Here is a 115,343-nt window from a genome sequence, read left to right as displayed (position 1 = left end):
ATATCACTTGTTACAACCATTGCCGTTTTTTTGATATGTAATAGTTGTCGCTGTTGATCTCTAATTTTTGCACCGTGCGTCATTTTTTTGTACTTATAAGGTGCAATTTGAACATAATAAAAAGGTACTTGACCAAATTGATCTCTCATATGATGAATCAATTTGGTCATTTGCTTTTTGTAATCTCCTTTCTTGTTAGGCTGTTCTTTTCCATGAGACCATAGTATACCTGCAAATTTGTAGTCTCTATATTGATACATTAATGCATGATGTGCAATAGCACTGTGGTGTGTTGTAAAAGGTTTATTGTCTACACCTTCATCCACATGAGAAATAAATTTCTTTTCAGCTTCTAATACAGATTCTTTGTACCAGCTATCAATTGGTTCTTCTCCCCAATCTTGTACTACTACACCAACAGGAACATTTAATTTTTCATTAAGATTAAATGCAAAATAGTAACTCAGTTCGCTAATACGACCAAGTGTTGCCTGATTTACTTCCAACCATTTTCCATTTATATCTTCATGCACAAAACCTTTATTGTTATTTTTCACGGTCATTACTCTGATATCAGGAAAAGTATGTCTTCCATAAACTTCCTTTGGAGGATTAATATACTCAGAGAAAGTATCTGTGATATTGGTTTGGCCAACGGCCAGCCAAACTTCACCAATCATAATGTTATCCAAAATAAGGACTTCTTCTCCTGATTCTATGGATATAACATATTTATTAAAGCTACCTTCGGGTGTAACCAAAGTAACTTTCCAGTTTTTATTATCACCAATTATGGTAGTAACCGAATTACCCCATGATGGAGTGATCTCTATTTTTTGACCAGGTTTACCCCACCCCCAAATTGATATTTCTGATTCTTGTTGAAGAACCATATTATTTGAAAATAGATTACTAACCGAGAGGGCAAAAGAAGTAATAGAGCATAAAATTAATAGTACAATAAGTAATAACTGCTTTTTCATCGCGTTGGTAACATTAACAGTAGATAGTTGTAGAAGTTAAGTATTTTGAAGTTCTGTAAAGTAATATACTAGCAGATGAGTCGCTTCTAACAATAGTTACTGTTATGGTTAAATTAAAGTTGAATTGTTACTAACAAGATTATTATAAAATCTCTTAAAAAACAAATTTTTCAATGGATAAATGCAAGTAAAAAATGGCCCGCAAAAATCGACCGCAAATATCATAAAATACTGAAAATAGGATAATTAAGGCAATACGAAAGAAATAAAAAAGGTATACGAGAATTAAATTCAGCGTATACCTTTTTATAGTATTAGTAGTTGACTAACCTAAAGATTAATCGTCACTTTTCTTGAATAATTTCACAATGAAACTACCAACTGCTGCAATACCAATAAAGATGAATTTTGCAAATTTTGCTAATACAGCAAAAATACCTGTTTTCGCAAGTACTTTACCAGCTACTAATCCACCAACAGTCCAAGCTGCAACATTATCAACTTCAGGTGAGAAGTCTGCATATTGGAATCCTTGATCAAAAGTAACACTACTAAGTACACCATCAATACTCTTGTTTACTTCACCTAATTCAGGCATTGAAGCAATAGCATTGATCATAAAGACACCTTTACGACCTAAAACTCTAAGGTTATAATTTAATGTGTGGTTCGGGTCTCCTCCAAATTCTAATTCTCTTGCCCAGTGTAATACTTTACGATCAGCATCATAATATGGCGCTGAAGCCCAACCAATTAATTCAATTTCTTCATATCCTTCCTGTACTCTGTATGCATTACCTTCACGTGTTTCGGCTTGTTGTTCAGCCAAAAGTTCATCATAATCAATGTCTTGAGCATCTTCATCTGAAACATAACCCATTTCGTCGAATGTAATCGTATATGCCCAGCTAGAATCACCTAAAACACCTTTTCCTGTTGGCACTAACATACCTAAGATGTCTTCATCTTTTGGATTACCCCAAAGGTCAGAAAGTACATATTGAGATTGTTCTTTGTCAAGGAAACTAAATCCTTCAGGAACATTGATTTGAGCATTAGCTTCTTCAAATTCTATCACACCTTGTTTGTAATCTAAAGATGCTTCAATTTGATTAATCATTAGTTGAACACTATCAAGTTCTACCTCATTGGCAAAAATATTAGTCACACAAAAAAGTGATAATACAATAGTTTGTAAAACTGTTTTCATTTTAATAAAAAAGTTATGTTTAGTTTAAATAATATTATTTTTTAGTTTGCTTTGCTCTGCAAATTTGCATTTTTTTTCTTTAGAATAAAATAATACAAGTTGTTATACTTAGTATATAGGTAAAAAAATGGTCCAAAATTTAATTACTTTGAACCACTCTATTATACAATCAATTAATATTCAATCTTTAAAGTATTGCCTTCTAGTAGCCTACCTTTCGACTCTGTTATCTTTAATTTTTGTTCTGCTGAAATACCGATTGTTTCTCCTGGTTTAAGGTTTATATCATAACTAACAACATAACTTGCCATTCCGTACATCATTTGGTTTAAGTCCTCAAGACTTTTATCAGAATCTACAATTTCCATCTCTTGTTTACCGAAAGCTTTCAAACCAAACGTGTAACATGAGTTTTTACCATTAGCTTTATGTAAACCAAAGTAGACCCATATATATAGTGGTAAATTTTCTTCATTCATCATATGTACATTGGCTTCATAGAAATTCTTTTCCAATACCAGAGTACGGCTTCCCATATATAATCCTATGGAATCACTATTATTCATTATGGCTGATGCCACCTTTGAAAATAAAATATTTTCTTTGACAGGTTGATCTCCTCCACCAATAATTGAAATAATTACATGACCTTTATGAGCGGTTGCTTCTTGTTCTGCATTCTGCCAAAAATAGTTGAAAGAGGCTGCTGATTTCACTTCATCTCCAGGAATCGGCATAGGCATTGTGGCGATCACCACACCGTAGCCATCTACAGTTAAAAAAGAAGTTTCGTTATTCGTTTTCGTTTCACCTAAAGTTAAACTCCAATGTTCTTTTAACTCTACTATTACTTGGTTGATATCTAATGAATTTGGATCATTCAATAAAACCATTCCTAATACAGATTTATTCTCTGATTCAGGAGCACTAGAAGTATTCTTTGTGACAGTATTTTCAGCTTCTGTTTTTTTCTTTCTCTTGAGGAAATCAAAAAGTCCCATAATATATGAAGTTATTTGTATTGTATATTGTAGTACACTAAACTGACAAGGTTTGTTTTATGAAAAATAGAGCTATGCTTCTGAAGTATGTTTTCCAACTTCAAAATCGATCACTAACTGATTGACTTCACCATGAGCATCTAATCCCCAATAGGCGGGAAATAATCCATTCGCAATTCCAGAAGAAAACATTATAACATTGGTATTTCCGCCTTTCACAAAGTAGTCCAACCAATCTCCTTCTGAACTTGATCTACGAGGATTATTGCCATTTTTATTAAATAGTGCTTCTAAATAATCATCATAAAAATTACCGCCTTCGTGTTCATTAAAAAATGCGTCCCTTTCAGCTTGGTATTGTTTAATTGTTAGAAGATCAGATAAACTTAAAAGGTTACTTTCTACAGGAAATTTACCATTAATTTTAAAATTTGCCTTATGCCCTGTACTAGTGGCAAAGTTAGCGACTTCCCATTTCACAGGAGTACCTTTTTTTACTTCCAACATAGCATAACAAGGCTTAAAACCGTGTTGCGTTTCATGAAAGTAAAGGTAAACTGGATAAGGACGTGGTGCTAATTTTCTTTCTAATGCTTTTAATGTAAAAAGACGTAATGGATCTGTAATAACCACTTCACCTGAGGTAAGGCGAACCAAACCTGTTAAAAATTCCTTGTATTTTCTTGATTCTCTAAGATTGATAAAGTCAGAGGAATCAATTGCAATAGTTTGCTCGTCTGTAGTATATTGTTCAGTCATTATATAACTTAATTAAAAAATGAGTGTAATTGGTATTACCAAAGTACTAAAGGATCTATTTTTAAGCTAACGATTTGTTTATTTTTTCTATAAATGACAAATTAATGTACCAATTTAGTTTCCGCCTTGGGATTATTTTGCAATGAATAAAGAAATGTAGTGACCTCATCTATCCATTCTTGTTTAGAATGATGGAGATAATTTTCATGCCCTGCCAAAGCAAAAGTTTTCAACAGTTTCTCTCCATTTATATTCAGAAAAATTGCATCTATTTCTTCTCTACTCACCTTAGGATCTTTTTCTCCATACATTAATAATGTGGGGCAAGAAACTCCTTTTGCATAGTCAATGGGATTATGATCAAAGGCCCAAAAATTATTTTGTACTCCTCCCCAAAAAGTGAGCATTCCAGCAAGAGGGAAGTTGGGGATTTTCATGATTTCAAATCTTGTTTTCACAGTGGTATACATGTTACCAAAAGGACATTCAATAATGATTGCATTGGGTGAAACATTTAGCTCTCCTACAGCTCTCAAAATAGAAACAGCACCCATAGAACTACCAAAGAGAATTATATTTTCTTCCCCTTTATTTCTAATATAATTTACACAAGACCTCACTTCTTCTGCTTCAAAGTATCCGATAGTTGTTCGATAACCTTCAGAACCTCCAGAACCCATAAAATCTACCATCAATGTAGAATAGCCCATAAGATAAAATTCTTCTGCTTGATCTACTAAAGCAGATTTATTACTGCCATATCCATGGAAAAGAAGGATGGTGTCTAAAGCATTTGCTTTTTTGACATACCAACATTCCAATCGTTTGTTACTATTAATTTTGACAACTTCATAGGGTTGGTGAGGTTGTATTGTATTCTTAGGTTTAGGTGTATTGACACCTGCAAGAACCGTGATTAATTTTTCTCCAAAAGTTAAACGTGATGCTGATCCTGTTTTATAGGTATTATTTTTTGAAAAATGAGTAAACTGATAAGCATGAAAATAAGACACCACATTCATGCTTAAAAACAACATTAAAAGTAAGAATAAAAAAATACGTAGTTTAGTTCTCATTGAAAGATTGGAAGTATTTTATTTTAAATTCTACTAGATTGTGATAGGCCTTTCCGTTATATACAAAATCTAGTATAACCAATTTTATCAAAATTACCCCTTTTTCCAAAAAGTTAGTTGCATACTTATAGATGAGTAACATTGCCTGCAAATTTAATTTTTAAACCTTGGTAAAACGAAAACATATGCATAATTTATATAGAATAAATTGCCCATTTATTAACATAAAAAACAATTATGAATATTGCTATTATCGGTACAGGTAATGTTGGTGGCGCTTTAGCTACTAATTTCTCTTCAAAAGGTCACTCTATTTTATTAGGGGTTAGAGACACTAACAATTTTAAAGGCAAACAATTATTAGACAATCAAAACACCACAGCTCACAGTATTCCTGATGCAGTTGCTAAAGCTGAAGTAGTTATTGTTGCTGCTGGCCCTCAATTTACAGCATCTATCGTTAAAGCAATGGGAGACACCAATGGGAAAGTCATTATTGATGCCATGAACTCTATTTCAACGAGACCTGAAGGATATAATAATTCATTTGAGGCTTTTAAAGCTTTAGCCAAAGGTGCTGAGGTTGTTAAATGTTTCAACACAACAGGTTTTGAAAATATGAAAGACCCAATTTATGACGGGAAAGGGATTGACATGTTTGTGGCTGGTAGTTCTGAAAAAGGAAAAGAAATAGCAACACAGCTTGCACTAGATGCTGGATTTGAAAAATGCTATAATTTTGGTGGAGATGACAAAGCTGGATTATTAGAACAATTTGCTTTATCATGGATTAATATTGCCTTCATGCAAGGTGAAGGAAGAAACATGGCCTTTAAAATTATAAAAAGATAATGAAAATTGCATTAATCACTGGAGGTCACAAAGGACTAGGTCTCGGATGGTGTAAAGTCCTTGGTCAAAAAGGTTACTCTATCATCGTTTCATCAAGAAAAGAAACAGACGCTGAAAATGCATGTGAGCTTCTTAAAACAGAAAATATTGATGCATATCCTTTAGTATTGGATGTTTCTTCTGAAGAAAGTATCGCTAACGCTGCAAAATGGGTTGCTGATAAATTTGGTCAATTGGATCTGTTAATCAATAATGCAGGTGTCAACCCTAAAGATTATCAAGATAAAGAAAGAATGGCTAAAGCCTTTAATATTGATCATCTCGATTTTGATGAAATGTTGCAAGTTTATCGTGTCAATAGCCTTGCTCCATTGATGATGGTAAAACATTTCAAACCTTTATTATTAAAAGCTGAAAAGCCGAAAGTTATCAATGTTTCTAGCTGGCTTTCTAGCGTTACAAATATGAAATTTGGTGGGCATTATGGATATGTATCTAGTAAAAACCTGTTGAATGTTTTGAATAAAAGTTTAGCAATGGAAATTGTTGATCAAGGGATCATTACCGTAAACATCAATCCCGGCTGGGTAAAAACGGATATGGGGGGAAGTGAAGCCGATTTCACGCCAGAACAATCTGTTGAGAATGTATATGATAATGTAATTTCTAAAATTGAAATTGCTGATTCTGGAAAATTTTTCAATTTTGATGGAACAATTCATCCTTGGTAAATTCTCTTATTTCTAATAAAATAAAAGGTTGATCAATGCACTTATCCTACATTGATCAACCTTTTCATTTTTATTGAATAATAAATTTCGATTCTACTTTTTGTCCACTCCTTGTAATCCCTTTCACATAATATAATCCAGGAAGATAGCTTTCAATATTTATGGTTCCTTCCACTTTTTGGAAAGCCTGCATTTTTTGACCTGAAGAATTAATTATTTCTAAATTCATTTCTTCTCTTGAAGAAAGATGCAATTGATTTGTACCTTTCACAGGATTTGGAAAACAGCGTATTGTAGGGAAATTATTTTTTTCAATACTTGTCACTTCATCCTCAATCACAGGAGGAATATAGACAACTGTTTTTACGGTGTTTGTGGTGATTGGTTTATTAAAATCAAAGTAAATATCTGCAGTATTCAATATACTATCACCTTCCGCTAAATCAGTTTTTGGTGTCATTTGATAATAAATATAACCATGACTATTGGGCTCATCTACAATACTATCTGGTAGTAATATATTTTCAAAAGTAAAGACTAGCACATTACTATCATACCAATTAATGCTATAGTCATGTGATAAACTTAGTATTTCAAAAGATTCAATTTGCAGATTTGCTGAAATAGTATCTACAATAAATACATTAAAAGCGGTATCAGTTCCTGTATTTTGAAAACGTATGAGATAATCAATAGGTGTTTGTGCTTCCACTTCCTGCACGGTTATGGAATCTCTTGCTTGCTTGTCATTCGGATCAAATGAACCTGTTACTTCAAAAAATACGTGAGCAGCATTATTATCTTCAATGTCATCTTCAAAGTCATCAGCTGAAATCGCAGCAATTGTTTCTACTTCATCTCCAAAAGAATCAAGATTCGTTTTTCCATAAAAATAAACCTTATGTATCTCTCCTACATTGAGTGTATCAATAGAATATAAAATTTCGTTTCCATTTTTTTCAAACTGATTTAAAGAATCTACAAGTTCAAATGTTGGAGCTTCTAAACTTAAGGTAATATCCTTTACTTTCTCAGTTCCATAATTCATTACTTCTACCACATATATCATGTTAAATCCAGGACGAGCTCTTGTAAAAAATGGAATTCGCACCTGTAAATCGTTAACATCTTGATTGGATTGTAATGCTATATTTTGCTTGATTTCATCCGTAAATTCAGTAGCTGAAATTGAAAAAGATGAAGGATTTGAGTCGAAATAATTGACAGTTTCAAGTGTTGCGGTATAATTCCCTGTATCTTTCAAAATGGCAAAATAATCTCCATCCTTATTGGTCTTAAATTTTTGATTACCAGGATTGAGCTGTATAGCTAACCCTTCAAAACTTGCTTCATCTGTTTCTTTAACTCCATTTTTATTTAAATCATAAAAAACATTACCATATACCACAGGAAATGTCGGACAAGCATCTGGATTATTCCCGGGTGTACATAAAGTGTATTGATCTAATAAATTAAACCAAAAACCAAATTGCTCAAAAAACGCTACCATTTTCTGAGGATAATTTGATATACATTCAATACTCGTTTCGGAGATATCTAAATCGTAAATAGAATCTGGTAGATGTGATAAACAGGTAAGATCAGGATTTTTATTGACTTCCAATATTTCAAGTTGTTCTAGAAAAGAAACATCTATCTCTGTAAGCTTATTATTTTCTAGTGTAAGGCGTTTTAATTTTTTATTACTTGATAAATCAATGGTTGAAAGTTGATTTTCCCTCGCATGAAATAATTCCAAACTATCAAGTTCATGCAGATTTATATCTGTAAAATTGTTTTCACTGATATATAAAAACTTTAATGCTATTAGAGACGAGACATCAAGAGCAGACAAATTATTTTCCCAAGCTCTTAAATTGAGTAAACGATTACAACCTTCTACTATCAAAGTATCCATTTCATTATGATGGCAACTTAATTTTGATAGATTTTTTAAACCAGAAACATTCAAACTATCGATGGCATTATACCCACAACTCAACTCCTCCAAGTGAGTCATATGACTTACATCTAGCTTTTGTGTATTATTATGAGAAATAGATAAATACTTTAAGTTAGGGACATCTGTAAAAGAATAATCAGAAGGTAATTTCGTGTAAGACATGCTCAGGAATGCTAACTTATTCTGGGATGATAGATCTAATGCTGTAATATCTACTTTTTGTACATATAAGGATTCTAATTCTACTAAACCTTGGACATTTAAAGACTTTAAAGGATTTCTACTCACTATTAACTTCCTCATCTTAGTACATGGAGAAGCATCTAAACCATCTAATTTGTTATAATGAATGGCTAAATATTCAAGAGAAACTAGGTTTGAAAGATCTATTTCTTTGAAATTATTAAAACGCAAATTCAAATATTTCAAATTTCCTAAACCTGTCATATCTAAGGTATCAAGATTCAATTGTTCAATATCCAAAGTATCTAATTTGGTCAAATTGGTTACATTAATTGAACTGAATTTATTGACTGAAGCATCAAGGTATTTCAGATTTTTCATCATGGAAAAATCAATAGGCACACCTTTTTCCATAAAACGAAAGTTATAGCTACAATTCAGCCATTCAAGATGTATAAAACTGCTTAATCCTGTAAAATCTTTAACTCCTTTCTGGTATAAATTTAAACGTTTGACAGCAAGTGCTTCTGACTCTTGAATAATACTATCATTATTAGTATCAAAACCTTGAGCAATGACTTCATGTAAAAAAACAGTGTCTGGAATGGCTACATTTTGAGCATTACCAAAAGTGGTAAAAGAGACAATTAGTAAAAAAGTAAATATCTTTTTCATCAGTTATTTTTAATGTTAAACTTAAAAAGTAACCAATAGATATTTTCGGAAATTGAAGGCGTATTTAAGGCTGTAAAAAAGTAAATGGTTCTCCATTACTTTTTAAATGAATGTTAATTAATATGAGTAACGAGATCTATAGAGAATAGTTACAATATCATACCATTTTTTAAAAACACCTCAAATTTTAATGCTTTATGCTTGAAAATTGACATCACCTTTACACAATACAGATTTGTGCTACTTCATTATTTATTTCTGCTAATTCTGAGACAAGATTGTTAGTTATTGGTTAAATATTGAAACTCAAAAATGTAAAACCAACCTACATTTGTAATAGACAAAGTACAAGAGAAGCTTTCTCTTCAATCTATTTTTTAAGGTATGTGTGACGACTGAGTTGAAGTGATAAAATCATTCAAACTCTCCACTAACAAATAATATTGTATGGCCTCTCTGAAAAGTGAGGCCTTTTTACTTAAAACATTCAAATGAAATGAAGCAGTATTTACTAATACTTATTTTTTTCCTTCCTTTTATCAGCTATGGAAATGTAGACCACTATAAGGAAGCAGAAAATTGTGATTACTCAGATGGCGTGATTGTTCAGGAAAATGAAAATGCCTCAGGTGGGCAATTCCTTAAAATACAAAAAGATGAAACAGTCACTTTAGAAATTCCTGGAATTGAAAATGCAGGGACTTACCAACTACAGATTTTTCATTTTAATGGAGGGGTTGAACAAACGTTCCATTTGAAAATAAATGAAGATGAATTTGTTGAAAAGAAACTTAATCCATCCAATTGGGCCTACCAAGAGCCTGCTTTAACTACCAATTTGGAAGTTGAACTTACAACAGGTACAAACACCATAATTTTGAAAGCATTGGCAGGAAATACAATCTTGTTAGATCGTTTTAGATACTATGAACCGTATGATCAAACTGCTCCAAGAACATTTTATTTTAGTGCTGAAGGCAATGACCTCAACAATGGTTCCGAAAATGCTCCTTTTAAAAGTTTAGCGAAAGCCACTGAAATTGCAAAAAATATCAATGAAGGTGGTTTGGTGAAAGAAGGTGATAAAATTCTTTTCAGAAGAGGTGATCGCTTTGAAGGACATTTTGAAATCAAATGTAGTGGAACAGAAGAATTGCCTATTGAGATTGGAAGTTATGGTGAAGGTGAATTGCCAATTATCTCTGGTTCTGGAAATATTGAAGGTGGAGATTACTTTGAAGCGGTTAAAACAGTGAATATTTCTTATGTCAATTTTAGAGATTTATGGATTCAAAATGATCGCCAAAACCTGGAAAGATACAATTGGGGAAAGGATAAAAGTTTTGGTATTTTAGTTACTGCCAATCAATGGGGGAATAGTCCTTCTTCTAACTTGACGTTCAAAGGAATGAAGTTTACTGATGTATTTGGAGCAGGGATTCCAGAGGAATTTAACTCACTTAGTGTCACTGGTCTTCGTTTTGAATCAGATAGTAATAATGTGGATAAAGAAGTGACAATTCGAGATATATTGGTGGAGGATTGTTATTTCTCAAATATTGGCAAAGCTGGTGTTTGGTCAATTCATAAAGGAAAAAATAGCGAAGAAGACAGTGTCAATCGTTCGATCAATTTTGTCATCCGTAACAATACCTTTTATAAAACTGGTGGTTCTGGAGTGATTTTATCAAAAGTATATAATGCATTAGTAGAAAATAATACTTTTGACCATACGGGGTATAGTTCTGAAGAAGAACCAAGGTTAGCAGGTCGTGGAAGCGGTATGTGGGTATTTTCAGCAAGAAATATTATCGCTCAATACAATGAAGCATTAAGTGTTAGAGGACCAAATGATTCTTATGGTTTACATATTGACTTTGGCAACAAAAACATTATTTATCAATACAATTATACTGAAGATTGTGAAGGTGGTTTTGTAGAAGTTTTAGGTGATAACCATAATGTTGCTTATCGTTTTAATGTAAGTGTAAATGATGGTTTTAGAGATTTTCATGGAAGTGTTTTATGGACCTCAGGATATGTTGGAAATACTGTTGTGAATGGAGTAAAAGTACCTAATACGCCTGTCAAATCAGATGGTGTTTATATTTATAATAATACTGTCTACTTAAACAAAGCGTATAATCCCGATATTTCATTATTCTCAAAGAATACATATGTATACAACAATATTTTCGTACATGAAGGCGATGGAATTATTGGTGAAAAAGTTGAGATGGAAATGGAAGGTGATTTTATCGTAAGTAATAATTTATTTTATGGTAATCATAATAATGAGTTTTCAGACTTAGATATTAATGGTTATTTCAAAGACCCACTTTTCCAAAATAAAGGGGCAAGTACTAAAGAAGGATATCAGATTACAGAAGCGAGTCCTGTCATTGGTCAAGGATTATCTTTTCCAGAACCAAGTTTTCCTAATATTGGAAAAGGTATTTTCAAGAATATTCCATTAAATCCTAATGTCGATATTTATGGAAATGCTATGTCTATTGAAACGATCTTACCAAATATTGGTGCAGACAATGGTTTTAACTCCATTCAAGAACCTGAAGTTTCTATCGCTTTTAAAGAACATCTAAGTGAAATATTTGTAGGTAAAAACCTAACTTTAGAAATCATTATCAATCCTGAAAATACCGTTATTAGTGATTTAACTTTTACTTCTTCAAATGAGCAAATCGCTTCTATCAATCCAAATGGAGTGGTAACAGCAATTAGCGAAGGCAATGTGACAATTACAGCTTACTCGGAAAAATTGGACATTACTGCAACAACTCAAGTCAGTATTAAGAAAGATGAGGTGACTTTAATAGATGATCAATCTATATCTTCAATTAAAGTTTTTCCAAATCCAGCTACTAGTTTCCTTAAAATTCAAACGAATTCATCAAGCTTAAAATCCATTCGACTTTATAGTTTTATAGGTCAACAGTATTATGTGAATACAATGCATAAAACAAAAGAAATTAATCTTCAAAAATTACCGAAAGGAATGTATTTTATAGAAATATCAGAGCAAGGAAAAGAAGTATATACAACAAAATTAATTGTTCGTTAATTCATTGATAATCGGGTTATAAAAAGTTAAAATTTAACTATCACTGTGGAAAATTGTCATTTTTAGACACATTTTTACACAAAAAATGCTATTCCATCAAATAAAGTGTTAGTTATAAAAATATGTCTGTCATTTTTTTTCAATGATCTAAAATAGATTTGTTAAGAACAAAAACGTAGAACTACGACTACGAAAACTGCATTCTCAAATGCAACCAAAAACAATTTTTTTTTAATCATATTTTATTGAAATGAAGAAGATATTACTAAACTTTTTATCACTCGCTTTTCTCTTTAATATCATTCAGACTACATATGCGACTACGCTGAATGAAGACATTGCCTATTACATAGACGCTACAAATGGTAGTGATGAAAATGATGGATCAGATGGGTCTCCATGGAAGACATTGTCATTCGCTCTTTCTCAAATCACATCAGGTACACATCATGACTTATATGTTCAAGGTACTTTCACAGATAAGAGTTTAAGTGTTATTGGAACAAATGACAATCGTTATGATTTCAGCATTAAAAAATGGAATGAAGACGCTATTTTCCAAGGAGATGGTAATGGTCAATTTATGAGAATTGAACATTCTTCTGCTTCTTTTGATCATCTAACGATTAAAGATTATGGACTAGAAGACAATGGAGGTGCTGTTTATTTACAATGGAGTGCTTCTTTAGATATTGAATCGTGTAATTTTATTAATAATCAAGCTAAATATAACGCTTCGAAGGTAACTAGTGGTGGTGCAATTTTCTCAGCAGGTACACTAACTGTCAATAACTCTTACTTCGGAGAGAATTATGCTGAAACAAGAGGTGGTGCTATTTTTATCTCTTTCAAAGATTTTGTGATGAAGAATTCATTAGTATATATGAATTCAACAAATGGCGGTGGCTGGGATCAAGGTGCTGCAATTGCCATCTATTCTAACAAAAATAATTATACAAATGTAACGATGACAAATAATAGCATCGTAGCCAATTACTCGAATTTAGAAACTGGTGGTGCTTCAGGTGTATTATTTAAAAAGAACAACGCTACTCATATTAATATATTAGATTTCAGTAATAATATTTCATTCAACTACATTTGGCCTCATAGTCAAAGTACACAGCATGACTTAAAATTTACTACTGATGATATCTATAATGAAAATTTCAAAAACAATATTTTCTCAACTATGAATGCTCCTAGTTTAGTCATTAAAGACGACAATGGAAATCAACAATTGACGAAATTTGAAATTGAAAATGAAGACGGTAGTAAAACAAATGTAACTGTTGGTGATCAATTAGCCTTTGGTGAAATCGCTCAAAACACAGAAGGTGTTTACTATTTACCGATTACAAAGGGTAGCTATGCTATCGATGGAGGAGCAGATAACGATATGTTGGATATTGTAGGCTCTCCGATTGTTGGCACTGCAAAAGATATTGGTCAGTTTGAATTTACAGGTGCACCTGCGACTATTTCCATGAATTCAGAAGCTGAATATACTTATGACGGTACCGAAGTAACACCTACGTTTACTATTCAAGATGAAGATGGAAATGATATCACTGACATGGTAGCTCTTACAGTAACTTACAATGGCTCAGTTGAAAAGCCAATGAATGCAGGTGAGTATACAATTATTGCTTCATTGGATGTTGCTGCTTCAGGTTACAATGCCATATTGGAAACTACATTGACTATTCATAAAGCTGAAGGCGAAATTACTCTTAATTCAGAAGACTTAATGACTACTTACGATGGTGAAGTCAAAGTAGTAAATGCTACTTCAGATTATACATACCAGGTTTCTTATCAAAAAGAAGGTGAAGAACCTACAGATGTGGCTCCAATGTATGCGGGTACATATACGGTTACAGCGTCTATAAATGATACAAACTACGAAGGTCAAGACACACAAACATTAACAATTGAGAAAGCTACAGTAACACTTGAAGAAACAATGGCCTCAAAGGTTTATAACACTCAAGCACAAGATTATGGTTTTGTGGTTAAAGATATAGATGATAACGATGTAAGTGAGATGGTTGCTGTAGATATTACATATAATGGTGAAACAGGAGCTCCAACAAATGCAAATGATTATGCTGTGGTAGTCACTGTAAATGATATGAATTATAAAGCTGATGCTGCATTAGAAAGTATTTTTACTATTTCGAAAGCAACTGCAGAATTTACAGTTGGTGAGAATTTAGCCTTAGAATATAATGGTCAAGTTCAAATGCCAGAGTTATCTGTTTCTCCAGAAGTAGCTTACGAAACAGTAATTACAGGTGTAGAAAACAACGAAGGAATTATTGTTGGAGAATATAATGTTGTAGCAACTGTATCAGATGACAACTATGAAGGTTCAGCTGATGTAGATTACTCAATTGTAAAAGCAACTGCAATCATTACATTTGGTAATTTAGAACATACCAATGATGGTCAAGCAAAAGCTGCTACGTATACAGTAAAAGATGCGGAAGGGAATCCACTAGAAGTAATGGTTGACGTTGTGTATACATTAAATGAGGGAGTTGTGGAAATGCCAACAGCAACCGGAAATTATGTAGTCACTGCAACTGTAAATGACCAAAATTACAAAGGTGAAGCTACAGCTGATTTTGTAATCACAGACAAAATGGAAGCTATCATCATGATCAGTGAAGAAAATAATGTATACAATGGTGAAGCTCAAGATGTAGCTTATACAATTACTAATGCTGAAGGAACAGCAATAGAAGTTGATCAAGTCATGATTACTTATAATGAGTTAGAAACTGTTCCAATGAATGCAGGAACGTATACGGTAATGATTAAAATTACCGACAATATGTATGTAGGTGAAGCAACTGCAGAGTATACAATTGAACAACAAATGGTTACGATTACTGAAGTTGATACTGATTTTGTATACAATAGTGAAGTACAACAACCAGCATTTACATTATCTGTAGAAGATCTTAATACAACGGTAGAGCAAACAAGTGGTAATGGTATGGACGCAGGTGATCATCAAATTACCGTAACAATTGCTGAAGATAATTACAAAGGAACACAAGTAATTGATTATGCTATTGCAAAAGCAAATGTTGATGTCGTATTATCTGGGTTATCTCATACTTATGATCAAGTTGAAAAAGAAGCTACAGTTACATTAGGAATGGAAGGGTTATCGTATACTGTAACTTACAATGATGCAGAAACATTACCTATCAATGCAGGTGAAAACGCAGTTAAAGTGATGATCACAGAAGATAACTATATGGGTAACGCTGAAGGTATATTGGTGATTGAAAAGGCTGAAGTTGCTGTAACAGTTACTGATCTTTCAGTTGATTATGACGGTGAAGCTAAAGAAGTTGAAGTAACAACAGCTATGGAAGTAGCTAATGTAATAGTAACATATAATGATGCAACTGAAGCTCCAATTGAAGCTGGCACATACGAAGTGGTCGCGACTATTGAAGATCCTAATTATATGGGTTCTGGTGAAGGTACACTTACAATTGTTGCAGAGGAACCTACATCCGTAAGAGATGACTTAATGGAACTGAGTGTTTATCCTAACCCAAGCCAAGGTCAATTCTCCGTTCAGTTGACAAATGCTCAAGATGCTCAATTGTCAGTACATACTCTTGCAGGTCAAGAAGTATATACAACAACAATTTCTAAGTTTGCAAAAGTTACATTACCATCAAATATTCATGGTGTTGTCATTGTAAAAATCGCTAGTGACAATCAAGTTACTGCTCAGAAAGTATTAATTAAATAGTTTTTATATCCTGAAGGTAGTTGCTCATCAAGAGTAGCTACCTTTTTTTAATTCATTATTATCATGAAAAAAATTACAACACTTTCTTTGCTGATAGGAGTTTTAATTGTAGGCATTGCCGCAATGGAATTACCTAAAAAGAAGAAAAAAAAACAAGCAACCTAATCTCATTGTCGTAATGGTGGATGATATGGGATATGAAGATGTGAGTTTTAATGGTTGCAAAGATATTCCTACTCCTAATATTGATAGAATTGCAAATGAAGGCGTAAAGTTTACCGAAGGCTATGTAAGTTTTCCCGTTTGTGGACCTAGTAGAGCAGTATTTTTAACAGGTAGATATCAAGATCGTTTTGGTTTTACGACGAACCCAAGTATTAATCCTGAAAACGATAAAGCAGGACTACCTGTTGAAGAAGAAACAATGGCTCAAGTATTACAAAAAGCCGATTATAAAAGTGCCATAATTGGGAAATGGCATATGGGAACACATCCTAAATTTCATCCATTGAAAAGAGGATTTGATTACTTTTATGGATTTTTAGCAGGAGGACATCATTATTTACCTGAGTTTCTTACGCTAAAAGATTTATCAGAAGTAACAAAAAAATGGGAATGGTACTCAACAAAGATTCGTGAAAATTATGATGCTGTTGAAGTGGATGACTATTTAACGGATGAATTAACAGATGCTGCTGTTAGATATATTAAAAAACAAGCAGATGATGAGCAACATTTTATGGTGTATTTAGCATATAATGCTCCACATGCACCTTTAGAGGCTACAGAAAAATACCTTTCTCGTTTTCCTACTATTGAAAATAAAAGACGTAAAACATATGCTGCCATGGTAAGTGCTGTTGATGATGGAGTGGGGAGAGTATTGAAAGCATTAGAAGATAAAGGAATTGATGAAAATACTATGATTGTCTTCCTGTCAGACAATGGTGCCTCTAAGAAAAATGCTTCTCAAAATGGAGATTTAAGAGGTTGGAAAACAGATGTATTTGAAGGTAGAATTAGAGTTCCTTTTGCAATGCGTTGGAAAGGTACAATCCCTGCCAATCAAACCTATAATAACCCTATTTCTTCTTTAGACATTATGGCAACAATCGTAGCTCAAAATAATATTGAGATTGCAAAAGAAAGACCTTTAGATGGTGTAGACCTTCTACCCTATTTAACAGGTAAAAATGATGGAGTCCCACATGATTATCTTTTCTGGAGAAAATGGGAACAAAATGCAATGGCCATTCGTCAAGGAGCACTCAAACTCTTAGCCAATAGAAACATGAAAGACAATCCTGTTGAAATGTACAACATTGAAGTTGATCCATTTGAACAGAAAAATATCAAAGCAGACCATGAAAAAGAGGCAAAAGAAATGATGCAAGAGTGGAAAGAGTGGAATGCACAAATGAAAGACAGAATATTCCCTACTTTATCAAATGATAATTGGTGGAATAAAGTAAAATAAAAAGTAAATAAGTTAGCACGAATAATAAAAACAATAATGACTGAGAGAAATGTTGATAACGTTTCTCTCTTTTTTATGGTTGATTATTAACAAATTACAAAACGAATAATTTCATGAATTTTAGTTAACCAAATAGTTATTTAGATTTAAACGCAATTATTAAGATATTACATAAGTAACTATATATCTGATAGTTATAAACTTAAGTAATGAAATTTATTCTATAAGAAGTTTGATATCAAATTTATTAATTTAGGATATATTTTTTCTCCTATTTATCTTTAAAACCATAAACCTAATCACCTTGCTTTCGAGCAGATTATAATGACAAATATCAAACTTTATTATCATTTTATTGTTGCCCTACTGATACTTATTTTTACTTCATGTGATTTTAGTAAAAAGGAGTCATCACACCTTAATAATCGATTCTATGAAAAAGCGCCGATGGCGGAGCTGTGCTATAAAAAAATTAAAGGAATGCGTTATTACTACCGTAAAGCGGGTAATCCTTTAAATCCAACTTTAGTATTGATGCATGGTTTCCCAACGAACAAGAAAACCTTTGATGAACTAATACCTATGCTGGCATCACATTACTATGTGATTGCTCCAGATCATACAGAAACAGATTGGACGGAAACTATAGATCCCTCTAAAACAAAGTTCTCTTTTTCAAAGATGACAGAACATTTAGAAGTGTTTCTTGATGAACTACATATCGATACTTATACATTGTATATTCAAAACTCTGCAATGTACGTTGGTTTTGATTTAATGTATAGAAATCCAAATAAAGTGAATGCATTAATTCTTCAAAATGTAGACTTGTATGTTGAAGGATTATCTCCAAAAAGAAAAGATCTTTTTGAACGAGCTGGATCGGATTATAATGCTGCCTATCAAGATTTTTTATGGTCTTTAACAGGAGAAGGCAAAATAGAATGTGATCAGCATCTTTTAGATTTAGATACCTCTTATTTTCATCAAATTGCTAAAAAGGATGAATTTAAATTCTTAAATTCTAAGAAAAAGAGAAAGGCAATGCTTCAGTTATTTGAAGACTATAATAACATCCTTACAAAGTATCCTAAATGGCAGAAAATGCTAAGGGATTTACAACCAAAAACATTAGTAATCTGGGGAGATGATGAAGTCGATGTCAATTTTAAAGGAGCAAAATTATATCAAAAAGACCTTCCAGATACAGAATTTATCTTAATCAAATCTGGGAAATATTCTGATGATATGTTTACAGTAGAAATAGCATCCCAAGTACTAACTTTCCTACAAAAAAATGTAAACGACGTCGATAAGAACTTAGAAATCAAGCCTTATTTAGACGCTTTGTAAAAATTTATTTTGTCATTATTTAATAGATAGTTGTCATTAATATGAACTCAAATAAATATTACTGTAAAAACTAGTCTATTAAATAATGATCTCAAAACTACGTATTCTTTGCTTACTCTTTTTCCTTATTAGTTCTTCTCTCTTTGCTCATGACTATTGGGATGACTATTATACACACTTCTACATGGAAGCAGGTCTCATCTACCCTACATTACAAAATGGTGATGATGTGATCTTTGATTTTGAAGCTCAAGAAGGATGGCGATTTGGCCTTGGTTTTCAAAGTAATGAAGGTAAATTTTTCTCTTGGGAAATTGGTGCTGGTCTATCCAAAAAACGATTTACTAGTTCAACTTTTGATTTACAAGGTATAGAAACAACCTCAGATACAGAAATCTATTCATGGGATATTCCTTTAATATTTCATCCTCAAATAAAGTTTGGAAGGTATTTTTCAATCGCTGCTGATATAGGTATTGGTTATGAAAACCGCTATAAAGGTTCAACCCTTACAAACACTAATGGTGTTTTGACACAAGAAGATCTTCGTCTTGTAAAAAAAGAAAATGAAGAGCCAAACCCTGGTTTAAAGAAACATGATGCTTATGCCATTGTCGGTGCAAGCATTCGACTAAGAAATCTAAAATTAAGTGCTCAACATAATTTTGGCATTGTGGATATGGATGCAAATAAGCACTATCGTACTTATATGCAGACGACAATGTTTAAAATTACCGGACTTTTTTAAAATTTCCTGATTTTTTTATCTGATTACAAATTCAATTATACGCACAAAGCTATGCCTACATTTTGTAGTGCATAGCTTTTTTATTTAAGATGTCTTGAAAGTTTATGTAAAGTTTTATGAATTACATTTAAATAAAAGAAAATTAAAATAAGATTTTGCTTTTTTTATGAATTTACTATTTTTGTACAACTACTATTTTTTAATGTGTATCACAAGAAACTTTAAACTAAATAAAAATGTCAATTTGGAAAGCTCTTGAAAATGCTGTACTCGATGATTTTACTCCCCAAAAAATAATCGTAAACAATACAATTCAAATAACAGAGGAAGATCTCTTTTTATTAAGAAATGATAATTATGCTGCCGATGAATATATGCAAAATATAATTCTTGAAACTACATTGGAAGTACATAATACTAAAGATTATGAACCCTATGTTATTGGATTATTTGCAGTAGGAATGGCTGTTGCTCGCTGTGATGGAAGAATCGCTGAGGAAGAAAAAAGAGAAATCAAGGATTTCATTGATTTTGTATCAAAAAGTGAATTACCTTGTCGATTTTATGATAAAATTGACGCAATCAAAAATATGATCTTCTTAAATTTTAATACTGCTATGTCATTTGTAGGGCAAATGAATCCTAAAACTTGGTTTGTTGTAGATCATCTTATAACGTTGACAATCAAAGCAGATGGAAGAATCGCACCTCAAGAAATTGAGTTTTATAAAAATTGGAAAGAGTGGTTAAATAAAAATGAAATTAACTAAGGAAGGTAATTTTTCCCTTTTTCATACCCTGATTCCATAAGTTGTTGCCATACAAACAAAGTCATAAAACTATCCGATAATGCATCATGTGCATTGTCTAATAAAATCTTATCCTCTAAAGTCAATTGATCTTTAAAATGATTAAATGCTGTAGATAGCCTTTGCCATTTATAGCTATTGTATTTTTCATTCCACTCTTTGACTACACCTGTTGAAAAAACATTCATAGCACAATAAATACCTTTTGCATTCGTCAGATCAATGTAATTCATATCAAATGGTGCATTATAAATAATGACATTTTGGTCTTCCACAATATCATTAATCATATCTTGCATCCCAAAATCATATACAGGTGCATCATCGACCATTTCAGGAGAAATACCATTCACAGCCATCGCTTCTGGCCATGTTTTACGATATTTTGGTTTGATATATGTCGAAAGAAGGATCTCTTTTCGATCATTAATTATACTTATTTGTAAGGCTTCATCCACACCTGCATCCAATCCAGTTGTTTCAGTATCTAAGATCAGAAAGTCTTTTGTAATAAATTTTGCACTTTCCTGATTACTTTGGATAGAAGCTTTTTTGTTTTTAATTAAATCATCAAACATAATACTAATGAATGCCGGTTATGAGTTTATCAAATATGGAGCTAATAATGAATATAAGAATACTATTATTTTATTCCAATATTTCAATATGAGATGAGGTGAAAAAATTTGTTTATAGCTTAATACCAAAGACTAAAATATCATCTGTTTGTGCTTCATTTTGTTGTTTACACCAATATTCATGTCGCTCTTTTAAAATTTCTTCCTGTTCTTTTGTAGGTAAATCGTGAATTTCATTAAGCAATGCTCTAAATCTTTTTACCAAGAATTTTCGATTATCTGGTCCTCCTAATTGATCTTGGTATCCATCAGAGTACATATAAATAGTAGTGGGTTCTTTACTTATATCTATGGTATGATTCACGAAAGAAGACTTATTCAATTCCATCCCTCCTATACTTCGTCGGTCTCCTTTGAATACATGCTGTTTCCCTCCTTGAAAATATACCCAAGAGTTTTTTGCACTACTTACTGTAACTTCTCGTTTTGTGAAATTAATCAAAGAAATCGTGATATCCATCCCATCAAAAACTCCAAAACGTTCATGTTGTTGTAATGTTAATTGAAGTTGAGTATCTAGATCTTCAAGTATCTCTTTGGGTGATAAAATTCCCTTTACTTTAATAATTTCATTTAATAGACCACTACCAATCAAGGACATAAAAGCACCTGGAACACCATGACCTGTACAATCACTACATGCCATCACAGCTACCTTTTCTTCACCCCTCTCAATAATTCCAGAACTATAATAGAAATCTCCTGAAACTAAATCTCTAGGCTTGTAAAATAAAACTAACTCGGAAAGTAAATCTTCGATACTTTTTCTACTTGGAAGAGAAGCATTTTGAATTCTAGTCGCATAACTCACTCCTGCAGAAATTCTTTTATTTTTTAAATCAATTAGATTCACATATTCTTGCAAATGATCTCTCTGAACGGCAATTTCTTCAGCCTGTAATTCAATCTTGTAGTTTTTATCTGTAATCTTTTGATATGCACCTTTAAGATCTGTATAAAAACGAAATAAGAAATAGATAAAAATACCACTGACAATAAAGATAAAGACCATTACATAAATGAATCTTTCTTGATCTTGCATGACCCTCTTACTAAACTCTTTTTCCATTTTTAATGCTGAAATCTCAGACATCTGTTTTTCAGATTCATATGAAGATTTAATACGTTCAACCCTTGTTTTAACCTCTATATTGTCAATTTTTTCTTTGACAACATTATATTCCTCTAAGTAATTTAAAGCCAGTTCCCAGTGATTTTCTCTTTGTTCAATTTTGGAAAGTAGTTCACATACATCCTTAATAAAAAACATTGCTTCTAAGGATTTTGACAAGGTATATACCTCTAAAGCTTGGTAGCGTGCTTCCTTAATATTTCCCGATTTTAAATAATATTGAGCAGATATCAATTTGTATTCACATAAAGCATATTGATCATCAAAAATTTCAAAATACTTAACAGCTTCATTGATATAAAAAGTTGCTTCTTCCATTTCCCCCATATTGGCATAGATCTGAGATTTTATTGCCAAAATATAGGCCTCTTCTTCTTCAAAAGAATATTTTAATGCATTGATGTACGCTTCATCTTCATACTTCAAAGCTAACTTATTATGTCCCCATTTAAGATAAACCTCACCTATATTTAAGAGTAAACCCACTTCATGTTTTCTTTGTTCATCTGAAATTGATGTGGCTTCATACATCCCATTGCGTATAGATTCCAATCCTCTGAGATAGAATTTTAATGCCTTTTTATATTCTTTTTTTCTAAAATAAAAGACACCAATATTATTACTGATTGTAGAAACATCTGGCCAATCCTTTATTTCTTCTGAAATATTTAAAGCTGTTATTGTATGATCAAATCCCTCGGTTATTTTTCCTTTTTTAATTAGGAAACTACCACTTATTTGATAAGAAAAACTCTCGGCCTCTTTATCTTTTTCTTTTATCGCTATATCTCTTAGCTTTTCAGTATAATAAAGTGTTGAATCAGATAAGTTTTTTAAATGCTGAAATGAAAGGTCTTTTAAGATTGTTATTTCAGGGTTTTCATTTTCTAAAGCATATACATTACCAATTACGAAAACAGTAAGGATACTCGTAAGGGTAAGAAAATAGAACTTTCTTAATATAGATGTATAAAGAGTAATGTTAATCAATAGTATAATCTAAAAAAATGAGTCTGATGGTCTTAAAATTATAAAAATTCATCCCTAAATCCAAAGTAATTAGAATTAGTATTCCCTAATTCAACAGATACTATATGAAATTATTGAAAGACTATATCATTAAAATATAATTGCAGGTTGTAAAATTTATTAACACATAAAATTTTAAATTTAATATGACCATTTTTTAAATACATTATTCTGTAAAAATTAAAAATCTCATTATATTTATTCTTAAGAATCAAATATTCTACTAATAATAATTTTACTACACCTTGTGTACTTTTTAGTTATGTGATAATTGTTACAAAAATGCATTTTCGGTTTAGATAGTTTTGTATTATCTTAATAGAATAAATAGTATAGAAAATGGAAAGTAACAAAAGAATTATTATTATTGGCGGTTTATCAGCAGGTCCTTCAGCTGCTGCAAAGGCAAGAAGAACTGATGAAAATGCTGAAATTATCTTATTTGAAAAAACAGCCAATATTAGTTATGCAACTTGTGGTATTCCTTATGCATTCTCAGGAAAAATAAAAGATAGAAACAAACTACTCGTCGTAAAACCTGATTTATTAAGAAAACGATTTAATATTGATGTGCACTTAGAAGAACCTGTGATCAATATTGACCCCGAAAATCATAAAGTAATAACACCAAAAGGAGAATATACATACGATAAATTAGTATATGCTACAGGTGGTACAGCTATCATTCCTCCAGTAGAAGGTTTGATCGATAATGAAAATTGGGCAAATGCTAAAACAATTGAAGATTTTGATAGAATAGTCAAATCTGAAGTTTTAGATAAAGCTGAAAATATTACCATTGTAGGTGCAGGTTTAATTGGTTTAGAAACTGCTGAAAACTTAGTACAAATTGGTAAAAAAGTAACTGTTGTTGAACTTGGAAAACATATTCTTGGCCCTTGGGATGACAAGTTCGCTCATATGGGTGAAAAAGTATTAGAAGAAAATGGTGTTCGACTTGAGTTAGGAAAAAAAGTCGTGAAAGTAAATGCTGACAATTCATTGGAATTAAATGATGGAACAGTATTACCTTCTGATTTTATGATCATGTCCATAGGTGTTAAACCAATAACAGAGATGTTAACTTCTAAAGGAGCGAAAGCCCTTCCTAATGGAGCATTGATTGTCAATGATAAAATGGAAACTACTCTTCCCGATATTTATGCAGCAGGTGATTGTGCTTCGATTCCAAATATCGTAACAGGAAGTGAGGGTTGGTTCCCGATGGGGACGCATTCCAATAAAGGTGGTCGTGTAGCAGGTGCAAATGCCGTTGGTGCTAATGAAACTTTTCCTGGTGGTTATGGAACAGCTATCATAGAAATGTTTTCTCATACAATAGCAAGAACTGGTGCAGGTCCTAAAACATTGGACAAAGAAGGCATTGCTTATGAATCGACATTCATTATTGCGAATTCTCATCCAGGTTTCTATCCAGGTGGAAAAGATATGTATGTTGAGGTCTATTATACACCTGATACCCATCGTATACTAGGTGCAGAAATTTTCGGAGAGAAAGGAGTGGATAAAAGAATTGATGTATTATCGACTGCGGTTTATGCTAAGTTAACTATTGAAGATCTTCCAAATCTTGATTTAGCTTATGCTCCTCCATTTTCACCTGCAAAAGATCCTGTAATAGTTGCTGGATATGTTGCACAAAATGCACAAAAGGGATTATTTAAAGAAGTGAATGTTGTCGTTGCGAAAGAAGCTTTTGCCAATGATAATGTAACTATACTAGACGTTCGTAATCCTCAAGAACTTGAAAAAGCAGGTATTATTGATGAAAAAGCCATCAATATTCCACTTGATGTTTTACGTGACAATTTGAAATTGATTCCTACAGATAAACCGATATTTATCACTTGTGCTAAAGGATTAAGAGGTTATATGGCTTCTTTAATATTAGCACATCATGGTTTTGAAAATATTCATAATATAGCAGGTGGATTTACTGCCTGGAATAAAATAAATAACTAAACAAATTGCCCTTCTAGATGATATAACTCTGGAAGGGCTAACAACAAACTCACCCTAATTTCAATATGTTTACTATAGACAATCTTTTAAATCCTTGGCCTTGGTATGTTGGTGGGCCTTTAATAGGGATAACAATGGGGCTACTTCTTCTATTAGGAAAAAGTTTAGGTCTTTCTTCTAATTTCAGAACTATCTGTACTGCTTGTGGAGCAGGAAAAAATGCAGATTTTTTCAACTTCAATTGGAAAAATGAAAGCTGGAATCTAATCTTTGTACTTGGATGTATAATTGGAGGGTTTATCTCTAATGAATATCTTGGTGGTGACTATTTAGCAGGTATATCACAAGCCACTACAGAACATTTAGCCAACTTAGGCATTCATAGTAATCCTCACCATGTTTTACCAACTGAATTATTTGATGCTGAAGCCATCTTTAGTATCAAAGGTATGTTGATGCTCGCTTTTGGTGGATTATTAATTGGTTTTGGTTCAAGATATGCAGGTGGATGTACTTCTGGTCATGCTATTTCTGGTTTATCAAACCTCCAACTTCCTTCATTAATTGCTGTCATCGGATATTTCATTGGTGGCCTGTTAATGACCTTCTTCATCTTACCATTCATTCTTCAACTGTAATAAAATGAAAGCTAGTAGAGCAATTATATATTTAGTATTGGGTATCTTATTCGGAATTGTCTTATCAAAATCAGAAGCGATATCATGGTTTAGAATTCAAGAGATGTTTCGTTTTGAATCTTTCCATATGTATGGTCTCATTGGATCAGCAGTTATAACGGGTGCAATATGTGTTCAAATTATAAAAAGATTACACATTAAAGATATTGATGGTCAAGACATTATAATTCAAGATAAACAAAAAGGTATTTGGAGATACTTATTAGGAGGAACTTCATTTGGTATGGGATGGGCATTAGTTGGCGGTTGTACAGCTCCAATGTTTATTCTCATTGGATATGGTCAATTTAGTATGGCTATTATCCTATTTTTTGCTTTAGTAGGAACTTTTCTATATGGAAAATTCAGGTCGCATCTACCTCATTAATTCTAAAAAACAAAAGCCTTTCAAAGTTTTAACTCTGAAAGGCTTTTTTTAGTCAATGTAAATTTCTTGTTTGCTTAATACAAAGAATAAGGTTACACCTATTAATAATAATATCAATTCAAATAAAAAGGCATATGTAAACCCATGAATTGTATATCCTACTATAGCATAAACTACGGTTAAAAGTAGTGTTATTAATGCTAAGTAAAGGAAAGATTTAGGTGATGAAAATAACTTTGCTTTAAATGTTTCGTAATTTTGTTTTAGCATAATTTTTATCATTAGATAAATATAATACGAAAATGGGTAATATTTAGTTGCCACAAGTATAATTTTGAAAGCTCTCTAACTAATTAAGTTAAAAAGCTTCCTTTATTATTAGGCTTAATTACTTTTCACTTATATAGTCGTGAAAAGGTTTTGTATTTGGTTTTTCAAAACCAGTCATCTTTGAAAAATGCATAGGAACAGAGATTTTATTCTCAAATGTGGTCTTTTCCTTTACTACATTTTCACTTTTTCGATGATCTAAACCCCCTGCCACAAATATTGATGTAACGATCAATAATGCAATGCAACAAGTGATAAATAAGGCTTTAATCATAAAAAGTACTTGGGTTGATTCACTTTCAATATAAATCAACACCAAATACTATTAAAATTTAAAATCAATAATTGCAATCAATACTTTAATAAATACAATTAATGTATGTAATGCCATTTTAAATCATTTTGAGTAAGTATACCCTCAACAGCTACAGTTTTCTCTATTCGTTTTTTATTTTTAATTTTTTGGTCTAAGACAATAACTACTGCTAATGTAAACAATGTTATAATACCAATAACAAAAATTTTTCTCTTATCATTTAATGTAAGTTCTTTCATAATCTTATAATAGTTAGTAGAATAGCAATATACCTGACTGATATACAATTTGTTGTATATATTTTAAAAGAATCATGTAAGGTTTCTTTATTCACTTCGTCAAAATTTGAGGAATACATGGAAAAGCAATTGTTTAAAATAACCAATGCAACAGAAACAAGATTCATTTCAAGGTTTTTTGATAGTATTCATAAAAATATCCAAATCATAGTTATGTACTTTTTAACCTATATACTAAATTTATCCATTATACATTTTATAGACTTCCTTCAAATATGATCACAAACTTCACGAAACAGTTACTTATAGTAGTGGCTTGTTTCACTATCTTTTCATGTTCAAGAGAAAAAAAAATAAACCTAACACCTGATCAAGTCATTAAATTAGACCAACAAGATGTTTTAAGGTTTAATTCCTTTGACGGTATGGCTCCACTGTTTTCACATCAAGATGATACACTAAGAGTTATTAATTTTTGGGCCACTTGGTGTAAACCATGCGTTGAAGAATTACCTCATTTTGTCGAATTAGAAAAAGAATTTAAAGCCTCTGGACAAAAAGCTAAAGTCATTTTGGTAAGTTTAGATATGAACGAAAAAAACCTTTCTAATTATATCAAAAAGAAAAATCTAACAACGCAAAGTTTGTGGCTTGATGATCCTAATGCAAATGCTTGGATTAGTAAAGTAAATCAAAATTGGGATGGTGCAATTCCAGTTACACTTTTGATTGGTCCCAATAAAAATGTATTTCACAATAGTGATTTCAGTTCTTTTGAAGAATTAAAGGCCTTCATTTCAGAAAAATAATTATTTTTACTAATAAATCAGTTGGTCCATCAGAAACCAACATTACTAAATTAAATCTTAATTAATTCAATGAAAAACTTCAAACTTTTCCTATTAACTCTTATCGCTGGATCAGTCATCGGATGTTCAGCTCCAAAGAAAAATGAAACAGCTCAAGAAGAATCAAAACCAGCTACTCCTGCCCAAATGCCTGTAAAAACTAGTTTAGCAGTAGGTGATGAAGCTGTAGCTTTCAACTTGAAAAACATTGACGGTTCGATGGTATCCTTAGATGGATTATCAGACAACAAAGGTGCTATCGTGATTTTCACATGTAATCACTGTCCTTATGCTGTGGCTTACGAAGATAGAATTATCGCAATCGATAAAAAATACAAGGACCTTGGTTACCCTGTGATTGCGATTAACCCTAATGATCCAAAAGAACAGCCTGCAGATTCATTTGATGAAATGATTGTAAGAGCAAAAGATAAAGGATTTACTTTCCCTTATTTATTTGATGATGGTCAAAAGATCTATCCCGCATACGGTGCTACAAAAACGCCACACGTTTTCCTATTAGAGAAAGAAAGTGATAAGTATTTTGTAAGATATATCGGTGCAATTGATGATAATTATAAAAGTGCTGAAGAAGCAAAAGTACATTATTTAGAAGATGCATTAAATGCATTATTGGATAATAAAGAAGTAGCTGAGACTAACACGAAAGCAGTTGGTTGCTCAATCAAAACTTCTAAAGTTTAATAATTAGTAAATGGTTATTGTAATGTATAAATTGCAATATCCATTTTTTTATTTCTATCTATTTTAATGCAGAAAAAAGTAAACATATTCCCTTTTTCATCTTTCGTTCTATTATTCTTAATGGGCTTTGGTTACTATATCAAAGTGAATGATCATGCGAGAGAGCTATTTTCTCCCTACCTAAAAAAAGGACTTAACACTGCATTAACGATAAAAGATTATTTTGAAGCCCCATTTTATGATCAGTTCAGTAATTTTGGTGTGGATATTCCTGATGATTTCACAGTACATGGTATAGATATTTCCCATCATCAAAGACTCATTGATTTCACAAGGGTATCTGAAGTGATTGATCAGAATACTTCTATCAAATTTGTCTATGCAAAAGCTACTGAAGGTAAAGATCACAAAGACCGTCACTTCAAAAGAAATCGTGAGGAAATAAAAGAAAATAATCTACTTTTTGGCGCCTATCATTTTTTCAGACCCAAAACTTCAGGGAAAGAACAGGCTCAATATTTTATTAAAATAGTTGGAGACCTTCATCCCAGTGATTTAGTTCCTGTGGTAGATATCGAAGTATTGGATGGTGTTGAACCTTCTTTGATGAGAGACCGTTTGGAAGAATTTGTGACTACTATAGAAAATCATTACGGAGTAAAACCAATGATTTATACAGGCGATTCATTTTACAAAAATTACTTTGCTGGACATTTCCGAAAATATAGAGTTTGGATTGCTAATTACAGTGAAGAAACCGAAGCACCGAAAACAAGATGGACTATGTGGCAACATACACAACAAGCTAATATAGATGGAATTCCCAATAAAGTAGATATGAATGTTTTTGATGGCAACTGGGAAAAATTTCAAAAAAGTTTGGTGATTGGTCAACAAAAAGGCTATAAAATGTTAAGTAGTAGTCATTTGTGATTATTAATATTCTCTCTAATTTTCTTCACAAATTTAAAGAAAAGGAAAACTTAACTTTGTGCTGATATCAAATACTTATCATACTATGCACAAGAAAAGCCTTTTTACACTTCTAATTTTCTTTATCTCCCTTTTTACTTCATGTCAGAAAGATTACATCTTTGAAGATGATCTTCCAGAAGTTGATGGAAATCTTAAGTTGAATATTATATCAAGTTACAGAAAACCATCTGCTAGAAGCCAACAAGATTATATCTTCACTGAGGCTCATCTAACTCTAGGAAATATTCATATCCTAGATGATAATGACCAAGAACTATTGAATGAATATACTGGTCCTTTTGTTTGTGATTTAGTTAATAACACAACTTATCCTACCCTACCTTATGGCAATATTTCAGCAGGTACTTACTATGAGATGCAAGTTGATTTACTAGATAATTCTGAAGAAGTTCCTTCCATTGTATTAAATGGAAATTATCATCCAAACGGGGCAATGAAACATCCATTTTTTTATTCTGAAAATATAGACGAAAAAGTCTTAATGGAAATTTTCAATGGTATCTCAATTTCGGCTACAGAAATGAATGAAATTTCTATTATTATTGATCTTGCCTACGTTTTTGATGGAGTAGATTTTGGAAATGCATATTATGAAAAAGACGGGACTCTAGATTTTAATACAGCTCAAAATGCTAGTCTAAAAGAAGGAATAACAAATAGAATTCTTGAAAGTTTTTCAATTTATCAGTTAAGATAGATTTATTGATAATAAAGAAAAGAGACACTCAATAAGATAATTATTAGTGTCTCTTTTTGCTTACTTTAAAGGTTTTTTACCCATTTCGTAACGTAAAGTTCCCCCTTTCATTAATTCATTATGATTTAAGGTATATCCCTTAATTTCTTTCCCATTAAATGTTACTTTCTTGACATAAACATTCTTTGGTGATTGATTTTTTGTTTCAATTCTTAATGTTTTACCATCAGATAAATGAATAGTTGCAGACACAACTTTAGGAGATCCTATAGCATATTCAGGGGAACCGGGTAAAACAGGATAGAACCCTAAACTACTGAAAATATACCATGCACTCATTTGACCCGCATCATCATTTCCACAAAGTCCATTGATATCATTAGAATACATTGTATCCATAATCATTCGTACTCTTTCTTGCGTTTTCCAAGGATTATTTGTCCAATTATATAAGTATGGGATATGATGTCCAGGTTCATTGCCATGCACATAATTTCCAATAATACCATCTTTAGTAATATCTTCATGATGCTCAATATATTTGTCCTGAATCTCGGTAGTAAATATTTTATCCAAATGTGCTGAAAACTCCTCTTTTCCTCCCATTATTTCAATCATTGTCTCCACTTCATGAGGTACATATAAACCATAATTCCAAGCATTGCCCTCAATAAAACCTTGGCCATGTGTATCTAATGGATCGAAGTTTTCCCTCCATTGTCCATTCGCCAATTTTGGTCTCATGTAATTTGTCTTTTGATCAAATACATTCTTATAATTTTGAGACCTTTTTATATATTTTGCAGCCGTAGCTGTATCATCCAATTCCTTTGCTATTTGAGCAATACACCAATCATTGTAAGCATATTCTAAAGTTTTTGAAACGGATGCACCACTTTTATCTTCAGGAACATAGCCTAGTTCAATATAGTCACCTATACCATCAAAATAAGCTACATTTGATGTTGACCTTGCTGCTTCTAACATTTGACGCAAATCTGCATCTGTTGTATTTTTCACAGTGGCATCGGCTAATACTGTTACAGCATGATACCCTACCATACACCAATTTTCATTGGCATAATGACTCCAAATAGGTAACATACCATGAACACTCTGTTGCTGATGTACCAACATGGATTTAATCATATCATTATTACGGTCTACTTGAATTAAGTTGAATAAAGGATGCAGTGCTCTATAAGTATCCCATAATGAAAAGATCGTATAGTTAGTAAAGCCATCAGAAGTATATATATTTTGGTCTAAGCCTCTGTACTTACCGTCAACGTCTTCATAAATAACAGGACTCAACATGGTATGATACATTGCTGTGTAAAATGTCTCTTTATCAGCTGTATTAATTGTAGTTACTTCAATTTTGGATAATTCCTTATTCCATTTTGCTTGTGTTTTTTTCTTTATAGCATCAAAGTCCCATCCAATAGCTTCAGCCTCTAAGTTTTTCATTGCTCCGTTTGTGCTAACAGGTGACAATGCAAATTTTATATCTATAGATTCACCCTCTTCAACATCAAAATTAAAATAGGCTCTTAATTCCTTTCCTGCCATTTCAGGGAAATTATGTTCTTCATCAAATTTTCTATAAAATCCATTATAACGAGGAGTATTGTATTTTTTGTGTCCATAACTTTTAAATGGTTTTGAAAATTGCATTGCAAAATAAACATAACGAGTTCTAGCCCAACCATTCGTTTGACGATAACCTACAACAGTGGAATCATTTTCAACTCTTACGAATGACCAAACATTTTTATCTTCATGATTATAAATATTGGCCATTAAGTCTAAAATAATATGAGCTTCTTCTTCCTTGTCAAAAGTGTATCTGTGGTATCCTACTCTTTCCGTGGCAGTTAATTGTGCCTTAATTTTATAGTCATCCAATTCAACTTCATAAAATCCTGGTTCAGCTTTCTCTGTTGCATGACGATAAGCAGAGTGATACCCTTCTACAGCATGATCTGCTGTTCCTGGCTCCAAAGAAAGTTGTCCTGTCGTTGGCATGATTAAAAAATCTCCTAAATCAGCATGACCTGTACCGCTAAAATGTGTATGTGAAAATCCAAAAATTGTACTATCACCATACTGATAGCCTGCACAATATTCATATGTTTTTTTGATGTATTGTTCCTCTTCATCAAACATAGGAACCTGGTTTGTTTCTGGGCTTAATTGTACCATTCCAAAGGGTGCTGCTGCTCCCGGAAAAGTGTGCCCCATGCTCTTTGTACCAATAAATGGATTGACATAATCAACATAGTTGACTTGTTCTTGAGCGTTTAAGAAAAAGGATAAAAGGATGAATGGAAGTAGTATTAAACTGCTCTTTAATTTTGACATAGATAAGAACGTCTGCTAGGTTTATAATTTACTATAGTGACACAAAAGTAGTAGATTAAATTTATATTTTCGAATTATATAAATAGCTTTGGGATTGAATATTTTTGGATTAACAAAATATTACATGTGTTCTTCAGTCCATATTTTAAAATTATCTAACAATTTAATTAACTCTATTCCTAAAACTTCATTTTTACAATAATGGAAGAATTTATAAACAACATATGATATCACTATGGTAGCTACTCCTAATTCAAAATAAGAGATCCATAAGATTACTTTACTTGTCATCATTTCACCTGTATTGGCTAAAACAGTACTGTATTTCTGTAAAGCGACTGTTCCAATTGCTAATGGGAAGGTAAAAGCAGCAAACCCTGGATTAAATTTATTTTGTAATAAATGGAAGAAAGCAATGTATAAAACAACTGTCATCAAGATCGCAATTGTCAATAAAATATGACATATAAATGCATTTGGATGTTGTTCGATTGTTAAATATCCTGCGAAACTTAAACTTGCAGGTGCAGCCATGATACCAAAGGTTTCTATTTTATCAAATGTATAAAAAGCTAGACGATAGATCATAAATGCTAACATGATAAAGTATAACGGTGTAGCAATCCACCAAATAGTTGTGGCTAAACCTGGGAAACCCATATGACTAGAATTTACACAGGCTACTATAATCCCTATTGGAGGAACAAACCAGCTAGGAACAATATGCACCATTTTGAAATTAATTAATCTATGGTATGCAAAAACAGCAAGACAGATTAAATGAATTCCTATCGCTAATAACCAAATAGCTTGACCTAATGTATGGTGTGATTTTACAATTACTCCCGCAAAAACCATCATAGACATGGCCATAGTGGGAACATAACTTCCTAACACATGATGTTTTAATTCATCTTTAAATACATCATAGTGTAATACATTTCTTAAAATGATAGCGAAGAAGTAGGTAAGGGCAATTGTTAGGGTAATAGTTGATATCCAAGTAACATTTACATTCCCCCAAGCTGCACCTAAAGTAGCAGTACCAAGAGCAACACCTGTAAGTCCAACCGGGAAGTTTCTAATATTATTTTTCATAGTATATTGAGCTTTGATTCAATTATATAAACGCCCAATTGAATTACTATGATTCAACCTAAAAGATATATTCTATAACTAAAAGTTATACAAAGAATGAAAATAAACCGAAAATTTAATCAAAAAAAAGAAGATTTATAAATAATAATTATTAGAAAGTTCTTTTTACATATACGCCCATTAACTGTGGTTGCATTATTGGCATAAAATAAGACAACCCCTCTCCCGGCTTTTTCTTTTTATGTAAACTCTTGTGAAGTTGAGGTACCAAAACACCTGTTAAAGCACCCACTGCACATCCTGTCATCACATCAGTATAAAAGTGTTTATAAGCTCTTGTTCTATAATAACCAACGACTGCAGGAGGAATAAATGCTGCTACATAAACGCCAATTTTTGCTCCTGTTGACCATTCAGGGTGATAATCTGTTAGGACCTTTGCTGTAAAGAACGTACCCACTGCAGTATTAGAAGTATGTCCACTAAAGAAAGATCGTTCATTATTATTATCTGTCAATTCTGAATCTGGAACATCCTCATGACCATGCATATAAGTTATTGGACGATATCTTCTAAAAATACCTGGCCCTAAGTAATCATAGATATTCACCGCTATCATTTGTGTTTCTAAGTACATTAATGATATTTCAACCCAATCTTTTCTAATTCTTTTGTCAATAAATAATGTGAAAGGAAGTGCTGCAGAAATATACAATCCCCAATCTGTAAGGTTGTGAAAAGCCTCTCTATCTCTGACATCTTGATCAAAAACATGGCGATCAAAAGCATTTACATCTTGCATATCCAATTGGTAGATTTCTCCTAAGTCAAGAGAAGGACGATTATTAAGCATTTTAATACCTAAATAATTACCAAGTAACCCGGCCGCAGAAATACTTGCGGTAGTAATCGGAGGTGCATAATATACCTTTGAATGGGATTTATACCATTTTAAAGAATCTGCTTTTTGTCCAAATGAGATGTGAGAGATAAATAGTAAAATGAGAATTGAAAAAACCCTTGACATAAGTTGTTGATCAGATTGAAAAAAGTTAAGATATTGAATCTATTAAAATTTTTATAAAAGAACTATTCAAAGTTTACAAATGTTTAAATTTTTACCAATTTTAATATTTTAAAAACAAATCAAAATCTTTCAAAAGAGTATATGTGAGAAAATATTTTATTTAGAATTTACGAATATTGTTCAAACAAATTTTTGAAATTTTTTATCTTTGACCTAGAAATACAACTTTAGTTTTTTTCAAGATTTGTATTCCTTATTTTTATCATTCATCTGAACTATAATAATTATCAACTTGAAATATATCTTACTACTTTTTATTCTATTTTTCTCACTGATTTCTTGTGGTCAAAAAGAGAATTCACAATCTACTCCTCAAAAGGAAGTTAATCCTTTTGAAAATTTTAAAAATAAATGGTTTTTACCTCATAAACTAGAAGAGATATCTGGATTGTCTTGGTATGCTCCTAACATTTTAGCGTCAGTAAATGATGAGAAGGGAAATATCTATTTATATGATTTAGAGAAAGAGGAAATATTTGAAACAATTGACTTTGGTGGAAAAGATGATTATGAAGGTATCGCTTATCAAAAACCCTTCTTTTATATCGTAAATAGCAAAGGGAAATTGTTTATCTACAATGAAGAAAATGAACAAATAGACACCTATAAATTGCCATTTAATGCAGATAATGATATTGAAGGTTTATGTATATATCCTCCAAGTCATTTATTAGTAGCTTTGAAAGGTGACGGAGGATTGGAGGGAAAAAAAACAGACTTTAAGGGAGTTTATAAAGTAAATATCGAAGATCCTAGTCAAGTTGAATTAACCTATTCTATCAAAGACAAAAACAAGGTTAGCCCTTCAGGGATTTATTTTGATAAAAACTCCGGTAAAGTAATGGTTCTTTCTCATCGCTCAAAAGAGTTGATATATATCGATCATACTTCTGGAGAAATCACCAAACAAATTAAGCTTTCTAAAAAAATATTTGAACAGCCAGAGGGTATCTGTATGTCACCTGAAGGAAGAATATTTATTTCAAACGAAAAAGGAGAAAACCTAAAAGGAAATATACTAGAATTCTAACATGAAGAAATCAATCTATTTTTTAATCTTACTACTTCCACTTTTCACTCAAAGTTTTGGTCAAGAACAAACCGTTTATTTATTGGGTGATGCTGGACTTGCTTCCAAAGAGGATAGTGTATTACGGCACTTTTTTTCACAAATTGATCTTGATGACACCAATAGCACAGTTATTTTCTTGGGAGATAATTTATACCCTCATGGACTAGAAGACCCTTCTTCTAAGCATAGAAAAAGAGGTGAGGAAATTCTCTCTGCTCAACTTTCACCTTTAAAAGATTTCAAAGGGAAAACATTTATGATTCCTGGAAATCACGATTATAATAGAGGAAAAAAGGATGGACTTTTACGTTTGAGTAATGAGGAGATTTTTGTTAATTCTATTTTAGGAGACTCTACTTTTGTTCCTTATAATGGTTGCCCTGACCCTGTCGAAATCCCATTAAATAATGAGGTTACTTTGCTCATATTGGATACAGAATGGTTGATTTTTGATTATCAAGAAACCTCTCAATTCAATGGCTGTGAATATCAGAATACAGGTGAAGTTTTGATTGCTTTACAAGATATTGTGTCAAGAAATAAAGATAAAAAGTTAATCATCGCTGGTCATCATCCAGTCGTAACCTATGGTGAACATGGTGGTTATTATACTGCAAAAGATCATTTATTTCCACTTACTGCCTTCTCATCTTGGGCTTACATTCCACTTCCAGTAGTTGGGTCTGTTTATCCTTTGGGAAGAAAATATGGAATCAATCGTCAAGATATCGGCAATAAAGTCAATAAAAAAATGACGACCTCTTTTGCGAATATTTTTAAGACACACCCCAATATTATATATGCAAGTGGTCATGAACATACCTTACAATATAGTATCATGGACAATGTACATTATATTGTCTCAGGGTCTGGATCAAAAACTTCTCATGTGAAGCAAGGGAAGTTTGCCAAATTTGTTGCTGAACAAAAAGGTTTTGCCAAAGTGGTTTATAAAGAAGATGGAACCACTTCAGTTCAATTTTATAATGACAAAAAAGAGCTATTTAAAACAAACTTCGCCCCTAAGAAAGTAGAAATTAAAGAAAAAAGAGAAGACATTGCTTTTCCAGATAGTGTAATTGTGGCAGCAAGTACACAATATGCAACAAGCAAGTCCCAACAAAGGTGGATGGGGCAAAACTATCGTAAAGAATGGGAAACACCAGTAAAAATGCCCGTGTTTGATATGACTAAATTTAGAGGTGGTGTCAAGATCGTTCAACGTGGTGGTGGTATGGCCACACTTTCTTTTCGTTTAGAAGACAAAGAAGGCAATCAGTATACCTTACGTTCTATTGATAAAAATCCTGTGAAAGCCATTCCAGATGAATTGAAAGAAACAATTGCCAAAGCGGTTGTTCAAGATCAAATTTCCGCTGCTCACCCTTACTCACCTTTGACTGTCCCTACAATGGCTGACGCGATAGGAATTTATCACGCAAACCCGCAAGTGGTTTATGTAGAAGACGATCCTCAATTTGGTATATATCAAGAAATTGCTGCTAATAAGGTATATATGCTTGAAGAAAGACCCTCTAAAAACACAGGAGATATTGAAAGTTTTGGTAATGCAAAAAAGATATACAGCACAATAAAAACCGTCAAAAAATTAAGAGAAGACAATGATAATTATGTGGACTATAAATTCACATTAAAATCTCGTTTATTTGATATGTTGATTGGAGATTGGGACCGTCATGATGATCAATGGAGATGGGCTGCTTTTAAACAGAAAGGAGACCGCAAAATGTTTCGCCCTATTCCTAGAGATCGTGATCAAGTGTTTTTCTTGAATGAAGGAATTATTCCTAATATAGCTTCTCTTCGTTGGGTGATGCCAAAGTTTGAAGGTTTTGATGATGAGATGAACTGGGCTCCTGGATTCAATTTTAATGCTAGATATTTTGATCGTTATTTCCTTGCACAAGCAAACAAACAAGATTGGTTAGAGCAAGCCTATTTTATTCAAAAACATATTACAGATGAAGTCATTCAAGAAGCATTACAACACTTACCTCCAGAAGTAAGAAGCATGCATTATGATGAAACGATTCGTATTCTCAAGGCAAGAAAAGCTCAACTTCCAGCAATTGCTGAAGAATATTATTTGCATTTATCTAAAAATGTATCCGTTTTAGGGTCTGATAAAAAAGAACTAATTACCATCGAAAGAAAGAAGGATGGTTTTACAGAAATTACTGTTCAAAAGATCTCTAAGAAAGGTAATTTAAAGCAAATAATGTATCATCGAATTTTTGATCCTAATGAAACAAAGGAAATTAGGGTTTATGGTTTTGATGGTGAAGATCAATTTGTCTTTAAGGGAGAAGAAAAAGGAAAAATTAAAGTACGAGTAATCGGTGGTCCTGGAGAAGATACTATTACTGATGAAGCTAATAAAAAAGGGGCACATAAGATTGTATTATATGATACCAAAGACAGCACACAAATTGTAAATGCCAATGGGGGTATTCATCAAAAACTCTCTGATAAATCAGATATCAACAATTACAATCGTGCAGAATTCAAATTCAATTCTTTACTTCCATTGCTTTATGGAGGATACATTCCTGACGACGGTATACTAGTAGGTGGTGGATTTATATTCACCAACCATAGTTTTAGAAAAATTCCTTTTGCTTCCAAACATACATTATACGGTGCTTTGGCAACCGCAAATGCTGCTGCATTTAAACTTCGTTATAAAGGTCAATTTACTGATGTCTTAGGTCTGGCTGATTTTGTATTAGACGTTCGTCTACAATCTCCAAGGAACTCCAATTACTATGGATTAGGAAATGAATCTGTTTTTGACAAAGATAAAGGGGTCGATTACTATCGTTTCTTATACACAAAACATGAAATCAGACCCTATCTACTTTTTGATTTTAATAAAAGTATAAATCTTAAATTGGGAGCTTCTTACATTCATACGGATGTTAATCAAGGACGATACTTAGATGATCGCTATTTTGAAGAATCTGGAGATGCTCAAGTTTTAGAAGGTGCTTATGATGCACAAAACTATATAGGCGGTGAAATAGGTTTTGAAATTGACCGCAGAAATAGCAGTCTCTTACCTAAAAAAGGAGGACATCTAGAAACATCTGCTTTAGCTTTAAAAAATGTTTCTACGGAAGATCTCAACTATTTTAATTTTAATGGTCAATACTCTTACCATTATACTTTTAAACTTCCAACAGATCTCACATTAGCGTATCAAGTAGGTGGAGCCATTAACTTTGGTGATTATCATTATTTAATGTCAAACACTATTGGTGGATCTAAAAATATGAGAGGTTTCCGTCGAGATCGTTTTTATGGAGATGCTTCTTTGTACAATAGTTTGGATGCTCACTTAGATCTTTTTAAATTTCAAAATAGTATTATCCCATTTACATTTGGGGTCATCGGTTTTTATGATATCGGTAGAGTTTGGTTAGAAAATGAAACTTCTGACCTTTGGCATCAATCTTATGGAGGCGGCATTTATATGGCTCCAGTTGATAAAATTGCTTTATCCGCTATTGCGGGTGCATCTGACGAACGCGTAAACGTATATTTTAACATAGGCTTTAGTTTTTAATTCAATGGAAATGATAGACACAAATTTTGATCAATTGATCTCTACAGTAAGTGAATTTGCTAAAGGAAACATAAAAAATTTACCTTATCACAATGTCACACATACAGAACATGTTGTCAAGGCAGTACGTGAGATAGGATCAAATGAAGGATTATCTGATAGAGAGATTAATTTACTTGAAATTGCTGCTTGGTTTCATGATACAGGTTATACAGAAAAAACCTGTCAAAATCATGAAGAAAATAGTGCTCAAATCTGTGAAAACTTTTTAGAGGATAAATTAACATTAGAAGATATTCAAGTCATCAAGGATTGTATTATGGCCACTCAATTGCCACAAACACCTCGAAACTTGAAAGAGCAGATCATTTGTGATGCAGACTTAGCACATTTAGGTAAAGAAGATTTCAATACTTTTTCTGAAGCATTACGTCAAGAAAAATCTGACATGTTGGAAACAGGACGAATTTCTAAAGCTCAATGGCTAATCATGAATATTCGTTTCTTGTCTGATCATCGATACTTTACGAATTATGCTCGTGACCATTATGGTCCTAGGAAAAAAGAATATTTAAATGAAATCCAAAAAGAGGCTGAAGCATTAATGGTAGAGGCTGATGTTCTAAAACCTAAAAAGAAGAAAAAGAAAAAAGGTGAAGTTGAAGAAAAAGTGGAAGTAATCAACGGTGTTCCAAAATTGGTAAAACCCCGTCGTGATATAGAAGCAATGTACTCTACTTTAGCCCGTAATCAACTAGGTCTGAGTGCAATTGCAGATAGGAAAGCGAGTATCTTACTTTCTATCAACTCCATTATTACTTCATTTGCTATTGGTTATTTATTCAGAAAAATTGAAGAATTACCTCAGCTTTTATGGCCAAGTTTAATTCTTGCATTAACTGGTTTAGTATCCGTAATTCTAGCTGTTTTAGCGACTAGACCGAATGTAAATAAACACTTTAAAAAGAATAAGAAAGATCTGAATTTACTTTTCTTTGGCGATTTTGTAGATTTAGAATTAGATGAATATCAACAATTACTGAGAGAAACCACGATTTACCCTGAGGATGTATATGATAAAATGAGCAAGGATTCTTATTATTTGGGTAAAGTGCTTGATCTAAAATACAAGAAAGTTAGAGCTGCTTTTAATTTCTTTATGATTGGTATTACATTATCCGTAATCTCATTTATTATTACTTTCTCTGTTTACTAACCTATGCAATATTTAAAAAATCATTATCAATTTGAGAAATATATCAAAGGGTACATCATTTCTTGTGCTGCTTGGTATATTATCAATGCACTCTATCTTTTAATTAGATATGATGCTTTGATGTTTTACAATCGTTTTATTGACAATGAAGAGTTCTTTATTATCCATAGTGAAATCCAATTTGCCTTGGTGGCGAATGGTGTACTCGCCTTATTTCTAGGGTGGTTTTCATGGAATTTTTATTTCTTTTTAGATAAAAGATCAAAGTTCCAATCTTGGAAAAGAGCACTTTTGGTGATTGCAATTGTAGGAGTTGAAACAAGTATTTTACTAAGTATTGGTGAATATATGGGTAAAAATATTTATCCAAATGGACTCCCCTATTTTAATGAACTTTCTCAACAAAGTTTCTTTATCTATGCTGTGTATGTTTTAATGGCTGGAGCTCTTATAAATTCTTTATTTCAATTAAAAGATATATTAGGGCCAGAACTATTCAGAACGGTACTCAGAGGAGAGTATTATACACCAAAAGAAGAACATAGAGTTTTTATGTTTTTAGATCTTTACAACTCCACTTCTATTGCCGAATGTTTGGGTCATATGAAATACAGTCAGTTGGTTCAAGATTGTTACCGAACAATGACTGACCCAATCAGCCACTCAAAAGCTTCTGTGTATCAGTATGTAGGAGATGAGATTGTATTGACATGGCCATTAGAAAGAGGTATAAAAAATAACCGTTGTATTCAACTTTTCTACGATATAGAAGCTACGCTCAAAAGTAGAAGAAGTTATTTTATGGATAAATACGGTGTAGCTCCTGAATTTAAAGCAGGGATACATGCTGGCGTTGTCGCTACTTCTCAAGTAGGTGTCATTAAAAGAGAAGTTGCCTACCATGGTGACACAGTGAATGCTACCTCAAGATTACAAGAAAAGTGTAAAGAGTTGGGTTTTCAAGTCTTAATCTCTGAAGATGTTGTCAATCTTTTAGATACTAATTTTAAAGAAGTGGGAACACATCAGTTTAGAGGTAAAGTACAACCCCTTAAAATCTTCACAACAGGAGATAAACCTCAAGCGACTTCATTTACCCATGAATGTCCTAAAATTGGAGAAGCAGTTGATGCTGTTCTTCCCAAAAAGGTAAATAAATCAATCGATAGAATATAAAAAAATGCCAAGTAGATGATATCTGCTTGGCATTTTTCATAAAGGCATTTTTAATATTCAATGAGTGAATGAATGGTATACCCTTCTAATTTTTTCTTTCCATTCAAGAATGTAAGGTCAATCAGAAAATCCAACTGAACGACTTCACCTCCAGCTTTTTCAACCATTTTCACTACCGCTTCAGCAGTACCTCCAGTTGCTAAAACATCATCATGAATAAGTACTTTATCTCCTTTCTGAATGGCATCTACATGCATTTCCAAAATATCAGTACCATATTCTAAGGCATATTCTTGAGAAATTGTTTCGTACGGTAATTTGTTTGGTTTTCTTACAGGTACAAAGCCTGCTCCAATCTCATTGGCAATTAAAGGCCCAAAGAAAAAACCTCTTGATTCCATAGAAACAACTTTATCTATTTTCTTTCCTTCAGTTAACTTTACAAACTGAGCTACTCCCTCTTTTAAAGCTGCAGGGTTTAATAATAATGGAGTGATGTCTTTAAATCCAATTCCTGGTTTTGGAAAATCTTGAACATCTCTGATATACTCTTTTAGATTCATTTTTAACGGTTTTTTTTGACCACTAAAAATACAACAAAATATAGCTGTATAAAATTCAGCTAAGAGTTATTAAAACTTCTCCTTTACTTTTCTTCTGATTATTCTACTTTAAGATGATTTTGTTGATTTTCTTTTACTTTGCGCCTTAATCAACTTAATTGGTTTTTGAATAGCTAAATTATTTGGATAAGCCACTTCTATACCTTCTTCTGTAAGAATTCTAATATTGAAAAGTGTGATATTTAAAATTTTTCCTTCAACAGAATTTTCACCTCCATCTTGAATTCTGATCTGATCTCCTATTTTAAAAGGATACATAAAAAATAAAAGAAGTGATCCAGTTATGTTACTCAACAAAGACCATTGAGCAACAAAAGCTACACCCAATAAAGTAAAGAAGGAAGAGATAAAAATTGAAATACCATCAACTGATATATCCCAAATAGAAAGATATAAGAATAAAATAATGATAATTAGAATAGCCGAAAAGAAGTTATTTACATATACTTTACGGTGATCAGAAAACCCTTTACTATTCGAAAAATGTGTTATATATCTTCTTGTAAGAACTAAAATGAGTGCTGAAATTACAAAAGTGATAATAGAGAGTATTATCTGAAATTTATAATGATGCATAAATTAATGTTAGATTACAAAATACGTTTCAAGACCTTTTAATATATTATTAACGGCAACAGCTGATAAAATCAAACCCATTACTCGACTAATAAGTGCTGCACCACTATCTCCAATGAATTTAAAAATTTTACCAGAGAAATGCATTAATAACCATGCAACACCCATAACAACTATCATCATTCCAGATGTATACACTTGTTCTTCAACAGTATATTTGTTGTTTTGGGTTAATAACATAACAGCTAATATTGCTCCTGGACTTGCTAGTGATGGCATCGCTAAAGGGAAAATCGCGACATCATCATTAGTATTAATATGTGAAATCTCTTCTTCAGGTTTACTTGGGCCAAATATCATGGTTAAGGCAAATAGGAAAAGAACAATACCTCCTGCAATCTGGAAATTAGATAAAGGAATATTGATCGTTTCTAAAATTGTTTCACCTACCAAGATGAAGAATAAAAGTACACCACTTGCAGCAAAAACAGCTTTCTTAGCGACTCTTGCTTTTTGGTCATCCTCCATTTTAGCTGTGACTGCTATAAACACAGGAATCGTCCCTATTGGGTCGATTACTGTGAAGAATGCTATGAATTTTGTAAAGAAAAATTGAAGCATAATTAGATTATTATTAGACGTTTTGGTTGTTGATTAAATAGTGATTTATTGATTGTCTCCAATCCCTTAAATTACTGATGTACAACTTTTCCATTTCATTGGCATTTAGATCTTCTCCGTGAGGAGTTAATCCAAGAAAAGTATGTGTAACCACCACTTTAGTTTTAGTGTGATCGTCATGTAATTTTCTGCATTGTATAAAAACAGACCAATTTCTATATTTTGTAGTGATAACATATTCTATAATATGTTTTTCATCATCGAACCTTTCTACTTTCCAGATCGGTGATTCATCACTATTCACAAGATCAGTCTTGAATGTAGTCCCAATATCACCTTTTGAATTTGACTCAGAGACCATTTCGTACTTCCATTCTGGGTTCCAACTACTTATCTTATTTACTGTAAATAAGGGAAATACTTCATTTACATTATCATTAATAGTAAATGAATTAGATTGAGATAACCTTTCTGCAACAAAATGTTCTTTTTGAATTGTCTGATTATACTTACAGCCAACAAATACCATTGCTAGAACAAAAAAGAATAAATATTTTATCATAATATGTATCGTTTTTAGAACAATTCAGGTTCATTTTCCTGAACTTGTTTTCTAGCTCTACTTAATTGAGTTGGGGAAATTCCAAGAAAATTGGCGATTTGGTAATGAGGAACTCTATCAATCAAAGTTGGATATTCATTTAAAAACGCTTCATAACGTTGAATTGAATCCATTTGAAGAAGAGAAACCAATCTTGATTGAATTTTAGTATTTATCTCTTGAAATGAAGTAAGAATAGAATTGGTTACTTCTTGATCTTGATTCATTAATGTGAGAACAGTTAAATAATCAACGATCTGTACTTCACAATCTTCTAGAGCTTCTACTGTCATAGTGGATGAGGCATTAGGAATATAACTACCAATAATCATATCTCCTTCTTGGAAAAAGTGAGTCGTTGTTTCATTACCTTCACTATCCAAGATATAACCTCTCATTATACCTTTAGTTAATTTTCCTAGTTTTCTACATTTTTTACCATAGTCTAGGAAATGATCACCTTTGTATAATAGTTCAGTAACATTGAGGTGTTCAGTAATCATTTTTTTGGTGATTTAGCTATGCGTACATAGCTGCATTTTCATTTCTGAATTCTTTTGGGGAAATCTTGAATTGCTTTTTGAAAGCCATTGAGAAATGACTTGCACTTGAAAAGCCCAAATCCATTGCAATCATGGACATTGTTTTTCTACTCTCTTTGAGATAGGTACAAGATTTATTAAGTCTAAGTTCTTGATGATATTGGTGGATTGTAGTACCAAAGACTTGCTTAAATAAAAAGCGTAGTCTACTTTCACTAATACCACATTCAAAAGTCAAATAATCAACTGTAACTGGTCGATCAAGAATAGCATTAAGAATCTCTTTTGCTTTAAAAACAGGTTCAACATTGAAATTGTATTTATTGGATTCTGCTGTTTCTTGTCTTTTGTCTACGTTATTTAGAAACTGAATCAATAAATTTTTAGCATATACTTCGATGAGTTCTTTTTTAAACATATCCTCATCTTGGATATTCATAATTTTTGTATAAAGATCTCTCATCTTCGGATCAAACTCTTCATATAAATAAAAAGTTTTCTCCTTTGAAAAGATAGTACCAAGATTCGAGGATCGGTTTATCATTTCTAGAAATAAATCTTCTTTTATACGTATTACTAAAAATTTTGTATTTGTATCTTTCGTATAACGCCAAGCAACCTTATCCGTTTCATTTGTACAAAAAGCACCCATTGTATTATAAATACTCTTATGCTTTTCTAAGGTCCTATTAATATTTGAATTTTGAGTAATGTTTGAGTTTTGTGTTAGTTCTCCAAATGTTATTGGAATGAATTTCATCCCATTTTCCATTTTTTGTCTTTTCACTTCAATACCTTCCTGTGCTTGAAGATCAAAACGTAAAACTTCGATACTATCTTGAAATCTAAAAAAGTCAATATTTCCTGATTCTAGATCGTTACTAAATTGAATTGTATTTTCGCTTACTTTACTTTCAAAAGCCTTAGTACAATTATTTAAAACGTCTTCTAGACCAGAATTCAACATGACTCCTTTCTCTTTCTTGATTCAACATTAAAAGGAAAAAAAAGCAATCCTATAGAAGGTAAAATCTATACAATTAACACAAAACACACTTAACAACTCACCTTAAATAGAATGTGCTTTTTTGCCTTTTGAAACTTCACACTTTAGAGATTATTTTTGTATCATAGATACATCCTTGAATCTAATCTCAATAAAATCATCTCCAGATTTTCTATAGAAGATGTTTTTAGTTTTTGCATCTTGAGCTAACGCGACTGAATAAACTTCACCTGGATGGCTAGAAGTGTTATGAATAACATTCAATTTCACGATATCCCAAGCTGGAGTAATAGCAACGATCTCTTCTAAGATCTCTCTAGGAAATTCTTTTTCCTCTAAGTCCACAATTTTTAAATATTGCGTACCCATTGAATTAAAATATCTTTTCTCAACTGTTTCGTCGATTAATAAAGTAACTTCATATGAATCCTCATCTAATAAGTAATTAGGAGCTTCTTTGTAAGCTAAGAAATACATTTCCTCAACTTCTTCGAAATTAATCAATGAAATACTTTCAAGGTAAGCCTCTGGCTCTTGCTTATAAATGTTAGCTACGATTTCTTCAGCAATTCTTTCTGTATCATCTAATGTATTGTCAGTTAAATATCTTTGTTGAGCATATGAAGCATTAAAAGATAATAGAACTAGAAGAAATAGGGGTAAATATTTATTCATTATTATAAGTTTTTTCTGTTTGATGTTTATATAAACGGTGAATCTGAATTCATTTATATATAGAATACGGTTATTTGATAACAAAAATCGATTACAGTGTTTCTTAATCTAATCACTAAATTTTACAATTCGACTAATTTAAAAATTAACCTCTACTTCTAAGTCAATTATTGACAGTCTATAGTTGGTTTTTGTCCAAATTTAATTAGTACCCACGTATACGTTGTTAAGTGTATATATATAAAATTAATTTACGATGACAAAACATCTTTTTATTGCTTTGGGTACAATTCTATTGTATTCTTTTAAATCAGTAGAGACTCCAGTTCAAGATAATGATCTAGTCTCTAATGATGTAGCCTTTACCATCTCGATTGACAAGATCATTGACTAGTTAAAGAAGCTAACAGAAAATCTCATTAAAAAATAACCCATACAGAATATCGTATGGGTTTTTTATTTACATACACTTTTTTTCGACTTTTCTATCAACATATGTATAGACATGATATATTTTTATTCATCATATTTGCATCATTATAAAAATGAAATATTAAATCAACTGGTTTTCAATAAAGTAAAAAGTATTGAATCCTCTAAAATTAATATTGAAAAAAGACTAATATTTTTCATTCAAGAAATTTTACGTGTACTTTAATAATTAACGCTTAACGATTTACTATCAATAATACTCTGATACAAACATCTACCAAAGGCTAATCTATAGTATGACCTATATGTAAAATTTTAAAGATACCGTTTTGGATGAAACGAATACATATAGTCTTTGGATTAGTCTTATAAACGGTATTTTTTTAATAAAATCATGTACTTTACCTCATTACTTAATAAACTTGAAACTCCTCTCTTATATATATAAAAAAGTAATGGTAAAAATTACCATTACTTTAAATACAAAAAACAATTATGGTTATACTATTTATTTCCTTCTAGAACATTGAACATTTTATCCTGATCTCCATGTTCTGTATATATCTTTTGTGCTGGGTAAGCAAATTCAACTCCTATTCTTTTTGAAATGCCTATGATTTCCAACAATAAATCTTCTCTCGCTTTTAGTTCATCACTCCATGTACTTGAAAGGAAGAATACGTAAAGTAAAATATCAAAAGATGAACTAGACATTTTATTTAACCTTACTTCATGGAAGTCTTGACGTATGTCTTTTTTCGTTTTCAAAACTTTATTTATCTCATCAATAAACAAGGTTATCTTTTCTGGTGCTGTTGAATAAGGAACAGATAAATAGGTATTGAATCTTCTATATTGTCTTTTACCGTAATTATCTATATCTGTTGTCACTAGATTACCATTGGGTATATTTAGCAACGAATTTGAAAAGGTTCTAATTCTTGTTGTTCTAAAACCAATTTCTTCCACAACACCTTCTTTGCCATCGATATAAACCCAATCTCCAACAATAAATGGTTTATCAGCAAAAATCATGATAGAACCAAAAAAGTTCTTGATTGTATCTTGGGCTGCAAATGCTAAAGCAATACCACCAAACGAAATCCCTGCTAAAAGATTTGTGATATCATAGCCAAAAATTGACAAGCCAAATAATATTCCTATTACAACAAAAGTAATTTTGAATACTACCTTTAAAACAGGCAATAAATTAAGGTCAACTTTCTTAGATTTGCTTGAATAAAGTCCTAATCGGATCACCAATAAATCAGCTAAATGAAATAGGAAGTTTATTGTAAAAAAGCTAAATACTAATTTTAATATAATGTGGATAGTATAGGTCACGTTCGCTGGAAACAGCAAAAACGATAACATAAAATACCACATTACCGTGATCAATATATAGACTAAAGGTTTTCTTAGTTTTGGAAACACCAGTTCTTGTAACTGTATTTCATTAAGATGAGAAAAAAACTGTGTTAAAGATATTTTTATCACCCATTTTCCTACTAAGTAAATGATATAACTGACTAATGTCAGAATACCAATACCAATCCATTGCCATGCTTTTAATCCAAAGTATTTTGTTTTAATCTCTTGAAATGTCAAGGTATATAAAACAAGTTTCCCTGTATAGGATGGAAATGTTTTTTGGAAAAGTTTAGGAACTAGCGTTGTTGAATATCTTGAAAAGAGCCAATTTCCATTAGGATGTTTTTCTAGATATATTCCTTTTACTTTATTACTTATTACATAACGGTGCGTTTCCGTTTTTGGATCTAAGTAATCTTTCTGCATGGAGATATCCTCTCCACTCATGTAAATTCCTTTTTGAGATAATATTAGTTTAAGCTTAATAGCAAGGTCTATTCTTTGTTCAAGATCATTTAATCCACTTGAAAAAACTTGACTGGCTACTTTGGGATTGTAATGTTCAGGTTCTAAGTTACTCAATAACGTTTGCAATGTGTGATAAGGTGTACTCAAAGAGTATTCTACACTATCTATAGTTCTAAACTTATAGAATACATTGTCGTTTGGATCACTTGTGAATTGCTGAGTATCTGTTGATTCTTTCTTAGGTTCTTTGATTTCTGTGGCTAAGATATTTTGTGCATGAAGCGAAATACTAGCCTTAAAAATTAATACTAAGCAAAAGAATAAATAGATTAACTTCTTCATTAATTGTCTGTTAGTGGGTGGAAGAAAGCACCCAAACTTAAACAAAGCTTGGGCACTTATTACATCTACCTAATTTATTATAACTACCAAACCCTGAAGAGAAATGATTTGGATTTTTAGTTCGTTTGAATTGGATATAGGAACATCATTCCTACATTTCTATCTTCTTGTTTACCTTGCTGAAGAAAATATTCTCCTTCATAACCTTCTACAATTTGAAGACTATTCATGAAGTCAAGTTTGATCCCGTAACTATGGCCTCTTTCAATTTCATCATCTGAGATCAATTGAAAATTAAGCGAAGGATGCTTGATCACAATAGGATATTTTTCTCCATCAGTGTCAATAATATATCCTGATGTGGGATCTATCTTAATAACTCCGATTGGACTCAAAACGCCTTCTCCAATTTCTGAATACTCCCATAGTACTGTATCTCTTGATACAAAGCTTAACAAGTCAATAATTCCTTCATCAGAAGAAAAGTTAAATACTTTAGGTTCATCTTCCACATTTATTGTAAAAGATTCTATTTTCAAGTAAATGGAATCAAAATCAAGAAATGCTTGTCTAACATTACCGTTAAGATCTTTACTTTCAAATCCAGTAGACTGAATATCTACCATGATTCTCGAGTCTGGTCCTAAAGCATTGTCATCATATTCGTGACAAGCATAAACTACTGAAGTTAAAAGAAGAATTGAAGCTATAATCTTTTTCAAAACTCTTTAGTTAATTTAGTTATAAAGTTGATTTTCTAGAATTGGAATCGCACCATAAAGGCCACATCATCCGCTTTAAATGCCGATCCATCTCCAAACCATCCAGTAGGTCTCCAGTCAAATCCAATTGCAATTGGGGCTCCTGTAAAGGCGTATTGTATACCAAAGTTACCACCAATACCAAAAGGCCTATAATCTTCAAACTGTACTGCAAAACCTAGACCTGCATATACAGCAAGACCTGGAGCTGAATTTATGGCAAAAATCCAATCATAGTAGAATGCTAACCTAAAGTTGTTAACAAATGTACCTGTGATATGAATTCTATTTTTACTTAGGTTAATTGTCGCATCTATACCTACTTCGGTTAAGAAACGAAGACCTAATTCAAATTTTCCTTTTTTTCCACTGTTAACATCGATCGTTCCTTGTGGATTTTGGAACAAATACGTTTTATCGATATCTCCTTTATTGTTTTTTAATTTAGACAAGTCTAAATCAAAAGCGTTTGTTACTTGTGTAGCAAACAAAACAATCAATACTAAAAAAGTTAATCTCATTTTCATTTTTTTGATGTTTTAGTGTATTAATAAATTTTCAATTTAATGTTTACCACTAATCGTTGAGAATAGGTGATAATTACTTTTTGATGAAGTTAACTCCACCAATCGCATCATCTATATCTAAGCTGAAAATGAGCTTTTTACATATCTTACATTCACATTAAACTCAAAATTGAAAACTTAGATACCCAAAATCCAACTACAAATGGATAAATATTGGTTATTAAATTTTAGATCTATTAAACTGAGTTATTAAAAGGTTTTAGGGTTATTGGTTCCATAAGTTTTTATCGTTTTTATATTCTTTGGGTGTTACATTAAACTTCTTTTTGTAGGCGATCGAAAAATGACTTGAACTAGAAAATCCCATTTCCATTGCGATCATAGACATTGTCAACTTTCCTTTTTGTAAAAATTCTCTTGATTTATTTAATCTTATATCCTGATGGTATTGATGTATTGTTGTACCAAATACTTTCTTGAACAAGAAGCGTAATCGGCTTTCACTCAGTCCACATTCTTCTGCGAGATAATCAATACTAACTGGTTTATTTAAAATACTTAATAATACTTTTCGGGTTTTAAAAACAGGTTCAATATTAAATGGGTATTTATTACTTTCTACTGTTACTTCTCTTTTATTTATGTTTTTTAAAAAGGTTAAAAATAGATTACTTGCATACAAATGCATTTGCTCTTCATAGAATATATCATCTTGATCCATCTCAAATATTCTTAGATACATCAAACGCATTATATGATCAAACTCCTCGAAAATAAAGTAAGTTTCTGATGGATCGAAAGTCTTTGCTAATTTTTCTGATCGAGATATAAAAGAATCAAAATGATTTCTTCGAATTCTTACACTGATGAATTTCATTTCTTTCTTTGAAGGATATTGCCAACTAATTGATTTTAGCGTATTGGTACAAAATACACCTAAGGAATGAAATCCATAATCTTGTTGTGAAGTTTCGTCTTTTTGATCCGAAAACTCTTTGATAATATTATTTGCAACAGGTTCTCCAAAAAAGATAGGTTGAAAAAGCATAGGTTCTTTAAATTCATCTCTTTTTATAAATAATGGTTCATGAAGTTGAAATGAAAATTTAAAGATTTCTAAGTTTTCAGAACATCTAAAACCTCTAATCTCTTCATTTCCCATCTTTTTTTAGTTTTAATAGTATCGCCTTCTTTTTTACTATTAAAGGCTATACTCCAAAAGTCAAACATTTTATCAAATTCTCACCTTTCCATTCTTCTATTTTAAAAACCAAATTTGATGTATTATTAAAAATAAACTTTTCAGACTTTAAATAGTCAATAGCTCTTATGTTAATTGTACTCAACTCATTTTTCTTAAATAAATAATAGGAATTTTACAGAATACAACAGGATTATAACATCTTACTAATTTTGAATTTGTCTTTTAAATGTCTTACAAATTAAAATTATCATTACAAGTCTATAGTAATTAACTAAAGAAGAACATATAAAATTAGACATAAAAAAAAACGAGACATTGCTATCTCGTTTTTGGGAATCTATATATTTTTTATAAACTTGGTCTAACTTCAGTGACTGATGGTAGCTCATAGCTTACTAAGAAAACCTTTTCCTGTGGCCAATACATTCTCAACATTAATGAGAATTCACTGTGTTTTGGCGTCGGTAACCAATTACTTTCAGGTACTCCATCTGGTTTTGTATTTTGAAGATAAATATCCAAGGTACCATCTTCATTATACACAAGATCTGTTCTATCTCCAACTGAATATTTGTTATTCGCATTTTTTGATAAATAGCCTTCACCACAATAAGCTGTGAGCGACCAAAATCCTTTTACAGATGGTATTTGATCTTTTTCAAAATGAAGAATATATTCTTTATTTCCTCTTAATTCTCTTAATTGATCATCAACATTTGTCATTGGATACAAAGCATCTGCAGGAAGATTGGCACCAAAACCAATAGCTGCAATGAATGCTCTCTGTTCATAATTTGTTCCGTATTTACCAATATCTCTTTTATAGAATTTCCATGGTAATTTATTGTTTTGCGCCAATTTTCTTTCCCATGAATTGTGCACTTCCTCAGGAACATATTTATAATATTCTTTCTCAACAGGAGAAATATGCTTCATTGTGTAAGGTTTTCCGATACGCATACCAATGATCTTCATTTTATCCAAGATTTCAGAATCTTCATAAGTAGGAGGATTTTTCCCCATTAAATACGATAAATCTGTCAAGAAATCTTCTATCGATAACGATTTCACATATTCTCTTGGTGCCAAGTCTGAATAATATTGTGCTGGCTTGTGATTGTATTTATAATTTGGATTATCCCATTCTGCTAATGGTTTAGCATAAATTTCATCTTGCAATTTACGTACTTCACGAATATCCTCTGGCGTATTTACCCCCTCAATTCTACCCATGATCCAAACCATATTCGTTGGGCATTTGATTTCTTCCATTCCTTTTGGAACTTCACCTGTCCAAAATGGAGGAGTGTATACATAAGTATGTTCCTTGTGCGTGAATGTATTTCTGCTTCCTACAGAACTAAATACATTAGTATACGCATCATAAGCAGGAAAAATATGATATCTGTCTGTAGCTGGAATATGAACTACAATTGGGCCTCTTGAAAGGTCCATCCACATAGAGGAATAGAAAGTATCTACATTTGGTTTTACTTTGTCTTCATATCTCCAATCTGGAAATGTTGTCATGTGATCAAATGTGTTTACATTGATCCCTTTTTTACTCAACATTGATTTTTTGGTATGATACATTAGAACGATTGGGTATCCGTAAGTATATACTTCTTTGAATAGATCAGCATTATCAGAGACTTGATCAGTAGAAATTTTAATTTCTCTGAAAGCATTTAAGGCAGTTAGCACACCTATCAAGCCAATGATTGTCAGTAAACGATTGTTTAAATTCATTTTTACTTTTTTACCTATTTTGGTCGATTATATATATGTGTGAAACGGCATTACTTTTTGGAATTTTTATATAATACAATTGTTTATGATCAAAAAATGGTTTTCAATAATCTAAAATTATAAAACACTGAATTACAGGGTGATTTAAAAGCAAAAAAGCAGTGAAATTTTAGAAAATCCACTGCTTTTTTGGTTCATAAAATTAAGATTTATTTAGTCAACTTTTCCTATTCTTTTTTCAATAGAATCTGTTTTAGCCTTAATCATATTCGATTTATTCTTGTTATAATCCATGTTCATTACGCAATAAATACGGTCAGAAATAGGGTCCATAATCTTATAAGCATCATCTACAACTTTTAATAATTCTGTTACAGTTTCTGCTTCAATTACAGTTCCCATAGGCGAAAATTGATATGTAAGACCAGAATCTTTGATATGCTTTACCACTTTACTTACATATTCACCGATATGATCTCCCTTATCTATTGGGAAGATCGCAAAATTCATAATTGCACCCATAATTCGTATTTTTATTTTGCTACAAATGTAAAAGAATATTTAGTTAGTTAAGAAATTTAATACACTTCTTCCCTACAATTTGTCTGCATTAAAGTTTTCACTTCTTTAATGTATTCAATGTTATTAGCTTTAGTAAGATCTTGGCAGGCTTCCTCTTCTTTCCCCAAAGCAATATAAACTAATGCTCTATTTTTGAAAGCGTATGCGTTAGTAGCATTCATTGAAATTGAATATTGAATTTTTTCTAATGCTTTCTTGTAATCCTTTTTGAGGTAATAACAATACCCAATGTTGTTATGAGCAAAAGATTCAAAAATATGATTTTGCTTTTGAGCACTCATTAAATCTAACACTTTCTCGAAATCTTTTAATGCTTTATCATATTCCTTTGCTTCGATGAATGTAAAGGCTCTAGTATCATACAATAGGTCATTCGAAGGGTAAATAGCAATAAGCGAATCAAAAATTTGTAAAGATTCCGAAAATCTATGTTCAACCTTTAATAACCTTCCTAATAAAATATCAGCGTCAACATCATTAGGAACTAATTCCTTTATTTCCATAATAGTGGAATGCCCCTCTTTCACATCTTCTAAAAGTATACAGGCATTGGCTTTCGACTTTAAAAGTCTAATCTTTGAACCTTTATCTTGGGTTAATATAATAGCTTTTCTATAATCATGAATTATTAAATCTTTTGATCCTAAATCATAATAAAGCATTAATACTGCTCTAAAATTATACGCACCTTTGTAATTTTCATCTAGTTCAATGGCTTTGTTGATACTAAAAAAGGCATCTTTATTTCTTTTTAATTGAAAAAGTGCTTTTGCTCTATGAAAATATAAAACAGGATCTTTAGGATATTCATCAAGAAGTTTATTTGTCTCATTTAAGACTTCCTTGAAATGTCTCTCATTTTCTAAAACCTCTAATTTACTTATGACAGTTTCATCAATATATTTTGGTTGACAGGACCAGAAAAAAAATAGAATCGATATCAATAAAAATTGACGTAGCATCTGCTTGATAGTTTATTTAAGTAAAATATTTTTCAATCTCAAAATTAATTAAAAAGAGCTCAAAAGGTCAATAAACCAGTAAAAATATCATCTTTAGAAATAAAAAAACACCATACATAGGATGCTATTAACAAGTAGTCTTGGAACAGTGGGGAAGCTGATAAATCGCATATTGTCTACACCATTGACAACTTACTGACTTCCGTAAAAAAAAATAGATTGGCTTATTATAAATGAAAAGCCCCTGCATTACGCTGAAGCTTTTAACCATTAAATTCTTTCTACTACAAAGGCCTTAATTCTATATTTGATAATTTATTACTTTCTATCAAATCTTTAACTCTGGTCGTACAAACAATTAAAAGAGTATCTTCCAAACTAAAAATATCGGAACCATCCCAAGTAGACACATCAAATTCCGTTTCTTCTGTCTCATAATTATTTAATGCTTCCAAGTTCAAAATAGGCCCTGCAAATGACTTAATAAAAATCCCATAATATTTAGATTCATTCCCCTCTATATTTATAGGAAAACTCTCATATCCAGTAATACCTATAGCCTCTAATAAATCTTTAAAAGGTTGAGATATTGCAAAAAAAGTACTGTCTGCAAACGGTAATAAATCGAAGTTCTTCTTGCCCTTATCGATCAAAAAGTCATTCTGAACAATCAAAGGTGTATCTTTATTAATACCTTTAAAGTATCGTAATCCGCTTTGGGCTGTATTTCAATTGCTCCTCTTTTGTAAGCACCTTCAATAACATAAAACTTTTGCTCCATTACCTATATGTTTAAAATTCTGGGTTATCACCTTTCGTATTACCCCAAACTTTTTTCTCAATTACATCTCTTTGTTTCAATATTTGATCTTTAGTTGCCTTTGGATTCCTTTTAATAAAATCTCTCCAAAGCTTTAAATGACCTGTCGAGTTTGTACCTCTATGACTTTTCTGCTCTCTCCAAATCAAATTTGTAGGATCATTCACATCTAAGCCTGCTTGTTCGAAGAACTTGTTAAATTCCTTACTTTTTGGCAAAGTATGATGAGAATTAAAACCAGCTCCGAGTATCCCTGTTTTAATCCTTAGAATATCTCTATACATCGCAGGGTCAAACTTGCCTCCAACTTTCTTAAACCCTCTTTGTATCATTCTCTGAAGACCCTCCTCTATTCGTAGAAACGATAGTGTCACTACGAATTTGTTTATGTTATAGTTCTAAGTAACGCCTACGGCTTAATACTTAAAACAGTTAGAACCTACATTGGTAGCTTGGTCTGATACTCTTATTCCCCCTGCGTGATAGGAAAGAGATAATGGATAGTTTAAATCTCCACTCTTCAACCCTAATAAAGGATAAGAAATAGCAGGGATGCCTGTATACGTTCCTATGGGTACTTCATCATACCTTTGTATTGCCCTTACTAGTGGGGCTTGTGGTGTAATTCCATTAATAGTTTGACCATGTATATTGGATATAAAGGTTGTCAATAGTAATAGATTGAAGATGATATATTTTTTCATTAGTTTTCTTTGCTATTTTAGTTTGTTTAAATGGAAATGTTCTGAGTGATATTGCTTTAAACATTCCAAACAGTAGAAGTAAGGATTTACAATCAACAACTACCTTTTTTCTTCAACTTCTCCATACTTATTTAAGTATTCTTCCTCATTTTTTAATTCATGCAAGTATGAATTTCTAGGGTAATATGTAAGTTCCCTTATGTATTCCTTTCCATGAGAAAGTATTGTTATATTATTACTATTTGATTTCTTTATTAAACTATCATTATTATTGATTTTTAAAAAATCATTATCTTCCTGAAATATGAAGTAAATACTATCATTAGTAGTTGTTATAATATTATAAGAACCTCTATATTGATAACATTCTTTTACTTTATATTTAAAGGTGCTGAAATAATTGATTAAACTATATTTCCTATCCTCATTTTTTAAATCATAATTATGATAAATATTAAATACAATAAATAATGGGAAACCGAAAATAAACCAGAGAATTGCTATCTTATTTTTCATTTTTTATTAAATCATTGTAACCTTCAATTACTTTTTGTTGTATTCTTTTGAACCCCAAAATTATATCCAGGAGTTATACCAATTCCGTATGTATTATATTTTTGTTTTCTATATAGCACGGTTAAAATTAAACTTGCATTAGCAAAGTAGGTTTGTGCCTGAAAAACCTTTATTGTGAAAAATAATAGAAAGAAGAGAGTGTATCTCATTTTTTGATGTTTGCTTTTTGTTTTAAGGTACTATCCTAAATGTCAAATACTTAATCAATTGGTAAGTTCGGAGTGACACTGCGTTTAACACTCCGAACAGTGGGTAGCAACTAATCAACTTAAAATATATTCTTAGTTTCCTAATTACTAATTTTTGTTTGTGTGAGTATATTTTCATTAAAAACCTTACCAAAAGGGTCTAAGTTCATTAAATTAAAAGTCACTTCATTATATAATAACTCGACAATTAGAATATATTCTTTTTTTTCAAGTTTACATTCAAAAGAAAATTCCTTGCTATACTTTTCATTTGGCTTCAGAAAAATTGAATTAGTATAATTCAATAATAATTCATCAATATCATAAATTAAATTACCTTTGTAAAAGTTTGTTAAAATTTTCTCAGACTTTGAATCTGATAACTTAACATTAAAAACACCGTATTTCATATTATCCTTTGTTGGTTTATAAAATATCAGTTCTTGATCTGATTTATTTTCTACTGTTAAAACAAAATCAATTTTATCATTTCCTATTACAATATTATTTATTGTCAAATTAATAGACGTTAAATAATAGAGCATAAAAATATTATTAATAATTATCATATTGTACCTTTAAAAATTTTATGAATAATGTCAATTTTTGCTTTATACACATCAAATCTTTATTTGTGGGTAGATTAGTCTTTTTGTTGTGATAAGTTACAAACTCATATCTTAGAGTAAAAACTTAGAAGTACAAAAAAATCATAACTTATATAGTATTAAATATTGAAGTAGGGAAAGCACGGTTAACAAACTAAGTATACCAAGAGTAATACTGTAAAAAAGGGATCGGCTTCTCTACTATTCTTAGTAATCCAGAACAGTACCGAGGGAAATCTCTAATCGTTATTATCCTGTATTTATGAGTTAAGGTTAAATAAGAATATCAATATTAAATGTATCTTTTAATCGTAAAAATATAACTATGAATTTACGTTATACTCTAGGAATTGACATTGCAAAACAAGACTTCAAAGTATGCCTTTTATTTAGAAATGATGAAGGTAGATTTGTAATAAAAGGGAGTAAAACCTTTGAAAATACATCTTCAGGATTTTCTAAATTATCAGATTGGTATAACAAGAAGATAAATTCAGAATATGAGTACAATATTGTGATGGAAGCCACAGGAGTATATCACGAAGCATTAGCATGGTATTTATTCAATAAAGATGAAAAGGTTTGTATTGTGCTAGCAAATAGAGCCAGAGCATTTATGAATTCCATCGGTCATAAGTCTAAAAATGATCCGATTGATGCAAAAGGACTAGCAAGTATGGGACTATCACTACAGCTTGAATTATGGCAACCTATTTCTAAAAAAATATACCAATTAAGAGCATTAACGCGTCATTTAGAGGATTTATACAAAATGGAAACTACTCTAAGATGCCAAAAAAGTGCCTTAACTCATGCAATGCATTCTGTCAAAGAAGTTATTAAAAGTATAGAGATGACGCTGAAGACTGTTCATAAACAGATTGATTCATGTAAGAAAAAAATAGAGAAATGTGCCCTTGAAGATGAGGTTTTAAGCAAGAAAATTGGATATATGACCTCTATCAAAGGAGTAGGTGTTAAAACTGCTGTGGCTGTAATAGCAGAAACAAATGGCTTTGCATTGATAAGAAATCAAAAGCAACTAGCAAGTTATGCAGGGTACGACATCAAAGAAAATCAATCAGGAAAATGGCAAGGAAAAACAAGGATTACCAAAAAGGGGAATGCTCATATTAGAAGAACAATGCATATGCCTGCATTAAATATGGTAAGGTTTAAAGTTACTCCTTACGAAAATCTTTACAATAGAATTTATGACAAGAGTAATATTAAAATGAAGGGATATGTAGCTATAAAAGTAAAGCTGCTAAAGCTAATGTATACGCTTTGGAAGAAAGAAGAATATTACCAAGAAAATTATAATTGGGAGAACAGTGGGTCTGAAAAAAAGGTAGCCAAACATTATGCATGAATGGCTACACGAGATAGTTTATTGCTAAACTTCTCAATATTTTTAAATATAACAGAAAAAAAACAATATATAAACCTCGAAATTTCTCATGGTGAAATTGCTAGCACTTTAGTGTTGCAATTTTTGCAATGAAAATTTGAGGAACCCGCGGTAGCGAAACGTTTTAGATAATCTTAGAAAAATTATATGAATTTTCTTGACTTTTAAGACAGTACCTTATACAATGAAATAGTTCTAAGTAACGCCTACGACTTAATACTTAGAACAGTTAAAGTATAAAAAATAATGCTATCAAAAAATTCCAATTTCTTAATTGCGTTAGTCATGATTTAAATAACCGATATTTTAGAGCGTTTCTAACAATTCTTTTTCTTTCATTAATAGGAAAAAATTAATCTAGGTAGAGATAGATTGGCTTATTTTGTTGTTTTAAGTTTGGAAACTTAAATAAAATAATACTTAGTAATGACGTTAGTGCTTCACCATTAGGGGGATTCATTTCTTTTTCCAAATTCTTTTTCTGAATTTAAAAAAAGAATAACAAGAAAAATAAAACCTAAAATTAAATATCCTTGTAAAGTCAAGCCAATTCTTATAGTATCCATTATTTTAGTTGTTTAATCTGAACGAAAATCTAGTTATTAAAATTTGAAATTCTAAATTCCTATTGACGGTATTTGGATGGGGTGTGCTATTCGTACGGGCGTATTGCATACGCCCTCTATTAGATCAATGCTAACAAAACAATTTATCTTGAAACTCAATTTATTATACCAAAGATAAAACACCCTATTTTATGAATTCATATTGAATTTTTTTGAATTATTCTTTTTGAGAGAGGGCGTATACAATACGCCCCTACATGTACTGATCTATTATTTTAGCTGTTTAATCTCTCCAATGTTTTAACCTAGAAAACAAAATATAATTATTACACAAAATACTATAATTAAATACACTATTATCAATATTTAAATGCAATAATTAAAATAAACATAATTATTATAAGATTTCATTGTATTTATCATTAATCAATTTGACTTATACATCAAGTGTTATCTAACATTGCAACAAATAAATTTCGAAGGCTATAACGATTTCTAACTAAAGCTAACAAACCAATAGTCTCCTTAAAAAATCTTTCAATATCAAAATGCAACTTTTTAAAGCACAACGTATAGAACTTGAAAAATTGATTGAAGCAAAAGTTTCCAAAAAGAAAATTGCTTTAGCACTTGGTGTACATATTTCTACCATCTATAGAGAAATCAAAAGAAATAGTATAGATGGTAAATACGATGGCAAAAAAGCACATGAATTAGCATTGGCAAGAAAGAAAATTGTCGGAAGTTTTAGAAAGTATAAAAGGAAAAATACCCACAAAAGGAAAAACAAATATGAGCTTTATGCTGATCGTAGGTTTATTTATTGGCATTCAGATACTCCTTGGGTTAGAAGAAAGTACTTCTTTTTGTTCGATAAAAGAATCGGGAGGTTAAATCGGTACAGAATCAGATTAGGAATGGAAAAGATATTTCATTATAAAAATGATATCGATCTTTTAGATCAGTTAGTGAGATTCGAAAAGAAACGTTGGGAATTGGAAAAGAAAAAAACTCAACAACAAAAAGAACTGTTAAACGCAAAATGTAATTTAAAAACAATCCACAGGCAATCACTAAATAAAGAGGTGGCCTAGTACTCATGCCCCATTTTTAGAATTACTAAAAAATTTCAAAAAAAACTCTCCATAAGTAGTTACACAAACTATTTTTTGGAGAGTTTTTTATTTTGAACATTTTCATGCTCTCATTTTTTTGAAGATTATGTTTAAAATCAATTTTTTCGATTGTTTTCGCATTTACTCACGATTTTTCACGTAATTTTTTTTGTGTGCTGAATAGGATTGTCTTAAACATTTTCCTTCTTGATTTATACTCAATTTTGTCTTGGGTTAGTTGGCATGATCTATTTAATTAGTTTTTTCTCAGCTAAAACATAAAAAATAACGCTATCAAAAAAAAAATTTCTTAATAGCGTTATTCGTGATATAAATAAGGTATTTTTTAAAGAGTTTCTAATAATTCTTTTCTCTTTTTATTGTATTCCTCTTCGGTGATCAACTCATTTTCATATAACGTTTTTAACTTCTTCAACTTTTTTGTCAAATCATTTTCTTTTGGTGCTACATTTGGAGTTGGTGGCTTAGGTATTTGTGCTGGAGCTCGTGTAGCTGAAACTTCTATTTTTGTAGGCTTTATAGGTGGGTTTGGGTTACTTATAACTGTTTTCTTTAGATAACCATTAACAATGGTATCATCTAACTCATATTTACAAATAAAACCTGATTGTTCTTCTAAAGTATAATAACATTTTATATTGTTTTTGGTGCTAGTAGATAATGCATTCATTTTGTAATATAGATCATGATTCTTTAATTCTTCGACCTGTGATATAGAAATAAACTTAAAGCTAGAAGAAATTGGTGATTTACTAATTGTTTTACCTTTATTTTGCAATACAGATTTTGATCCTGTTTTCGTTATAAAATATTTTGGTTTAAATAGAATAGGTTTTGATGACCATTTGACATAGGTACCTCCTTCTGTATGTGCTTTTATTTTAGGTGGAGATATAAATTTTGGAGACGATAATTGTTGATATGAAGTTATGTTACTAGTATTAATATTAAAAACTTCATAGACTAATAAAATGGATATATCAGATGATGTATTATTTTTCCATTGAAAATATAATTTAGATCCATCAGCATCAATTTTTCCTTGATGTATTGTCACTTCTACTCCTTCAACTAAGGAAAGGGTAAGTTTTTGGTCCAATAAATTAGTAAAACCTTCAGCTCCGAAGTTTTCTTCAATTTCATATTTTACTACTTTTGAGTCAATGTACTTTTCCCAATAATAAGTCCCCCAAAATTCAGAATTAGAATCTCTTTCTTTATTTTTGATTTTATTTGAGGCTCCAGGCATCAAAAGAAAATAATCTATTACATCAATAGTTGCTGTTTTTTCATTTCCTCTATCTTTAACCTTGAAGTTAAATTTTTCGTGATAACGAACATACAAAGCTTTATCCGTATTATTGGTAAATTTCACTCTAACAATAGCCCCCTTGTCAGTGATTTCAGGTAAGATTTCTTTCGTTATTTTATTTTGTGAAAGTGAAATCAATGAGATAGGTAAAAGAAAAAATAAAATAAGTAATTTTTTATGCATTACAATAGATAGTTTATAGATAAATAATACAAACCAATCTAACGATTATCTTATATTACTCAAAAAGATTAATTAAAAAATACCCACTTTTGGGGATAAAAAAAGCACCATATTTTATACATATGATGTTTTTAACAAAAATATTATTTTATTATCTCGAACGATAATTATCTGATTTTATATCTACAGATAGTTTTCTATTCCAAATTACAAAGAAGGTATCATATTCATTACCCATCATTTCTTTGTTGAATTCATATTCAATGCCTTCTTCTTTTTCAATGGCAAATTTTAATGTTGCATCTTCATTATAGTGTAAAACACTATCCAATGAAATTTCATATTCTTTTTCCATTGCTTTTTCAAAAGACCTTACATGTTTTGCTTTCAATGTAGTAGGTATCATTGTTTCTTTATTAACAGGGATATACATAACACCACATGCTTTTTCTGTTGCCTCATCTTCTACAGGTATGACTTGGAAGATAATACCATCGTGTTCCACAAAATTTGACTTTTGTTCTTCTTCTCCGAATTGAATTCCTTCAATGGTTTGGGAAAAACCGGTAATCGATACTAATAAAAATGTAAGTAGTGTAAAGAATCGTAGTAACATTTCAATATTTATTTAGTTAGACTACAAACTAAAATAAAAAAATATTGACATTGAAATTTAGATCATTAATGAAAACAAACAAATAGGATGATTTGTAGAATTTTATAAAAAAAAGATCATAAAATTAACATACATCATCCTTCATCTTAGAAAAAGAAAAAAACATCACTCAAAGAATGATGTTTTTCTAATCCCAATAAAGGGATATAACTACTTTTGTAACTTAATAAATGTAGTTCAAATTTAAGTAGTTTTAATACAATTAAGCAATAACCATTTTTAAGTATTTTTTGATATTTTCTAAAATTTTTCATTTTCTTAGAAAACTCATTACTATAATGGTCATTTTTTATTAACTCTTTGTTCCTAAGAATACATTTACTCCCTTAGGTTGAGGATTTCCGTTTATTCTTCTCCAACTTACAATTTGGCCTACATGTGTCAAAGCATCAGCTATTTGACCATTAATTAAATACCAAAATGGAAACGATTGAGTAGCTCCATTATAATTGTAATTTTCTAATTTTGTAGGATCCATTGTCTTCAAATGTTGACTTAGATTCCAGTACAATTCAAGTGTTTCTTTTCGATATTCCTCATACGTTGAAATATCTTTTTTTGAAGAGGTATCATTTGTCAGTACTTTATGTGCTGCAAATGCTAAATTATAGATATGCTCTAATAACTCTAACATATCTCTACTTGATTCCACAGGTCTGAATTTGATATCAGATGCTGTTAAGCCTTCCGTTCCCCAATGATATCTAAAGCCTAAACCGTCTACTAATCTACTTATTACTGTAGCTGCGTTTGTTTGTTCTGGAAGTTTAGGTATTTCTTGATAGGGCAATTGTTGATTCATACTATTTTAATAAGGTTTTTATTTTCTCTAAGGTACTAGAAACATTCTTAAAGTGTGCCAATAATTCGGTTTCGTTTCCTTCCTCCATTAACTTTGGTGTAAAAAGAGCTGTTCCACCCATACCTACACCATAAACGCCAAGTTTAAAATACTCGAACATATTTTCTTGACTTATTCCTCCCATTGGCAATAATGGAATGTGCCCCAAAGGTCCTTTTATATCTTTAATATATTGTGGTCCTAATTGAGAACAAGGAAAAACTTTGACCGCAGTAGCACCCCACTCCCATGCTTGATAAATCTCGGAAGGCGTAAATGCACCAGGAAAAATTGGTCTACTACTTGTTTTACATTTACTGAAAAGGTCTTTATTGAGAATAGGTGTTACAATAAATTGAGCCCCTGCATGCAATGCTTTATCCAAATCTTGAATAGAACAAACGGTTCCTGCACCAATATTCAAGTTTGGAAATTTTTTTACTGCATTATGAATAAGCACCTCAGCTTTAGGTGTATTCATGGTGACTTCAACAGTCGTCAGCCCTGCCTCTTCATATAAAGGCAAAATACGTTTTAAGGTATCCCATGTCACTCCTCTTAAAACACCCATTATTGGTGCTCTCTCAAAAGCACTTACAGAAAATGTATTAATCATGATTCTACAGTATCAAGTAATGGAAAATATCTTTCTTTTAAAATTGCCATATGATGTAGCTGATGTCCAGCGATAGTAAACCCAAGGGCTAAAGTAGAAATTTCAACACCATTTGCACTCCCTACTTGTAACAACATCTCATCAGTAAAACTTTTGAAAAGTGAGATGGTATTGACTCTTAAAATCTGAAACTCATTGATAAGATCATCCAATTCTCTATGATTTGCCATACTACTTACGACATAATCATTTTCTTCAAAACCTGGAAGGTTAGTTTTATCTTCTCTTGCGATAGTTAATGCACGGTAAGCCAAAATACGTTCCGTATCAATCATATGTTGAAGCAATTCATTAGTTGTCCACTTGTTAGCTGCATAAACAGAGAACCCTAAGCTTTTCAAGTTTAAAACAAACTCTTCGTTGATCGTCACAATTGTTTCTGACAGCGCATCTACTACTGATAATGAGTCATCTACTCTGTTGATATACCTATCAAAAAATTCAGGTATAAAAGGAAGGTCTTTCTTTTTCATAAAAAATTTTCTTTAGTGAATGCGATTCAAAATTATAGACTTTGTGTTCTTTCCAATATTGATAACGATTCCAATGGAAAAAAATTTCAAGGAAAATAAAATTGAAATTAATCTTTTCCTATTTTTAAGCTATAGTACAATTAAGTCTTTATAATATTACTATAAAAATAAGCTTTTACGAAAAAAATTCATCCAATTTCAATGAAAAACTTAATATCACCATCTGAACTTTCATTACTTCTTAAAGAGAAGAATGTTATCCTTTTAGATGCAAGTCTTGATGGTAAAGCTGCTGGTTTAGCCACAAAATTTCCCAATAAAAAGATAGATAGTGCTCGTTTCTTTGATATCAAAAATACATTTAGCAATACGAACAGTGGGTTACCAAATACTTTTCCTTCAAAGGATCAATTTGAGAGAGAAGCACAAAAATTGGGTATTAATAATGAAAGTACCATCGTAGTTTATGATAATATTGGGTTGTTTTCTAGCCCAAGAGCATGGTGGATGTTCAAAACTATGGGACATGAAAATGTCAAAGTATTAGATGGAGGATTGCCTGCATGGATAGAAGATGGATATGAAGTAGTAGACAAAAAGGATGAGCCTAACTACTCTCCTGGCAATTTCAAAGCTCAATTAAACCCTGAAAAGGTAAGGTATATGGATGATATAGTCCAAAATATTAGTACAAATCAAGAATGTGTGGTAGATGCTAGAGGAAAGCAACGTTTTGATGGGAGTGTTGAAGAACCAAGGCCTGGAATGCAGAGTGGTCATATCCCAAATTCGTTCAATATACCGTTTAAAGAAGTCCTTGAGCAAGGTAAACTAAAGGACCCTAAAGCACTAAAGTCCATCTTTGGATCCATATTAAATACGGATAAAAAATTAGTTTTCACATGCGGATCCGGTATTACTGCAGCTATTCTGCATCTTGCTGCCTCAGAAGTTCTCGATAATGATATGGCAATTTATGATGGATCATGGTCTGAATGGGGACAAAGTAATCACCCTATTTCTAAAAGCTGAATTTTGATAGGAAATAATCGAAATTCAATAATCTGACTTGATGAAACAGCGTTTTAATTATTAGTTTTAAAAAAGAAAAAAAGAATATCTTCTATAAGATAATACATCGTTGGAAGTTTTCATTCACAAAATAAATACAATGAACTTACTTCAATTTTGAAGCAAGTGTATTTTCTAACTTCAAGAAATTGCCCCTATCAATAGATTGGGGTATTTTTTTGTCCTTTAGTTTCTACCTTAAATTTTATACTTTCGAGGAATGAAACTTTTACTAAACTACTTTAGAGATTTTCAAAAGGAATATCTTAAACTTTCCTCCCTTTCAGCCATTATTGTTTGGGCAATTCTATTACTTGGATTCAATTACTATTTTGATTTTGAAGATTCTTACATCGATAAAATTAAATATACCCCCTTAAAAGCAGTTGCATTTTTCTTATATCATAGTATTTCATATCTCGTTACATTAGTGATTATCCGTTATTCTAATAAGATGGATTTACTACCAAAAGAAAAGGAGTTTTGGATAAAATTTTGTTGCATATTTGCACTCTTAGCAATATCTAGATCCTTTTATTATCATACGTATATTGCCAATCAGTTTGTAGGTGTTGAACGTATTTATATCCATAGAGTCCTTTCAAAATTTAGAAAAGTTTCTATTGTATTTACCGGTGCTACTTTATTATACTTTACTTTTGATAAAAATTATCTCCGAAACTTTTATGGGTTAGATTTCAAGGCAACAAACCTAAAACCCTATTTTATACTTCTATTATTAATTGCTCCATTTATTGTTGGTGCATCTTTTACAGAAGGTTTTCAGAAATTTTATCCTTTTGTCAAATATGCTAAAACTGATAAAATTGCTGTTCTATATGAACTACCACAATGGTTATTTATTGGTATTTATGAATTCATTTATGCCTTAGAGTTTTTTGGTGTAGAACTATTTTTTAGAGGAATTCTTATCTTTGCCCTCACCAAATATTTAGGAAAAGATGTTGTTATCCCAATGGCAATAACTTATGCTGTATTTCACTTTGGAAAACCCATTGGAGAAGCAGTAAGTTCTATTTTTGGAGGCTATATTTTAGGTGTACTTGCTTATTATTCAAAAAACCTCTGGGGTGGAATTATCATACACATAGGTATTGCACTATTGATGGAGTTGTTTGCTTTCCTACAGCTTTAAAATCTTATCATGAAAAAGTCAATTGCCGTTTTTGACATCGACGGTACAATAAGAGAAATTGTAGACCCATGGATGATGCTTCATAATCATTTTGATACAGGAGCAGAAGGAAGTAGTATATATAAAAACTGGTTAGAGAATACGATATCTTACCATGAAATGTGTGAACAGGATGCACAACTATGGTCCGGAAAATCTAAGGAGGAAATGATAAAGCCTTTGATGGCCAACCCAATTAGGGATGGTATTCAAGCATTAATCCATTACCTAAAAAAGAACAATTATCTATGCATTGGGATTTCTACAGGTCTTTCCTTATTTAATGACATTACAGCACAACTCGTGGGTTTGGATTTTGTTATATCTAACGAAATAGTCTTTCAAAATGAAGTATGTACAGGAAAAGTGATTGTACATGTTGAAGAATTCAAAAAGGATATCATTCTCAAAGAAGTCATCGAAAAGTATGCAATTGATGGAAAGGTCATTTCTTTTGGCGATGGGAAATCAGATATTGACCTATTCGATCATTCCGACATTTCATTTGCCACACATTCAAAATATGAAGAGGTAAATCAGGCGGCCACACATATTTGGAAAGGAAAAAGTTTTGAAGAATTAATTCCTATGCTACAAAAGTAGTTTGCTATAATAGAAAAGGTCATTTTCTAACTTTATGAAAATGACCTTTTGAAAATAAAAACTATGTTATTAATTATTCGGAGTTACTTGTACTCGAATAACCTCTCCATCAATTTCAACAGTAAATCGAGAAAAATCATTAGAAAGTTCCTCACAGATTGTTTCTTCTAATTCTGACTTTTCATCCATCTTTACTTCATGCCCTTTATCAATTTCATTTTTGATAGCTGCAGAACCAACAATATTTTCCCATGTTTCTATAATGGAAGCGATATATGCCAAATTAGGTATATCAGACATTTGTTTAAATATATCCTCCTCTTCATCATCCGTTTCTGCTTCTGCTAAATCCATCAGTAAATCATAATGATCTTCATGTAACAAAAATTCATGATTCACTACTTGATCATTACTATTTAATACTTTTAGTTTTTCTAAAGTTGACATATGTTCCGTATTTATTTCTTTTGAACTTACTATCAAAGTAAACACATCGAAGGAATATACAAAAACATATTTAAGATAATTAAGAGGCTGATTTTAAAAGTTTTTTCTGTTTTCTTGGATGAACTTCTTCTTGTTCAATAAAGTATTTTAATTCTTCTAAAATGTCATCTAAAGATTTCTTTAAACCTTGTTTCACTAACGGAAATAATAATTTCCCAATTAATTTTAATTCAATTGAAGAGTTAAAAAAACTTCTGTTTCATATGGTGACCGAATAGTAAATGCTACTCTCAACGTATTTTTTACCACAGGAACATTACCATTAAAAGGTTTAACTTCAATAGTCAGTCTATGATTTTCTGGATCAAACAAAAGAATTCTTTCATCAGCTTGTATTCCACTGGCTCCTTTATTTGATAATTCACAAATTCTACCCACCATTGGAGCATTGTTTACTTTTTCTACTGATTCAATTTGATAGGAATGTGGAACAGCAGACATCCACAAGTAAGCATTATGGAAGTCTTCTGCAAATACTGACCATACTTTATCAATTCTAGCGTTGATTGTGATTTTATTTTTTAATTTTCATCGTAATAAGAGTATTAAGTTTTTGAATAGATTTCTTATTACAAATGTAGGTCGCATTCAAAGGAGAAATTGGGAGAAATAGATCAATAATTTGAAGAATTAGCTCATCGATTTTTGGGCAAAATAAAACCCCTAACTAAAAAATTTAATTAGGGGAGTATTACTTTTTAGATATCTTTTACAATATCTATGATTCTTTACCCAATATGAAGTTAGGAAATAATGTGAAAAATCAAAAATATTTTTATTATACAAATTATTAATAACTCCTACTAAGCTGATAATCAATCAATTTTTTTATGTTTTATTTTTGTATTACTTTCTCTAAAATAGGCAGCGATAGCTAAAATTAATACCATTGCCACAACATAGTATACGAAAGTTGGGATTGGAACTGGGTCTCCTGTTGCATAACTATGTAATCCAGTTAAATAGTAATTTACTCCAAAAGAAGTCATCACAATTGATGAAAAAGCAAGTAAACTACTAAGGTTAAAAATGTATGTTCCTTTTAATGCTGGCACTAATCTTAAGTGAAGAACTACAGAATATACAATTACTGAAATTAACGCCCAAGTTTCTTTAGGATCCCAACCCCAATAACGTCCCCAAGACTCATTGGCCCAAACACCACCTAAGAATGTTCCTATTGCCAACATATACAAACCAATCGTCATAGACAATTCGCTGATATAGGTTAATTCTAAAATTGGGTTTTTAAATTTCTTATTTTGAACCACCATAAATATCAAATTGATAAACCCTAACAAGCCTGATAAGGCAAGAGGAGCATAACTACTTACAATGATGGCTACGTGTATTTTTAACCAATATGATTTTAAAACTGGGACTAAATTTGTGATTTCTGGATTTAACCAATCCAAGAAACTTACAAAAAGAAGTGTCCCACCAAATAGAGATACAAGTGGCATGATGAAATCACTTTTCTTATAGAAGATAAATCCAAATAAGAATAATGACCATGCTACCAAAATCAACATTTCATATCCATTCGTCCAAGGTGGATATTGTGCGATATACCATCTTAAGGCTAAATTAAAAGTAAATGCAAGGAAAGCACTAAACCCTAATCCAATACCGGCGGTATAAGCAATCCGTATTCCTTTCGTTTTATAGAAAACTTTTAATAAGGCAAATACAAGTAAGTAAATACCCAACAACCAATAAATAGGGAATAAGTTATTGAAGATATTCAGCTTATTATAACGTAATTCCCAATCGATAGCTTTGTTTGAAAGGTAAATATCTTTACCCATTACTTTTTGGAAAGTTCGAACGTAGCTAAGGTTTGTATCAGCTTCTTGCCAATCATTAGATTCTCTTGCTTTCAAAATCTCCATGTAATATACTTTAAGTATATTTCGTACAAAGGCAGAATCTTCTTGAGCAAATGGGTTACCTACAAAATTAGCATTGTACCAATTGTTATCTGGATCATTTGGCGCAGGAAAAACTTTCAGATAATTGCCTGATAAACCTTGAAAAAGAATATTAAATCGTTCATCAACATTAATTACTTCTTTATCTAATTCACCTCTCTCCGATGGCTTTTTCTTTTGTGCCTCATCCACCATAGTTCTCAACATATAGTCTCCTTCAGTGGTAATTAAATCATCAAAAGAAACTAAGTCAGAAGACTCTTTTTGGATTTTATCAAAAATAGCTTTTCCTGCATCTTCATCTACTTTGATTAATGGAGCAGTTTGCCAATAAGTAGGGTCAATATGTAAGGCTAAGAATAGTTGATCACTATTCATTTTTTCGACAGAACCATCAGGTCTTTCTAATTTATAAGAAGACTTACGGGTTAACTTTCTTAGAAACTCAGAACTTAATGTATTGATAGGTTTTAACCTTCCATCCATGTCTTGAACCAACAAACGTCCAAAATTTTCGGCGTGATGTGGATCAATATATTGCGACCTTTCTTTGATTTTGAGCATCATTGCTTCTTCTTCAGCTGTTTGTGCTTTTACATTTTGTATTCCTACAAATGAAAGAAGAGCAAAAAGTAAAAATACATTTACTTGAGAAGCTTTAAGTTTAGAAAGTTTTCCACTAACAATACGGAACCTAGATTTTTTCTCAAAGAAAGAGTAAAGCATTCCTAATGTCATTAAAGTATATCCTATATATGTAATTAAAGTACCTGGTCTATCTTGATTGACAGAAAGAATAGTACCTTTTTCATCTTGATCAAAAGAAGATTGGAAGAATCTATACCCTTTATAATCCAATACATTATTCATGAAAATGGTATAAGGGAAAGTTAAATCTCCATCTTGCACAATAACTTCACTTGAATAAGCAGAAGGATTATCAGAACCTGGATATTTTTCCATCTCAAAGTTATTTAAGAACAATGAAAAAGGTAGTTCAGTTACCACTGCACCGTAGGATAATTCAATATGATAACCACCAATATTCACATCTTTAAATGGCGTAACTACACCTTGTAAACTTGCCAATATCACTTCTTGTGTTTGGTCATTCACCGAAACATCTACAAATAATAAATCTGCTGATTGAGCTTTCATCTTTTTAGTAGTAGCTGATGAATACCCTAATTTTTGACCATCATAAATATCTTTAATTACAAATTTTAAGTCACCCATTGTATAAAGGGCTCTTTGTTGTAATTTTTCTTCAGTCTGTGCTGGAGTTGCGCCTCCTTGTTGACTAGACATAATGAAATAGTTCAATTTTTCAGGGGCAAAAACAGAATAATCATTTGATGTCTCTTTTATATTAATCGCACCCTCTTTGAAATGATCAAATGTAATTTCTTGACCTGAAATAAACATACTTTTCCCTTTTTCCAGAAAAATTGATGTTCTTCCTTGTTCAGTGGTCGTTACAATTTCAATTACTGCATCGTTGATTTCTCCCTCAACAACAGATTGAACTGCATCAGGAACAAAAGATTTTGGTTTTACAACAATCTTATCTCCATTATTGGTTGTTTCCCAATTATAATTGGGTTGATGTAACTGAGTAAAAATACTTTTCTTTTTAAATTCTTCATTCACTCCATTCCCATGAATGTGTGCTTGAAAATATCTTTCCAATGAGATAATTTGATTACTACTTGCACCTTCTCTAATACGGATATTTCCTTCATAACCAAAATAGCGAGTCACAAAAGCACCTAGTAAAATAACAATGAAAGCAACGTGAAATGTTAGAACTCCAATTTTTTCAACGCGTAGTAATTTATACTTAAATATGTTGCCAATGAAGTTTAATCCTAGTAATGCTTGTAGTACTTCGAACCAGACAGCATTATAAATCATTTCTCTTGCAGCAGGTGTCCCAAAGTCATTTTCAACGAAAGTAGCATAAGCCATTGAGAAACCATATAGAAGCAAGCAAACTAATGTAAGCTTGTTTGAAAATATAATTTTGAATAATTTTTGCATAGTTTAAAAATAACATACAAATCGTTGTATATCTAATTATAGTACAAAAAAAATGCTGTTATTTAGGTTTGTTACGACCATAAACAACAGCATTTCAATAGATTAGCGAATACTACTTCACAGAAACAGTTTCTACTTCTTCTACACCGTATTTTGCCTCTCTAGCTTGAGCTTCTTTGATCCACTTAGGAAGTAAGTTTTCCTTAAATGATTTCTTTTCAGCTTCTAATTTTTCCATATCTAAACCGACATATTGTTGTGCTTTAGCTTTTGTTTCGATATCTGGATAAGGCACTTCTTTATCATATCCAAGCTCTGCTAAAAGTCTCGCTAATTTTACTCGAGCCTCTTGCGCTTTATCCGTACCTGTTGTGATAATTCTACCAATCTCTACAGGCGCATGGAATGAACCACCATGTGATGCTACAGCATAATCCCATCTCCATTGTGCATGACGAATGTCCATTTGGATAGGTTTCATTTGTGCTTCAGTCGCTCCTAAATCCCAAGCTTTCTTCGCTTCAACGTGAGCTCTAACTAAAAGCTTCTCTAAACGTTTTGCTCCTTCCTTAATTTTTCTTTGGTTAGAATAAACATTTTCCACCAATTCCTTTTCTTCCTCTCTATGACAAACTTGGCATGAATTAGCTGGATTTGCTAAAGGAGACTGAATATGGTGATCTGTAAATTTTTGTCCACCCTCTGTTTTGTAAGGCATATGACAGTCAGCACATGATACGCCTCTCTTCGCATGAATACCTTGCATTGTCGTTTCATACCCAGGGTGTTGTGCTTTTAGCATTGGTGTTTTTGATAATTTGTGTGTCCAATCACTAAAGTTCATATCATCATAATACTTTTCAGCATCTTCAACAGTTAAACCGTTTTTCCAAGGGAAAGTTAAATAAGGAACACCTTCTTGTGGATCGTGTTTGTTGAAATAGTATTCTACGTGACATTGTGCACAAACTAAAGATCTCATTTCTTGGTGAGATGCTTTATCAATATCTTTACCCATAGACTGGAATGCCTCAATTAATGCAGGTCTTGAAATTTGCAATTCCATTGTCTCATTATTATGACAATCTGCACAACCAATATTATTGACAATTTGAGCACCTTTATCTTTCCAATTTCCAGCATAAAACTCTGCGATCCCAATTTCATTCATTAATCTTGGTACATCTGGAGATTTACAAGTCCAACATGTACTTGGCATTGGGCTATTCTTTGTTTCGGAAGGACCTCCTGTTCTTAAAGTATTTCTAATATCTTCAACAGCATGTTGGTGACCTCTAGGTTGGTTATAATCTTTTGAGAAACCATATCCTGCCCAAAGTACTACAAGCTCTGGAGACTCTTCTAATGCATCCGTTAAGATATTACCATTATTCATGGTCTTAAATGTTTCCTCGTCAGTTTTAAGGAATGACTGATATTGACGTGGGTAATTTTTTCCCCAAAGCTCATTACGAGGTTCAAACTTTGTAACTTTTACTTTGGGTTGGTAAGCGAATTGTGACTCGCTACGTCTTTCCGCAATATTACTCCCTAACATTGCCAACAAGACTACAACTAAACAAGTGGCAAAAAATAATAGCCAATTCTTTACTTTAGAACTCATAAAATTTATTTTTTATCATTTAAGGCTTCTTTCAGCCACTTTGGTACAAAATCTTTCTTTTTATTCTGAACAGGAAGTTGTTCAATCCCTAGTCCAACGGATGATAAGCTTCTCACCCTTCCATGAGGAACTTCACGGTGACATTCCCAACATGCTCTATCAGTCCTATCATGAAAATTTGAAGGAACCCAAGCTGCTGTTTGAGCATCTACCACTTGATCTCCATGACAACGGATACAGTTTTGTTGCACAACTTCTCGCCCTGCCTCATGCATTATTATAGCTTGAGGTTCCTGACGAGTGGTATATATGTATGCATGATACATACCGTCCTTTGCTTTAAAATAATATTTAGAAGCAACATTATCATGAGGTACATGACAATCATTACAGGTTGCTCTTTCTCGGTGTGAACTATGTTTCCAACTCTCATATTGTGGAGTCATCACGTGACAATTCACACAAGTAGTAGGATCATCTGAGAGATAAGAATCCACTCGAGAAATGTGAGCAATGTACAATCCCAAACCTACAATCGCACCGAATAATGCTATTACGACGGGTTGCCACTGCTTGGGAGGTATTAACTTATTTAGCATAAGAAAAATTCACATTCTTTGTATTTATATTTTTTATAGTAGCATTTTCATATCTACATCAACAAATATGTGTATAACATTTTAAAAATTAGAGATTTTTTGTCACTTTTTTCTTTTTTAGAATCATTCTAAAGTTGACTCATTTTCAGTGCTTTACGTATTAATATTTCGATGATTTGTATCACTTTTTTTAGTTGCTCTTTGTCATTATGATTTACTAAATGAAGATTAATTCATTAATATTATTAAAGTCTTAAAAATTCTTTAAAATGTATAATATTCTATAGTTATGTAATAATATGTGAGCTTCTTCACAGAATAGATAAGGTATTTTAATTATATTTGTTGGAACGATTATCATATTATTAATTCATTATGAAAAATATACTATTAACCTTAACCCTTTTCTTGGGTTTACTAGGTGTGACTTACGCACAAGCAAATAAAGAAATTCCTAAAGTAACTGATAAAGTCAGTAATGAAGGATGGACAAATGATGCCAATGAAGCCTTTCAATTAATGGAAAAAGAAAATCTACCAATTATTTTAAATTTTACAGGAAGTGATTGGTGTGGATGGTGCAAAAAAATTAAAGCTGAAATTTTCGATACTGAAGAGTTTAAAGACTGGGTAAAGGAGAATAAAGTTATTCTTCTAGAAATTGACTTTCCTAAAGGAATTAAACAAAGCGATCTTCTGAGATCACAAAATCAATACCTAGCTCAAGAATTTCAAGTGAGAGGTTATCCTACTATCTTTATGATCAAAGATAAAAAAATGATTCAAACGGGTTATGTAAAGGGTGGACCTGAAAATTGGATCGAAAGCGTTGAAAATGATTTCAAGAACACTCCATCAAATTAAGATAAAGAATACTATTCATACCAATTAATGAAAGCTACCTATTTAATAAAGGTGGCTTTTTTTATACCTTGCCTCTATAAACACTTATGACTAAATTAAGTTTAGAATTTAAGTGATTAAACTAGATTTACATTTCACTACACTAAAGTTACATTTCACTACATCTATTTTTTATTTGACAAAACAACTTTTTAGAATTGTATCAACAACGAACTACTAGTGTCAAATTAATATTTTTAATTATGAAAAGAATCTTAAAACATATCACCTTCTACGTAATCCTTTCATCACTTTTTATCTCCAATGCCGTTGCTCAAATTCAAGTCATTCGATTGGCTGATTCTGATAGTACAATTGTTTTGAATATAGGTGAGATTGAAAAAGAAGCACAAAGAGTTGCTGAAGAAGCTCGAAAAATTGCTGCGGAAGTTCAATTAGAACAAATGGAGGATATGAAAATTATCTTTAAAGATATTGTTGATATTAAAGATATCAGAATAGAACTCGATAGCCTTGATTTTCAAATTGATCAAGATGTGATTGAGGAACAAATTAGAAAGGCAGAAGAATATGTGATACTTCAACAAGAAGAAATTGAAAGAATCAACAGAGAAATTGAAAGAGAAACAAGATATAATGTCAATACATTTATTTCTTCATTTAAATTAGATTATAATGGAAAAATCGAATTGAATGATGATGAAGATAATATTGTAGGAATATCGAGAGGTGGTCACTTTACACTATCGAAAAGTACTTTTGGCAACAAAAGAAAAGTAGTGATTAAATCAGATGATGATGGTAAACTTACCTATAAATTTTTTGTAGGAAATAGCGTCACTCCTTTTGATCCTGATGGAAAAATTTGGTTGGCAGATATTTTACCAGAAGTAATTCGAACTTCTACTATTGCTGCTGAAAGTAGAATTGAGAAAAGAATGAAGTCTGGAGGTCTTGATAGAGTATTGGATTATATCGAAGACCTTGGTGGTTCAAGTGTGCAATCGGATTTTTATAAATTATTGATCAGTAGAAATGATATTAATTCGAAAGATCTAAAAAAGATTACAATTGAAGTCACTCGAAATGTCACTTCATCACACGATCTTGCCTCTTATTTTAGTGATAGTTTCATTATTTATAACAATAAAAAAGGTCTTGAATACTACTTTAATGGTATCGATGAAATTTCTTCTTCTTATGAAAAGGCGAGTTGTTTGATTGATATTATTGAAAATGATGATATCAGAAATGGATTATCAGAATCGCAATGGGAAGGTTGGTTAAATGCTGCACAATCAATTAGTAGTTCATATGAACTTTCAAAAACACTAAGAAAAGCATTTAAATACAAGGTAAATAAGATGCCTGCCAGAAGCTTAGAAGTAACACTTTCAGAAATCAGTTCTTCTTATGAATGTGCCAAAACAGTTGAAGCTGCCTTCAGTGCTCCTAACAATAAACTTTGGAACGAAGATCAAAACAATGCTCTGTTGATTGCTGCTCAAAATATTACTTCTTCTTATGAATTAAGAAAAACTTTAGAAAGATCACTGGACAATTGGAAGTATTGGTCTAACGAAACAAGAATGATCTTTTTTAAAACCGCATCACATATTACATCTAATGTGGAACTTGCGTCATTACTTGATGAATTTACAAATCATGAGCTTGAAAAGGATAATACAATTCATTCTTTTTATTCAACCGCTAAGAATATTTCAAGTAACTATGACCTTTCTAGTGTATTACAAGCGATAGCTAAGTCTGACAAATTCAATAAAGAGCATTATCAGGAGTACCTTATCACTGCAGCTCATATTACTTCAAATTATGAATTGTCGGATGCTTTAGAGGTAATCGCTAAAGACATTTTGAAATCAAAGGATGAAACTCTAATCCAATTGTATAAAGATACAGCAAATAAGATCTCATCTACTTATGAAAGAACTAAAGCGATGGAGGCGCTTCAAAAATGAAAACTATAATTCAAAACAGCGTTTTTATTGTTCTGGGAACATCTCTTTACGGATATTTCTTGTATGATCCTGAAGTACAAATTGCACCATTCGTTAAAAATATTGAGACCTTCTTATGGTTTTTCTTGGGAACTGTAATTTTTATTCTAGGTGGAGCTATTCCCAATTACGTGAATCGAAATAAAAGTATTTTTTCACAAATAGCCTTCAGAGGATTAGGTTCTACACTAAGTGCAATTCCTCTAATTTATTTGATGAAGGAAACCATGAAGAAATATGTTGAACCCATTTATGTATTTGATATCACAACGAAAATAATTATTCTATTTTCAGTTTTGTTGATTGCTATATTAGTGATCGAATATTTAGTTATTGCCTATCAACAGTATTCTATTCAACATATACATGTTCTACAGAATAAAAGAAAAGCATCTGAACTAAGACTTGAAGCACTCAAGGATCAACTGAGTCCACATTATTTATTTAATAGTCTAAATACAGTTGCCTACCTTGTTACAAGTGATGCTTTACAAGCTGAAAAATACATTAGAAGTATTGCAAAGACCTATCAGTATGTAATGAAATATGCAAATCAACCTTTGATTGCCTTGGAGGATGAAATACAATTAGTCAAAGCTTTTGCCTTTCAATTAAAAACAAGACATGGACGAAGTATTTCAATTATAATTGATAATGCTCTAAATACTGGATTAATTCCTCCTTTGTCTATTCAAATGTTGGTAGAAAATGCAGTAAAACATAATGTATTATCGGATAAAGAACCTGTTCAAATTATAATTAAATTTGAAGAGAATGAGAAAGCCGTTACCGTCACAAATAATGTTACAAAAACGCCTCGGAAAAGATCTTCTACCAAAGTAGGACTCGAAAATATCAAAGAAAGGTATGAGATAATGCAGCAAGATCAAATCAAAATTAACCATACCGAAAAAGAATATTCAGTTACACTACCTTTACTCTCTGCCTAAAATATGTTACATCTTATAGGAAATCGTTCATCTATTTATTACCGATTGTTCTTCCCTATCTTTTCTGGAAGTATCACTTATTTTCTATTACTTTTAGTATTTAATAGAATTGGTGAATTAACGGAAACCTATTTTAGAGCTGAATGGCTTGTCTGTATTATTATTGCCTATTTTTGGAACTTCTCCGTGATCTATTCTTCAACTTTTATAGGCGAAAAAGTGAAGTTTATAGAATCTATTGCTGAACAAATAATATATCACGTAAGCGGTGTTATTTTGGCTTCAGGAATCATCATTGGCATCTTAATTTATATTTACTTTACCCAGTTGATTGGTTATTCAAAAATTGAAAATTTCCTTTCAGAATTATATGTTTTTCAAGGTCTATTTGTCTTTCAAACAATCATTTTTGAATGTGCATGGTGGGGCGCCAAATTAATTGAACTAAAAAATAAAGTCATCAATGCAGAAGAGGTGAAACGAGCTGAATTTATTTCGAAAGAAATGAGACTTTTTGCAGAAGATGCCAATTTACCACTATTGTACGAGACGTTAGAATCACTAATTGGTCTGGCTTATAAAGATCCCGATCAAGCTGAAGAATATGCTGAGCGACTTGCTAAGGTATATAGAAATACTATTAATAATCGGAAAGAGGAATTTGTTTCTGTTAAAGAAGCCATCAACACTACGAAAGATGTTGTAAGGTTATTAGAAGAAGCTCGTTCAGGTGGTTTATCTTATGAATTTAATATTGATGAGTATATTTCCGAATCATTGGTTATTCCTCCTGTAATCTTATCAAGATTAGTCGTTGCTATCGCAAGTGATCATATTGCGACACCAATTCAACCCCTACATCTTAAGTTTTTCATCGAGGAAGAATCTATACTAGTTGTTGCACATAGTTGTAATGAAAAATTAGACAAACCGGACTCTATGAAGGAAGTAATGCAGTCTATCGAAGAAACGTTTATGATTTATACCAAAACTCCTATTTTAAGAATTAAGAAAGGGAAAGACTGCCACATAAAACTGCCGACATTCCAAGTGGAAAATAAAAACTGGAAAATGGACGCAGATACCGAAATGAATACTACAGATCAATCCATCTTCCAATAGAAAATTTATGCTTATGAAAGCTTTAATTATAGAAGACGAAAAACCTGCACAAGCAAAATTAAAACGTCAGATATCCAAAACACCCTTCGAAATCGAAATTGTTGAAATGATTGATAATGTTGAGGAAGCAAGTACTTGGCTCAATACGCATCAAAAAGATATTGATCTAGTATTTATGGATATTCACCTAACGGACGGAATTGCTTTTGATATCTTAGAGAATGTCAATGTGACTACTCCAATAATATTTACAACAGCTTATGATGAATATGCACTAGATGCTTTTAAAGCAAATAGTATTGATTATTTATTAAAGCCTGTGGATTATGAAGCACTCACTAAAGCCATTCATAAACTTCAATTACTTCAAAATAATACTTCTTCTGAGGCTCATAATGGACAAATAGATGCTCTCTTAGACACCTATAATCAAAAATTCAAAAAACGATTTATGGTCAGAGTTGGAGATAGTATAAAAAGTATTCAAACGCACGAAATTGCTGCTTTTGGCGCAGAAAGTAGAGATACATTTTTGTATACCACATCTGGTAGAAGATATATCGTCGATTTCAAAATGGAACAGCTTGAAGAAATGTTAGATTCCAATGAATTTTTCAGGACAGGTCGAAGCTTTATTGTACATCGTGAGGCTATTCAAAAGATACAAAAACATTCCAATAGTCGACTTTTTATAGCCCTTAATGTCAATACACATAAGGAGATAATTGTGGGTCGAGATAAAGTCAAAGAATTTAAGAAATGGATTGGTTAAAAAATTGAGAACTTGTGGCTACATGATAGTCACAAGTTTTTTTTATAAATTAATGAACTATTAATGTTCAAAATTGTCAAAAATGAATCAATTTATACCCTATTTATGATTGCACTTCAAAGTCTGCTCATATTTTACTTAAATGTCTCATTATTTTTTGTGTACATTTTATACTAATAAATGACGAATTTATAATCAGTCTTCAAATTATGAATCTCTATCATTGTAATAGGAATTATTACTAAGGAAATGAAAAGGATTTTATAAAATGAAAGATATTACAAATTACATATACCTTAAAAGAAATGGACTTTTGATGCTAGTATCAATCACATTGATCCTTTTTTCAGGTAATTTATCAGCAAAAGAGTATTATTTCAGCAATGATGGAGATGATAGTAATTCAGGTACAATAGAATCTCCTTGGAAGACATTAGCAAAAGCCACAGAAATTTCTAAACAAAAAAATAAAGGGGGAATACTTAATCCTGGAGATCAACTTCTATTTAGAAAAGGTGATTTATTTGAAGGACAATTAGTAGTCCTGTTATCTGGAACAGAATCAGACCCCATTGTGATTGGTAGTTATGGAGAGGGAGAGTTACCTATTCTTAGTGGTTCAGGTAATATTCCTAATGGGGATTTTCATGATACAATTAAATTAACCAATACAAGCTATATCACAGTAAATGATATTTGGGTCAAAAATGATCGAAAACACATTGGAAACTTAACATGGGGAACAAACTCAGCAACTGGAATTAAAGTAATTGCCAATAAATGGGGAGGTGTTATTAAAGGTTTAACTTTTAGAAATCTGAAAATAACAGATATATTAGGCTATGACATGCTAGATTGGGAAGGTAATTTCACCCTAGATTATTATAACGTTCATGGCATATTTTTCGATTCTGAAAAAAATGATTTAACTGTTGATCCAATTAAAGAAATTGGGATTGAAGATGTATTGATAGAAGATTGTTATTTCTATAATATTGGCAGTAGAGGTATTAATGTTAGACACCTTTCTAATGTTCGAAACAACCCAATAGATGATGAAGACAGAAATAAAAATTTCATTATTCGAAATAATACTTTTGAGAAATTAGGTGGTGATGGTATTGTATTCGCCTCTTTATGTAATGGCTTGGTTGAGAAGAATGATTTCATTGATTTAGGTCAAGGAGAAAAAAATAATGCTGAGGATAGATTATTTGGAAGAGGTGAAGGAATTTGGATCTGGGATGCTAGAAATATCATTGTACAATTCAATAGACAATACAGATCAAGTGGTTTTGGTGATACATACGGTGCTGCGGGACATATCGATTTCTTTAGTAAGAATGCTATATTCCAATATAATTATAGTGAAGATACTGAAGGTGGATTTGTTGAAATTCTCGGTGATTGTGTGAATAGTACTTTTAGATTTAATGTTAGTGTAAATGATGGGCAAAGAGATTTTCATGGTTACTCAATCTGGGTTTCTGGATATGTAGGAACAGATGAGGTACCCATAAGATCAGATAGTAACTACATTTACAATAACACAGTATACCTAAATAAGAGTATTTGTCAGCCAGACATTTCAATCTATGCCAAAAACACTTATATCTACAATAACATTTTCAAAGTCACTAATGGAGCGGCAATTGGAGCCGATGGTGTGGAGATAGATATTGAAGAAGGAAGTGAATTGGTAGTGAGTAACAACCTTTTCTATGGGGACATTTCTACAAATTTCACCGATTTAGATCAAAATAAAGTAGTTGATGAAGATCCTGAATTTGTAAATGAAGGAGATAGTACCTTTGAAGGATATAAAATAAAAGAAACGAGTCCTGCAATTGACTTAGGAACAAAATTCCATGAACCTTCTTTCCCAATGGCGGGTAAGGGTATTTTCAAAAATGTCTCATTATATACTGCTACAGATATATATGGTAATCCTGTAGATGTACGTCATTTGATCTCAAATATTGGTGCAGATAATAGCTTTAGTAGTAATCTAGAGAGTTCTGAAATAGCAGTAACTGCTGTTGAAGTTCAAGCTGATAAAGCTGAAATTGGAATCAATGAGACCATGCAACTAACTGCTCAAATTTTTCCACTTAATGCTAAGAATAAAAATGTGACTTGGTCCTCTAAAAATTCATCCATTGCATCAGTAAATGATGAAGGAAAAGTTGTTGGACTGACATTAGGTGCAACTGAAATTACAGCGACAACTGAAGATGGAAATTTTACTTCCTCTTTTACAATCAATGTTATAAAAGATCCCGTTTTAAGTAGTGATTATTTTCTTACAGATATTAAAGTTTACCCTAACCCTAGTTCAAAATTTATTCAAGTTGATTTAGGTGATAATTCAAATGATTTTACTTTAGAAATATTCTCTATTTGGGGACAAAAAGTTTTTGAATCACAAGTTCAGAATAATGCTACGATTGATGTCAGAGGGTTTAACAAAGGCACATATACAGTAGTTATATCAGATAATCAATGGAAATTTTCTCAAAAAATAATAGTCCAATAATAAAATTACGTAGCTATTTATATCAAAAAGTTATGTAAAAAAATAAGGCTGTTTCTAAATTGAAACAGCCTTATTTTTTTATTTATAAATTCGAACCATCGTAATCTTTGTACTTTACTTTATAAAATAAACTATAAAATACAGGAACGAGTACTAATGTTAAAACTGTTGCGAATAATAGTCCAAATAATAAACTAATGGCAAGTGGTTCAAACATTATACCTCCACCTAACCAAAGTGGAATCAATCCACAAACTGTGGTTGCAGTGGTCAATAAGATAGGACGGAAACGTTCTGTTGCTGCGGCTACAATAGCATCTGCAGGCGCTCGATTATTCTCTGTTAACTCTATCTCAATTCTATCAATTAATACAATACCATTATTAATTACGATACCTGCTAAGGAAACTAGACCAAGGAATCCAAAGAATCCCATATAAGAGTTTGCAAAGAATAAACCGTAGTAAACACCAATTGCACCCATTGGAATAGTAAATAAGATAATCAATGATTTTTTAATCGAATTGAATTGTCCAACTAGTAATAAGATAATAATACAGAAAGATAAAGGTAAGAATGCGACTACAGATCCAATACCTGACTTTGTCTTCTCAATATCACCTCCAAAATCATAGAAGTAACCTGTATCCCAAGTTTTTTGATCTTCTTCCAACCATGGAATTACATCTTTCATTACTTCGTTGGATGTTGTATTCTTAGCAACATTGGCTGTTACTGTAATCGTTTTGAATAAATCATAACGTTTAATTTTAGTGAACTGCCAATCTGTAATGATATCTGCTACTTGTTTTAAAGGTACATTATTTCCACTTCCTTGTGCATAAATATTCATTGACTCTAGTTCTCTTAAAGTATATTCACCTTCATGAGCATCTTTCATCATGATTGGAATAGATTCATCATCTTCACGGTAACGATCTAATTCAACACCTGAAATTGAAGTCAACATTGATAGTGCGATATCTTGGTTGGTCACCCCTGCCAATTCTGCTCTATCCGGATCAATTTTGATCACAAATTTCTTCGTTTTTAATCCCCAATCATCATTTATATCTTTCGCTCCTGCAACGCTTCCTAATTTTTCTTTTACTTTATTTACTAAGTCATAAAGTACTAAAGGATCTCTTCCTGAAATACGAATTTCGATAGGGTTATCTGCACCACCTGCACTCCCCAATCGTTTGATTCTTGGTTGCAAATCAGGGAAATGATTAAAACAGAACCAATCCAAACTATCAATTACAACTTGGTTGAATTCATTTGAGGTGGTATTTACCAAAATGTGAGCTGCATAAGATGATTTCTCTGGCGCTCTATAACCTAAGTCATATTTTGGTGCACCTTCACCAACATAAGAGGTATAATCAAGAACACCTTCTTGTCCTTCTTCTACTTCAGACGAAGTGAGCAAGAAACGTTTAAGGTATTCATCCACCTGTTCTACCGCATCTTTTGTTACTGAAATATCTGATGTCATTGGTAGTTCAAGATTGACTGTTACCAAAGCTCTATCAGAATCAGGCATAAAGATAAAAGGAACATAAGGTGCAATTTTCGTCATCGAAAGGAAACATAATAAAATGATCCCGATGAAAATAAATGGACGTTTTAGGTTCCAAATTAAGAACGGCTTATAGTAATCCATCAACTTATCAAAATTAGACTTTTCATCTTCATTTGACGTGTCTTTTTGTTTTACTTTAATAAGGTAAGTGGCCAATAATGGAATCAATGTAATCGACATGACCCATGAACTCATCAATGCAATTGTAATTACAACGAAAATTGGACCTACTACTTCACCCATTGTAGATTTTGCAAGGAAGAAAGCTAAGAATGCTGCTGATGTTGTTAATGTAGAAATTAATAACGGAACCATTAATTCTTTTGCGGAGTCAATAGCTGCATCATATACTTTTGCTCCCCTTTCCATTTTTACCATAATGGACTCAGACATCACAATGGCATTATCTACCAACATACCCAAGGCCATGATCAATGCAGCTAACGAGATTTGGTTTAATCCTACATCCAATAATCCCATGATTACAAAAGTAATGACAATCGTAGAAGGGATTAATGCAGATACAACGAGACCAGTTCTGAAACCTAAGAAGATAAACATCACCACCAATACTGTTGCTACTGATTGGATAAGGTTGCTTACAAAACTATTTACAGAAGATTCTACATATAAATCAGCAGATGCTGTTCTTGTAAATTCAATACCCCATGGATATTGTTCTTGGTAATATTTAATCTTTTCATCAATTTCTTTACCCAACTGAACGACGTTACCACCATCCTTAAGTTTTACACCTAAAGAAATTGCGGGCTGTCCTGATACGGTAACGATACTCTCAGCAGGATCTTTATAACCTCTTCTAATTTTTGCAATATCACCTAAGTGAACTGAATTACCATTGGACAATGGAATGACAACCTCTCCTATTTGTTCAACAGCTTCAAAACTACCTGTAGGTTCAAGAATTATTCTTTCAGTACCAAATTTCACATCACCGCCAGGGAAAATAATATTGGTATTCGCAATTGCATTTTTGATCATACTTGTTGTAAGACCATATTTAGAAATTGCAGCATTATCAAACTCTACAAATACATTTTCTACTTGTTCACCAACAATTTCGACACGAGCTGCATTAGGTAGTTTAATCAATCCATCTTTTACATCTTTTGCGATATCATATAGTTCTTTGTAGGTATAACCATCACCTGTAATTGAATAAATTACACCAAAAACATCGACAATATCTTCATCCTTTATTTGTATAGAACAATCGTCTGGTAATTCAGGTCTCACCTCATCTACTCTACGTCGAATTTTATCATAGATAGGCTGCATTTCAGTGTACATTTCTTTGATTTCCAAAGTGATAATGGACACATTATTCCTAGACTCTGATTTGATGTATTTTAATTCGGAAACTTGTTGAAGTTGTTTTTCGATCTTATCACTTACCAGCATCTCAACACGTTCTGGAGAACCTCCAGGGTAAGTGGTTACAATTGATACATACCTAACCGTAAAGGGTGGCATACTATCACGAGGCATTTGTTCATAGGTTTGAAAACCTAAAAAGCCTAGAAGTACGACCAATGTTAAGGTAAGTACGTTATATTTAATTGAAAATTCAGTAATATTCATTCTCTTCTAGAATTTCTGTTCGTATCTTTTTAGGAATTTGACTTTTAAGCCGTCGCTAATTTTTGTTACACCACTAGTAACTACAAGGTCTCCTTCTTTTAAACCACTTTCAACAATAAAACCTTTGCCACTTAGTTGGCCTACCTTAATTGTTTTATAGTGTACAATTCCTTCTTTTTCACCTGTTTTTTCTACAGTGTATACAAATCGGTTACCATCAACGGCCTCACCTACTGCATCTACTGGTACGATCATAAAAGGTTCTGAAGATTTTTTCTGTACTTGGAATGTCACATTGGCTGACATACCTGGACGTACATTTTTTGATTTAGTATCTAATAAGACAGTCACAGGGAAGGTAGAAGATACATCTGACACATAAGATAATTTTGTGATTTTACCTTTAAAGGATTTTCCATTTACCGCTGTAAAAGAAACATCTACTTTATCACCTACTTTAATTTTAGAAATATATCTCTCTGGAATACCAACTTTAATCTCAAGGTCATTACCAGAAGCAAATTTCACAACAGGATCACCTGCTCTTACATTTTCATTTCTTGAGGCTATTTTCTCTGCAATAATACCATTCATTGGCACATATAACTTATAATAACTCAACTCACGTCTTTTTAAGTCCTCTGTTTGTTGGCTATTTTTATAAGCAGCTTGGGCAGATGAAAATGCATTTTTTGCTTGTTCATACTCTGATAAAGAAACGTTATTTGCTTCGTATAATTTCTTTGTTCTATCTAAGCTCGCTTTCATTGTTTCCAATTGCACTTTTGCACTCTGTGTTTGTGCTACAGTTTGTTGGAAAGCAATTTTAGCATCGGAATCATCAATTGTAGCTATCAGTTGCCCCTTCTTTACAACATCACCTTCAACAACTCGAATACTCGTTAAAACACCACTTACTCTAAAACTTAATTGAGATTCAGTACCTGCTTTAGAAACACCTGCAAAAGTTTGAAAAGCTTCACCACCAGAATAATAAACCTCAGAATATCTTACTGGCCTTATCACCTCTTCTTGTTTTTCCTCTTTATTTCCACAGCCTGTAAACATCTGCACAGCGAGGGATAAGATTATTAATTTTGAAATTTTATTTATCATTGTTTTCGTATTTTTCCTAGTTGTTATTAAGTCTTTCTAAAAGATCTTTAATGTCTTGATCTGTTTGATCTCTTTCTTCATCTGTTTTCAATAAGCTAAACTCACCTACAGCTCTTTGAATTTTCATTGATGATTGTAAGAATTGGTAAACTGCGTTAGCCGCATTTTGCTCAGATTCAAATGCATTATTTTGTGCATCAATTAATTCAATAATCGAAACTCTACCTTTTGAATAGTTATCACGAACAATTTCAAAGTTTTTCTGCGCTGCTTCCATCGCTTCACGAGAATTCGTAATATTTGTAGATGTACTTGCCAAATCATATAAGGCTGAACGCACTTCTTTTTCAACATCTAAATTGATCTGATTTTGCTCAGATTCTAATTGTAAGCGATCATATTTAGATTTCTGATAGGTTCTTTGTCTGCTGAAACCAGAGAATAATGGAATAGAGGCGACTACCGCAAAATTCCAGTTTTGATCTAATGGATCTAAAGAGGTTCCGCCTCCAGGAATTGTCACTGGTTCTGACCCCTGACCACCTCTTAATAAAAATCTATTGTAAGTGCCTTGTAATGCAACTTCAGGAATAAATCTATTTCTACTATCTGAAGATTGTTGACGTTGTAAGGCTAACATTTGAGCAGCATATTGTTTTACAACTGGACGTTGACTTAAAGCTCGATCTACCACATAATCTGAAACAATTAATAATGAAATTGGGTCATCTACTAAACTCGCCATTCCTTCAGATGCTAAGCCGGCATAAATACCATCTGTTAATTCTACATCCTTGACAAAAATATCATCACTCATTGTTCTGTTCAACAAATTATTAAGTACCAACATTTGCTGTCTTTCTTGTAAATTGGCATCAATCAATTGTTGCTCAGATTGTGCTAAATTAGATTCCCAACGGTATACATCTGAGTTTCCTGAATAACCAACATTCTCTCTTAATTGTGCTATTTCTAAGTTTCTTTTTGTAGACTCAAGATAACGTCTTGTAATTCTTACTTGTGTTTTCGCATATAATAAATTGAAATATGCGATAGAAGATTGATAGACTACATCTAACATCACTTGCTCATTCCCTGATTCTCTAGCTTGTTGTAAGTATTTCTGAACCCTAGCATTTGTAAATACTCTTTCAGAATAAATCACTTGTTGTATTTCCAAGCTACCTTGTAATTGTCTTTCTGCTCTTGTACCAAATGATCGATCTGCTGTAGGTTGGTCAATCCAAGTACCTGCAACCGATGCATTAATCGTTGGCATCAAAGCTGAATTGGCAACTTTACGCATTTCATCTCCACTAAGTGTAGCGTAATTAGATGCTTTATAGTTCATGTTATTGGCTATTGCTTCATCCAAAACATTTTCTAAGCTCAATAAATCACTTTCTTCTGGTAAAGCATCCACCCATTCTGCATTAAAAATCACATTCCATTTTGGAAGGTAATTTAACTTCTTTGCTACAGCAGCGTTTAAAACTATCTTTTCTTCATAGTCAACATGAACAGGTAAGTCTTTTGCATTTTTCTTTTCTACATATATAGCCTCGATGTTTAATGAAATTCTTCTGGCAATAATGTCAAACTTATCTGCTGTTTTTAACCCGACCAAAGCACCATTTTTTACACCTTCTTCACCTTCAGCTGTAAAAACATAAATCCCTTTATCTGCTAAATTTTTAAATAACTGCTTCTTTTTTTCCACTGGAAGTTTAAATAGGTAAGAAGCATAAACTGCATCATATGAAGTATCTATTTTTGCAGTGAGTTCGTCAATAGAAGTATCAACACCAAAATCTTTATACTCAACGCCCATTTCAAGCATTGCATCATCTAGTGGTTTGGTAGGAGAATATACTGTATGAATGTAATTATCAAATAAAATGGCAATTTTCTTATAATGAACTGCCTCTTTGAATGTTTCTAAGTCAGTCTTCAGCGATGAGCTAGTAATAATAAAACTTACATTATTTATGCCTGTAGTTCCATCAGCTGTTAATGGAACTCCTTGCCCATCAGGATCAATTACACCCCAAAGAAATGTCGGCTTTGTCACTTCTTTTTGTTGAATGGCAATCGTAGACCCTAATACACCAAGGCATATTATGACATCTACTTTTTCATCATTTTCTAAAACTTTAAATTTTTCTGCGGCAATAGAATTATCCCAATTACAAGTCAATTGGTATTCTTCTGGAAAATTTACATTATAAGAAGAGCCCATCACTGCAGGAACTTCTTTTTTTAGTATTTCAATAAATTTTGAATCTTTATAAACGGCTGCGTCATAAAGAATACCTATAGTAATATCTTGGACTTTATCCTGACTCTGCACTTTTTGTGCTGAAAAAAAAGAAAGTATAAGAAAATAGATAATTGAAATTGATAAGTACTTAGTTGTTTCAAACATTTTGAACAGTATATCTTTTTGCTATATTTTAAATTACAAAAATGTAAACTAAGATTGAAGTAAAAAATTATTTTTGTTCTATTTAACGTAAAAAAATCTTACATATTAAAAATAAATGTTACACCGTTTCTTTTTTGAAGCAAAAAAAGCAGATTACATTTCATTTATGCAACTTGCTTCAGTGGGGTAAAGAATAAATATTTTATAGTTATCAATTAATATCTAACCGTTGATATAACAAATATAGATAGCGGAGACTATTTTTCTACTACCCTTTAGGGTAGTTTCTTAAATCTTAAAATGAAACACTAATCAAAAAAGACTATTACCCTGTATTTCAGTATATTACTTAATTTGCATTAACAAAAAAATTTAAATAGTATTTTGTGTGATGTTCAACTTTTCCTTAGAAATGTTCAACTGCTTTCATTATAATAAAAATACCTTTGTGTGTATCTAAATTATTATTCATCAAAAAATTACAAAAATGAAAGCTACATTATCTTATATAAATGAGCCCTTAAAAACCTTACATACATTAGATCACTTTTATGCTTCATTCTTAATGAAATTCACGAAAGAATATAAAAGTATTCAAAATAGAAGAATAAAGAATGGATATAAAAAACAAGCAACTATCCATAATCCAATAAATATTGCAACACAATATATTTCTATAGATGGTGTAAATATTCGCTATGCATTTCATGAAAATCCTGGGAAAGAAAAAATAGTATTACTTTCTCCACTTCCTCAAAGTATCATAGCTTATGCTCCAATTTGGAAATCACTTACTGAAAAATATGAAGTATATGCTTATGATTTACCAGGTTTTGGTCGAAGTGAAGGTGGATTAGAATACATGACCTTTAAAGCACAAGGAGAGTTTCTAAAGCAATTTATTGAAATACTTAAAATAAAATCCCCTCATTTGATTGGACCAGATATTGGAATGCCATCTGTCCTTTATTATGTAGGCACTTTTGAAAATGATGTAAAGAGCATTGTTATAGGAGATGGTCCTGCTATAGATCCATCTACAAATGGTTCAATTATTGAAAAATTAGGATTCTCTTCTTTTTGGCAATTTCTAATTGGAAATTTTGTTGGATCAGGTGCATTTGTTGAAGTGGGTAACAAAATAGGTTATGCTAATTATACTCCCAATGCATTTGAATTATCAGACTATAAAAAATCATATGCAGGTCGTTTAAAAAATCCAATTGAATGGTTTGATAAATATCCTCAATCGTTGGCCAGTGTAGATCCACTCTTAGATATCATTTCTTTACCTACACAATTATTTTGGGGCAGAAATGATGAAATACTACCAGTTGACAATGCTGAAAGAATACATCAAAGGATGAAAAATAGCCAACTAAATATCATTGAAAACTGTGGGCACTTCTCTTATCAAGATCAATCTGAAGAATTTTTAAATATCCTCATCAATTGGATAGATCATGATTATAAAAAATATAACCCAAATTCAATTTTAATATAGTTTGTTAATTGATTGATTTTTATTCACCTAGTAGCATTAATCTTATAATTTAGATTGCTACTAGGTTTTTCTTTCTAAAAAGATAGAAAAATATTCTTTTGTTTTTACTAATATTACAATAGAATCCCATTACATTTGAAACACTTTTTAGAAAAATAAATACCTACATGAGACTTACATTTTGGGGAGCAGCGGAACAGGTAACAGGTAGTATGACTTTGTTGACCTTAGATGATGGATATCAAATCTTAATAGATTGTGGGATTGATATGGCCAATATGGCTGAAACTCAACCCTTATATCCAAATTCCGCATTACCTTTTGATGCTTCTTTAGTCAATGTGGTGTTACTAACACACGCCCATTTAGATCATTCGGGTAAATTACCCAATTTATATAAAGAAGGTTACGAAGGTCAAATTTTATGTACTTCTGCAACCGCTTCTCTAACTCAGATTTTGTTAGAAGATTCAGCCCGCATAAATCAACGAAAACTGAAAGCCTACAGTAAAAGAAAATCCAGAGGATTGAGTGTAGACCATTTCAATTTTATACCTGAAAATCTATATACTCCTTCTGATGTAGGTGATACAATGAAAGAAGTAGTACCCATTCAGTTTGCAAGAAGATTTAATATTAAACCTGGTTTATGGGTGACATTTCTTCCTGCAGGACATCTCTTAGGAGCTGCACATGTCTATATTGAAGCTGAACAAGAAGGTGAATTAAAAACCTTTTTGTTTTCAGGAGATATTGGTAGAAAAGATTACCCGCTACTACAAGATCCAAAGCCAGTTCCTCAGGCAGATTATGTAATCTGTGAAACAACCTATGGTAATAGAGAACATACTAAAATTGAAGATTCTTCTAAAGAATTGTGTGATGTTATTAAGCGTTCTTGTGTAGAAATTCCAGGAAGACTAATTATCCCTGCCTTTAGTATTGGTAGGACGCAAGCTGTTCTATTTGAAATGAATAAATTATTTGAAGAAGGAAAACTACCTCGAATTAAAGTCTTTGCTGATTCACCTTTAGCCATGCAAAGTAATCGTATTTATGAGGATTTCACTTATTTATTAAATAAGGAAGCTAAAGACTTCAAAGAAGATAATGATTCATTATTCAATTTCGATAACATAGAGTACGCACAGAAACAAAATGACAGTAAGGCCATTTCAAACTACAATGAACCTTGCATCATTATCTCATCTTCAGGTATGCTAGAAGGTGGTCGTATCCAACAACACATTCAAGCAAATATGGGAAATCCTTATGCAACTGTGTTAATGGTTGGTTTTTCAGCAGAAGGAACATTAGGTGCTCGTCTGAGAGATCACGAAGGATATTTACGTATGGGTAATGAAGAATTGAAAGTTAATTGTAAAATCGAGCAAACCGATTCTTTTAGTGGTCATGGTGATGTCAACGATTTAGAAAACTTCATTAAACATCAAGATCAAAAGAAAGTCAAACAGATTTTCTTAAATCATGGAGAAGAAGAATCAATGGAAGCTTTCAGAAGTAGAATTCAAAATTTAGGTTATGAAAATGTTATGATCCCAACTAAGGGGCATGAGTTTATTATATAATGAAAAGAGTTACTTTAATTGGATCAGGTAGAGTAGCTACTCACCTTGGCATTGCATTAGAAGACAAAGGTATCGTCATAGAAGAAGTGTTCAGTAGAAATATTAAACATGCAAAAAAGCTTGCGAAGAAATTTTATGATGCTAAACCAACTACAACATTGGATTTCAGTAAAAGTATTGCTGAAGTTTTTATCATTGCTGTGGCCGATAATGCTATTCAAAGTATAGCAGATCAAATAAAGTTACCCAATAAAAAAGCAATTTTAGTACATACTTCAGGAGGGACACCTTTGGAAGTTTTAGGTGGAAGAACATTATATACTGGAGTTTTCTATCCATTACAGACTTTCTCATTTGAGAAAAAAATCAACTTTAAAGAAGTGCCAATTTGTATTGATGCTACAGCTAAAGTGGCTTTGGATAAATTAGCTGATCTTGCCGAAATCTTGACGCCTAAAGTTTTTCATCTCAATAGTGAAGAAAGAAAGAAGCTGCATATCGCTGCTGTATTTGCTTGTAATTTTACGAATCACCTGTTAGAAATCTCCTCTCAACTTACAGAAAGTTCTGGTTTAAATTTTCATGATCTAAAACATTTGGTTCAAGAAACGGTAGACAAAGCATTTTATCTTCCTAGTCCTAAAGAAGGGCAAACAGGACCTGCTATTCGTCATGATAACAAGACAATAAAACGTCATTTAGATACACTTGAAGATATTTCCTATAGTTATAAGGATATTTATCAACAAATGACAGATGCTATTCAAGGCAAAGAAGGACATTATGTCGATGCAGAAGAAATTGCCAGGTTGGCTGAATTAGAAGAGCAACAACATTTACAAGATCAATTAACCGAAATGGGAAATACATTATCTCAAGAAGATGAAGATTATCTCGATTTGGAAGAATAATAAAAACCACATCAAAAAGGCCTGTATAAGATTGAATATCAATACTTTTCAATTTTATGCAGGCCTTTTTGATTTTTAATTCACTGATTTTTCGAGAGGTAACAAACTGTTAATTAGTTTCTTATTTTTTAACATACAAATTAAAATCACTTCCGTATAATTACATATGTAACAATGTTATAATAAGTGAAGTCAATTATTAAGAGAATTAATTTAGTCACGTATTTAAGTAAAAGTAAATTAAGCTAGAAAGTACTAAAAGGTTTAATGTTTTACGTTAAACCTTTTTCTTTTATCTATTCATGTATAAATTAAATAAAAATATTTTGTTTAATATGAAACTATTTTAATCTATAAACAGTATACTATAACAGAAGTTAGATGAATATGCTTAGAATATAAGTAATAAAAAAATGAGAGAGTTAAGTTCATGAACACCTTATTGATACTATCAGTAAGGTGTTTTATTGTTTCAAAGGGTCTGTTAATTCTTCTAGTGCACCTCCGGCAATTGCCCATAAGTATAAACCAGCCACTGAATTATAAGGTGAATATCTTTTTTTGTATTTAAGGAACCTTTCTTTTGAGACTTCTTTATGTCTATAAAGCATTCTTATTCCTCGGATAATTGCTAAATCACCAAAACTTAAAATGTTTGTCCGTTGCATTGAAAAAATCATCAACATTTCAGCTGTCCAAACTCCTATTCCTTTTAAGGAGGATAATTCAGCAATGACTTCTTCATCTTCCTTATTTTTTAACCCTTCTAAATCAAAAGACCCATCATATACTTTATCTACAAAATTTTTAATGTAACCCGCTTTTCTAAATGATATTCCTAAACCTTGAAAATCTTCAATTGTAAGTTCAGATAAATAAGCTGCATTCACTTTATCCACTTTTTCATTCAAACGTTTCCATACCGTTTCTTGGGCCTTAGTAGAAATTTGTTGACCGATAATAATTTTTATGATGGAAGAAAACAGATCTTGGTTGATCCTTCTTTTTACAACCCCTACTTTTTGAATGACTTCTCCTAATTTTTTATCCTTTTTCGATAAATGATCTAAAGCTCTTTGTTCTATTTCAAAAAATTCCATATTACTGTGTATTAAATAAAAAAACAGTGAAAGATTAAAAATCTCCCACTGTCTTACAACTATATTGATATGATATTTTCTAATTCATTCTGATGACTCTGTATATTGTATCAAACGGATAATTTTACAGTGTGAATTTTACCAAAAAGGTCTTTTGTTATTTTGATTAGGTCAAAAAAAAACCTCAACAATGTGAGGTTTAAATATTTGAATATTTTTCTTTAGAATGAAAAACCAAGTCCTAAATTAACACCTGAAGTTGATGATCCACCTACTGAAACAGTAAATCCACTTACATCAACAAACATCAAATCAGCTCCAAAACCATAGTTTATCTCTGATTCTCCTTTTATATAAGGTGAATTTTCAGCCCCTCTCACTTTATATAGATCTGCTGTTGTTTCATATACAAATTGAGGTACTAGATAAAGACCATAACTAAAGGTATTCCTTAATCGGATCATATATCCAATATTCATATTAAAAACCGATTTCTTACCTGTGTTTTCCAAAGAGCTATCAATTCCAGTAGGAACTCCAGGTCCGATTGAAGTAAAGTTAGACGAGTATGCAACATAAAAATTATAAGCATAAGTACTCAATCTAAGTTGAGTATCATTACCTATAGAAGCACCTAAAACCACACCAGTTGGTTTTTTGTCATGTAAAAAATATTTTCTACCTGTTTGTGCATTAGCAGCAAAACTAAAGAGAATAAATAATAAAAAAATAGTATACTTTTTCATAATGGAGTACATTATTAGTCGTTAATCATTTTGATATTTATTGAGCAACTAATGTACCCAAAACATGTATTTCAAATAATAATTTTAATATTAAATGACTAAAAAATGCAATATACATGAGTTTCAGAGCATAAATTTTCCATCAATTTAGCTAATCACAAAAATGAATCTGTATTTATTCTAATAATTTGATAATTAAGTTTGCAAAACGTTAAGAATTTTTGAATTCTTTCCAACCTTTTCTTTCTTTAAAGTATCTATGTATACAGGAACTTAGGTATCAGGTGCATCAAGTGTATGTCTATTTATTAAATACCTACCAAAGATGCTCCTGTTTTACTCATTTTTTACGCCTAGTTATTAGCCGATGAAAAGAAATTTACAGATCACTATATTATATATTTTTAGCTTATTTACAGTAGTTTCAACAATGCCTTCTTGTACGGGTTCTGAAGAAAATGTACAACATGATCTAATGACGGTATATGAACTTAATACAGCTGTAAAAGCATACGATGAAACATCTCAGTTTTTAGAAGTAACTGCTCAACTAGATTATGTGGATATAGGCTATTTAAAAGTTGATGTTCATCCTATCAATGCCAATGATGAAAACGCATGGAGATCTTCATTTATCTATGATGATTTTGAAGGAGATATATTTCATGGTCAATTCAATATTCCAGAAAAAACTGTAGGAGAATATGAAGTGGTATTATATATCGTAGATCAAAATAATGTAGCCTCAAAGTCTGCTACGGAAATTTATATTGACAAATATCCATTACCTATTCTTAATGAAAATACAGAAATTAACGAATAATTAAGGCGTTAAAATCTTTTCGTTTTTCTGTAATAATTTCAATAACTCAGTGGTATTCAACTTAGTGGCTTTACTTGTTCCTGTCAACAAATCATTCGCTAATTCTCGTTTATCAGCATGTAGCTGAATCATTCTTTCTTCTAAAGTATCTTTACAAATTAATCGGTAAACGGTCACAGGACGTTTCTGCCCCATTCTGTGTGCTCTGTCTGTTGCTTGATCTTCCACTGCCGGGTTCCACCATGGGTCCATATGAATAACATAATCAGCAGCAGTAAGATTTAATCCTGTACCTCCTGCTTTCAAAGAAATCAAAAATACATCTCCCTCTCCTGATTGGAAAGCATCAATACTTTTTTCTCTTTTCTTTACTGTAGTTGATCCGTCTAAATATTGATAAGAAATTCCTTCTTGATCAAGTTGTTTCCTGATGATACTTAAGAAACCAACAAACTGACTAAAAATCAAGGCACGATGACCACCTTCTCTTAATTCATGTAAAGTTTCTAAAAGTAATTTCACCTTACTTCCCATCAATTGCCATTCATGATCCACTAAGCTAGGATGACAGCAAATTTGACGTAGTTTCGTTAATTCAGCAAGTACTTGCAGTTGAATATTCTCTTTTTCATTTTTCTTTAAAGCACCCTCAATTTCTTCTAATGCAGTCCTTCTGTGTGCTTCATAAAGTGTCATTTCATCTTCAGATAAATTGACAGACAATTGTGCTTCTGTTTTTGGAGGTAATTCATCCAACACTTCACTTTTCTTTCTTCTTAAAATAAATGGAGAAATTAATGATCTTAATACTTTCTTTGCTGAACGAGAATGATGTTGATCTCCTGAATCTATTTTTAGAACGAAATTTTTATTGAAATTTTCCCAAGAACCTAATAAGCCAGGATTAATGAACTGGAAGAGGTTCCATAATTCTGAAAGATTATTTTCGATGGGTGTACCTGTGGTAACAATACGCATCTTCCCTTCCAACTGCATTGCAATTTGAGAACGTTTTGTCGTCTTATTTTTGATCGCTTGTGCTTCATCCAACAAAACAATATTCCAATCTTTTTTAACCAGAGATTTATAGTTCGATTGCATTAAACCATAACTACAGATGACCACATCATATTGATCGGCATTTTTGATGGCTATATCTCGGTTATTGACCTGGTAAAGTAAATGAGGTTTCAATGTAGGAGCAAACTTACGAATCTCATTGACCCAGTTAAATGTTACTGAAGAAGGTGCAACAACTAGAGTCGGTCCTTGTTTCGCATTTTGGAGCATTAAGGCAATTCCTTGTAGTGTTTTACCTAGTCCCATATCATCTGCAAGACAAGCTCCTCCACCCCATGAATACAATTGTGACAACCATTGATATCCTTCTACTTGATAATCTCTCAATGTGGCTTGTAGAGTAGTTGGTATGGGGAAAGTCATTTCATTTGCAGAATTGATTTTTTCCTGCAAATCCTTCCATGAATCATCACTACGTACTAAGGCTTCATTGGTCAATGCATTTAGAGCTCCATATGATGATAATCGGTGCACTCTAAATTCTAATTTATCTTGAACAGCGATACTCGTTAGCGTTGCTAATTGCTTTCTTAATTGATCAGTTAAAGCTACAAATTGATCTTTCTGTATTTCTACGTAAGTACTATTTGGATCATTTTTGAATGACTTCAATAACTGTTCTAGAGAAACAACAACTTCTTCATTAATCTTTACTTCACCTGATACAGCAAACCAATCTCTTTTCTTTGACTCAATATTCATCGTGATACTCTCACCACTCACTTGAGAAAGCAGTTTAAAACGTACTCCCTTAGGCCATTCAATAATAGGTTTTAGATCACCAAATTGCAATTCCTGTAATGCATTTAAAGTATCTTCCCTATCTTTCAATTCCCATGCATGATGTCCATCATTTGTATTGTCAAGCATTGGTCTTTGATAATAGAATTTTTCTAAAATCGCTTTTTCTTCTTGTAAATCTCTGACAGCTCTTGTTCTGACTCTTTCCAGATCCTCTACTAAAACTTCTTTTCCTGAAGCTGGACTTACATAAGGTGGAATGGTCGTAAAAGGCTTCATATAAAGCTCAAGAAGTATATTATTCCCTCTTGGCGTTAATAAAGCATGCAGTGTTTGGTCTGCTTTTATTTCAGGTAATTCTTCACGAATATCTTCAACATTTGAATGAATATTTAAAGTTTGACCTAATGCTGTAATCACATTCTTGAGTTGAGTTTTACCCTTTTTAGGAATAATAACTTCTTGAGGAAAATTCTCAGCCCATTGCTTTATTTTTTGATCCACATCATAGTAGACAACCCTAGTTGGAGTTTCTCTTTTCAGTGGAAAATCTATATTGATTTCTTTATCCAAAGAAAGTACATAGCTCCCTCCTTTTTCATTGATTTGTAATTCAAATGGTCTTTTCTCAACAATGACAGCTACATTATCATCGGATTCTAATACAACATTAGGATGTCCTTCTAGTCGTTTCCAAACTTCTAAAACATCAAAATCCATATAACCACGACCATATGTTTTGATCGCTTTTTCTAAAATTTCAAAGTCTATTTCCAGCATTCCTTTTACTCCTTTTTTGAGTAATCGAGCATCAGAAATTTTCTTTGGTTTGGACCATTTGCCATTTTTTAGTTTTGTCTGCTCCATTGGTTGGACAAACAATCTGTGATCAGAAACTACCCATAAAAGTCTTCCTTCTCTCGGTCCTTTATTTTCTTTTTGATCAATTAAATGAAAGTCATCAGCGATGTTTTCCATCTTTTGTAATAACAACTCCCATTCTTCTTCTTTTGACTCACTTAAAACATCTTCAAAAAGAAATAAATCATGATCAATAAGGTAACTTAAATTTGTCGTTGTTTCCTCATACGTATTTTTAGACAATGCATCAGCCCAAAGTGAGGCAAGCCATTGATTTCCTCCTCTTTGATAATCAAATGTATGCGACAATAAGAAATTGTAAAGTATTTCATCCAATGTTGATGAACCTCCCCATAAATTGCCATATAACCAAAATAAAAAGGCTTTAGTCATAGAAGTATGATTGGTCACCAACATCTCATGGAGTTGAATACGAAGATGTTCTTGAATCACACGATCTGATAATTGGGCTTCTACAGTCGAACCAGTACTTAATAAAATAACGGCATCTAACAATAAATTATAGAAAGACGCTTGAAAGCTAGTCTTTGTTTTTTTCTCAAGATAAATATATCGATTTCTCAAAAGTGTAATGCCTATCTGCTTGTATTCTTGATAAACAACTAACATTAGAATTACCTCTTGATCATCTGTCAATTGCGTCCAAAATTTAGATGATTTCTTTTTTGCTTGAGTTTTTACATTATCAATACCAGCTCTATTAATTATATATTGTAATACTTTTTCTTTCTTTTTACTAGAAAGAGCAACATAATAAGCATATAAACTACTATCCAATGTATCTGCTTTATCAATAGTCTCAGCTGCCGAATCCGAATAGCCTTGACACATTAATAATAAAGCCTTAAGTATTCCTTCGTCTTTGTAGAACTTAGAAGCATACTTGTCAAAAATTCCAAGCGTATGTATATCAACTTCTCCTTTAATCACGGCCTGATGTGCTCCTTTAAAAATGACATCCCATATTTCTACAGGTATTTTATCAGAGAGGGTATCATTGATAACATTAAATGAAAAAAGAGTATATAACCCAAACCACAGAGCACTTGTATATTCATTTTCTTCATTAAATTCTTCTTTAAAATAATTAGTTATCAATAAATGAAGATTCAGTTTGGATTGATTAAGAACAATATCTCGAACAATAGACTCTGGTTTAAAAGTTACCTTTCCCCAAAATGAAGGAAAAGGTTTTTGATCATAAATAATCTGATCTATGGCTTCTTTGTATAATGGATTATCATAATTCTCACTTGCACATTGTAAAGCCGCCAAATAGTATTCAATTTTTTCAACTTTATAATATTTGACACCTCTTTCTTGTACAGTATAAATCACCTCATCAAAAGATAAAGTATCTACAAGATCATTAATGGCTTGAGTAACTCTATGAGGAGTTTTTGAATCAAGAAAAGTCTTATTGATTTCCTTTAATTTAGACACAGATAGTCCTTGCATTCCTGCGCCAACTATAAAAGCAGTAATACGGTATTGTTCAGATAAAGTATAGGTATCTAATTTATCTTTAAAACTATTGTAGGTTTCTATTGAGAAAATCACAGAGGCAAAATTTTAGACATAAAATTATCCCAAAGTAGCCATAACCTTGGGATTACAAATTAAGGATAAAAATAACTTATAGTATATAGAAATTGGAGATAAATTTATCCATTGCTCCATATTCTTCGTATTCTTCCTCATGATCAGTACGAATAATAATCGATGATTTTGAACCACTATTTAAATGTTCTAAGACACCCCAATCTACTTTTGCTTTACTGTTCTTGTAATCTTCAGAATCCGGATCCATCCAAATGAAAGAAACATATTTTTTAAGTTCCACTAATACCGAAGAAATAAAATCTTGGATACGATGCTCGTGCCCTCTCTTCCAATTCAATCCTTCGAACGTTACAAAAGTGTGATTATTGAAATTAAATAATCGGTTCGCAAAAGGGATATAAGGAAGGAAATATTTTGCGATCACGCCTTCAGCACCAGGAAGATGCTCAAACTTCCAATTACCCACATAAGCTTGACCACTTACGATAATCTCTCCATTTTCTTCTAAAACAAAAACGTTTTCATTTCGTGAAACATTTTCATTTGAGTAGAAAGCATAATCTTTATAAAAAGAATTGGTTAGTTCTTTGACCTTAGGAATTTCAGCTGTTGAAGCTCTTCTTACAGAAGCATGTTTGTTAGGGCTAATTCTACTGAATGTTAGCGTCGTCATTTTGCCAATTGTCCTAAAACCCACCTTTTCAGTAAACATTTTAGAACGAGAGTTATCATTTTCTACTTGAGCATGAAAAATCTGTTGTGTACCATTGTCTTTACTCTCAGGCATTTGATACATATTAAAGAAGTTGATCAATTGCTGATCAAGAAAACTCGTTTTTCTTTTCTTCTTATTCGTATTCTGCTTTGAACTTTGTAGTGAACTCAAGAACGCAAAATAACGAATATGATAGGTCTCTACAGGTTTACCTTTAAATTCAGTCGATTTATGAATTAAAGTAATTGTACTCAAAAGCGTATTATTTCTTCTAAGATTTAAAAAATAAGCTTTCTTTGTAAACCTTAAATTTGGTTCTGTTTCCGTATGCGAATACCTCACACCTCCTTCTGTTCCCCAAAGGGTCTCTTCTAACATTTGAACTACATCATCAGTAAGTTCGTCTGTTAGTTCTAAGGTTACAGAACCTGCTTGAGTTACAATATCTTTCATTTTTATATCTAAAGGAATACATATAAAGTTGAGTTTATAAGTATTCGATTCTTAATTCTATTCAATTTCGAGTAACAAAAATATTGTAATTTTTTACAATTCTAAACTTTAAAGCAAGAATGTATACAGTTTTATTATTAATAATTACAATTTACAAATTATATGTGAATATATATTCATTTATAAAAATTGTTGCATATATGCTCGAGGAGAAAGCCCAAATTCTTTTTTAAATGTTCTAGAAAAGTGAGGTAAATCTGAATATCCTAAATGATAGGCAATCTCTTTGGCATTCATTTCTTTAGAAACCAATAAATCTCTACCTTTATGAATTCGATGTTTTTGATGATAAGCGGCAATACTTTGTCCAAATACAATCTTAAAGTTTTGGTCTAATTCTGTTGTTGATAAAGAAAACTCTTTTGACAAAGATTCTATATCTGGTTTATCGTCAAAAAAGGCAATGATCTTATTTTGTACTTGAATTATCTTATTAAGAAGATCATTATTTACGATTTGAGAAGGTTGATCTAACAGTGGAATATTTTGTCTGTCGATATATTCAAAAGCCATATATAGTAAACCTAATAATAATTGTTTTTGTACTTCATATTTCATTTCACTCAAATACGAAAATGTCTGTCTGATAGTATTTCTCGTCATCGTTAAATCATGGTGCTCATCAAAAAAACGAAACGATAGTTGATCTAATACTTTTAGAGTACTTGTCCACTTTTTATCATTTAATGCTGTTTTCGAAACCAAGAATGTAATATGATGAGCTTGATTTCCCTTTAAAAAATCAATATTAATATGATGCTTGGCATTCATCACAACAAATCCCTGCGCATTTGCTATGGCATATTCCTCACTTAATTCTTCACCTTGAAATGATAAATTTTTTAAAAAGAAAATCAAGATATAATCTATTTCATAAGAAGAAGTAAACTCTAATACGGTATTTTGTTTCCCCTCATAATTTAATACATTGAAAATCAAACTATAGATTCCTTCTTTTAAAGTATGAAAGTAAATATCTCCTTTAGGTAGATGATGTTGTATCTCATTTATGCTTTCTCCTTTAAATAATTCTTTGATTACAGCTTTGTGCTCTCCAAAAGAATGTACTTGTCTTATCATTGCATTTATATTTTTTCTCTCAAAACTTCATTTCTATAATTTACTAAAGCTGTCCTTTAAATGATAATTAAATAATATAATTTCAATTTTCATTTTGTTTCACATTCAACTATTTCTATTTTTTATTCAACTTATTTGATTGAAAATAAATGACCTTTGTAGTGTAATAAAGAGGCACTGAAAGTTAAAGACACCTCTTAGAACCACAAAAATTATACTGCAATGAAAATGAAATACATCAATCTATTTAGCATTACAATATTACTTATAATGACTATCAACAATTATAGTAATGCAAAAAGTTTAAAATCAAAGCAACCCAATATTGTTGTAATTTGGGGAGATGATATTGGGCAATTTAATATCTCCTACTGGAATAAAGGACAGATGGGATATGAAACACCAAACATAGATAAGATTGCCGAAGAAGGAGTGGCATTTACGGATTATTATGGAGAGCAATCCTGTACAGCTGCAAGAGCCTCTTTTATTACCGGTCAAACGGGTTTGAGAACAGGATTGACAAAAGTTGGCCTTCCTGGTTTCTCTCAAGGGATGAAGGAAGATATACCAACATTAGCAGCTATGCTCCAAAGAGAAGGTTATGCTACAGTACAATTTGGTAAAAATCATTTAGGTGATAAAGATGAAATGTTACCCACAAATAATGGGTTTGATGAGTTCTTTGGGAACCTTTACCATTCGAATGCCGAAGAAGAACCCGAACACCGAGATTATCCAAAAGTAGAAGGTTTTAAAGAAAAATATGGACCAAGAGGTGTAATCCATGCTTTTGCCGATGGACGAATTAGTGATACTGGACCAATGACTGCAAAAAGAATGGAGACAATGGATCTTGAAATTGTAGAAAAAGCTGAAGCATATATCCATACGCACAGTAAATCTGATCAACCCTTTTTTATGTGGTACAATACATTGGGGATGCATTGGAAAACGCATGCTCGTCCAGAAATAAAAAACTTAGCGGGTGAAAATAGCAATGACTACATGGATGCAATGGTAGATCATGATCGATATATAGGGAGAATTTTAGATGCTATTGAAAATGCAGGTATTGAACAAAATACTATTGTTATTTATTCTACAGATAATGGGCCTCAATTTAATACGTGGCCAGATGCGGCTGTTACTCCTTATCGTGGAGAAAAAAATACAAACTGGGAAGGTGCTTATAGAGTTCCTTGTTTCATCAAGTGGCCTGGCGTTATCCCAGAAGGTCAGATCTCCAATGAAATTGTTTCTCATCTAGATTGGTTTCCAACTTTACTGGCTGCTGCTGGCAATGAGAATGTTATTGATGAGCTAAAAGAAGGCATTTATCATGATGGTTTAGATCGAAAATATAAAGCGCATTTAGATGGTTTTAATATTCTTCCCCATTTAAAAGACACAAAAAACGTCCCTTCTCCAAGAAAAGAGTTTTTCTATTTCAGTGACGATGGACAGTTTGTTGGTGTAAGATATGAAGATTGGAAAGTTGTATTCATGGAACAGAGAGCAACGAAAATGGAAGTTTGGACTGAGCCTTTAGTAGAATTGCGATGCCCTAAATTATTTAACTTAAGAAGAGATCCATATGAGAGAGCAGATCGAGAGTCCAATAATTATTGGGAATGGTTTTTTGAAAGAGTGCCTTACTGTGTTTTAGCTCAAGATCTAGTCGCAAATTTCCTTTCTTCTTTCGAAAAATTTCCTCAAAGACAACAACCTTCATCTTTCTCCATTGATCAAATAGTTGATATGATGATGAGACAAGAGAATGAAATGAAAAGCAAGATGTAATCAACTGCATAAAATTATTAATACAAAAAAATACAATTATGAAAACAAATAAATTTTGGAATAGATTCTTAAGAGTTTCTGGTATCGCAACATTATTAGGGCCTTTACCATCAATGATCGCTCCTGTTGAAGGGACAAAATTGACATTAAAATTAGATATCAGTCAGATCGATGGACTCTCTGCAGTTCTAGGTCATTGGGGAATTATGATCGTAGGAATTGGTATTTTAATTTATCTTTCTGGATCAAATTTATCGATACGAAAAACTACCTTATGGTATGCCATAGCAGAGAAAACGTATATGGTTTCTGGAGGACTAATTACGCTGTTTAACTTACCTGAAGTGGGTATGAATTTCATTCCAGTAATAATCTCAGATTCAATTCAAATTATTGGTTTCTTACTCTATTTTTATTGGGAGTACAAACAAAATAAAGTCTCAGAAAAAGAGTTAATTTACACTTCCGTTTAATATAAAAACGCCATCATAAGTCTAATTGTGATGGCGTTTCTTTTATTCAAAATATTCTTTTTCTTGATTAAATTTCAATCTAAATTCTTTACCTCCTTGGTTCAATTCTATTTCAAAAGGTGCAGTTAAAGCTTTATCATCAGTCGGAAACCAAGTATCTTTTTTCTCTTTATTAATTAAAATAAATAATCCTTCGGGGTCACCTACCGCACAAAATCTATCAAAACTGCCATCATATATTGGATAGTCTAAATGACAAACTGTTTCGATTGAACGATATACTTTTTCAATATCCAATGAGGGCACACCGATTTCAGAAATACTAAAAACAGATTCTTCAGAAAATGACGCTTTTTTATTGAATGAAATATCTTCTCTCCCGATAAATTCTACGATATTTTGATCAGCATCATAAAAATACATGGCCTTTGCATTCCAATTAGAAAAATCATGAATTTTAATATCACTTTCTTCTAATAAATCAACTCTTTTCTCCAACCATTCCTTTGCTTGATCGATCAACGAATAAGGAATATTGAATGCAAAATGATACGGTGCTGTAGAAGGATATTCCTTAAATACCAATGTAGAGTAACCAACTTTAACGATTAATTTGTCTTCTTGTAAAGTAGTCTGAAAACCTAATACATTTTTATAAAAGATATATTGCTTCGAAATATTTTGAGTTTGTAAGCAGAGTTTATGGATTTTCATGAGTTATCTTTCATTTTATTTCTTAATTAATATATGAAATTTAACATCCAACTGCATCAAAAACACCTACAATTTTTAAGATTTCACCACTATCAGCATAACTTGATAAATACAACCCTAAAACTTCTCCATTATACTTAGTGGCAATATCAATAATAAAATCAAGCTGCTGATCTTTATCCAAATCACCTATCCACAAAACACTGGGCATTGTATCATCAAAAATTGGTGCAGAAAAAATCAGTTGTTCCTTCCCTTTTCTTTTTATAAATAATCTATAATTGGCTAAAGAATAATAGTTATCACTAAGATGAAATTTATCTCCTGTTGCAAATAATTGTAGTGTATCCTCCTCTTCTATAATCATCAAAGTATCATTAGGAATTGGGTAATATGGTACATTTACGGATTGGGAAGAAGTGATCATTCCTGTATCTAAATTAATTCCTGAGAATAAATAGAAGAGATTTTCGGTATTTTCTTCCACTTTTACTTCAATACCTGTACTGTCGCCTTCTTCATCTAAAACCGGATCAAAAGCTTTGTCGAAAATTACCGTATGATTCTCTAAAAAATAAGTATCTTTCTTTTTTGACAAACCGTACCAATTCATATTTTGATACTCAGAAGGTACCTCGTCACCATGAAAAGTTCCTATTTTCAAGATTTCACATAGTAACTCTTCTTCACCAGTTGGAATATGAGTGACGGTAGAATCAATTTGAAATGTTTTCATTTCTTCTTGAGAATCCTGCTTTACAACACTTTCCTTTTTAAAAGAAACAATACTATCATAGCTACTCATCTTTTGAGGTAATTTTTTCTCATTTCTTTCCTCATTTAAGGTCATGACTTCAGTTTCTTTAGTGTTTTCACTAGAAAAAGAGGTTGTTTCTTGTTTTGTTTCTTCACATGAAAAAATACATGTGAGAATAGAAATTAATAATAGTTTGCTCTTCATATTTAGTTTGTTATTAAAATCAATAATACTAAAAAATCCCTTGAAAACATACCGAAGTAGATTCCAAGGGATTACAAAAGCTATATATATTATCTTTATTTCCTATCTCTTGACATAGAATATGGAGCACTATCCTTTGCGGTACCCCAAGCTTTATTTGGTTTTGGACCCATTTCAAAAACTAATTCCCCACCAGCCATAATTTGCTCATGAGTGATATATGTTTTATTGAAATTTTGACCATTTAATGTAGCTGACTGAATGTAAACATTTTGTTCAGAATTATGATGAGCGATTACTTTAAATGTTTTTCCATTTTCTAAAGACATACTTGCTTCTTCAAATTCAGGAGAACCAATTACATATTGATTTGTACCAGGAGCCACAGGATACATCCCTAATGCAGAGAAAACATACCAAGCAGAAGTTTGACCATTGTCCTCATCACCACATAAACCATCAGGTGTAGGGCTATATAAATCTTTTAATACTTTACGAACCCACTTTTGAGCTTTCCAAGGTTGACCTGCATAATCATATAGATAAATTCCATGTTGAATAGGTTGATTGCCATGAGCATATTGACCTGTTCCATACTTTTCATCAGCCACTTTCATTTCTGTAATTTCATGTATTTCAAATCCATAATAATCATGGTTTGCAATTGATGGTGTTGAGAAAATGGAATCAATTTTAGCAGCAAAAGCATCTTGACCTCCCATTAAATCTCCAAGTCCGGCAGGGTCATGAAATACTGACCATGTATAATGCCATGATGAACCCTCTGTAAATGCTCCTCCCCAAGCTTCTGGAATAAAGGGTGATTGCCATGATCCATCTTTATTTTTTCCTCTCATAAAATTCGTTGAGGAATCAAATACGTTTTTATAATTCTGAGCTCTATTATAGAATAAATCAATTTCCTCTTGTGGCCTTCCTAATGCTTCTGCTAATTTCATTATGGTAAAATCAGCATAAGCATATTCTAAAGTACGAGCTGTATTTTCATGAATACCAACATCATAAGGTATATAGCCAAGGTTATTATAATAATTAACACCCATTCTACCTACAGAACCTAAAGGACCATGATTTTTAGTATTTTTAATGATTGCAGCATATAAAGTATTTATATCATACCCTCTAATGCCTTTCAAGTAAGAATCTGCAATTAATGACGCTGAGTTTGAACCAATCATACAATCTCTATGGCCTGGAGATGCCCATTCAGGTAACCATCCACTTTCGTTGTAAGTATTGACAAGACCTTGCATGATTTGACTATTCAATTCCGGATACATTACAGTAAAAAATGGAAAAACAGCTCTAAATGTATCCCAGAAACCGTTATCTGTAAACATATAGCCTGGTAATACTTCTCCATTGTAAGGAGAATAATGTACTATTTTATTATCCTTATCGTATTCATAAAATTTACGAGGGAAAAGTAATGTTCTGTACATTGATGTATAGAAGTTTTGCATACTTCTTTCTGATCCCCCTTTTACTTTTAAACGATTAAATTCCTTATTCCATTGGTATTGTGCATCTTCTTTTATTTGAGCAAACGTTTTTTGTCCAATTTCTCTATCCAAGTTGATTTGAGCTTGTTCTAAAGAAATAAATGAAGAGGCTACTTTTGCAGTAATTACTTCACCTTCTTTAGTAGAAAACTTTACAAAACCTGCCGATCGGTCAGCTTTAATTTCTAGTGCATCAGTTGCCTTTTTACCATTCCATGTACCTTGGTCTGAAAACGGTTGATCAAATTGAATGACAAAGTAATTAGCAAAATTCTCAGGTACACCACCATGATTGTTTTTTACAGAACCAACGATCTTATTTTCATCTGGAATAATCTTTACTGATGAACCTTGATTATAGGCATCTACTAATACTATTGCATCTTTTGACTCAGGAAAAGTAAATTGGAAAATAGCACCTCGAGTAGTTGGTGCTACTTCAGCTTTCGTCTTATAAGTATCTAAATTTACACTGTAATAATGCGGTTTAGCTATTTCTGTATCATGAGAATATTTTGATTGTCTTTCTCTTTCGTTAAATTTCACTTCTCCTGTCATAGGAAATAATGAAAAAGCTGCATAATCGTTAATCCAAGGACTTGGTTGATGTGTCTGCTTGATACCGTTTATACTATCTTTTTGATACATGTACGCCCATCCATCACCATTTTTATTCGTTTGTGGAGTCCAAAAGTTCATTCCCCATGGAGTGGCGACAGCAGGGTAGGTATTACCCGTTGATAATCTAAAATCTGATAGTGAGCCAACTTGAGTACTCACATATTTAGTATAGTCTTCTATTTGTGGTTTTTCTTCCTTTTGAGTACAAGAGTAAAGCAAAGGAATTACCATTAAAATTGATAAGTAATTGAATAACTTCATATAAGTATTATTGTGCAGTTGCTAATGTAGATAATGGTTGATCACTTAGTGCAGAACCAAATGATTTATTAGGTTGAGGTCCCATTTCAAAAGTTAATATCCCTCCTTCTTCAATTTGTTGTTGAGTGATATAAGACTTTGTTATTTCTTTTCCATTTAAGTATAAAGACTGAACGTATATATTTTTATCCGATTGATTTTTAGCCACAACAGTAAATGAATTACCATTCCCTAAAAACATTGTAATATTGTCAAAAATTGGTGAACCGATTATATATTCTTGTGAACCAGGACAGGCAGGATAAAAGCCCATAGCAGAGAAAATATACCAAGCCGACATTTGACCACAATCTTCATTATTAATCATTCCGTCAGGTTGATCTGTATACATTTCACCCATCAACCTCCTGACCATTGCTTGTGTTTTCCAAGCTTCTCCAACATAATTATATAAATATGGATTAGCATGTCCAGGTTCGTCTCCATGTGCATAACCGCCAACAAAGCCAGAAATATCTACATGTTCTTCACCTTGCATATTCAATTCTGTAGCAAACAGATGATCCAATTCATTTGCAAAAGCTTTACGACCACCTTTCATTTCTATGAAGTCGTTTAAAGCATGAGGAACAAAATAATCATAGGCCCATTTGTTACCAGAAATCCAGTGCTTTTGAAGAGGTTCCCATTGATCTGTAGGAATATCTCCAAACCATTCACCATTTGCTTTTCTAGGCCAAAACATATTGCGTTCCGGGTTGAAAATATTCTTATAATTTTGAGCTCGTTTCATATAGTACTGATACTCTTTTTCTTTACCCAGATCCTTTGCAACTTGTGCAATTACCCAGTCTTCATAAGCATATTCTAACGTCTTTGAAACATTCTTTGGGATTTCAGCGGGAACATAACCTAGTTTTATATATTCATTCAATCCTCCATCACCATCTGAACTTGATACTTTATTAAAATGAGCGATATCATCCATTGCTGCGAAAGCTTCTTCTTTATTTATATCAACACCTTTTTGCATAGCATCATAAATTACAGGTACAGAAGGATACCCTATCATACATGTATTATCAACGCCACATAACTCCCATAAGGGTAAATGTTCACCTGCATCTTTATGTCTTGCAATCAATGATTTAGAAAACTGTTCTGAGATCTTATTATCAAGGAAACTAATTAAGGGTTTTGTTGCTCTAAAAGTATCCCATGTAGAGAATGAAGAATAATTAGTAAATTCATTTGATTGTAATTTTTTACCTAAAGCTACATATTGACCATCTGCATCCATAGAAAGGTTGGGTGCAATAAAATTATGGTAAACACCTGTATAAAAAATTGTCTTTTGTTGTTCAGACCCTCCTTCTATATAAAATTTCTCTAATACATTTGACCATTCTTTTTGAGCATTATTTAATGCTAAAGAAAAATCCATATCTCTTTCTGCATGTAAGTTGTTTCTTGCTCCCTCTAAACTAACAGCAGATATTCCAACTTTTACTTCAATAGCTTCACCTTCATGTGTAGAAAAAGTTGCAAAACCTTTGACATCTTTCCCTTCCACTTTTAGATGAGTAGAAATTTTACCATTTTGAGCAATTCTGAATGTTTCATAAGGTTTTGAAAATTCTGCAACAAAGTAAACATAGCGTTTTCCTCCCCAACCATTACTTAAGCAATATCCTTCAACTTCATTCGCATTTTCTGTTTGAATTTCAGTTTTTAAAACTTGACCAAAAATTATGTTTGTAGGATCAAAAATAATATTTGCAGAATCAGTTTCTGGAAAAGTATATTTATGAAAACCAACTCGCTTTCCTGCTGTTAATTGAGCATCGATATTGTAATCTTCTAAAAAGACCTGATAATATCCAGGTTCTGCATGTTCTTTCTCATGAGAAAATCTACTTCTCCATCCCTCCTCAGGGTGTTCTAATGAACCTGAGTTCATTTGTAGTTTTCCAACAGTAGGCATTATTAATATATCACCCAAATCAGACCAACCTGTTCCACTTAAATGAGTATGGCTAAATCCTTTAATATTATCATCATCATAATGGTATCCTGCACAATGATTCCATCCCTTCGTATCTGTGTCAGGACTTAATTGTATCATTGAAAATGGAGTTGTTGCACCTGGAAATGTATGCACAATACCTCCTGTTCCTATAAATGGATCAACGTAGTTAATAGGTTTCTTCGTAACCTTATTTTCACTTTCATCTTTATTACTGCAACCAATGGCAATACTTATTAATAAAAGGGAAGTAATTATTGTAGTAAATCTCTTCATTTCTTCATTGATAATGCACATTATTTAAAAATGCACAAACATGCATAAACAAGCAATTTATTGCAAGATATTTCCGTAGATAATTAAAAACAATGTGTTTATACTTCTATTCGTTACTCTTAAGTTTTATTAGGAGATTGGCTTCTCTTCAGGAATTACTTAAGGCAATTATTCTAGAGACGTAGGTAAAAAAATAATCACTTACTTTTTAAGAATTTTTTAACAATACATATCAAACTTTATAAAAAACACACAAAGGCTATCATTCATTTGAAATTATCATCGTATATTGCCTAATAAATCCAAGCGATTGTAAAAGATATTACTAACACTCTATGAGAATATTATGATGCTTTCAACACAAACAAAGAATGCTGTTTTAAATGATTTGGCTATTTTAATAGGAGATCATTCTTCTAAAATTATTGAGGCCAATAAAGCTGACCTAGAGAAGGCAGGAGATTTAGACCCAACATTGGTAGATCGATTAAAAGTTGATCAAAAAAAAGTACAAGGAATGGTTGCTTCTGTACATGAAGTAATTGGTTTAGAGGACCCTGAAGGACAAGTACTTTCGACATATAATCATCCCAATGGTATGAAAGTAGAAAATAGAGTGGTCCCTTTTGGTAAAATATTAATTATTTATGAATCACGCCCAGATGTGACAATCGAAGCTGCTGTAAGCGCATTCAAATCTGGTAATAAGATTTTATTAAAAGGTGGTAAAGAAGCAAGACAGTCCAATTTAAAGTTGGTGGAACTGTGGAAACAAGCTTTAAAGCAAAATGATGTCAGTGAAGAATATGTTGAGTACCTTGATATTGACAGAGAAACTACTCAAAAATTATTAGCTGAAAATACACATAAATTAGATTTAATTATTCCTAGAGGAGGTGAAGGCTTGATCAATTATATCAAACAAACTACTTCCGTTCCATTAATGATTAGTGGCCGTGGAAATAACTTTATTTATGTACATGAAAATGCCGATTTCGATATGGCTATTGACATTATTCTTAATGGTAAAAGTCGATTAAGTGTATGTAATGCTATTGATAAAGTATTATTCAATAAAAATATTCAAGATCTTTCAGGTAAGCTATCAACATTAGTAGATAAAGCAAATGAGCTTGGTTTAGAAATCTATGGAGATCAAAACTTGGCGAATGTAAACAATTCGATAAAAGAAGCAGATGTTAAAAGTTTAATGCCTGAAGAGTTTCTTTCAGAAAAAATTCTTTTTGTAACGACAAATGGGCTTGAAGAAGCCATCGAAACTATTAATGAATATTCTGGAGGCCATTCTGCTGTCATAATATCATCTGATGAAATCAGCTCTACTACTTTTCAACATGAAGTAGATTGTGCTGCAGTTTATCATAATGCCTCTTCAAGATTTACAGATGGAGGCCAATTTGGTTTTGGTGCTGAAATTGCCATTAGTACACAAAAACTACACTTTAGAGGTCCAGTTGGTTTAGCACAACTCGTATCAAATAAGTGGTTTATTAAAGGTAATGGTCAAAGAAGAAGTTAAATGAAACCTAGAATCGTTGTAAAAATAGGGACTTCTACCCTTACTGCAGGTACAAGCATGATTTCTCGTGGAAAAATTGAGAATATAGGTCGTCAGATATTAGCCTTGAGAGATCAATATGATATAATACTAGTATCATCAGGAGCTGTTGCTACTGCAAAGCAATTCATTAATATAAGTGGATTGAAAAACAATATGGTTCATTCTAAACAAGCACTATCTGCTATTGGACAACCAAAATTGTTACAAATCTATGCCGAAGTGTTTGGAGATTTTGATTTGAAAGTTGCTCAATGTTTAATGACATACAAAGACTTTGACAACAAGGAATCAAAAATAAATACACTTAACACTGTAAATGAATTACTAACACACGGGTTCATACCTATTTTCAATGAGAATGATACAGTAGCTGTAGAAGAACTTATCTTAGGTGATAATGATAAACTTTCAGCTTTAGTAGCTTCATTAGTAAAAGCGGATAAATTAATAATAGCATCAGATATTGATGGATTATTTACTAAGAATCCAAATTTACATGAAGATGCTGAACTCATTCCTATTGTCAATGACCTTGAAGAAATAAAGAAGTATATTGAAGAAAGAGAAAACGGTCTAGGTACTGGAGGTATGACCTCTAAAGTAAGTGCTGCAAAGATTTGTTTTGATGAAAATATAGAAGTTTATCTTGTCAATGGAAGTAAAACAAGTTTTATAGAGAAAAGTTTAGACGGCTCTATAGCCTTTACAAAATTTAAACCTTAGAAAAATGCCTTGAGTTTTCTCTCAAGGCATTTTCTTTTTATAGAATTGAACTATTTAAATAACCTATTTAATGATTGTCATGAAATATTAAAACTTAGATGTAGTGAAATTATTTTCAGTTAACATTTAAAAATTAGTAGTATGAAAACTGAAATACTTAAGTATTTAAGTGTCTTTATCATTTATTTTATAGTAGACGTAACCTATCAATTTACCTTTGGGATGCAATTCAGTCAAGGGGTTCAGGAAGAAGCTGGAATTAAAGAAATTTTTTTTACTGATATACAAAACCCTTACTTGATTTTAATATGGTTCTTCATCATGACAATAGCTATTGTAAAATTGGTTGTTGAACCTTCAGTAAAAGAAAAAAATATAAAATCAGCCTATCTGAAAGGTTTGTTACTTGGTGTAACAGCTTATGGAACTTTAGCATTACCAAATGGATGGTCTTTAGAAAATTACCCTTTATCATTAGTACTTGAAATAACTATGGAGGGTGTTTTATTTGCTCCTATTACTTCTGTTTTTACAACTTGGTGGTTGATAAGAAAATAAGAAATATAATTATTTAAATATTGAGATATTATTATTCTAGCAAACTTAAACATTTTAATTACAGCTAACGTCTATAAAAAAAGAGAATATCTAAACTTCGATTTTTGAGAAAACTCAAAACAACTATCATGAAAAACCTGCTATGTTTATTATTAATAACTTGTCTTACATCCAATCTGCATGCTCAAAGCGTATCTTATAAGGAAGAGATTGTGAGCTTTGATACAGATGAAATAGTTTCAGACAGTACTTTTACAGTACGTTGGAATGTAGAATTTAATCAAGAAGAAAAAAAATACTCTATAAAGCAAATCTATGATGACGGTACAGAAACTGAGTTCCTTATCAAAAAAAATCCCGATAATGATCAGAGAAGAAATGTATACCAAATCATAAAATGTTTTGACTCAGATGGCAATGAGAATAATTTATACAAAGAAATAATGTTTGAAAAACAATAGTGTCCTAAACGTTTTCATTTTCTGAAAAAATGCACGTTTAAGCTATTATTATTGTATAAAATCATTCAATATTAAAATAAAT

At 31.7% G+C, this 115,343-nt stretch carries 96 protein-coding genes (1 of these 96 running past the window's edge); 41 read left to right on the top strand and 55 right to left on the bottom strand.

All coding sequences use genetic code 11. The features are described from left to right. From ACXAHM_RS08775 to ACXAHM_RS08755, 5 genes are all read right to left on the bottom strand, one after another. Nucleotides 1-983: the 5' portion of a sialate O-acetylesterase gene (locus tag ACXAHM_RS08775; protein ID WP_474960052.1), read on the bottom strand. 424 nt of this gene lie to the left of the window's left edge; the window shows 983 of its 1,407 coding nt (coding positions 1-983); it begins with the start codon at nt 981-983; its stop codon lies off the left edge, out of view. A gap of 337 nt (nt 984-1,320) precedes the next feature. Beyond that, complete coding sequence (locus ACXAHM_RS08770; RefSeq protein ID WP_474960051.1) at nt 1,321-2,193, bottom strand: DUF2167 domain-containing protein; 873 nt, start codon at nt 2,191-2,193, stop codon at nt 1,321-1,323. Nucleotides 2,194-2,366: 173 nt separating this feature from the next. After that, entirely contained in the window at nt 2,367-3,194 is an 828-nt protein-coding gene (locus ACXAHM_RS08765; protein WP_474960050.1) for a DUF4261 domain-containing protein, read from the bottom strand. 72 nt (nt 3,195-3,266) lie between these two features. Further along, entirely contained in the window at nt 3,267-3,953 is a 687-nt protein-coding gene (locus tag ACXAHM_RS08760; RefSeq protein WP_474960049.1) for a DUF4241 domain-containing protein, read from the bottom strand. Nucleotides 3,954-4,054: 101 nt separating this feature from the next. After that, a complete protein-coding gene (locus ACXAHM_RS08755) occupies nt 4,055-5,029 on the bottom strand; it encodes an alpha/beta hydrolase (protein ID WP_474960048.1) in 975 nt (324 codons plus the stop codon). Between the two features lie 237 nt (nt 5,030-5,266). Between ACXAHM_RS08755 and ACXAHM_RS08750 the strand changes: the two genes are divergently transcribed. Both ACXAHM_RS08750 and ACXAHM_RS08745 read left to right on the top strand, forming a co-directional pair. Then, entirely contained in the window at nt 5,267-5,881 is a 615-nt protein-coding gene (locus tag ACXAHM_RS08750) for an NADPH-dependent F420 reductase (protein ID WP_474960047.1), read from the top strand. After that, nucleotides 5,881-6,612: an SDR family oxidoreductase gene (locus tag ACXAHM_RS08745; protein ID WP_474960046.1), complete on the top strand. Its 732-nt coding sequence runs from the start codon at nt 5,881-5,883 to the stop codon at nt 6,610-6,612. Before ACXAHM_RS08750 ends, ACXAHM_RS08745 begins: the two co-directional genes overlap by 1 nt. A gap of 70 nt (nt 6,613-6,682) precedes the next feature. Here the strand turns inward: ACXAHM_RS08745 and ACXAHM_RS08740 are convergent, their stop codons facing one another. Continuing rightward, complete coding sequence (locus ACXAHM_RS08740) at nt 6,683-9,433, bottom strand: DUF7619 domain-containing protein (RefSeq protein ID WP_474960045.1); 2,751 nt, start codon at nt 9,431-9,433, stop codon at nt 6,683-6,685. A 496-nt stretch (nt 9,434-9,929) separates the two neighbouring features. Here ACXAHM_RS08740 and ACXAHM_RS08735 point away from each other — a divergent pair, with 496 nt between their 5' ends. The 6 genes from ACXAHM_RS08735 (at nt 9,930) to ACXAHM_RS08710 (ending at nt 20,644) form a co-directional block, all read left to right on the top strand. Then, nucleotides 9,930-12,515 (top strand): T9SS type A sorting domain-containing protein, encoded by a 2,586-nt coding sequence (locus ACXAHM_RS08735; RefSeq protein WP_474960044.1) that lies wholly within the window; start codon nt 9,930-9,932, stop codon nt 12,513-12,515. Nucleotides 12,516-12,765: 250 nt separating this feature from the next. Further along, nucleotides 12,766-16,296, top strand: coding sequence for an MBG domain-containing protein (locus tag ACXAHM_RS08730; RefSeq protein WP_474960043.1), 3,531 nt, complete (start codon nt 12,766-12,768; stop codon nt 16,294-16,296). 115 nt (nt 16,297-16,411) lie between these two features. Continuing rightward, on the top strand, nt 16,412-17,773 hold the full coding sequence (locus tag ACXAHM_RS08725; protein WP_474960042.1) for a sulfatase family protein: 1,362 nt from the start codon (nt 16,412-16,414) through the stop codon (nt 17,771-17,773). 324 nt (nt 17,774-18,097) lie between these two features. Next, nucleotides 18,098-19,126 (top strand): alpha/beta fold hydrolase, encoded by a 1,029-nt coding sequence (locus tag ACXAHM_RS08720; protein WP_474960041.1) that lies wholly within the window; start codon nt 18,098-18,100, stop codon nt 19,124-19,126. 85 nt (nt 19,127-19,211) lie between these two features. Next, complete coding sequence (locus ACXAHM_RS08715; protein ID WP_474960040.1) at nt 19,212-19,874, top strand: hypothetical protein; 663 nt, start codon at nt 19,212-19,214, stop codon at nt 19,872-19,874. A 236-nt stretch (nt 19,875-20,110) separates the two neighbouring features. Next, on the top strand, nt 20,111-20,644 hold the full coding sequence (locus tag ACXAHM_RS08710) for a hypothetical protein (protein WP_474960039.1): 534 nt from the start codon (nt 20,111-20,113) through the stop codon (nt 20,642-20,644). Here ACXAHM_RS08710 and ACXAHM_RS08705 read toward each other — a convergent pair. Both ACXAHM_RS08705 and ACXAHM_RS08700 read right to left on the bottom strand, forming a co-directional pair. Further along, nucleotides 20,641-21,261, bottom strand: a complete 621-nt coding sequence (locus ACXAHM_RS08705) for a 3'-5' exonuclease (RefSeq protein WP_474960038.1) — start codon at nt 21,259-21,261, stop codon at nt 20,641-20,643. The two genes, ACXAHM_RS08710 and ACXAHM_RS08705, sit on opposite strands and share 4 nt — an antisense overlap. Nucleotides 21,262-21,373: 112 nt before the next feature. Further along, on the bottom strand, nt 21,374-23,443 hold the full coding sequence (locus ACXAHM_RS08700) for a SpoIIE family protein phosphatase (protein WP_474960037.1): 2,070 nt from the start codon (nt 23,441-23,443) through the stop codon (nt 21,374-21,376). A gap of 378 nt (nt 23,444-23,821) precedes the next feature. Between ACXAHM_RS08700 and ACXAHM_RS08695 the strand changes: the two genes are divergently transcribed. The 3 genes from ACXAHM_RS08695 to ACXAHM_RS08685 all read left to right on the top strand — a co-directional run bounded on the left by ACXAHM_RS08695 (nt 23,822) and on the right by ACXAHM_RS08685 (nt 26,530). Next, entirely contained in the window at nt 23,822-25,465 is a 1,644-nt protein-coding gene (locus ACXAHM_RS08695) for an FAD-dependent oxidoreductase (protein WP_474960036.1), read from the top strand. A 65-nt stretch (nt 25,466-25,530) separates the two neighbouring features. Then, nucleotides 25,531-26,103, top strand: a complete 573-nt coding sequence (locus ACXAHM_RS08690) for a YeeE/YedE family protein (protein ID WP_474960035.1) — start codon at nt 25,531-25,533, stop codon at nt 26,101-26,103. A 4-nt stretch (nt 26,104-26,107) separates the two neighbouring features. Next, on the top strand, nt 26,108-26,530 hold the full coding sequence (locus ACXAHM_RS08685; RefSeq protein ID WP_474960034.1) for a YeeE/YedE thiosulfate transporter family protein: 423 nt from the start codon (nt 26,108-26,110) through the stop codon (nt 26,528-26,530). 48 nt (nt 26,531-26,578) lie between these two features. Here ACXAHM_RS08685 and ACXAHM_RS08680 read toward each other — a convergent pair whose 3' ends face one another. The 3 genes from ACXAHM_RS08680 to ACXAHM_RS08670 form a co-directional block, all read right to left on the bottom strand. Then, complete coding sequence (locus ACXAHM_RS08680) at nt 26,579-26,800, bottom strand: hypothetical protein (RefSeq protein WP_474960033.1); 222 nt, start codon at nt 26,798-26,800, stop codon at nt 26,579-26,581. Between the two features lie 118 nt (nt 26,801-26,918). Next, on the bottom strand, nt 26,919-27,134 hold the full coding sequence (locus ACXAHM_RS08675) for a hypothetical protein (protein WP_474960032.1): 216 nt from the start codon (nt 27,132-27,134) through the stop codon (nt 26,919-26,921). Nucleotides 27,135-27,232: 98 nt separating this feature from the next. Continuing rightward, entirely contained in the window at nt 27,233-27,415 is a 183-nt protein-coding gene (locus tag ACXAHM_RS08670) for a hypothetical protein (RefSeq protein WP_474960031.1), read from the bottom strand. Nucleotides 27,416-27,690: 275 nt separating this feature from the next. On the opposite strand from ACXAHM_RS08670, the gene ACXAHM_RS08665 reads away from it, so the two are divergent. The 4 genes from ACXAHM_RS08665 to ACXAHM_RS08650 all read left to right on the top strand — a co-directional run bounded on the left by ACXAHM_RS08665 (nt 27,691) and on the right by ACXAHM_RS08650 (nt 30,661). Further along, the gene (locus tag ACXAHM_RS08665) at nt 27,691-28,224 is read left to right on the top strand and encodes a TlpA family protein disulfide reductase (protein WP_474960030.1); all 534 of its coding nucleotides are present in this window, start codon (nt 27,691-27,693) and stop codon (nt 28,222-28,224) included. A 69-nt stretch (nt 28,225-28,293) separates the two neighbouring features. Then, a complete protein-coding gene (locus ACXAHM_RS08660) occupies nt 28,294-28,968 on the top strand; it encodes a thioredoxin family protein (RefSeq protein ID WP_474960029.1) in 675 nt (224 codons plus the stop codon). Nucleotides 28,969-29,034: 66 nt separating this feature from the next. Then, on the top strand, nt 29,035-29,901 hold the full coding sequence (locus ACXAHM_RS08655) for a glycoside hydrolase family 25 protein (RefSeq protein WP_474960028.1): 867 nt from the start codon (nt 29,035-29,037) through the stop codon (nt 29,899-29,901). Between the two features lie 85 nt (nt 29,902-29,986). Then, the gene (locus tag ACXAHM_RS08650) at nt 29,987-30,661 is read left to right on the top strand and encodes a hypothetical protein (protein ID WP_474960027.1); all 675 of its coding nucleotides are present in this window, start codon (nt 29,987-29,989) and stop codon (nt 30,659-30,661) included. Nucleotides 30,662-30,721: 60 nt separating this feature from the next. Here the strand turns inward: ACXAHM_RS08650 and ACXAHM_RS08645 are convergent, their stop codons facing one another. The 3 genes from ACXAHM_RS08645 to ACXAHM_RS08635 form a co-directional block, all read right to left on the bottom strand. Next, on the bottom strand, nt 30,722-33,025 hold the full coding sequence (locus ACXAHM_RS08645) for a GH92 family glycosyl hydrolase (RefSeq protein WP_474960026.1): 2,304 nt from the start codon (nt 33,023-33,025) through the stop codon (nt 30,722-30,724). 120 nt (nt 33,026-33,145) lie between these two features. Continuing rightward, nucleotides 33,146-34,123, bottom strand: coding sequence for a TDT family transporter (locus tag ACXAHM_RS08640; RefSeq protein ID WP_474960025.1), 978 nt, complete (start codon nt 34,121-34,123; stop codon nt 33,146-33,148). Nucleotides 34,124-34,274: 151 nt separating this feature from the next. Then, on the bottom strand, nt 34,275-35,150 hold the full coding sequence (locus ACXAHM_RS08635; protein ID WP_474960024.1) for a phosphatase PAP2 family protein: 876 nt from the start codon (nt 35,148-35,150) through the stop codon (nt 34,275-34,277). Nucleotides 35,151-35,442: 292 nt separating this feature from the next. Between ACXAHM_RS08635 and ACXAHM_RS08630 the strand changes: the two genes are divergently transcribed. From ACXAHM_RS08630 to ACXAHM_RS08615, 4 genes are read left to right on the top strand one after another with little or no spacing between them, the layout of a single operon-like run. Continuing rightward, complete coding sequence (locus ACXAHM_RS08630; RefSeq protein ID WP_474960023.1) at nt 35,443-36,240, top strand: SdiA-regulated domain-containing protein; 798 nt, start codon at nt 35,443-35,445, stop codon at nt 36,238-36,240. A gap of 1 nt (nt 36,241) precedes the next feature. Then, the gene (locus ACXAHM_RS08625; protein ID WP_474960022.1) at nt 36,242-39,868 is read left to right on the top strand and encodes a BamA/TamA family outer membrane protein; all 3,627 of its coding nucleotides are present in this window, start codon (nt 36,242-36,244) and stop codon (nt 39,866-39,868) included. A gap of 10 nt (nt 39,869-39,878) precedes the next feature. Next, the gene (locus ACXAHM_RS08620) at nt 39,879-41,084 is read left to right on the top strand and encodes a Pycsar system effector family protein (protein ID WP_474960021.1); all 1,206 of its coding nucleotides are present in this window, start codon (nt 39,879-39,881) and stop codon (nt 41,082-41,084) included. A gap of 3 nt (nt 41,085-41,087) precedes the next feature. Then, a complete protein-coding gene (locus ACXAHM_RS08615) occupies nt 41,088-42,260 on the top strand; it encodes an adenylate/guanylate cyclase domain-containing protein (RefSeq protein WP_474960020.1) in 1,173 nt (390 codons plus the stop codon). A 50-nt stretch (nt 42,261-42,310) separates the two neighbouring features. Here ACXAHM_RS08615 and ACXAHM_RS08610 read toward each other — a convergent pair whose 3' ends face one another. From ACXAHM_RS08610 to ACXAHM_RS08580, 7 genes are all read right to left on the bottom strand, one after another. Then, nucleotides 42,311-42,823 (bottom strand): adenine phosphoribosyltransferase, encoded by a 513-nt coding sequence (locus tag ACXAHM_RS08610; RefSeq protein WP_474960019.1) that lies wholly within the window; start codon nt 42,821-42,823, stop codon nt 42,311-42,313. A 108-nt stretch (nt 42,824-42,931) separates the two neighbouring features. Then, nucleotides 42,932-43,459 carry a mechanosensitive ion channel domain-containing protein gene (locus ACXAHM_RS08605; protein WP_474960018.1) on the bottom strand — a complete coding sequence of 176 codons (528 nt, stop codon included), beginning with the start codon at nt 43,457-43,459 and terminating at the stop codon, nt 42,932-42,934. A gap of 9 nt (nt 43,460-43,468) precedes the next feature. Next, nucleotides 43,469-44,080 (bottom strand): MarC family protein, encoded by a 612-nt coding sequence (locus ACXAHM_RS08600; protein WP_474960017.1) that lies wholly within the window; start codon nt 44,078-44,080, stop codon nt 43,469-43,471. A gap of 13 nt (nt 44,081-44,093) precedes the next feature. Continuing rightward, nucleotides 44,094-44,642: a hypothetical protein gene (locus ACXAHM_RS08595; RefSeq protein ID WP_474960016.1), complete on the bottom strand. Its 549-nt coding sequence runs from the start codon at nt 44,640-44,642 to the stop codon at nt 44,094-44,096. A gap of 14 nt (nt 44,643-44,656) precedes the next feature. After that, nucleotides 44,657-45,184, bottom strand: a complete 528-nt coding sequence (locus ACXAHM_RS08590; protein ID WP_474960015.1) for a Crp/Fnr family transcriptional regulator — start codon at nt 45,182-45,184, stop codon at nt 44,657-44,659. Between the two features lie 16 nt (nt 45,185-45,200). Continuing rightward, nucleotides 45,201-46,190, bottom strand: coding sequence for a helix-turn-helix domain-containing protein (locus ACXAHM_RS08585; RefSeq protein WP_474960014.1), 990 nt, complete (start codon nt 46,188-46,190; stop codon nt 45,201-45,203). Nucleotides 46,191-46,340: 150 nt separating this feature from the next. Next, a complete protein-coding gene (locus ACXAHM_RS08580; protein WP_474960013.1) occupies nt 46,341-46,904 on the bottom strand; it encodes a hypothetical protein in 564 nt (187 codons plus the stop codon). Nucleotides 46,905-47,160: 256 nt separating this feature from the next. Here ACXAHM_RS08580 and ACXAHM_RS08575 point away from each other — a divergent pair, with 256 nt between their 5' ends. Then, entirely contained in the window at nt 47,161-47,298 is a 138-nt protein-coding gene (locus ACXAHM_RS08575; protein WP_474960012.1) for a hypothetical protein, read from the top strand. Between the two features lie 542 nt (nt 47,299-47,840). On the opposite strand, the gene ACXAHM_RS08570 is transcribed toward ACXAHM_RS08575, so the two are convergent. The 12 genes from ACXAHM_RS08570 to ACXAHM_RS08515 all read right to left on the bottom strand — a co-directional run bounded on the left by ACXAHM_RS08570 (nt 47,841) and on the right by ACXAHM_RS08515 (nt 58,135). Beyond that, the gene (locus tag ACXAHM_RS08570) at nt 47,841-49,517 is read right to left on the bottom strand and encodes a mechanosensitive ion channel family protein (RefSeq protein ID WP_474960011.1); all 1,677 of its coding nucleotides are present in this window, start codon (nt 49,515-49,517) and stop codon (nt 47,841-47,843) included. Between the two features lie 116 nt (nt 49,518-49,633). Further along, a complete protein-coding gene (locus ACXAHM_RS08565; RefSeq protein ID WP_474960010.1) occupies nt 49,634-50,239 on the bottom strand; it encodes a hypothetical protein in 606 nt (201 codons plus the stop codon). A gap of 35 nt (nt 50,240-50,274) precedes the next feature. Continuing rightward, nucleotides 50,275-50,799, bottom strand: a complete 525-nt coding sequence (locus ACXAHM_RS08560) for a hypothetical protein (protein ID WP_474960009.1) — start codon at nt 50,797-50,799, stop codon at nt 50,275-50,277. Nucleotides 50,800-51,070: 271 nt separating this feature from the next. Next, nucleotides 51,071-51,967, bottom strand: a complete 897-nt coding sequence (locus tag ACXAHM_RS08555) for a helix-turn-helix domain-containing protein (RefSeq protein WP_474960008.1) — start codon at nt 51,965-51,967, stop codon at nt 51,071-51,073. 390 nt (nt 51,968-52,357) lie between these two features. Beyond that, the gene (locus ACXAHM_RS08550; protein WP_474960007.1) at nt 52,358-53,758 is read right to left on the bottom strand and encodes a DUF1254 domain-containing protein; all 1,401 of its coding nucleotides are present in this window, start codon (nt 53,756-53,758) and stop codon (nt 52,358-52,360) included. A 213-nt stretch (nt 53,759-53,971) separates the two neighbouring features. Beyond that, on the bottom strand, nt 53,972-54,280 hold the full coding sequence (locus ACXAHM_RS08545) for an MTH1187 family thiamine-binding protein (protein ID WP_474960006.1): 309 nt from the start codon (nt 54,278-54,280) through the stop codon (nt 53,972-53,974). 56 nt (nt 54,281-54,336) lie between these two features. Further along, nucleotides 54,337-55,302, bottom strand: coding sequence for a tetratricopeptide repeat protein (locus ACXAHM_RS08540; protein WP_474960005.1), 966 nt, complete (start codon nt 55,300-55,302; stop codon nt 54,337-54,339). A 284-nt stretch (nt 55,303-55,586) separates the two neighbouring features. Continuing rightward, entirely contained in the window at nt 55,587-55,976 is a 390-nt protein-coding gene (locus tag ACXAHM_RS08535) for a hypothetical protein (RefSeq protein ID WP_474960004.1), read from the bottom strand. 118 nt (nt 55,977-56,094) lie between these two features. Beyond that, entirely contained in the window at nt 56,095-56,454 is a 360-nt protein-coding gene (locus ACXAHM_RS08530) for a DUF2380 domain-containing protein (RefSeq protein ID WP_474960003.1), read from the bottom strand. Between the two features lie 84 nt (nt 56,455-56,538). Further along, nucleotides 56,539-56,826, bottom strand: a complete 288-nt coding sequence (locus ACXAHM_RS08525; protein WP_474960002.1) for a hypothetical protein — start codon at nt 56,824-56,826, stop codon at nt 56,539-56,541. Nucleotides 56,827-56,925: 99 nt separating this feature from the next. Then, nucleotides 56,926-57,342 carry a hypothetical protein gene (locus tag ACXAHM_RS08520; RefSeq protein ID WP_474960001.1) on the bottom strand — a complete coding sequence of 139 codons (417 nt, stop codon included), beginning with the start codon at nt 57,340-57,342 and terminating at the stop codon, nt 56,926-56,928. Nucleotides 57,343-57,691: 349 nt separating this feature from the next. Then, a complete protein-coding gene (locus ACXAHM_RS08515; protein WP_474960000.1) occupies nt 57,692-58,135 on the bottom strand; it encodes a hypothetical protein in 444 nt (147 codons plus the stop codon). Between the two features lie 388 nt (nt 58,136-58,523). Here ACXAHM_RS08515 and ACXAHM_RS08510 point away from each other — a divergent pair, with 388 nt between their 5' ends. Together ACXAHM_RS08510 and ACXAHM_RS08505 are read left to right on the top strand one after the other, a co-directional pair. Then, on the top strand, nt 58,524-59,570 hold the full coding sequence (locus ACXAHM_RS08510) for an IS110 family RNA-guided transposase (protein ID WP_474959999.1): 1,047 nt from the start codon (nt 58,524-58,526) through the stop codon (nt 59,568-59,570). 1,153 nt (nt 59,571-60,723) lie between these two features. Next, nucleotides 60,724-61,269, top strand: a complete 546-nt coding sequence (locus ACXAHM_RS08505) for a helix-turn-helix domain-containing protein (protein WP_474959998.1) — start codon at nt 60,724-60,726, stop codon at nt 61,267-61,269. 367 nt (nt 61,270-61,636) lie between these two features. On the opposite strand, the gene ACXAHM_RS08500 is transcribed toward ACXAHM_RS08505, so the two are convergent. The 5 genes from ACXAHM_RS08500 to ACXAHM_RS08480 all read right to left on the bottom strand — a co-directional run bounded on the left by ACXAHM_RS08500 (nt 61,637) and on the right by ACXAHM_RS08480 (nt 65,472). Beyond that, nucleotides 61,637-62,806 carry an SHOCT domain-containing protein gene (locus ACXAHM_RS08500; protein ID WP_474959997.1) on the bottom strand — a complete coding sequence of 390 codons (1,170 nt, stop codon included), beginning with the start codon at nt 62,804-62,806 and terminating at the stop codon, nt 61,637-61,639. Nucleotides 62,807-62,957: 151 nt separating this feature from the next. Then, complete coding sequence (locus tag ACXAHM_RS08495) at nt 62,958-63,422, bottom strand: hypothetical protein (protein WP_474959996.1); 465 nt, start codon at nt 63,420-63,422, stop codon at nt 62,958-62,960. A 352-nt stretch (nt 63,423-63,774) separates the two neighbouring features. Continuing rightward, a complete protein-coding gene (locus tag ACXAHM_RS08490; protein WP_474959995.1) occupies nt 63,775-64,284 on the bottom strand; it encodes a hypothetical protein in 510 nt (169 codons plus the stop codon). A gap of 1 nt (nt 64,285) precedes the next feature. Then, nucleotides 64,286-64,939, bottom strand: coding sequence for a bifunctional 4-hydroxy-2-oxoglutarate aldolase/2-dehydro-3-deoxy-phosphogluconate aldolase (locus ACXAHM_RS08485; protein ID WP_474959994.1), 654 nt, complete (start codon nt 64,937-64,939; stop codon nt 64,286-64,288). Then, nucleotides 64,936-65,472: a DinB family protein gene (locus tag ACXAHM_RS08480; protein ID WP_474959993.1), complete on the bottom strand. Its 537-nt coding sequence runs from the start codon at nt 65,470-65,472 to the stop codon at nt 64,936-64,938. Before ACXAHM_RS08480 ends, ACXAHM_RS08485 begins: the two co-directional genes overlap by 4 nt. A gap of 201 nt (nt 65,473-65,673) precedes the next feature. Here ACXAHM_RS08480 and ACXAHM_RS08475 point away from each other — a divergent pair, with 201 nt between their 5' ends. The 3 genes from ACXAHM_RS08475 (at nt 65,674) to ACXAHM_RS08465 (ending at nt 68,341) form a co-directional block, all read left to right on the top strand. Further along, the gene (locus ACXAHM_RS08475; protein WP_474959992.1) at nt 65,674-66,504 is read left to right on the top strand and encodes a sulfurtransferase; all 831 of its coding nucleotides are present in this window, start codon (nt 65,674-65,676) and stop codon (nt 66,502-66,504) included. 259 nt (nt 66,505-66,763) lie between these two features. Next, nucleotides 66,764-67,699, top strand: coding sequence for a CPBP family intramembrane glutamic endopeptidase (locus ACXAHM_RS08470; protein WP_474959991.1), 936 nt, complete (start codon nt 66,764-66,766; stop codon nt 67,697-67,699). A gap of 9 nt (nt 67,700-67,708) precedes the next feature. Then, on the top strand, nt 67,709-68,341 hold the full coding sequence (locus ACXAHM_RS08465) for an HAD family hydrolase (RefSeq protein ID WP_474959990.1): 633 nt from the start codon (nt 67,709-67,711) through the stop codon (nt 68,339-68,341). A 69-nt stretch (nt 68,342-68,410) separates the two neighbouring features. Here ACXAHM_RS08465 and ACXAHM_RS08460 read toward each other — a convergent pair whose 3' ends face one another. The 5 genes from ACXAHM_RS08460 to nrfH form a co-directional block, all read right to left on the bottom strand. Next, nucleotides 68,411-68,788: a hypothetical protein gene (locus ACXAHM_RS08460; RefSeq protein WP_474959989.1), complete on the bottom strand. Its 378-nt coding sequence runs from the start codon at nt 68,786-68,788 to the stop codon at nt 68,411-68,413. A gap of 225 nt (nt 68,789-69,013) precedes the next feature. Continuing rightward, entirely contained in the window at nt 69,014-69,361 is a 348-nt protein-coding gene (locus tag ACXAHM_RS08455) for an SRPBCC family protein (RefSeq protein ID WP_474960115.1), read from the bottom strand. A 302-nt stretch (nt 69,362-69,663) separates the two neighbouring features. Beyond that, nucleotides 69,664-72,819, bottom strand: a complete 3,156-nt coding sequence (locus tag ACXAHM_RS08450; RefSeq protein ID WP_474959988.1) for a cytochrome c biogenesis protein — start codon at nt 72,817-72,819, stop codon at nt 69,664-69,666. 112 nt (nt 72,820-72,931) lie between these two features. Next, nucleotides 72,932-74,443, bottom strand: coding sequence for an ammonia-forming cytochrome c nitrite reductase (nrfA, locus tag ACXAHM_RS08445; protein WP_474959987.1), 1,512 nt, complete (start codon nt 74,441-74,443; stop codon nt 72,932-72,934). Between the two features lie 5 nt (nt 74,444-74,448). Next, nucleotides 74,449-75,042, bottom strand: coding sequence for a cytochrome c nitrite reductase small subunit (gene nrfH, locus ACXAHM_RS08440; RefSeq protein ID WP_474959986.1), 594 nt, complete (start codon nt 75,040-75,042; stop codon nt 74,449-74,451). A gap of 375 nt (nt 75,043-75,417) precedes the next feature. On the opposite strand from nrfH, the gene ACXAHM_RS08435 reads away from it, so the two are divergent. The 6 genes from ACXAHM_RS08435 (at nt 75,418) to ACXAHM_RS08410 (ending at nt 83,304) form a co-directional block, all read left to right on the top strand. Further along, the gene (locus tag ACXAHM_RS08435) at nt 75,418-75,906 is read left to right on the top strand and encodes a thioredoxin family protein (protein WP_474959985.1); all 489 of its coding nucleotides are present in this window, start codon (nt 75,418-75,420) and stop codon (nt 75,904-75,906) included. Between the two features lie 242 nt (nt 75,907-76,148). Next, entirely contained in the window at nt 76,149-77,885 is a 1,737-nt protein-coding gene (locus ACXAHM_RS08430; protein WP_474959984.1) for a hypothetical protein, read from the top strand. Beyond that, on the top strand, nt 77,882-78,874 hold the full coding sequence (locus ACXAHM_RS08425; protein WP_474959983.1) for a sensor histidine kinase: 993 nt from the start codon (nt 77,882-77,884) through the stop codon (nt 78,872-78,874). Before ACXAHM_RS08430 ends, ACXAHM_RS08425 begins: the two co-directional genes overlap by 4 nt. Nucleotides 78,875-78,877: 3 nt before the next feature. After that, nucleotides 78,878-79,996 carry a sensor histidine kinase gene (locus tag ACXAHM_RS08420; RefSeq protein ID WP_474959982.1) on the top strand — a complete coding sequence of 373 codons (1,119 nt, stop codon included), beginning with the start codon at nt 78,878-78,880 and terminating at the stop codon, nt 79,994-79,996. A 13-nt stretch (nt 79,997-80,009) separates the two neighbouring features. Next, complete coding sequence (locus ACXAHM_RS08415) at nt 80,010-80,768, top strand: LytR/AlgR family response regulator transcription factor (RefSeq protein WP_474959981.1); 759 nt, start codon at nt 80,010-80,012, stop codon at nt 80,766-80,768. Nucleotides 80,769-81,036: 268 nt separating this feature from the next. Continuing rightward, a complete protein-coding gene (locus tag ACXAHM_RS08410; RefSeq protein ID WP_474959980.1) occupies nt 81,037-83,304 on the top strand; it encodes an Ig-like domain-containing protein in 2,268 nt (755 codons plus the stop codon). Nucleotides 83,305-83,386: 82 nt separating this feature from the next. Here ACXAHM_RS08410 and ACXAHM_RS08405 read toward each other — a convergent pair whose 3' ends face one another. Genes ACXAHM_RS08405 through ACXAHM_RS08395 form a run of 3 tightly spaced genes read right to left on the bottom strand, consistent with a single transcriptional unit; the run spans nt 83,387 to nt 90,032 of the window. Continuing rightward, on the bottom strand, nt 83,387-86,491 hold the full coding sequence (locus ACXAHM_RS08405) for an efflux RND transporter permease subunit (RefSeq protein WP_474959979.1): 3,105 nt from the start codon (nt 86,489-86,491) through the stop codon (nt 83,387-83,389). A gap of 6 nt (nt 86,492-86,497) precedes the next feature. Further along, complete coding sequence (locus tag ACXAHM_RS08400; RefSeq protein ID WP_474959978.1) at nt 86,498-87,607, bottom strand: efflux RND transporter periplasmic adaptor subunit; 1,110 nt, start codon at nt 87,605-87,607, stop codon at nt 86,498-86,500. 16 nt (nt 87,608-87,623) lie between these two features. Next, the gene (locus tag ACXAHM_RS08395) at nt 87,624-90,032 is read right to left on the bottom strand and encodes a TolC family protein (protein ID WP_474959977.1); all 2,409 of its coding nucleotides are present in this window, start codon (nt 90,030-90,032) and stop codon (nt 87,624-87,626) included. A 487-nt stretch (nt 90,033-90,519) separates the two neighbouring features. Here ACXAHM_RS08395 and ACXAHM_RS08390 point away from each other — a divergent pair, with 487 nt between their 5' ends. The 3 genes from ACXAHM_RS08390 to ACXAHM_RS08380 all read left to right on the top strand — a co-directional run bounded on the left by ACXAHM_RS08390 (nt 90,520) and on the right by ACXAHM_RS08380 (nt 94,036). After that, the gene (locus ACXAHM_RS08390) at nt 90,520-91,536 is read left to right on the top strand and encodes an alpha/beta fold hydrolase (RefSeq protein WP_474959976.1); all 1,017 of its coding nucleotides are present in this window, start codon (nt 90,520-90,522) and stop codon (nt 91,534-91,536) included. Between the two features lie 167 nt (nt 91,537-91,703). Then, on the top strand, nt 91,704-93,125 hold the full coding sequence (locus tag ACXAHM_RS08385; RefSeq protein WP_474959975.1) for an MBL fold metallo-hydrolase RNA specificity domain-containing protein: 1,422 nt from the start codon (nt 91,704-91,706) through the stop codon (nt 93,123-93,125). After that, nucleotides 93,125-94,036, top strand: a complete 912-nt coding sequence (locus ACXAHM_RS08380) for a Rossmann-like and DUF2520 domain-containing protein (protein WP_474959974.1) — start codon at nt 93,125-93,127, stop codon at nt 94,034-94,036. Before ACXAHM_RS08385 ends, ACXAHM_RS08380 begins: the two co-directional genes overlap by 1 nt. 464 nt (nt 94,037-94,500) lie before the next feature. Here the strand turns inward: ACXAHM_RS08380 and ACXAHM_RS08375 are convergent, their stop codons facing one another. Continuing rightward, nucleotides 94,501-95,136 carry a DNA-3-methyladenine glycosylase family protein gene (locus tag ACXAHM_RS08375; protein ID WP_474959973.1) on the bottom strand — a complete coding sequence of 212 codons (636 nt, stop codon included), beginning with the start codon at nt 95,134-95,136 and terminating at the stop codon, nt 94,501-94,503. Nucleotides 95,137-95,357: 221 nt separating this feature from the next. Further along, nucleotides 95,358-95,882 (bottom strand): hypothetical protein, encoded by a 525-nt coding sequence (locus ACXAHM_RS08370; protein ID WP_474959972.1) that lies wholly within the window; start codon nt 95,880-95,882, stop codon nt 95,358-95,360. 367 nt (nt 95,883-96,249) lie between these two features. Between ACXAHM_RS08370 and ACXAHM_RS08365 the strand changes: the two genes are divergently transcribed. Then, the gene (locus ACXAHM_RS08365; protein ID WP_474959971.1) at nt 96,250-96,705 is read left to right on the top strand and encodes a hypothetical protein; all 456 of its coding nucleotides are present in this window, start codon (nt 96,250-96,252) and stop codon (nt 96,703-96,705) included. On the opposite strand, the gene ACXAHM_RS08360 is transcribed toward ACXAHM_RS08365, so the two are convergent. The 3 genes from ACXAHM_RS08360 to ACXAHM_RS08350 all read right to left on the bottom strand — a co-directional run bounded on the left by ACXAHM_RS08360 (nt 96,706) and on the right by ACXAHM_RS08350 (nt 103,279). Further along, nucleotides 96,706-100,968, bottom strand: a complete 4,263-nt coding sequence (locus ACXAHM_RS08360) for a DEAD/DEAH box helicase (RefSeq protein WP_474959970.1) — start codon at nt 100,966-100,968, stop codon at nt 96,706-96,708. It abuts the gene before it with no gap. 76 nt (nt 100,969-101,044) lie between these two features. Next, nucleotides 101,045-102,139, bottom strand: coding sequence for a hypothetical protein (locus ACXAHM_RS08355; protein ID WP_474959969.1), 1,095 nt, complete (start codon nt 102,137-102,139; stop codon nt 101,045-101,047). A gap of 180 nt (nt 102,140-102,319) precedes the next feature. Continuing rightward, nucleotides 102,320-103,279: a helix-turn-helix domain-containing protein gene (locus ACXAHM_RS08350; protein ID WP_474959968.1), complete on the bottom strand. Its 960-nt coding sequence runs from the start codon at nt 103,277-103,279 to the stop codon at nt 102,320-102,322. 270 nt (nt 103,280-103,549) lie between these two features. On the opposite strand from ACXAHM_RS08350, the gene ACXAHM_RS08345 reads away from it, so the two are divergent. Then, nucleotides 103,550-105,082, top strand: coding sequence for an arylsulfatase (locus ACXAHM_RS08345; protein WP_474959967.1), 1,533 nt, complete (start codon nt 103,550-103,552; stop codon nt 105,080-105,082). A 38-nt stretch (nt 105,083-105,120) separates the two neighbouring features. Further along, nucleotides 105,121-105,555: a hypothetical protein gene (locus ACXAHM_RS08340; protein WP_474959966.1), complete on the top strand. Its 435-nt coding sequence runs from the start codon at nt 105,121-105,123 to the stop codon at nt 105,553-105,555. Between the two features lie 42 nt (nt 105,556-105,597). Here ACXAHM_RS08340 and ACXAHM_RS08335 read toward each other — a convergent pair whose 3' ends face one another. From ACXAHM_RS08335 to ACXAHM_RS08320, 4 genes are all read right to left on the bottom strand, one after another. Next, nucleotides 105,598-106,269 (bottom strand): VOC family protein, encoded by a 672-nt coding sequence (locus ACXAHM_RS08335; RefSeq protein WP_474959965.1) that lies wholly within the window; start codon nt 106,267-106,269, stop codon nt 105,598-105,600. Between the two features lie 40 nt (nt 106,270-106,309). Further along, nucleotides 106,310-107,230, bottom strand: a complete 921-nt coding sequence (locus ACXAHM_RS08330) for a hypothetical protein (protein ID WP_474959964.1) — start codon at nt 107,228-107,230, stop codon at nt 106,310-106,312. Between the two features lie 95 nt (nt 107,231-107,325). Beyond that, entirely contained in the window at nt 107,326-109,635 is a 2,310-nt protein-coding gene (locus tag ACXAHM_RS08325; protein ID WP_474959963.1) for a GH92 family glycosyl hydrolase, read from the bottom strand. Between the two features lie 7 nt (nt 109,636-109,642). Continuing rightward, nucleotides 109,643-111,937 carry a GH92 family glycosyl hydrolase gene (locus ACXAHM_RS08320; protein ID WP_474959962.1) on the bottom strand — a complete coding sequence of 765 codons (2,295 nt, stop codon included), beginning with the start codon at nt 111,935-111,937 and terminating at the stop codon, nt 109,643-109,645. Nucleotides 111,938-112,283: 346 nt separating this feature from the next. Between ACXAHM_RS08320 and ACXAHM_RS08315 the strand changes: the two genes are divergently transcribed. From ACXAHM_RS08315 to ACXAHM_RS08300, 4 genes are all read left to right on the top strand, one after another. Continuing rightward, on the top strand, nt 112,284-113,477 hold the full coding sequence (locus tag ACXAHM_RS08315) for a glutamate-5-semialdehyde dehydrogenase (RefSeq protein WP_474959961.1): 1,194 nt from the start codon (nt 112,284-112,286) through the stop codon (nt 113,475-113,477). Then, a complete protein-coding gene (gene proB / locus ACXAHM_RS08310) occupies nt 113,478-114,242 on the top strand; it encodes a glutamate 5-kinase (protein ID WP_474959960.1) in 765 nt (254 codons plus the stop codon). Nucleotides 114,243-114,383: 141 nt separating this feature from the next. Next, nucleotides 114,384-114,800 carry a DUF2177 family protein gene (locus tag ACXAHM_RS08305; protein WP_474959959.1) on the top strand — a complete coding sequence of 139 codons (417 nt, stop codon included), beginning with the start codon at nt 114,384-114,386 and terminating at the stop codon, nt 114,798-114,800. Between the two features lie 128 nt (nt 114,801-114,928). Continuing rightward, a complete protein-coding gene (locus tag ACXAHM_RS08300) occupies nt 114,929-115,261 on the top strand; it encodes a hypothetical protein (protein ID WP_474959958.1) in 333 nt (110 codons plus the stop codon). Nucleotides 115,262-115,343 lie beyond the last annotated feature (82 nt).

The organism is Flammeovirga sp. AWQ4_249, assembly GCF_056161045.1.
This window is presented reverse-complemented; position numbering and strand designations above follow the sequence as displayed.

Bases quoted from the DNA above. Each gene is read 5' to 3' on its own strand.
- ACXAHM_RS08770 (WP_474960051.1), bottom strand. From the start codon at position 2,193: ATGAAAACAGTTTTACAAACTATTGTATTATCACTTTTTTGTGTGACT.
- ACXAHM_RS08765 (WP_474960050.1), bottom strand. From the start codon at position 3,194: ATGGGACTTTTTGATTTCCTCAAGAGAAAGAAAAAAACAGAAGCTGAA.
- ACXAHM_RS08760 (WP_474960049.1), bottom strand. From the start codon at position 3,953: ATGACTGAACAATATACTACAGACGAGCAAACTATTGCAATTGATTCC.
- ACXAHM_RS08755 (WP_474960048.1), bottom strand. From the start codon at position 5,029: ATGAGAACTAAACTACGTATTTTTTTATTCTTACTTTTAATGTTGTTT.
- ACXAHM_RS08750 (WP_474960047.1), top strand. From the start codon at position 5,267: ATGAATATTGCTATTATCGGTACAGGTAATGTTGGTGGCGCTTTAGCT.
- ACXAHM_RS08745 (WP_474960046.1), top strand. From the start codon at position 5,881: ATGAAAATTGCATTAATCACTGGAGGTCACAAAGGACTAGGTCTCGGA.
- ACXAHM_RS08740 (WP_474960045.1), bottom strand. From the start codon at position 9,433: ATGAAAAAGATATTTACTTTTTTACTAATTGTCTCTTTTACCACTTTT.
- ACXAHM_RS08735 (WP_474960044.1), top strand. From the start codon at position 9,930: ATGAAGCAGTATTTACTAATACTTATTTTTTTCCTTCCTTTTATCAGC.
- ACXAHM_RS08730 (WP_474960043.1), top strand. From the start codon at position 12,766: ATGAAGAAGATATTACTAAACTTTTTATCACTCGCTTTTCTCTTTAAT.
- ACXAHM_RS08720 (WP_474960041.1), top strand. From the start codon at position 18,098: ATGACAAATATCAAACTTTATTATCATTTTATTGTTGCCCTACTGATA.
- ACXAHM_RS08715 (WP_474960040.1), top strand. From the start codon at position 19,212: ATGATCTCAAAACTACGTATTCTTTGCTTACTCTTTTTCCTTATTAGT.
- ACXAHM_RS08710 (WP_474960039.1), top strand. From the start codon at position 20,111: ATGTCAATTTGGAAAGCTCTTGAAAATGCTGTACTCGATGATTTTACT.
- ACXAHM_RS08705 (WP_474960038.1), bottom strand. From the start codon at position 21,261: ATGTTTGATGATTTAATTAAAAACAAAAAAGCTTCTATCCAAAGTAAT.
- ACXAHM_RS08695 (WP_474960036.1), top strand. From the start codon at position 23,822: ATGGAAAGTAACAAAAGAATTATTATTATTGGCGGTTTATCAGCAGGT.
- ACXAHM_RS08690 (WP_474960035.1), top strand. From the start codon at position 25,531: ATGTTTACTATAGACAATCTTTTAAATCCTTGGCCTTGGTATGTTGGT.
- ACXAHM_RS08685 (WP_474960034.1), top strand. From the start codon at position 26,108: ATGAAAGCTAGTAGAGCAATTATATATTTAGTATTGGGTATCTTATTC.
- ACXAHM_RS08680 (WP_474960033.1), bottom strand. From the start codon at position 26,800: ATGCTAAAACAAAATTACGAAACATTTAAAGCAAAGTTATTTTCATCA.
- ACXAHM_RS08675 (WP_474960032.1), bottom strand. From the start codon at position 27,134: ATGATTAAAGCCTTATTTATCACTTGTTGCATTGCATTATTGATCGTT.
- ACXAHM_RS08670 (WP_474960031.1), bottom strand. From the start codon at position 27,415: ATGAAAGAACTTACATTAAATGATAAGAGAAAAATTTTTGTTATTGGT.
- ACXAHM_RS08665 (WP_474960030.1), top strand. From the start codon at position 27,691: ATGATCACAAACTTCACGAAACAGTTACTTATAGTAGTGGCTTGTTTC.
- ACXAHM_RS08660 (WP_474960029.1), top strand. From the start codon at position 28,294: ATGAAAAACTTCAAACTTTTCCTATTAACTCTTATCGCTGGATCAGTC.
- ACXAHM_RS08655 (WP_474960028.1), top strand. From the start codon at position 29,035: ATGCAGAAAAAAGTAAACATATTCCCTTTTTCATCTTTCGTTCTATTA.
- ACXAHM_RS08650 (WP_474960027.1), top strand. From the start codon at position 29,987: ATGCACAAGAAAAGCCTTTTTACACTTCTAATTTTCTTTATCTCCCTT.
- ACXAHM_RS08645 (WP_474960026.1), bottom strand. From the start codon at position 33,025: ATGTCAAAATTAAAGAGCAGTTTAATACTACTTCCATTCATCCTTTTA.
- ACXAHM_RS08640 (WP_474960025.1), bottom strand. From the start codon at position 34,123: ATGAAAAATAATATTAGAAACTTCCCGGTTGGACTTACAGGTGTTGCT.
- ACXAHM_RS08635 (WP_474960024.1), bottom strand. From the start codon at position 35,150: ATGTCAAGGGTTTTTTCAATTCTCATTTTACTATTTATCTCTCACATC.
- ACXAHM_RS08625 (WP_474960022.1), top strand. From the start codon at position 36,242: ATGAAGAAATCAATCTATTTTTTAATCTTACTACTTCCACTTTTCACT.
- ACXAHM_RS08620 (WP_474960021.1), top strand. From the start codon at position 39,879: ATGATAGACACAAATTTTGATCAATTGATCTCTACAGTAAGTGAATTT.
- ACXAHM_RS08615 (WP_474960020.1), top strand. From the start codon at position 41,088: ATGCAATATTTAAAAAATCATTATCAATTTGAGAAATATATCAAAGGG.
- ACXAHM_RS08610 (WP_474960019.1), bottom strand. From the start codon at position 42,823: ATGAATCTAAAAGAGTATATCAGAGATGTTCAAGATTTTCCAAAACCA.
- ACXAHM_RS08605 (WP_474960018.1), bottom strand. From the start codon at position 43,459: ATGCATCATTATAAATTTCAGATAATACTCTCTATTATCACTTTTGTA.
- ACXAHM_RS08600 (WP_474960017.1), bottom strand. From the start codon at position 44,080: ATGCTTCAATTTTTCTTTACAAAATTCATAGCATTCTTCACAGTAATC.
- ACXAHM_RS08595 (WP_474960016.1), bottom strand. From the start codon at position 44,642: ATGATAAAATATTTATTCTTTTTTGTTCTAGCAATGGTATTTGTTGGC.
- ACXAHM_RS08590 (WP_474960015.1), bottom strand. From the start codon at position 45,184: ATGATTACTGAACACCTCAATGTTACTGAACTATTATACAAAGGTGAT.
- ACXAHM_RS08585 (WP_474960014.1), bottom strand. From the start codon at position 46,190: ATGTTGAATTCTGGTCTAGAAGACGTTTTAAATAATTGTACTAAGGCT.
- ACXAHM_RS08580 (WP_474960013.1), bottom strand. From the start codon at position 46,904: ATGAATAAATATTTACCCCTATTTCTTCTAGTTCTATTATCTTTTAAT.
- ACXAHM_RS08575 (WP_474960012.1), top strand. From the start codon at position 47,161: ATGACAAAACATCTTTTTATTGCTTTGGGTACAATTCTATTGTATTCT.
- ACXAHM_RS08570 (WP_474960011.1), bottom strand. From the start codon at position 49,517: ATGAAGAAGTTAATCTATTTATTCTTTTGCTTAGTATTAATTTTTAAG.
- ACXAHM_RS08560 (WP_474960009.1), bottom strand. From the start codon at position 50,799: ATGAGATTAACTTTTTTAGTATTGATTGTTTTGTTTGCTACACAAGTA.
- ACXAHM_RS08555 (WP_474960008.1), bottom strand. From the start codon at position 51,967: ATGGGAAATGAAGAGATTAGAGGTTTTAGATGTTCTGAAAACTTAGAA.
- ACXAHM_RS08550 (WP_474960007.1), bottom strand. From the start codon at position 53,758: ATGAATTTAAACAATCGTTTACTGACAATCATTGGCTTGATAGGTGTG.
- ACXAHM_RS08545 (WP_474960006.1), bottom strand. From the start codon at position 54,280: ATGGGTGCAATTATGAATTTTGCGATCTTCCCAATAGATAAGGGAGAT.
- ACXAHM_RS08540 (WP_474960005.1), bottom strand. From the start codon at position 55,302: ATGCTACGTCAATTTTTATTGATATCGATTCTATTTTTTTTCTGGTCC.
- ACXAHM_RS08530 (WP_474960003.1), bottom strand. From the start codon at position 56,454: ATGATACAAAGAGGGTTTAAGAAAGTTGGAGGCAAGTTTGACCCTGCG.
- ACXAHM_RS08525 (WP_474960002.1), bottom strand. From the start codon at position 56,826: ATGAAAAAATATATCATCTTCAATCTATTACTATTGACAACCTTTATA.
- ACXAHM_RS08520 (WP_474960001.1), bottom strand. From the start codon at position 57,342: ATGAAAAATAAGATAGCAATTCTCTGGTTTATTTTCGGTTTCCCATTA.
- ACXAHM_RS08515 (WP_474960000.1), bottom strand. From the start codon at position 58,135: ATGCTCTATTATTTAACGTCTATTAATTTGACAATAAATAATATTGTA.
- ACXAHM_RS08510 (WP_474959999.1), top strand. From the start codon at position 58,524: ATGAATTTACGTTATACTCTAGGAATTGACATTGCAAAACAAGACTTC.
- ACXAHM_RS08505 (WP_474959998.1), top strand. From the start codon at position 60,724: ATGCAACTTTTTAAAGCACAACGTATAGAACTTGAAAAATTGATTGAA.
- ACXAHM_RS08500 (WP_474959997.1), bottom strand. From the start codon at position 62,806: ATGCATAAAAAATTACTTATTTTATTTTTTCTTTTACCTATCTCATTG.
- ACXAHM_RS08495 (WP_474959996.1), bottom strand. From the start codon at position 63,422: ATGTTACTACGATTCTTTACACTACTTACATTTTTATTAGTATCGATT.
- ACXAHM_RS08490 (WP_474959995.1), bottom strand. From the start codon at position 64,284: ATGAATCAACAATTGCCCTATCAAGAAATACCTAAACTTCCAGAACAA.
- ACXAHM_RS08485 (WP_474959994.1), bottom strand. From the start codon at position 64,939: ATGATTAATACATTTTCTGTAAGTGCTTTTGAGAGAGCACCAATAATG.
- ACXAHM_RS08480 (WP_474959993.1), bottom strand. From the start codon at position 65,472: ATGAAAAAGAAAGACCTTCCTTTTATACCTGAATTTTTTGATAGGTAT.
- ACXAHM_RS08475 (WP_474959992.1), top strand. From the start codon at position 65,674: ATGAAAAACTTAATATCACCATCTGAACTTTCATTACTTCTTAAAGAG.
- ACXAHM_RS08470 (WP_474959991.1), top strand. From the start codon at position 66,764: ATGAAACTTTTACTAAACTACTTTAGAGATTTTCAAAAGGAATATCTT.
- ACXAHM_RS08465 (WP_474959990.1), top strand. From the start codon at position 67,709: ATGAAAAAGTCAATTGCCGTTTTTGACATCGACGGTACAATAAGAGAA.
- ACXAHM_RS08460 (WP_474959989.1), bottom strand. From the start codon at position 68,788: ATGTCAACTTTAGAAAAACTAAAAGTATTAAATAGTAATGATCAAGTA.
- ACXAHM_RS08450 (WP_474959988.1), bottom strand. From the start codon at position 72,819: ATGCAAAAATTATTCAAAATTATATTTTCAAACAAGCTTACATTAGTT.
- nrfA (WP_474959987.1), bottom strand. From the start codon at position 74,443: ATGAGTTCTAAAGTAAAGAATTGGCTATTATTTTTTGCCACTTGTTTA.
- nrfH (WP_474959986.1), bottom strand. From the start codon at position 75,042: ATGCTAAATAAGTTAATACCTCCCAAGCAGTGGCAACCCGTCGTAATA.
- ACXAHM_RS08435 (WP_474959985.1), top strand. From the start codon at position 75,418: ATGAAAAATATACTATTAACCTTAACCCTTTTCTTGGGTTTACTAGGT.
- ACXAHM_RS08430 (WP_474959984.1), top strand. From the start codon at position 76,149: ATGAAAAGAATCTTAAAACATATCACCTTCTACGTAATCCTTTCATCA.
- ACXAHM_RS08425 (WP_474959983.1), top strand. From the start codon at position 77,882: ATGAAAACTATAATTCAAAACAGCGTTTTTATTGTTCTGGGAACATCT.
- ACXAHM_RS08420 (WP_474959982.1), top strand. From the start codon at position 78,878: ATGTTACATCTTATAGGAAATCGTTCATCTATTTATTACCGATTGTTC.
- ACXAHM_RS08415 (WP_474959981.1), top strand. From the start codon at position 80,010: ATGAAAGCTTTAATTATAGAAGACGAAAAACCTGCACAAGCAAAATTA.
- ACXAHM_RS08410 (WP_474959980.1), top strand. From the start codon at position 81,037: ATGAAAGATATTACAAATTACATATACCTTAAAAGAAATGGACTTTTG.
- ACXAHM_RS08405 (WP_474959979.1), bottom strand. From the start codon at position 86,491: ATGAATATTACTGAATTTTCAATTAAATATAACGTACTTACCTTAACA.
- ACXAHM_RS08400 (WP_474959978.1), bottom strand. From the start codon at position 87,607: ATGATAAATAAAATTTCAAAATTAATAATCTTATCCCTCGCTGTGCAG.
- ACXAHM_RS08395 (WP_474959977.1), bottom strand. From the start codon at position 90,032: ATGTTTGAAACAACTAAGTACTTATCAATTTCAATTATCTATTTTCTT.
- ACXAHM_RS08390 (WP_474959976.1), top strand. From the start codon at position 90,520: ATGAAAGCTACATTATCTTATATAAATGAGCCCTTAAAAACCTTACAT.
- ACXAHM_RS08385 (WP_474959975.1), top strand. From the start codon at position 91,704: ATGAGACTTACATTTTGGGGAGCAGCGGAACAGGTAACAGGTAGTATG.
- ACXAHM_RS08380 (WP_474959974.1), top strand. From the start codon at position 93,125: ATGAAAAGAGTTACTTTAATTGGATCAGGTAGAGTAGCTACTCACCTT.
- ACXAHM_RS08375 (WP_474959973.1), bottom strand. From the start codon at position 95,136: ATGGAATTTTTTGAAATAGAACAAAGAGCTTTAGATCATTTATCGAAA.
- ACXAHM_RS08370 (WP_474959972.1), bottom strand. From the start codon at position 95,882: ATGAAAAAGTATACTATTTTTTTATTATTTATTCTCTTTAGTTTTGCT.
- ACXAHM_RS08365 (WP_474959971.1), top strand. From the start codon at position 96,250: ATGAAAAGAAATTTACAGATCACTATATTATATATTTTTAGCTTATTT.
- ACXAHM_RS08355 (WP_474959969.1), bottom strand. From the start codon at position 102,139: ATGAAAGATATTGTAACTCAAGCAGGTTCTGTAACCTTAGAACTAACA.
- ACXAHM_RS08350 (WP_474959968.1), bottom strand. From the start codon at position 103,279: ATGATAAGACAAGTACATTCTTTTGGAGAGCACAAAGCTGTAATCAAA.
- ACXAHM_RS08345 (WP_474959967.1), top strand. From the start codon at position 103,550: ATGACTATCAACAATTATAGTAATGCAAAAAGTTTAAAATCAAAGCAA.
- ACXAHM_RS08340 (WP_474959966.1), top strand. From the start codon at position 105,121: ATGAAAACAAATAAATTTTGGAATAGATTCTTAAGAGTTTCTGGTATC.
- ACXAHM_RS08335 (WP_474959965.1), bottom strand. From the start codon at position 106,269: ATGAAAATCCATAAACTCTGCTTACAAACTCAAAATATTTCGAAGCAA.
- ACXAHM_RS08330 (WP_474959964.1), bottom strand. From the start codon at position 107,230: ATGAAGAGCAAACTATTATTAATTTCTATTCTCACATGTATTTTTTCA.
- ACXAHM_RS08325 (WP_474959963.1), bottom strand. From the start codon at position 109,635: ATGAAGTTATTCAATTACTTATCAATTTTAATGGTAATTCCTTTGCTT.
- ACXAHM_RS08320 (WP_474959962.1), bottom strand. From the start codon at position 111,937: ATGAAGAGATTTACTACAATAATTACTTCCCTTTTATTAATAAGTATT.
- ACXAHM_RS08315 (WP_474959961.1), top strand. From the start codon at position 112,284: ATGATGCTTTCAACACAAACAAAGAATGCTGTTTTAAATGATTTGGCT.
- proB (WP_474959960.1), top strand. From the start codon at position 113,478: ATGAAACCTAGAATCGTTGTAAAAATAGGGACTTCTACCCTTACTGCA.
- ACXAHM_RS08305 (WP_474959959.1), top strand. From the start codon at position 114,384: ATGAAAACTGAAATACTTAAGTATTTAAGTGTCTTTATCATTTATTTT.
- ACXAHM_RS08300 (WP_474959958.1), top strand. From the start codon at position 114,929: ATGAAAAACCTGCTATGTTTATTATTAATAACTTGTCTTACATCCAAT.